109 protein-coding genes (2 of these 109 only partly in view) are annotated in these 110,767 nt (G+C 63.0%); 57 read left to right on the top strand and 52 right to left on the bottom strand.

All coding sequences use genetic code 11. From position 1 onward, the window contains the following. Positions 1 to 650, top strand: the 3' portion of a protein-coding gene (locus tag BM116_RS08325; RefSeq protein WP_083729318.1) for a DUF1294 domain-containing protein. Its footprint begins 61 nt before the window's first position; the window shows 650 of its 711 coding nt (coding positions 62-711); its start codon lies off the left edge, out of view; the stop codon is at positions 648 to 650. Between the two features lie 16 nt (positions 651 to 666). On the opposite strand, the gene BM116_RS08320 is transcribed toward BM116_RS08325, so the two are convergent. Together BM116_RS08320 and BM116_RS08315 are read right to left on the bottom strand one after the other, a co-directional pair. Next, the gene (locus BM116_RS08320; RefSeq protein WP_083729316.1) at positions 667 to 2,874 is read right to left on the bottom strand and encodes a TonB-dependent receptor domain-containing protein; all 2,208 of its coding nucleotides are present in this window, start codon (positions 2,872 to 2,874) and stop codon (positions 667 to 669) included. A gap of 179 nt (positions 2,875 to 3,053) precedes the next feature. Continuing rightward, positions 3,054 to 4,643: an ABC-F family ATPase gene (locus BM116_RS08315; RefSeq protein ID WP_083729314.1), complete on the bottom strand. Its 1,590-nt coding sequence runs from the start codon at positions 4,641 to 4,643 to the stop codon at positions 3,054 to 3,056. Positions 4,644 to 4,800: 157 nt separating this feature from the next. On the opposite strand from BM116_RS08315, the gene BM116_RS08310 reads away from it, so the two are divergent. The 7 genes from BM116_RS08310 to BM116_RS08280 all read left to right on the top strand — a co-directional run bounded on the left by BM116_RS08310 (position 4,801) and on the right by BM116_RS08280 (position 13,716). Then, positions 4,801 to 5,517: a response regulator transcription factor gene (locus BM116_RS08310; protein WP_235846722.1), complete on the top strand. Its 717-nt coding sequence runs from the start codon at positions 4,801 to 4,803 to the stop codon at positions 5,515 to 5,517. Continuing rightward, a complete protein-coding gene (locus BM116_RS08305; protein WP_090475103.1) occupies positions 5,517 to 6,848 on the top strand; it encodes a HAMP domain-containing sensor histidine kinase in 1,332 nt (443 codons plus the stop codon). The genes BM116_RS08310 and BM116_RS08305 overlap by 1 nt, the downstream gene beginning before the upstream one ends. A 131-nt stretch (positions 6,849 to 6,979) precedes the next feature. Next, positions 6,980 to 9,046: a TonB-dependent receptor domain-containing protein gene (locus BM116_RS08300; RefSeq protein ID WP_083723796.1), complete on the top strand. Its 2,067-nt coding sequence runs from the start codon at positions 6,980 to 6,982 to the stop codon at positions 9,044 to 9,046. A gap of 105 nt (positions 9,047 to 9,151) precedes the next feature. Then, complete coding sequence (locus BM116_RS08295) at positions 9,152 to 9,451, top strand: iron transporter (RefSeq protein ID WP_235846721.1); 300 nt, start codon at positions 9,152 to 9,154, stop codon at positions 9,449 to 9,451. Beyond that, positions 9,451 to 11,085: a PepSY-associated TM helix domain-containing protein gene (locus tag BM116_RS08290; protein ID WP_083723798.1), complete on the top strand. Its 1,635-nt coding sequence runs from the start codon at positions 9,451 to 9,453 to the stop codon at positions 11,083 to 11,085. The genes BM116_RS08295 and BM116_RS08290 overlap by 1 nt, the downstream gene beginning before the upstream one ends. Beyond that, a complete protein-coding gene (locus BM116_RS08285) occupies positions 11,082 to 11,417 on the top strand; it encodes a DUF3325 domain-containing protein (RefSeq protein WP_083723800.1) in 336 nt (111 codons plus the stop codon). Before BM116_RS08290 ends, BM116_RS08285 begins: the two co-directional genes overlap by 4 nt. A gap of 112 nt (positions 11,418 to 11,529) precedes the next feature. Next, positions 11,530 to 13,716 carry a TonB-dependent receptor gene (locus BM116_RS08280; protein ID WP_083723802.1) on the top strand — a complete coding sequence of 729 codons (2,187 nt, stop codon included), beginning with the start codon at positions 11,530 to 11,532 and terminating at the stop codon, positions 13,714 to 13,716. A 27-nt stretch (positions 13,717 to 13,743) separates the two neighbouring features. On the opposite strand, the gene BM116_RS08275 is transcribed toward BM116_RS08280, so the two are convergent. After that, a complete protein-coding gene (locus BM116_RS08275; protein ID WP_083723804.1) occupies positions 13,744 to 14,364 on the bottom strand; it encodes a flavin reductase family protein in 621 nt (206 codons plus the stop codon). Between the two features lie 79 nt (positions 14,365 to 14,443). Beyond that, positions 14,444 to 15,532 carry an NADH:flavin oxidoreductase/NADH oxidase gene (locus BM116_RS08270; RefSeq protein ID WP_083723806.1) on the bottom strand — a complete coding sequence of 363 codons (1,089 nt, stop codon included), beginning with the start codon at positions 15,530 to 15,532 and terminating at the stop codon, positions 14,444 to 14,446. A gap of 92 nt (positions 15,533 to 15,624) precedes the next feature. Here BM116_RS08270 and BM116_RS08265 point away from each other — a divergent pair, with 92 nt between their 5' ends. Continuing rightward, positions 15,625 to 15,927 carry an ArsR/SmtB family transcription factor gene (locus BM116_RS08265; RefSeq protein WP_083723808.1) on the top strand — a complete coding sequence of 101 codons (303 nt, stop codon included), beginning with the start codon at positions 15,625 to 15,627 and terminating at the stop codon, positions 15,925 to 15,927. Positions 15,928 to 16,035: 108 nt separating this feature from the next. Further along, on the top strand, positions 16,036 to 16,698 hold the full coding sequence (locus BM116_RS08260; RefSeq protein WP_083723810.1) for a restriction endonuclease: 663 nt from the start codon (positions 16,036 to 16,038) through the stop codon (positions 16,696 to 16,698). Here BM116_RS08260 and modC read toward each other — a convergent pair. The 3 genes from modC to modA are packed head-to-tail and all read right to left on the bottom strand — an operon-like array spanning position 16,673 to position 19,196. After that, on the bottom strand, positions 16,673 to 17,752 hold the full coding sequence (gene modC / locus BM116_RS08255) for a molybdenum ABC transporter ATP-binding protein (RefSeq protein ID WP_083723812.1): 1,080 nt from the start codon (positions 17,750 to 17,752) through the stop codon (positions 16,673 to 16,675). The two genes, BM116_RS08260 and modC, sit on opposite strands and share 26 nt — an antisense overlap. Next, on the bottom strand, positions 17,749 to 18,444 hold the full coding sequence (modB, locus tag BM116_RS08250) for a molybdate ABC transporter permease subunit (protein WP_090475101.1): 696 nt from the start codon (positions 18,442 to 18,444) through the stop codon (positions 17,749 to 17,751). The genes modC and modB overlap by 4 nt, the downstream gene beginning before the upstream one ends. Before the next feature lie 2 nt (positions 18,445 to 18,446). After that, on the bottom strand, positions 18,447 to 19,196 hold the full coding sequence (gene modA, locus BM116_RS08245) for a molybdate ABC transporter substrate-binding protein (RefSeq protein WP_083723814.1): 750 nt from the start codon (positions 19,194 to 19,196) through the stop codon (positions 18,447 to 18,449). Positions 19,197 to 19,273: 77 nt separating this feature from the next. On the opposite strand from modA, the gene BM116_RS08240 reads away from it, so the two are divergent. After that, on the top strand, positions 19,274 to 20,035 hold the full coding sequence (locus BM116_RS08240; protein WP_083723816.1) for a TOBE domain-containing protein: 762 nt from the start codon (positions 19,274 to 19,276) through the stop codon (positions 20,033 to 20,035). Between the two features lie 16 nt (positions 20,036 to 20,051). Here the strand turns inward: BM116_RS08240 and BM116_RS08235 are convergent, their stop codons facing one another. Further along, positions 20,052 to 21,206, bottom strand: a complete 1,155-nt coding sequence (locus BM116_RS08235; RefSeq protein ID WP_083723818.1) for a benzoate/H(+) symporter BenE family transporter — start codon at positions 21,204 to 21,206, stop codon at positions 20,052 to 20,054. Between the two features lie 121 nt (positions 21,207 to 21,327). Here BM116_RS08235 and BM116_RS08230 point away from each other — a divergent pair, with 121 nt between their 5' ends. Next, complete coding sequence (locus tag BM116_RS08230; RefSeq protein WP_083723820.1) at positions 21,328 to 21,909, top strand: helix-turn-helix domain-containing protein; 582 nt, start codon at positions 21,328 to 21,330, stop codon at positions 21,907 to 21,909. Here BM116_RS08230 and BM116_RS08225 read toward each other — a convergent pair. Together BM116_RS08225 and hexR are read right to left on the bottom strand one after the other, a co-directional pair. Beyond that, positions 21,897 to 22,175: a peptidylprolyl isomerase gene (locus BM116_RS08225; RefSeq protein WP_083723822.1), complete on the bottom strand. Its 279-nt coding sequence runs from the start codon at positions 22,173 to 22,175 to the stop codon at positions 21,897 to 21,899. The two genes, BM116_RS08230 and BM116_RS08225, sit on opposite strands and share 13 nt — an antisense overlap. A 23-nt stretch (positions 22,176 to 22,198) precedes the next feature. Next, positions 22,199 to 23,068, bottom strand: coding sequence for a transcriptional regulator HexR (gene hexR / locus BM116_RS08220; RefSeq protein ID WP_083724082.1), 870 nt, complete (start codon positions 23,066 to 23,068; stop codon positions 22,199 to 22,201). Between the two features lie 132 nt (positions 23,069 to 23,200). Here hexR and zwf point away from each other — a divergent pair, with 132 nt between their 5' ends. After that, complete coding sequence (gene zwf / locus BM116_RS08215; RefSeq protein ID WP_083723824.1) at positions 23,201 to 24,667, top strand: glucose-6-phosphate dehydrogenase; 1,467 nt, start codon at positions 23,201 to 23,203, stop codon at positions 24,665 to 24,667. Positions 24,668 to 24,671: 4 nt separating this feature from the next. Here zwf and BM116_RS08210 read toward each other — a convergent pair whose 3' ends face one another. Next, positions 24,672 to 27,521: a putative bifunctional diguanylate cyclase/phosphodiesterase gene (locus tag BM116_RS08210; RefSeq protein ID WP_083723826.1), complete on the bottom strand. Its 2,850-nt coding sequence runs from the start codon at positions 27,519 to 27,521 to the stop codon at positions 24,672 to 24,674. Between the two features lie 298 nt (positions 27,522 to 27,819). Between BM116_RS08210 and uvrD the strand changes: the two genes are divergently transcribed. From uvrD to BM116_RS08175, 7 genes are all read left to right on the top strand, one after another. Continuing rightward, positions 27,820 to 29,994, top strand: a complete 2,175-nt coding sequence (uvrD, locus tag BM116_RS08205) for a DNA helicase II (protein ID WP_083723828.1) — start codon at positions 27,820 to 27,822, stop codon at positions 29,992 to 29,994. Positions 29,995 to 30,154: 160 nt separating this feature from the next. Next, on the top strand, positions 30,155 to 31,255 hold the full coding sequence (locus tag BM116_RS08200; protein WP_083723830.1) for a TRAP transporter substrate-binding protein: 1,101 nt from the start codon (positions 30,155 to 30,157) through the stop codon (positions 31,253 to 31,255). A gap of 178 nt (positions 31,256 to 31,433) precedes the next feature. Then, entirely contained in the window at positions 31,434 to 32,147 is a 714-nt protein-coding gene (locus tag BM116_RS08195; protein WP_083723832.1) for a lipopolysaccharide kinase InaA family protein, read from the top strand. A gap of 14 nt (positions 32,148 to 32,161) precedes the next feature. Then, a complete protein-coding gene (locus BM116_RS08190) occupies positions 32,162 to 32,620 on the top strand; it encodes a GNAT family N-acetyltransferase (RefSeq protein WP_083723834.1) in 459 nt (152 codons plus the stop codon). Between the two features lie 71 nt (positions 32,621 to 32,691). Further along, the gene (locus tag BM116_RS08185) at positions 32,692 to 33,144 is read left to right on the top strand and encodes an RDD family protein (protein WP_083723836.1); all 453 of its coding nucleotides are present in this window, start codon (positions 32,692 to 32,694) and stop codon (positions 33,142 to 33,144) included. An 11-nt stretch (positions 33,145 to 33,155) separates the two neighbouring features. After that, positions 33,156 to 33,566, top strand: a complete 411-nt coding sequence (locus BM116_RS08180; RefSeq protein ID WP_083723838.1) for a thiol-disulfide oxidoreductase DCC family protein — start codon at positions 33,156 to 33,158, stop codon at positions 33,564 to 33,566. Continuing rightward, positions 33,559 to 33,945, top strand: a complete 387-nt coding sequence (locus tag BM116_RS08175; RefSeq protein ID WP_083723839.1) for a DoxX-like family protein — start codon at positions 33,559 to 33,561, stop codon at positions 33,943 to 33,945. The genes BM116_RS08180 and BM116_RS08175 overlap by 8 nt, the downstream gene beginning before the upstream one ends. Here the strand turns inward: BM116_RS08175 and BM116_RS08170 are convergent. Further along, the gene (locus tag BM116_RS08170; protein WP_328586202.1) at positions 33,942 to 34,421 is read right to left on the bottom strand and encodes an SDR family oxidoreductase; all 480 of its coding nucleotides are present in this window, start codon (positions 34,419 to 34,421) and stop codon (positions 33,942 to 33,944) included. The genes BM116_RS08175 and BM116_RS08170 overlap by 4 nt on opposite strands. Here BM116_RS08170 and BM116_RS19135 point away from each other — a divergent pair. After that, positions 34,371 to 34,970 carry a LysR substrate-binding domain-containing protein gene (locus BM116_RS19135; protein WP_328586201.1) on the top strand — a complete coding sequence of 200 codons (600 nt, stop codon included), beginning with the start codon at positions 34,371 to 34,373 and terminating at the stop codon, positions 34,968 to 34,970. The genes BM116_RS08170 and BM116_RS19135 overlap by 51 nt on opposite strands. A 60-nt stretch (positions 34,971 to 35,030) precedes the next feature. Beyond that, positions 35,031 to 35,867: a signal peptidase I gene (gene lepB, locus BM116_RS08165; RefSeq protein WP_139056937.1), complete on the top strand. Its 837-nt coding sequence runs from the start codon at positions 35,031 to 35,033 to the stop codon at positions 35,865 to 35,867. A gap of 8 nt (positions 35,868 to 35,875) precedes the next feature. Here lepB and BM116_RS08160 read toward each other — a convergent pair whose 3' ends face one another. The 3 genes from BM116_RS08160 to BM116_RS08150 are packed head-to-tail and all read right to left on the bottom strand — an operon-like array spanning position 35,876 to position 39,277. Further along, positions 35,876 to 36,589 carry a dual specificity protein phosphatase family protein gene (locus tag BM116_RS08160; RefSeq protein WP_083723844.1) on the bottom strand — a complete coding sequence of 238 codons (714 nt, stop codon included), beginning with the start codon at positions 36,587 to 36,589 and terminating at the stop codon, positions 35,876 to 35,878. Further along, complete coding sequence (locus BM116_RS08155) at positions 36,576 to 37,319, bottom strand: phosphatase PAP2 family protein (protein WP_083723846.1); 744 nt, start codon at positions 37,317 to 37,319, stop codon at positions 36,576 to 36,578. Before BM116_RS08155 ends, BM116_RS08160 begins: the two co-directional genes overlap by 14 nt. Continuing rightward, entirely contained in the window at positions 37,316 to 39,277 is a 1,962-nt protein-coding gene (locus BM116_RS08150; protein ID WP_083723848.1) for an LTA synthase family protein, read from the bottom strand. The genes BM116_RS08155 and BM116_RS08150 overlap by 4 nt, the downstream gene beginning before the upstream one ends. A gap of 114 nt (positions 39,278 to 39,391) precedes the next feature. Here BM116_RS08150 and BM116_RS08145 point away from each other — a divergent pair, with 114 nt between their 5' ends. The 6 genes from BM116_RS08145 (at position 39,392) to BM116_RS08120 (ending at position 45,342) form a co-directional block, all read left to right on the top strand. Further along, positions 39,392 to 40,069 (top strand): response regulator transcription factor, encoded by a 678-nt coding sequence (locus tag BM116_RS08145; RefSeq protein WP_083723850.1) that lies wholly within the window; start codon positions 39,392 to 39,394, stop codon positions 40,067 to 40,069. Continuing rightward, the gene (locus BM116_RS08140; protein WP_083723852.1) at positions 40,066 to 41,328 is read left to right on the top strand and encodes a sensor histidine kinase; all 1,263 of its coding nucleotides are present in this window, start codon (positions 40,066 to 40,068) and stop codon (positions 41,326 to 41,328) included. The genes BM116_RS08145 and BM116_RS08140 overlap by 4 nt, the downstream gene beginning before the upstream one ends. A 129-nt stretch (positions 41,329 to 41,457) precedes the next feature. Beyond that, the gene (locus BM116_RS08135; RefSeq protein ID WP_083723854.1) at positions 41,458 to 42,150 is read left to right on the top strand and encodes a class I SAM-dependent methyltransferase; all 693 of its coding nucleotides are present in this window, start codon (positions 41,458 to 41,460) and stop codon (positions 42,148 to 42,150) included. Continuing rightward, a complete protein-coding gene (locus BM116_RS08130; protein ID WP_083723856.1) occupies positions 42,147 to 42,857 on the top strand; it encodes a lipopolysaccharide kinase InaA family protein in 711 nt (236 codons plus the stop codon). The genes BM116_RS08135 and BM116_RS08130 overlap by 4 nt, the downstream gene beginning before the upstream one ends. Then, positions 42,847 to 43,251 carry a diacylglycerol kinase gene (locus BM116_RS08125; RefSeq protein WP_083723858.1) on the top strand — a complete coding sequence of 135 codons (405 nt, stop codon included), beginning with the start codon at positions 42,847 to 42,849 and terminating at the stop codon, positions 43,249 to 43,251. Before BM116_RS08130 ends, BM116_RS08125 begins: the two co-directional genes overlap by 11 nt. Before the next feature lie 27 nt (positions 43,252 to 43,278). Beyond that, complete coding sequence (locus tag BM116_RS08120; RefSeq protein ID WP_083723860.1) at positions 43,279 to 45,342, top strand: LTA synthase family protein; 2,064 nt, start codon at positions 43,279 to 43,281, stop codon at positions 45,340 to 45,342. A 40-nt stretch (positions 45,343 to 45,382) separates the two neighbouring features. Here BM116_RS08120 and BM116_RS08115 read toward each other — a convergent pair whose 3' ends face one another. From BM116_RS08115 to BM116_RS08105, 3 genes are read right to left on the bottom strand one after another with little or no spacing between them, the layout of a single operon-like run. Beyond that, entirely contained in the window at positions 45,383 to 46,759 is a 1,377-nt protein-coding gene (locus tag BM116_RS08115) for a TRAP transporter large permease (RefSeq protein ID WP_083723862.1), read from the bottom strand. Beyond that, positions 46,759 to 47,319 (bottom strand): TRAP transporter small permease subunit, encoded by a 561-nt coding sequence (locus tag BM116_RS08110; RefSeq protein ID WP_083723864.1) that lies wholly within the window; start codon positions 47,317 to 47,319, stop codon positions 46,759 to 46,761. The genes BM116_RS08115 and BM116_RS08110 overlap by 1 nt, the downstream gene beginning before the upstream one ends. Before the next feature lie 40 nt (positions 47,320 to 47,359). After that, positions 47,360 to 47,752, bottom strand: a complete 393-nt coding sequence (locus BM116_RS08105) for an acyl-CoA thioesterase (RefSeq protein ID WP_083723866.1) — start codon at positions 47,750 to 47,752, stop codon at positions 47,360 to 47,362. 234 nt (positions 47,753 to 47,986) lie between these two features. On the opposite strand from BM116_RS08105, the gene BM116_RS08100 reads away from it, so the two are divergent. The 5 genes from BM116_RS08100 (at position 47,987) to phoU (ending at position 54,650) form a co-directional block, all read left to right on the top strand. Further along, positions 47,987 to 48,955 carry a PstS family phosphate ABC transporter substrate-binding protein gene (locus BM116_RS08100; protein WP_083723868.1) on the top strand — a complete coding sequence of 323 codons (969 nt, stop codon included), beginning with the start codon at positions 47,987 to 47,989 and terminating at the stop codon, positions 48,953 to 48,955. Between the two features lie 114 nt (positions 48,956 to 49,069). After that, positions 49,070 to 51,346: an ABC transporter permease subunit gene (locus BM116_RS08095; protein ID WP_083723870.1), complete on the top strand. Its 2,277-nt coding sequence runs from the start codon at positions 49,070 to 49,072 to the stop codon at positions 51,344 to 51,346. 71 nt (positions 51,347 to 51,417) lie between these two features. Further along, entirely contained in the window at positions 51,418 to 53,034 is a 1,617-nt protein-coding gene (gene pstA, locus BM116_RS08090; protein ID WP_090475099.1) for a phosphate ABC transporter permease PstA, read from the top strand. A 27-nt stretch (positions 53,035 to 53,061) separates the two neighbouring features. Continuing rightward, complete coding sequence (gene pstB / locus BM116_RS08085) at positions 53,062 to 53,895, top strand: phosphate ABC transporter ATP-binding protein PstB (protein ID WP_083723874.1); 834 nt, start codon at positions 53,062 to 53,064, stop codon at positions 53,893 to 53,895. Positions 53,896 to 53,912: 17 nt separating this feature from the next. Further along, complete coding sequence (phoU, locus tag BM116_RS08080) at positions 53,913 to 54,650, top strand: phosphate signaling complex protein PhoU (protein ID WP_083723876.1); 738 nt, start codon at positions 53,913 to 53,915, stop codon at positions 54,648 to 54,650. A 60-nt stretch (positions 54,651 to 54,710) separates the two neighbouring features. Here the strand turns inward: phoU and BM116_RS08075 are convergent, their stop codons facing one another. Further along, positions 54,711 to 55,010: a c-type cytochrome gene (locus BM116_RS08075; protein WP_407920308.1), complete on the bottom strand. Its 300-nt coding sequence runs from the start codon at positions 55,008 to 55,010 to the stop codon at positions 54,711 to 54,713. 277 nt (positions 55,011 to 55,287) lie between these two features. Between BM116_RS08075 and BM116_RS08070 the strand changes: the two genes are divergently transcribed. Then, positions 55,288 to 56,442 carry an iron-containing alcohol dehydrogenase gene (locus BM116_RS08070; protein WP_083723881.1) on the top strand — a complete coding sequence of 385 codons (1,155 nt, stop codon included), beginning with the start codon at positions 55,288 to 55,290 and terminating at the stop codon, positions 56,440 to 56,442. A 112-nt stretch (positions 56,443 to 56,554) separates the two neighbouring features. On the opposite strand, the gene BM116_RS08065 is transcribed toward BM116_RS08070, so the two are convergent. The 10 genes from BM116_RS08065 to BM116_RS08020 are packed head-to-tail and all read right to left on the bottom strand — an operon-like array spanning position 56,555 to position 65,263. Then, positions 56,555 to 57,214 (bottom strand): PASTA domain-containing protein, encoded by a 660-nt coding sequence (locus BM116_RS08065; RefSeq protein ID WP_083723883.1) that lies wholly within the window; start codon positions 57,212 to 57,214, stop codon positions 56,555 to 56,557. 11 nt (positions 57,215 to 57,225) lie between these two features. Then, positions 57,226 to 58,575 (bottom strand): PASTA domain-containing protein, encoded by a 1,350-nt coding sequence (locus BM116_RS08060; RefSeq protein WP_083723885.1) that lies wholly within the window; start codon positions 58,573 to 58,575, stop codon positions 57,226 to 57,228. Between the two features lie 10 nt (positions 58,576 to 58,585). Then, entirely contained in the window at positions 58,586 to 59,314 is a 729-nt protein-coding gene (locus BM116_RS08055; protein ID WP_083723887.1) for a hypothetical protein, read from the bottom strand. A gap of 15 nt (positions 59,315 to 59,329) precedes the next feature. Next, positions 59,330 to 60,082, bottom strand: a complete 753-nt coding sequence (locus tag BM116_RS08050; RefSeq protein WP_083723889.1) for a hypothetical protein — start codon at positions 60,080 to 60,082, stop codon at positions 59,330 to 59,332. Beyond that, positions 60,079 to 60,609, bottom strand: coding sequence for a hypothetical protein (locus BM116_RS08045; protein ID WP_083723891.1), 531 nt, complete (start codon positions 60,607 to 60,609; stop codon positions 60,079 to 60,081). Before BM116_RS08045 ends, BM116_RS08050 begins: the two co-directional genes overlap by 4 nt. Positions 60,610 to 60,620: 11 nt before the next feature. Further along, a complete protein-coding gene (locus BM116_RS08040; RefSeq protein ID WP_211276235.1) occupies positions 60,621 to 61,328 on the bottom strand; it encodes a hypothetical protein in 708 nt (235 codons plus the stop codon). 30 nt (positions 61,329 to 61,358) lie between these two features. Further along, entirely contained in the window at positions 61,359 to 61,838 is a 480-nt protein-coding gene (locus BM116_RS08035; protein ID WP_083723893.1) for a hypothetical protein, read from the bottom strand. 3 nt (positions 61,839 to 61,841) lie between these two features. Beyond that, positions 61,842 to 63,566, bottom strand: a complete 1,725-nt coding sequence (locus tag BM116_RS08030; RefSeq protein ID WP_083723895.1) for an OmpA family protein — start codon at positions 63,564 to 63,566, stop codon at positions 61,842 to 61,844. Between the two features lie 16 nt (positions 63,567 to 63,582). After that, positions 63,583 to 64,161 carry a hypothetical protein gene (locus BM116_RS08025; protein ID WP_083723897.1) on the bottom strand — a complete coding sequence of 193 codons (579 nt, stop codon included), beginning with the start codon at positions 64,159 to 64,161 and terminating at the stop codon, positions 63,583 to 63,585. Next, a complete protein-coding gene (locus tag BM116_RS08020; RefSeq protein WP_083723899.1) occupies positions 64,148 to 65,263 on the bottom strand; it encodes a hypothetical protein in 1,116 nt (371 codons plus the stop codon). Before BM116_RS08020 ends, BM116_RS08025 begins: the two co-directional genes overlap by 14 nt. Positions 65,264 to 65,593: 330 nt before the next feature. On the opposite strand from BM116_RS08020, the gene BM116_RS08015 reads away from it, so the two are divergent. Further along, positions 65,594 to 66,517 (top strand): response regulator, encoded by a 924-nt coding sequence (locus BM116_RS08015; RefSeq protein ID WP_083723901.1) that lies wholly within the window; start codon positions 65,594 to 65,596, stop codon positions 66,515 to 66,517. 5 nt (positions 66,518 to 66,522) lie between these two features. Here the strand turns inward: BM116_RS08015 and phoR are convergent, their stop codons facing one another. The 4 genes from phoR to BM116_RS07995 all read right to left on the bottom strand — a co-directional run bounded on the left by phoR (position 66,523) and on the right by BM116_RS07995 (position 70,439). Next, positions 66,523 to 67,815: a phosphate regulon sensor histidine kinase PhoR gene (gene phoR / locus BM116_RS08010; RefSeq protein ID WP_083723903.1), complete on the bottom strand. Its 1,293-nt coding sequence runs from the start codon at positions 67,813 to 67,815 to the stop codon at positions 66,523 to 66,525. A 386-nt stretch (positions 67,816 to 68,201) separates the two neighbouring features. Continuing rightward, positions 68,202 to 68,891: a phosphate regulon transcriptional regulator PhoB gene (gene phoB, locus BM116_RS08005; protein WP_083723905.1), complete on the bottom strand. Its 690-nt coding sequence runs from the start codon at positions 68,889 to 68,891 to the stop codon at positions 68,202 to 68,204. A 108-nt stretch (positions 68,892 to 68,999) separates the two neighbouring features. Continuing rightward, positions 69,000 to 69,890: a 4-hydroxybenzoate octaprenyltransferase gene (gene ubiA, locus BM116_RS08000; protein ID WP_090475096.1), complete on the bottom strand. Its 891-nt coding sequence runs from the start codon at positions 69,888 to 69,890 to the stop codon at positions 69,000 to 69,002. Between the two features lie 27 nt (positions 69,891 to 69,917). After that, entirely contained in the window at positions 69,918 to 70,439 is a 522-nt protein-coding gene (locus BM116_RS07995; RefSeq protein ID WP_083723907.1) for a chorismate--pyruvate lyase family protein, read from the bottom strand. A gap of 242 nt (positions 70,440 to 70,681) precedes the next feature. Between BM116_RS07995 and rubA the strand changes: the two genes are divergently transcribed. The 3 genes from rubA to BM116_RS07980 all read left to right on the top strand — a co-directional run bounded on the left by rubA (position 70,682) and on the right by BM116_RS07980 (position 72,507). After that, on the top strand, positions 70,682 to 70,849 hold the full coding sequence (gene rubA / locus BM116_RS07990) for a rubredoxin RubA (RefSeq protein WP_083723909.1): 168 nt from the start codon (positions 70,682 to 70,684) through the stop codon (positions 70,847 to 70,849). A 43-nt stretch (positions 70,850 to 70,892) separates the two neighbouring features. After that, a complete protein-coding gene (locus BM116_RS07985) occupies positions 70,893 to 72,047 on the top strand; it encodes an NAD(P)/FAD-dependent oxidoreductase (protein ID WP_083723911.1) in 1,155 nt (384 codons plus the stop codon). Between the two features lie 187 nt (positions 72,048 to 72,234). Beyond that, complete coding sequence (locus BM116_RS07980; RefSeq protein WP_083723913.1) at positions 72,235 to 72,507, top strand: HU family DNA-binding protein; 273 nt, start codon at positions 72,235 to 72,237, stop codon at positions 72,505 to 72,507. A gap of 36 nt (positions 72,508 to 72,543) precedes the next feature. On the opposite strand, the gene BM116_RS07975 is transcribed toward BM116_RS07980, so the two are convergent. The 3 genes from BM116_RS07975 to BM116_RS07965 form a co-directional block, all read right to left on the bottom strand. Next, the gene (locus BM116_RS07975; RefSeq protein ID WP_083723915.1) at positions 72,544 to 73,950 is read right to left on the bottom strand and encodes an aminoacyl-tRNA deacylase and HDOD domain-containing protein; all 1,407 of its coding nucleotides are present in this window, start codon (positions 73,948 to 73,950) and stop codon (positions 72,544 to 72,546) included. A gap of 90 nt (positions 73,951 to 74,040) precedes the next feature. Beyond that, entirely contained in the window at positions 74,041 to 76,116 is a 2,076-nt protein-coding gene (recG, locus tag BM116_RS07970; RefSeq protein ID WP_235846718.1) for an ATP-dependent DNA helicase RecG, read from the bottom strand. Then, positions 76,113 to 77,027 (bottom strand): hydrogen peroxide-inducible genes activator, encoded by a 915-nt coding sequence (locus BM116_RS07965; RefSeq protein ID WP_083723919.1) that lies wholly within the window; start codon positions 77,025 to 77,027, stop codon positions 76,113 to 76,115. The genes recG and BM116_RS07965 overlap by 4 nt, the downstream gene beginning before the upstream one ends. 172 nt (positions 77,028 to 77,199) lie before the next feature. Between BM116_RS07965 and BM116_RS07960 the strand changes: the two genes are divergently transcribed. Together BM116_RS07960 and BM116_RS07955 are read left to right on the top strand one after the other, a co-directional pair. Further along, positions 77,200 to 78,045: an NAD-dependent epimerase/dehydratase family protein gene (locus BM116_RS07960; protein WP_083724088.1), complete on the top strand. Its 846-nt coding sequence runs from the start codon at positions 77,200 to 77,202 to the stop codon at positions 78,043 to 78,045. 89 nt (positions 78,046 to 78,134) lie between these two features. Next, positions 78,135 to 78,557 carry an OsmC family protein gene (locus BM116_RS07955; protein ID WP_083723921.1) on the top strand — a complete coding sequence of 141 codons (423 nt, stop codon included), beginning with the start codon at positions 78,135 to 78,137 and terminating at the stop codon, positions 78,555 to 78,557. 209 nt (positions 78,558 to 78,766) lie between these two features. Here the strand turns inward: BM116_RS07955 and BM116_RS07950 are convergent, their stop codons facing one another. From BM116_RS07950 to gmk, 4 genes are all read right to left on the bottom strand, one after another. After that, a complete protein-coding gene (locus BM116_RS07950) occupies positions 78,767 to 79,147 on the bottom strand; it encodes a RidA family protein (protein ID WP_083723923.1) in 381 nt (126 codons plus the stop codon). 17 nt (positions 79,148 to 79,164) lie between these two features. Next, positions 79,165 to 81,312, bottom strand: coding sequence for a bifunctional GTP diphosphokinase/guanosine-3',5'-bis pyrophosphate 3'-pyrophosphohydrolase (spoT, locus tag BM116_RS07945; RefSeq protein WP_083723925.1), 2,148 nt, complete (start codon positions 81,310 to 81,312; stop codon positions 79,165 to 79,167). 74 nt (positions 81,313 to 81,386) lie between these two features. Then, complete coding sequence (gene rpoZ, locus BM116_RS07940) at positions 81,387 to 81,650, bottom strand: DNA-directed RNA polymerase subunit omega (RefSeq protein WP_083723927.1); 264 nt, start codon at positions 81,648 to 81,650, stop codon at positions 81,387 to 81,389. Positions 81,651 to 81,733: 83 nt separating this feature from the next. Continuing rightward, complete coding sequence (gene gmk / locus BM116_RS07935) at positions 81,734 to 82,357, bottom strand: guanylate kinase (RefSeq protein ID WP_083723929.1); 624 nt, start codon at positions 82,355 to 82,357, stop codon at positions 81,734 to 81,736. 106 nt (positions 82,358 to 82,463) lie between these two features. Here gmk and BM116_RS07930 point away from each other — a divergent pair, with 106 nt between their 5' ends. The 3 genes from BM116_RS07930 to BM116_RS07920 are packed head-to-tail and all read left to right on the top strand — an operon-like array spanning position 82,464 to position 84,871. Further along, the gene (locus BM116_RS07930; protein WP_083723931.1) at positions 82,464 to 83,711 is read left to right on the top strand and encodes a DUF2254 domain-containing protein; all 1,248 of its coding nucleotides are present in this window, start codon (positions 82,464 to 82,466) and stop codon (positions 83,709 to 83,711) included. A gap of 43 nt (positions 83,712 to 83,754) precedes the next feature. Beyond that, the gene (locus BM116_RS07925; protein ID WP_083723933.1) at positions 83,755 to 84,066 is read left to right on the top strand and encodes an EthD family reductase; all 312 of its coding nucleotides are present in this window, start codon (positions 83,755 to 83,757) and stop codon (positions 84,064 to 84,066) included. 49 nt (positions 84,067 to 84,115) lie between these two features. Beyond that, the gene (locus tag BM116_RS07920) at positions 84,116 to 84,871 is read left to right on the top strand and encodes a GntR family transcriptional regulator (RefSeq protein ID WP_083723935.1); all 756 of its coding nucleotides are present in this window, start codon (positions 84,116 to 84,118) and stop codon (positions 84,869 to 84,871) included. A 40-nt stretch (positions 84,872 to 84,911) separates the two neighbouring features. On the opposite strand, the gene BM116_RS07915 is transcribed toward BM116_RS07920, so the two are convergent. Together BM116_RS07915 and BM116_RS07910 are read right to left on the bottom strand one after the other, a co-directional pair. Next, complete coding sequence (locus BM116_RS07915) at positions 84,912 to 86,270, bottom strand: NCS1 family transporter (protein ID WP_083723937.1); 1,359 nt, start codon at positions 86,268 to 86,270, stop codon at positions 84,912 to 84,914. A 111-nt stretch (positions 86,271 to 86,381) separates the two neighbouring features. Continuing rightward, entirely contained in the window at positions 86,382 to 87,125 is a 744-nt protein-coding gene (locus tag BM116_RS07910; protein WP_083724090.1) for an aspartate/glutamate racemase family protein, read from the bottom strand. A gap of 137 nt (positions 87,126 to 87,262) precedes the next feature. Here BM116_RS07910 and puuE point away from each other — a divergent pair, with 137 nt between their 5' ends. Genes puuE through BM116_RS07895 form a run of 3 tightly spaced genes read left to right on the top strand, consistent with a single transcriptional unit; the run spans position 87,263 to position 89,557 of the window. After that, on the top strand, positions 87,263 to 88,198 hold the full coding sequence (gene puuE, locus BM116_RS07905; protein ID WP_083723939.1) for an allantoinase PuuE: 936 nt from the start codon (positions 87,263 to 87,265) through the stop codon (positions 88,196 to 88,198). 2 nt (positions 88,199 to 88,200) lie between these two features. Beyond that, positions 88,201 to 89,046, top strand: a complete 846-nt coding sequence (locus tag BM116_RS07900; protein ID WP_083723941.1) for a bifunctional allantoicase/(S)-ureidoglycine aminohydrolase — start codon at positions 88,201 to 88,203, stop codon at positions 89,044 to 89,046. A 10-nt stretch (positions 89,047 to 89,056) separates the two neighbouring features. Beyond that, complete coding sequence (locus BM116_RS07895) at positions 89,057 to 89,557, top strand: ureidoglycolate lyase (RefSeq protein WP_083723943.1); 501 nt, start codon at positions 89,057 to 89,059, stop codon at positions 89,555 to 89,557. Between the two features lie 45 nt (positions 89,558 to 89,602). On the opposite strand, the gene BM116_RS07890 is transcribed toward BM116_RS07895, so the two are convergent. Continuing rightward, on the bottom strand, positions 89,603 to 90,469 hold the full coding sequence (locus tag BM116_RS07890) for a YicC/YloC family endoribonuclease (protein ID WP_083723945.1): 867 nt from the start codon (positions 90,467 to 90,469) through the stop codon (positions 89,603 to 89,605). Positions 90,470 to 90,620: 151 nt separating this feature from the next. Here BM116_RS07890 and rph point away from each other — a divergent pair, with 151 nt between their 5' ends. The 3 genes from rph to BM116_RS07875 all read left to right on the top strand — a co-directional run bounded on the left by rph (position 90,621) and on the right by BM116_RS07875 (position 93,346). Then, a complete protein-coding gene (gene rph / locus BM116_RS07885) occupies positions 90,621 to 91,340 on the top strand; it encodes a ribonuclease PH (protein ID WP_083723947.1) in 720 nt (239 codons plus the stop codon). 82 nt (positions 91,341 to 91,422) lie between these two features. After that, complete coding sequence (locus BM116_RS07880) at positions 91,423 to 91,815, top strand: DUF4870 domain-containing protein (protein WP_083723949.1); 393 nt, start codon at positions 91,423 to 91,425, stop codon at positions 91,813 to 91,815. Between the two features lie 220 nt (positions 91,816 to 92,035). Further along, positions 92,036 to 93,346 (top strand): CitMHS family transporter, encoded by a 1,311-nt coding sequence (locus tag BM116_RS07875; protein ID WP_083723951.1) that lies wholly within the window; start codon positions 92,036 to 92,038, stop codon positions 93,344 to 93,346. 36 nt (positions 93,347 to 93,382) lie between these two features. Here BM116_RS07875 and BM116_RS07870 read toward each other — a convergent pair whose 3' ends face one another. After that, positions 93,383 to 94,162 (bottom strand): exodeoxyribonuclease III, encoded by a 780-nt coding sequence (locus tag BM116_RS07870; RefSeq protein WP_083723953.1) that lies wholly within the window; start codon positions 94,160 to 94,162, stop codon positions 93,383 to 93,385. 72 nt (positions 94,163 to 94,234) lie between these two features. On the opposite strand from BM116_RS07870, the gene pyrE reads away from it, so the two are divergent. Together pyrE and BM116_RS07860 are read left to right on the top strand one after the other, a co-directional pair. After that, positions 94,235 to 94,879 carry an orotate phosphoribosyltransferase gene (gene pyrE, locus BM116_RS07865; protein WP_083723955.1) on the top strand — a complete coding sequence of 215 codons (645 nt, stop codon included), beginning with the start codon at positions 94,235 to 94,237 and terminating at the stop codon, positions 94,877 to 94,879. A gap of 130 nt (positions 94,880 to 95,009) precedes the next feature. Beyond that, positions 95,010 to 95,600 (top strand): hypothetical protein, encoded by a 591-nt coding sequence (locus tag BM116_RS07860; protein WP_083723957.1) that lies wholly within the window; start codon positions 95,010 to 95,012, stop codon positions 95,598 to 95,600. A 33-nt stretch (positions 95,601 to 95,633) separates the two neighbouring features. Here BM116_RS07860 and BM116_RS07855 read toward each other — a convergent pair whose 3' ends face one another. Genes BM116_RS07855 through coaBC form a run of 5 tightly spaced genes read right to left on the bottom strand, consistent with a single transcriptional unit; the run spans position 95,634 to position 101,264 of the window. Continuing rightward, entirely contained in the window at positions 95,634 to 96,095 is a 462-nt protein-coding gene (locus tag BM116_RS07855; protein WP_083723959.1) for an acyl-CoA thioesterase, read from the bottom strand. Continuing rightward, positions 96,095 to 97,003, bottom strand: coding sequence for an acetylglutamate kinase (gene argB / locus BM116_RS07850; protein ID WP_083723961.1), 909 nt, complete (start codon positions 97,001 to 97,003; stop codon positions 96,095 to 96,097). The genes BM116_RS07855 and argB overlap by 1 nt, the downstream gene beginning before the upstream one ends. A gap of 23 nt (positions 97,004 to 97,026) precedes the next feature. Next, the gene (locus tag BM116_RS19295) at positions 97,027 to 99,549 is read right to left on the bottom strand and encodes a phosphomannomutase/phosphoglucomutase (protein WP_083723963.1); all 2,523 of its coding nucleotides are present in this window, start codon (positions 99,547 to 99,549) and stop codon (positions 97,027 to 97,029) included. A gap of 41 nt (positions 99,550 to 99,590) precedes the next feature. Then, positions 99,591 to 100,046: a dUTP diphosphatase gene (gene dut / locus BM116_RS07840; RefSeq protein WP_083723965.1), complete on the bottom strand. Its 456-nt coding sequence runs from the start codon at positions 100,044 to 100,046 to the stop codon at positions 99,591 to 99,593. A 9-nt stretch (positions 100,047 to 100,055) separates the two neighbouring features. Next, positions 100,056 to 101,264: a bifunctional phosphopantothenoylcysteine decarboxylase/phosphopantothenate--cysteine ligase CoaBC gene (gene coaBC / locus BM116_RS07835; RefSeq protein ID WP_083723967.1), complete on the bottom strand. Its 1,209-nt coding sequence runs from the start codon at positions 101,262 to 101,264 to the stop codon at positions 100,056 to 100,058. Between the two features lie 123 nt (positions 101,265 to 101,387). Here coaBC and radC point away from each other — a divergent pair, with 123 nt between their 5' ends. The 3 genes from radC (at position 101,388) to rpmG (ending at position 102,652) form a co-directional block, all read left to right on the top strand. Continuing rightward, the gene (radC, locus tag BM116_RS07830) at positions 101,388 to 102,062 is read left to right on the top strand and encodes a RadC family protein (protein ID WP_083723969.1); all 675 of its coding nucleotides are present in this window, start codon (positions 101,388 to 101,390) and stop codon (positions 102,060 to 102,062) included. A 186-nt stretch (positions 102,063 to 102,248) separates the two neighbouring features. After that, a complete protein-coding gene (rpmB, locus tag BM116_RS07825) occupies positions 102,249 to 102,485 on the top strand; it encodes a 50S ribosomal protein L28 (protein ID WP_083723971.1) in 237 nt (78 codons plus the stop codon). Positions 102,486 to 102,496: 11 nt separating this feature from the next. After that, positions 102,497 to 102,652 (top strand): 50S ribosomal protein L33, encoded by a 156-nt coding sequence (gene rpmG / locus BM116_RS07820; RefSeq protein WP_083723973.1) that lies wholly within the window; start codon positions 102,497 to 102,499, stop codon positions 102,650 to 102,652. A 74-nt stretch (positions 102,653 to 102,726) separates the two neighbouring features. Here rpmG and BM116_RS07815 read toward each other — a convergent pair whose 3' ends face one another. Continuing rightward, positions 102,727 to 103,614 carry a peptidoglycan DD-metalloendopeptidase family protein gene (locus BM116_RS07815; RefSeq protein ID WP_083723975.1) on the bottom strand — a complete coding sequence of 296 codons (888 nt, stop codon included), beginning with the start codon at positions 103,612 to 103,614 and terminating at the stop codon, positions 102,727 to 102,729. 76 nt (positions 103,615 to 103,690) lie between these two features. Next, on the bottom strand, positions 103,691 to 104,872 hold the full coding sequence (desA, locus tag BM116_RS07810) for a delta-9 fatty acid desaturase DesA (protein WP_083723977.1): 1,182 nt from the start codon (positions 104,870 to 104,872) through the stop codon (positions 103,691 to 103,693). Positions 104,873 to 105,019: 147 nt separating this feature from the next. On the opposite strand from desA, the gene BM116_RS07805 reads away from it, so the two are divergent. Further along, positions 105,020 to 107,284 carry a putative bifunctional diguanylate cyclase/phosphodiesterase gene (locus BM116_RS07805; RefSeq protein WP_169847218.1) on the top strand — a complete coding sequence of 755 codons (2,265 nt, stop codon included), beginning with the start codon at positions 105,020 to 105,022 and terminating at the stop codon, positions 107,282 to 107,284. 53 nt (positions 107,285 to 107,337) lie between these two features. Here the strand turns inward: BM116_RS07805 and BM116_RS07800 are convergent, their stop codons facing one another. Then, a complete protein-coding gene (locus tag BM116_RS07800) occupies positions 107,338 to 108,135 on the bottom strand; it encodes an undecaprenyl-diphosphate phosphatase (RefSeq protein ID WP_083723981.1) in 798 nt (265 codons plus the stop codon). A gap of 244 nt (positions 108,136 to 108,379) precedes the next feature. On the opposite strand from BM116_RS07800, the gene BM116_RS07795 reads away from it, so the two are divergent. Together BM116_RS07795 and BM116_RS07790 are read left to right on the top strand one after the other, a co-directional pair. Then, the gene (locus BM116_RS07795; protein WP_083723983.1) at positions 108,380 to 109,399 is read left to right on the top strand and encodes a cyclase family protein; all 1,020 of its coding nucleotides are present in this window, start codon (positions 108,380 to 108,382) and stop codon (positions 109,397 to 109,399) included. Positions 109,400 to 109,669: 270 nt separating this feature from the next. Continuing rightward, positions 109,670 to 110,767, top strand: partial view of a methyl-accepting chemotaxis protein gene (locus tag BM116_RS07790; protein ID WP_083723985.1) — the 5' portion only. The gene runs 1,026 nt beyond the window's last position; 1,098 of the gene's 2,124 nt are visible here — the first part of the coding sequence; the start codon lies at positions 109,670 to 109,672; its stop codon lies off the right edge, out of view.

Below are 110,767 nucleotides of genomic sequence, written 5' to 3'. Positions count from 1 at the left end.
CGGATGATGGCTGCGAGCGGGTGTTTGCGCATATATCGGTGATGCGTGGTGACGCGCGGCCGGTGGCGGGCATGGCAGTACGCTTTGTCGGCACGCGGGATGCCCAGGGGCGTTTGCGCGCCGAGCACATGCGCGGTGAGGGTCTGGCGCTGGACCGACCGGCGATTCGTCGCAAGCCGCAGGCGGCCCGTGGCAGCAACGGCAAGACCAGCGCCAAGCCCGCGCCACGGCGCCAGGCGCCGCCGTCTCGGCCCGTACAGCCGGTGCGTCGTGCCGGGCTCAAATTGGGGGTTCTGGCTCTGCTGTGCGCTCTGCCGCTGGCCGGCAGCCTGCAGTTGCTGCTGGAGCAGCATCTACCCTGGCCGCTGCTGGCCTATCTGGTGGTCAGCATCGTCAGCTTTATTCAGTACGCGATGGACAAGCGCAGCGCTGAAACCGGCCGCTGGCGCACGCCGGAGAACACCCTGCACATCACCGAACTGCTGGGCGGCTGGCCCGGTGCGCTGGTGGCCCAGCAGGTGTTCCGCCACAAGACCCGCAAGGTGTCCTTTCAGGTGGTGGTTTGGCTGATCATCGGGCTGCACCAACTGGTCTGGCTGGACCGGTTGGTGCTTGGCGGCAGGCTGACGGGCGGGCTGCTGCCGTTCTGAGCCGCGCCCGCTGCTATCAGAAGGTCAGGTTGGCTGATACCCAGAGGCGGCGACCTTCCTCCAGTACGCCCGTGGTAGAGCGCCCGCTGACAATGTAGTCGCTGCCAAAGGCGGTGCCGTCCACGGCGCCAGCGTTGGTGTAGGTGGTGTAGGTCTGGCCCTTGAGGAAGTCCTTGTCGAACAGGTTGTAGATGCTGGCGTTCAGGGTCAGGTTGTCGGTTGCCTGGATCGAGCCACCCAGGTGGAACAGGGTATAGGCCTTGGTGTCCTTGCCGAGGGCATCGTACAGCGACTGGTTGCTGGAGTAGCTGCCGTTGCCGTTGGCCAGGTTGGCATAGCTGGATGAGAAGCGCGCGCGCTTGCCGCGGTACTCACCGCGCAGCCACAGATTCAGGCGACTGTTGGTCTGCCAGTCGAGCTTGGCGTTGGCCAGGTGTTCCGGTGTGTTGGTCAGCGGCTCACCCTTGTCGGCCCCGCTTTTCTGCTCACTGTCGGTGTAGGTGTAGTTGCCGCTGAGGGTCCAGGCGGGCATGAATTCCCAGCTGGCCGCCAGCTCCAGACCGCGGGTGACCGCCTCGTCGATGTTGACCAGCTGTGAGCAGGTGCCGCCCACGTTACCGGCGCACAGTGGATCGGCAACCGGGTTACCGCTGGCGATCTTGTCCTCGAACTCGTTGTGGAACAGCGTGGCGTTGGCGTTAAAGCCAGCCAGGCCATCGTAGTACACGCCAAACTCGGTGCTGGTGGTGGTTTCCGGGTCCAGGTCCGGGTTGCCGATGGTGACTACGGTGCCCTGACCACTGATACCGTTGATGCCGTCGTGCAGTTCGTTCAGGTCCGGGGTGCGGTAGCCGCGGCTGACACCACCCTTGATCGTCCAGCTGTCAGCGGCGTTCCAGACCAGATAGGCGCGTGGGCTGATATGGCCACCAAAGGCATCGTGATCGTCGTAGCGGGCGCCCAGGGTCAGCGCCAGGTCGTCGCGCAGCATCCATTCGTCTTCGGCGAACAGCGCCCAGGTTTTCTGCTCGAAGTCTTCGGTCGCAATGCCGTCGGTCATCTCGGCTTTCCACCACTGCGCACCCAGGGTGGTCATGTGGTTTTCGCCGACCGGCGCAACCAGCTTGGTATCAAATACCAGGTTGGTGGTTTCCAGCTCGCGGTCGTCGCCGGCCAGGCTGCCGGGGATGCCGGAGGGGCTGCCGATCGGGTCGCCGGGCAGGGTACGGCCAATGGTTTCGGTCTGGCTGCGCATCAGGCTGGAATCCAGCGTGCCAATGCCCAGACGGGCGGTGTGCGTCAGCGCAATCTGCTCGCGCTCAAAGCGCAATTCGTCGGCATAGCCGTTGGCTGCAGTGGACGGCGTAGTACAGGCGCGGTTAAGACCGTCCAGCGTGCCCAGCTGGCACTCGTCGTTGTTGTAGCGCTGGCGGCCACGCTCAAAGTCCAGGCTGAAGTCGTGGTCCTCATGGGGCGTCAGCGTCAGGCGTGCGCCCAGGGTCTGGTTGCGGCCGTCGACCGGGGAGGGGCCGCGTTTGCTCACATCGCTGCCGTCGCCGAAGCTGAGGTCCGACTCTTGGCGGTCAAACAGGCTGGCGCGCAGCTGCAGGCCCAGCAGGTCTTCGACCAGCGGGCCGCTGGTGTACAGGCTGGTGTTGCTGGTGGCGCCGTAGTCGCTGTTCTCCTGGAAGGTGTGATCCAGAGTCACGGAGCCGGTCCACTCGCTGGCGACCTTGCGGGTAATGATGTTGATTACACCGCCCATGGCATCCGAGCCGTACAGTGTCGACATGGGGCCGCGAATGACCTCGATGCGCTCGATGGCCGACAGCGGCGGCATAAAGCTGGTGGAGGTTTCGTTGAAGCCGTTGGGCGTGACGTTGCCGGCGGCATTCTGGCGGCGACCGTCGATCAGGATCAGCGTGTATTCGCTGGGCATGCCGCGAATACTGATGTTCAGGCCGCCGGTCTTGCCGGTGCCCTGTCCGATGTCGATACCTTCCACGTCCCCCAGTGCGTGCGCCAGGCTGTTATAGCGTTTCTCCTGCAGATCCTGTTGGCTAATCACGCTGATGCTGGCCGGGGCGTCGGTGAGCTTTTGCTCAAAACCGGAGGCGGTAACAACCAGCTGATCAAGGGTGATCACTTCCTCGGCGTGAGTGGCGGTAGCAGCCGTCAAGGCGATTGCGCTGGCGAGCAGAGTGCGATGGCGAATCGGGGACATTCAGGGGCTCCAGTGGGAAAATTTCGCAGATGATAATTAATTGCAAATGAAATGGTTTCACTCACAATGTTTCTATCTGTGAAAATCCTCTGGAGGGCGCGTGGGGCAAGGCCTGGAGGGGTGTGTAAATTCTGTAAAGCGCCGACCAGAGAGGGGGCTCTGCTGGCCGGCGGCGCTGATCAGACCAATACGCCCTGACTGCGCAGGTAGTCGTCGTAGCTGCCGGAGAAGTCGGTCACGCCGTCTTCCGACAGCTCGATGATGCGGGTGGCCAGCGAGCTGACGAACTCGCGGTCGTGGCTGACGAAGACCAGCGTGCCCGGGTAGTTCTCCAGCGCCAGGTTGAGCGCTTCGATCGATTCCATGTCGAGGTGGTTGGTCGGCTCGTCCATCAGCATGACGTTGGACTTGCCGAGGATCAGCTTGCCGAACAGCATGCGGCCCTGTTCACCACCGGAGATCACCTTCACCGATTTGCCGATCTCGTCGTTGGAGAACAGCATGCGGCCCAGGGTGCCGCGCACCAGCTGTTCGCCGCCCTGGGTCCACTGCGCCATCCACTCGAACAGGGTGCAGTCGTCCTTGAAGTCGTCGGCGTGATCCTGCGCTAAGTAGCCGATGTCGGCGCTTTCAGCCCACTTCACTTCACCGGCCATGGGTGGCATTTCACCGACCATGGTGCGCAGCAGGGTGGTCTTGCCGATGCCGTTGGGGCCGATGATGGCAACCCGCTCGCCCGCCTCGATCTGCAGGTTCAGGCCCTTGAACAGGGTTTCGCCATCAAAGCCCTGGCTGACGTTGTGCAGGGTCACCGCCTGGCGGTGCAGCTTCTTGAATTGCTCGAAGCGGATGAACGGGCTGACGCGGCTGGAGGGTTTGACCTCCTCGAGCTGGATCTTGTCGATCTGCTTGGCGCGGCTGGTCGCCTGCTTGGCCTTGGAGGCGTTGGCCGAGAAGCGGCTGACAAAGGTCTGCAGTTCGGCGATCTGGGCTTTTTTCTTGGCGTTGTCCGACAGCAGCCGCTCGCGCGCCTGGGTGGCGGCGGTCATGTACTCGTCGTAGTTGCCGGGGAACAGACGCAGCTCGCCGTAATCCAGGTCAGCCATGTGGGTGCACACGCTGTTGAGGAAGTGGCGGTCGTGGGAAATGATGATCATGGTGCTGGTGCGCGCCGTGAGGATGCTTTCCAGCCAGCGGATGGTGTTGATATCCAGGTGGTTGGTTGGTTCGTCGAGCAGCAGCACGTCTGGATCGGAGAATAGCGCCTGAGCCAGCAATACGCGCAGCTTCCAGCCGGGGGCGACTTCGCTCATCGGACCGAAGTGCTGCTCCAGCGGAATACCCAAACCGAGCAGCAGCTCGCCGGCGCGGGATTCGGCGGTGTAGCCGTCCATTTCCGCGAACTCACCTTCCAGTTCGCCGACTTTCATCCCGTCTTCTTCGTTCATTTCCGGCAGCGAGTAGATGCGGTCGCGCTCGGCCTTGACCTTCCACAGCTCCTCGTGACCCATGATCACGGTGTCGATCACGCTGAACTCTTCATAGGCAAACTGGTTCTGGCGCAGCTTACCCAGACGCACGTTCTGCTCCAGCATGACCTGGCCACCGGACGGCTCCAGCTCGCCGCCGAGGATCTTCATGAAGGTGGATTTGCCGCAGCCGTTGGCACCGATCAGGCCGTAGCGGTTGCCGTTGCCGAATTTGACGGACACGTTTTCGAACAGCGGCTTGGGGCCAAACTGCATGGTGATGTTGGCGGTGGAGATCACGGACAATCCTGGTATTAACAGCGGAGAAGTGGGCGCGCATTGTAGCGGCTTGGCGCCGCCGGTGACAGGCACCGGCGACCGGAGGCGTTTGCCGGGCGGTTGCGAATGCAGTATGTTTGCGGGCGTTGATGGTTCTCATTATTGGCATGAATTCGTGGTGTGGCCCGTGCAGGTATTTCAAGCGCGCATATTGGCGGTAGAGGACGACCCGGTACTCGGTGAGCATTTGCTGCAGTCGCTTGGCAACTGCGGGCACGACGTCGTGTTGGCGACGGACGGCCAGCAGGGGCTGGCGCAGGCCAGTCAGGGCGCGTTTGACCTTATTTTGCTGGATGTCATGCTGCCCGGTCTTGGCGGCATGGAGCTGCTCAGTCGATTGCGCCGCCTGTGCGTGACCCCGGTATTGATGATGTCGGCGCTGGGCGATGAGGAAAGCCGGGTCACCGGGTTTGATCGCGGCGCCGATGACTATTTGCCCAAACCCTTCAGCAGTCGTGAGCTGGAGGTACGTGTCAATGCGATCTTGCGCCGTATCAGCTATGAGCGTGAGCAAAGCACACCGCAATCGGGCGTGGGGGATGCCCTGCTGAGCTTTGACGAAAAGGCCTCCAGGCTGCGCTGCGGCAATACCTCTGTCAGCTTTACCCCCACCGAGTTTCGCCTGCTGGAAGTGCTCTACGCCCATCTCGGCGAGGTGCAGAGCAAGGCCTTTTTGTATCAGCAGGTGCTGCATCGCGGCTTTACCCGCCATGACCGGGTGCTGGATATGCATATCAGCAATCTGCGCCGCAAGCTGAGTCAGGCCGGGGTGGATATGCTGCGGCTGGAATCTGTCTGGGGGCACGGCTACCTGCTCAGCCGGGACTCGCTCTGATGCTTGGCTACCGCTCGCTGTACTGGCGCATGGTGCTGCTGGTTGCCGGCTTCTGTCTGTGCATGATTGCGGTGACCAACTACATTGCCCAGCGGGTGGACAGCTATCTGGCGTACTTGCCCGAGTCTACCTTGAGCGAGCTGCGCGGTTATGCGGCGGACGCCGCCAGCGCGCTGGATCAGGGCGTAGATGCTCTGAATGCCTGGCGAGACGAGCATGCAGAGCTGTCCCCGGAGATTCTGGTGGTGGTGGATGGCGCCCTGCATGCACTGCCCGGGCAGCCGCTGAGCGAGGAGCAGCTTGGCATGCTGAGCTTTTTGCGCAGCTATACGGCGCCCATGAGCATGCGTGGCGGCGGCCGGCAGGTGATCTATGTACCTATGGAAGGGCGCGACTACTCGCTGGTTCTGCGCCTGCCCGAGGCGCTGACGCCCTGGACCCTGCGCCCGCTGCTCAACGCGCTGGTGCTGTATCTGATGCCGGCGCTGCTGTCGCTGTTGTTCTGTGCCCTTTTGTACATGCTGTTGATCTCGCCGCTCGAGCGCCTGCGCCGGCAAGCCAACGCCATGCGCGCCAATCCGCTGGAGACCCTGCTGCCGGCTGATCTGGCGCGGCGTCGCGACGAGGTGGGTGAGCTGGGCCGCTCGCTGGACTATCTGACCCGTCGCCTGCGTGACTCCATCGGGCAACAGCGTCAGCTGCTGCGCGATGTATCCCATGAGTTGCGTACGCCGCTCAGCCGCCTGCGCGTGGCGGCTGAAAGCGATCTCAGCCAGCGTGAGCTGCGCGAGCGCCTGGAGCATGAGGTTGATCGCATGCAGGAGCTGCTCGACGGCACTCTGGAAGTTGCCTGGCTGGATAGCCAGCCGGGTCAGTTGCCGCTGGAGGCAGTCGATCTGAACGCGCTCTGGGAGGTGCTGCGTGAAGACGCGCTGTTCGAGTCTGGCTGGGCGCCTGAGCGTATTCAGGCCGAACTGCCACCCGGTTGCCGCGTTTACGGTCACCTCAACGGGTTAAGTCAGGCGCTGGAGAACGTGCTGCGTAATGCTATCCGGCACTCACCGGATAACGGCCTGGTGCAGTTGCGCGCGCAGCGCGACGGCGCCAACTGGTTGCTGTGCCTCGCTGATCAGGGGCCGGGCGTTGAGGAGGCCCAGCTGGAGCAGATTTTTCGACCGTTTTCCCGCCTTAACAGCGCGCGCCCGGGTGATGGCGGCTTTGGCCTTGGCCTGGCCATCGCCGAGCGCCAGATCCGCCTGCAGGGCGGCAAGATCTGGGCGCGCAATGGCCACCCCGGCCTGCAGGTCTGGTTCCGTTTGTCAGCTGTATAGAATGTAAATGCGCTTTACTCTCAAATAGCAATAATTACCATTTGTGGCGATTTTGGTGCATCAGCGTCGGCCTGACGGGAGCGGGCGACGGCTGGTGCCTTCTGTCGTTATCTTGCCAGGGAGTCGAGAGTATGGGGATTTTCAAACGCCACCAGTTGGCTTGTGCGGTCGCGCTGGCGACCCTGGGTGTAGCAGCCACGGCCGTCGCCGATGAGTCGGGCGTTGCTGATGATGTCATGGCGCTGGATGAAATCACGGTGGTGACGGCAGCAGGCTACGAGCAGAACATCGCCGATGCGCCGGCCAGCATTTCGGTCATCACCCGCGAGCAGCTGGAGAAGCAATCCTATATCGACATCACCGATGCGGTGCGCAACATCCCCGGTGTCTATGTTACCGGCGGCGGCAACATGCAGGACATCAGCATTCGCGGCATGAGCAGCAATTACACCCTGTATCTGGTCGATGGTCGTCCGATCTCCGCCGGGCGCATGGTCAATACCAATGGCTCGGACGGCGGCAAGCAGATCGGCCTGCCACCGGTCTCCATGATCGAGCGCATCGAGGTGATTCGCGGCCCGATGTCCTCGTTGTACGGGTCGGAGGCGATGGGCGGGGTGATCAACATCATCACCCGCCGTGGCGGCGATGAGTGGGCTGGCAGCATCTCGACCGAGTACACCAGCGCAATGAATGACATCAGCAGCGACTCGCAGCAGGCCGACTTCTATCTGGGCGGCCCGCTGATCGATGGCCTGCTGGGCGCGCAGTTCACCGGCACCTACGTGGGTACCGACGAAAGCAGTTTCAGTGGCGGTAGCGACGGCGCGGCGAGCATGCCGGAGAGCACGCGCAAGCAGGGTGGCGCCGAGTTCTACCTGACGCCCAACGAGCAGAACCGCTTCACCTTTGGTTACACCGCCTCGGAGCTCAAGTACACCCACACTCCGGGCGAGAGCATTGCGGCCACCGCAACCGCCTCGACTACGCGCTATGAGAAAGACGTGTATGTCATCGGCCACGATGGCAACTACGGCGATCTGATCGTTAACAGCTACCTGCAGCACGATATCTCCGACAAGCCGGGCACCGGCAGCACCAAGCAGGAAGAGGTCAGCCTGCTCAACAGCCAGGCGAGCTACTTCTGGGGCGATCACGTGATCACCTTTGGTGGTCAGTACAAGCAGGAAGAGTTTGTTGATGAAACCAACGGCATGCTGGTGTCGGGCGTGCCGGGTGCGGTGAAGAGCGTTGATCGCTGGATCGCCGCGCTCTTTGCCGAGGTGGACTGGGCGCTGACTGATCGCCTGTCGGTAACCACTGGCCTGCGTTACAACGACGACGAGCTGTTTGGTGGTGAACTGTCCCCGCGTCTGTATGGCGTTTACCGGTTGAATCCGGAGTGGACCGTCAAGGGTGGCGTTTCCACCGGCTACCGCCAGCCAACCCTGTCGGATGCCACCGAAGGCTTCGGCCGTGGTACTGGCGGCGGCGGCTCGCCCATCGCGCCGCTGCCACGTGCGCTGATTATCGGTAACTCCGATCTGCAGCCCGAGACCAGCACCAACTACGAAATCGGTTATGTCTACGACAACGCCGCCCTGGGGCTGAACACCAGCGCCATGCTGTTCCACACCCAGTACAAGGACAAGATTGCCGAGGATCGCTTCTGTACCAGCCCGGATACCTCCGATCGCAACGATCCGTCCACCTGGACCTGTGACTTCAACGGTCAGACCTACTGGTTCCTGAGCACGCGCCAGAATATCTCCGAGGCGATGATGCAGGGTGTCGAGCTGACTCTGGACTACCGCTTCCAGCCCAACTGGAACCTGTCGACCAGTTATACCTTCACCAAGTCGGAACAGAAGTCGGGCGAGTTCAAGGGCGAGCCGCTGAACAAACAGCCGCGCCACATGTTCAACGCGCTGCTGGAGTGGGATATCAACCCGCGTTTCAACGCCTGGGCGCAGGGTAACTACCGGGGTGAGACCTCTGACTACATGGGCCGCACCAGCATGTCTGACGGCACGCCGGGCTACGGGTTTGTCGATCTGGGTGTTGGTTTCCGTCTGACCGACAGCGTCACCGTGAAAGGTGGCCTGTACAACGTCGCCAACAAGGAAATCACCAACGACAGCTACGGCGTGGTACTGGATGGCCGGCGTGCAAACGTCGGTTTGACCGTCGACTTCTGATCGCAGCAAGCGACTCGTCGGGACTCCGCGAGTCACAGACACAGAGCGCCTGTCGGTATCAACCGGCGGGCGCTTTGTAGGTTAGGGGGCCATTGAGAGAACAACATGTCCAAGGTATCAAGCGCCACAGCGCCGGTCTGGTCGGCTACGCTGACGCGCATTCTGCTGGCAGTGGTTGGCGGTTACGCCCTGACGTATTGCGCCACGGCGGCGCTGGCGCGGCTGCTGCCGTTTGAACGTATCGACGCGGCCATCAGCGCGACCCTGCTGTCCTTCGCGCTCTACACCTGCTACGTGCTCTGGGTGTACGCCGTGCCGCTGCGTCGCGGCCTGCTGAGTCTGTTGGCGCTGGTGCCGCTGGCGCTGATCGGCTTTGGGCCGAACTGGTTTGGAGGGGCTGCCTGATGGCCAAGCAAGCGTCGTTGACGCAGTCCATGTCGGAGCTGCACACCTGGGCCGGGCTGGTGCTGGGCTGGGTGCTGTTTGCGATCTTCCTGACCGGCACCCTGGCGGTGTTCGACAAGGAGCTAAACTGGTGGATGCAGCCGGAGCTGCGTGTCACCGGCCAGAGTCAGGCCGAGGCGGTGCAGGTGGCTGAAGACTGGCTGCGCGCCAACCACGCCGGCGCCAGCGCCTGGAACATTGGTCTGCCGAGCGAGCGGGGGCCGGGGTTAAGCGTTTCTGCCGGTGAGCAGCGGCGCGGTGAGCGCACCTATCTGGATGCGTCCACTGGCGAACTGGTCGAGCCACGTGACACCGCGGGCGGCAGTTTCTTCTTCCGCTTCCATTACACCCTGCACATGGGCCGAGACCTTGGCGTCTGGATAGTGGGGCTGGCGGCCATGGCCATGCTGGTGGCCATCATCAGTGGCATCATTATTCACAAGAAGATTTTCAAGGACTTTTTCACCTTCCGCCCCGGCAAGGGGCAGCGCAGCTGGCTGGACGGCCACAACGCCAGCGCTGTGCTGCTGTTGCCGTTTCATCTGATGATTACCTATACCGGGCTGGTGATTTTCTTCCTGATCTATATGCCGGCGGCTACCGATGTGCTCTACAACGGCGATCGCCAGGCGATGTTCCGCGAATTGCGCCCGGGTGCGGAGCAGCATCAACCGCAGCAGGGACAGCAAGGGCAGGGTCAAGCCGAGCGCGGGGAGCGCAGCGGGCAGGGCGAGCATGTGGAGCAAGCAAGCCGTGGTGAGGCGCCTGCACAGATGTTGCCGTTGGCCGGCTTTATCGCGCTGGGTGAAGCGCACTACGGTGCGGGCATGCTGTCGTCCATTTCTGTCAGCAACCCTGATCGCGCGAATGCTCAGGTGGAAGTGCGCCCGATGCTGGGTAGCCGTATCGAGCTGACCAAGGGCGAGTCCATGGCTTTCAATGCCATTACCGGGGCAGCGTTGCGGGTGCCGGAGCCCAGTCGAGCGACCTTGCTGACCCAGCGGGTTATGGCCGGGCTGCATTTTGCCCAGTTTGGTGGGTATCCGATGCGCTGGCTGTACTTTATCTGTGGTCTTATCAGCTGCGCGATGATTGCCAGCGGGCTGGTGCTGTACACCGTCAAACGGCGGCGTCAGGCCAAGGTCAGCGCAACCTGGCTGCGCCAGGCCGATTGGCTGAATACCACGGTGGTGGCGGGCCTGATGGTCGCCTGCGTAGCCATGTTGTGGGCCAATCGCCTGCTGCCGGTTGAGCTGGCTGAGCGCAGCGAGTGGGAGCAGCGGGTGTTCTTCGGCAGCTGGTTGCTGACGCTGCTGCACGCCCGCGTGCGTGCGCCCTCGCGGGCCTGGATTGAGCAGTTGGCTGCGGGTGGCCTGTTGCTGCTGGCCCTGCCGTTGCTTGATTTTTTACTGGCAGCGGCGGCGGCGGATGTCCTGCGTTTGTCGGTGGATGCCACGGCCGTTATTTGCGGCGCCTTGTTGCTGTGGATCGGCTGGCGTGTGGCGCATCAGCCGGCGGCGGTTGAGCGTGCCGCACTGCGCAAGACGCCTAAACCTGCCAAGTCCCGGCCAGAGCCGGCAGGAGCTCAGTCATGAGCGTGCTGCTGTTTTGTCTGGGCCTGATACTGGCTTACGCCGGCATGTTGGGGCTGTGCCTGGCCATGGACCGTCACTGGAAACAACTGGCCAGCGCTTTCGAGCCCGGTTGGCAGCGTCTCTGCCGCCCGCTGGGCTGGCTGCTACTGACGTTGTCGTTGCTGGTGGCCTGGCAGGTCTGGCCGCCGGCCATGGCGCCGGTCGGCTGGCTCGGCATGCTCTCGCTCGGTGGCATCAGCCTGCTGTTTCTGTTGCCCTACCAGCCACGGCTGGCGCTGTGGTTGCCGCTGGTTGCTGCGCCGGTGTTGCTGGCTCTGGGTGTAATGGGATGAACGGTGTAGCTCTCGCCGCCAAGTAACATATAATGCGAATGCACTGCGATTACATTAACGTTTAGCTGGTCGGCGCGCGGTGCTGTAGTCGGCTGGTTTGCCGAGGCCGTCCATGCATTCAGTTCCATTCAAGCGCTCCGCGTTTTCTCTTGCCCTGTCGTCGCTGTTCTTTGCCGGGCTGGCGCAGGCGCAGCAAGCGGAGGAGGCTGCTGGCGAGGCGTTCGAGCTGCCATCACTGACCGTCAGCACCAGCGCTGATGCCTCCGCAGAAGGGCTGCCGCAGGCCTACGCGGGTGGCCAGGTGGCCGCCGGCTCGCGTGTGGGGATTCTGGGTAACCAGGACTATATGGACACCCCCTTCACCACGACCAGCTACACCCAGACGCTGATTCAGGATCAGCAGGCGGCCAGCATCGGCGAGGTGCTGCTGAACGACCCGGCGGTACGCGTGGCCCGTGGCTTTGGCAACTTCCAGCAGGTTTATATGGTGCGCGGCCTGCCGATCTACTCGGACGATATTGCCTACAACGGCCTGTACGGTCTGCTGCCACGTCAGTACATGGGCACCGAGTTTGTCGAGCGGGTTGAAGTATTGCGCGGCGCCAATGCCTTCCTTAACGGTGCGGCGCCGGGCGGCAGTGGTCTGGGCGGTGCGATCAACATCGTACCCAAGCGGGCGACCAACGAGCCGCTGAACGAGGTGACCGCTGGCGTTCGCTCGGGTGGTCAGTACTACACCGCTGGCGACTTTGCCCGCCGTTTCGCCGACGATCGCATCGGAATGCGCCTGAATATGGCGCGTCGCGATGGGGATACCGCCGTGGATGGCGAGTCCGGCGAGTTGAGCTTGCTGGCGTTGGGCGCCGACTATCGCGGTGACCGTCTGCGCGTTTCTGCTGATCTGGGTTATCAGAATCATCAGGTCGACGGTGCTCAGCCGAACATCACCATCGGCGCGGGTGTGCCGGTTCCGTCGGCACCGGATGCCGACGAGAGCGTTGCTCAGAGCTGGACGTACTCCAACGCCAAGGACACCTTCGGAACGCTGCGCGCCGAGTATGACTTCAACGATGTGGTCACTGGCTGGGTGGCTGCGGGTATGCGGACCAGCGAGGAGGAGGGCAACTTTGCCAACCCCACGGTGATCAACACTGCTGGTGATACCGACGCCTATCGTTTTTACAACGTCCGTGAGGATGACGTGCGCACCGGCGACATCGGCCTGCGCTTCAGCTTCGACACGGGGCCGGTAAGCCATCAACTCACTACCTCGGCATCGACCTATGAAATGAAGTCAGCCAATGCCTGGGCGGCCTCCAGCTTTGCGGCTCGCGAGGTGCTGGGTAATCTGAATAACCCGTTCGACAGCGTTGAACCGGCGGTGACTGCGGCCGGCGCCGGTTCACTGAGTGACCCTGAGGTGACCGAGCGCACCCGCACCAGCAGCTATGCCATTGCCGATACTCTCGGTTTTATGGATGACCGCTTGCTGGTGACCTTGGGTGCGCGTCAGCAGAATATTGCCACCTACAGCTACGCCTACGCCGATGGCTCGCGTACCGCTTCCTATGATGACGACGCACTCACGCCGATTGCTGGTGTGGTTTATCGCGTCACCCCCGAGGTGTCGGCCTACGCCAATTACATCGAAGGGTTGGTTAAAGGCGATGTGGCGCCCAACACCTCTGGGGGCGCCCCGGTGCCCAACGGCGGTGAGGCGTTGGAGCCTTACGTTACCCGTCAGGCCGAGCTGGGCGTGAAGTACGACGGTGGGCGTTTGGGCGGTAGCCTGGGCGTGTTCCAGAGCCGCAAGCCGGTAGCCGGCGTGGACGCCAGCAACACCTATGGCGTGATCGGCAAGCAGCGCTATCGCGGTATCGAGTTCAATGCGTTCGGTCAGGCCACCGATGACCTGACGGTGCTCGGCGGTGTCAGTCTGCTGGATACTGAGCTGAACGGGAATGACGGAATCGGTGCGCCTGAGGTGCAGGCCAACCTGGGGCTGGACTATCTGGTGCCGGGTGTTGACGGGCTGGCGCTGGATGGCCGGATCATCTACACCGGCGAGCAGTACATCGACGCGGCCAATACCCGTGATATCCCGTCCTGGACGCGTTTTGATCTGGGCGCGCGCTACAGCTTCCTGGTCAACGATGCGCAGGAAGTAACGTTACGGGCACGGGTAGAGAACGTCGCCAACCGCGACTACTGGGCTTCGGCTGGTGGCTATCCGGGCGCAGGTTATCTGACCGTGGGTGCGCCACGCACTGTGGTGGTGTCCTCGACCATCAGTTTCTGAGGCTCGCCAGTACCGCCGGGGCTGTGCTCAGCCCGGGCGGTGCATGCGAAACAGTGCGTCCGGCTCGATCCGGAAGTAGTCTGCCGGGCCGCCGCCGCGCAGAATTGGCTGTGCGGCGGCGGTGTCGTAAACGCCGTCAACCAGCAGGCGACGGTCAATATGCACACCGACCACTTCTCCCAGTATCAGCCAAGTATTCACCGTTTCACCCGCTGCGCTCTGCAGCTGGATAATCTGCGTTTTGTGACATTCGAAGGCTACCGGGCTTTCGGCCACCCGGGGCACATCAACCAGCCGTGACGCCGCTGGCGTCAGACCGGCCAGTGCAAACTCGTCTACCTCCGGCCCTACCGCCGCGCAGCTTTGATTCATCGCCTCAGCCAGTGGCAGTGTTGCCAGATTCCAGACAAATTCGCCAGTCTGCTCGATATTGCTCAGGCTGTCCTTGTGGCCGATGCTGGCGAAACCGATGATCGGCGGGGTGTAGTTGAACGCGTTGAAGAAGCTGTAGGGCGCCAGATTGGGTATGCCCTCTGCGCTGCGACTGGCGATCCAGCCGATCGGTCTGGGCCCGACGATGGCATTGAACGGGTCATGGGCCAGCCCGTGGCCCAGTGCGGGTTGGTAGTAGTAGCTGTCGTCCTGCATGTTGCCCCATCCCTATTGCGTGACTGGTGTCCGCCATTGCAGCGCGCCAGGGCGGCGCGCGCAAGGGGCATTGGCTGGATCAGTAGCGCTCAAGCCAGTGGGCGTAGGGCGCCGGCATGACCCAGGATGGGCGCTCGACCTTGAGTTCACGGGCGGCGTGGTAGGCCCAGTGCGGGTTGGCCAGATGCGCCTTGCCGACCATCACCAGATCCAGCTGACCGTCCTGCACTGCCTTTTCGGCAATATGGGGCTCGCCAAAGCCCCAGGCGGAGGACACCGGCACGCCGGCTTCATCGCGCACACGCTTGGCAATCGGGCCCATAAAGGCGGGGGCCCACGGAATCTTCGCGGTCGGCGTGTTGAAGCCTATGCTCACGCTCATCATATCCATGCCGCCAGCCTTGAACTGGCGGGTCAGGTCGATGGCGTCGCTCATGGTCTGCTCGTCGTTGCCATCGAACTCGATCACGCCAAAGCGGATGGTCAGCGGCAGGTGTTCCGGCCAGACTTCACGCACGGCAGCCAGTGTCTCGCGCAGGAAGCGACCACGGTTGTCGGCATTGCCGCCGTAGGCATCGGTGCGCTGGTTGGCGTGGGGTGAGAAGAAGCTCTGGGCCAGATAGCCGTGAGCAAAGTGCAGCTCCAGCCATTCAAAGCCGACGGCCAGCGCGCGGCGCGCGGCAGCGACAAAGTCCGCCTTGACCCGCTCGATGTCCTGCAGGGTCATGGCCTCCGGCACTTTCGGCAGGTGTGCGCCAAAGGGGATGGCAGAGGGTGCGATAGTTTGCCAGCCGTTGGCAGCGTCGTTGGGGATGTGGTCGTCACCTTCCCACGGGCGGTTGGCACTGGCCTTGCGGCCGGCGTGGGCGATCTGAATGCCGGGCACCGCGCCGTGGGCCTTGATACCACGCACAACCGGGATGAACGCCTCGGCCTGGGCATCGGTCCACAGGCCGGCGCAGGCCGGTGTGATGCGGCCTTCCGGTGCCACTGCGGTGGCTTCGACAATCACCAGACCGGCGCCGCCACGGGCCTGGCCGGTGTAGTTGGCCACGTGCCAGTCGTTGATCACACCGTCGGTGGCCGAGTATTGGCACATCGGCGGTACCGCGATGCGGTTGCGCAGGGTAATGTCTTTGAGAGAGAAGGGTTGAAACAGCGCTGACATGGAAAGCCTCCGGCAGCTGAGCGGGTTGATTCAATTGTTCGATAATATTGGAACTATGGATCACAAGTAAACCCCTGTGTATTATCAGCGCCATGCGACCCTTCAAACATCCCCCCGCCAATGAGCTACTGCTCGAACGTGTGCTCTACGCCCTGAGCGATCCGGTGCGCCTGGAAATCGTGCGTCGCCTGGCCGATGTAGGTGAGGCCAGTTGCGGTGATCTGGATGGCGGCAGGCCCAAGTCGAGCATGTCTCACCATTTTCGCGTGATGCGTGACGCCGGTCTGGTCTGTACCCAGAGCGTCGGCACCACGCATATGAACAGCCTGCGGCGCGCGGACCTGGATGCCCGCTTCCCTGGCCTGCTGGATGCTATCCTGAATCAACCGGGCTGATTGGCCGCCCTAACTCTATCGCTGCCTTACTGCGCGGTCTTTACCTGATTGGCGACTGCGACTATCGTTGCAACAGTGCTGGCAAGGAGCCGGCTTCAGGAGTTACGGATGACTGCCCGCCGCCCCCTTTCCCCTTTGGAAACCTTGTTGCAGAGCCACTCTCAGCTGCCCTGGTGGCTGTACCTGCTGCTGGCGCTGTTCAGTGGCTTGCTGCTGCATTGGCTGGCCTCGCGGTTCTGGGAGGACAGTACTGCGGCGGCCGGCGGGACCTTGCTGCACGGCTTTACCCTGGTTGGTCAGGTGTTGTTGCCGCTGGCGCTGCTGTGTGCGGCGGTGGCCGACCTGTTCAATCGTCTGTCGCGTCGTCGGCGTGTCAGTAGACTGCAGCAGGAAGCGTCACCCGACCATCTGCTCCAGCAGCTCAGCCGTCAGGACGTGCGCGCGCTGGTGCTTTGGGCCTTGCAGGCCGAAGGGCTGGTGCTGCAGAACGGCTGTGCGGGGGATGGCGGCATTCTCCTGCGCCAGGGCGAGGAGGACGTTGTGCTGGACCTGAGCTGCTGGCGTGCCCCCCACCTGCGGCGGGCCGATTTGCTGGCGCTGCGTGAGCGGATGACCGAGCAGGGCGTCGACGCTGGCTTGCTGGTCTGTCAGGGGCGCATTGATAGTGATGCCCGGCTGCTGGCGCGGCGTTCGGGGATTCGCCTGATTGACCGGCGCGTGCTGCAGCAGTGGTTACGCGCCTCGGTCAGTCGAACAGCGCCACAGCCTTGATTTGCACCCACACCTCCAGCCCCGGCTGCAACTGCAGCTGATCTGCCGAGTAGCGCGTGACGCGTGCCAGCAAGGCATTGTCGCCCAGCGCAAGGCGTACCAGTGTTTGCGCCGGGTGGTTGCCGGGCTCGATGGCTTCAATGCGTGCAGGTAGCTGATTGAGCACGCTGCTGTGCTGCGGTTTCTCCAGCGCCAGGCTGACATCGCGGGCCTGAACCGCGACCCGTACCTGTTGCCCGAGCGGTAGCGCCGCATGCGGTACGCGTAGCTTCAATACGCTGCCGGCCAGGGTCAACTCCAGCAACTGATAGTGATCGTCGCAGGCGCTGACCTGCCCGTGCAGTACGCTGCGGGCGTCGTCGCTGTGCGCCATGGGCAGGTCCAGACGTGGCAGCATCGTCTGCAGCGGGCCGCTGGCGCGCAGCGCTCCGTTCTCCAGCAGCACGAGGTGGTCTGCCAGTCTGGCGACTTCGTCCGGGGAGTGGCTGACGTAGAGCAGCGGAATGTCCAACTCTGCGTGCAGGCGCTCCAGATACGGCAGGATGTCGGCCTTGCGTTGCGGGTCCAGCGCGGTCAGCGGCTCATCCAGCAGCAACAAGCGTGGATTGGCCAGCAGTGCGCGGGCGATGCCGACGCGCTGGCGCTCGCCGCCGGACAGGCCGGTGGTGCCCCGCTGCAGCAAATGGCCAATTCCCAGCAGCTCGATGATCTGCGCTGCCTGCTCGTTGCCGGCAGGCTCTGCGCTGCGGCGTCTGCCGTAGTCGAGATTGCCTTGCACGCTGAGGTGATCAAACAGGCTGGCCTCCTGAAAGACGTAACCCAGCGCGCGCTTGTTTGGCGGCAGCCAGAGGCCGCGCTGGCTGTCCTGCCAGCAGTTGCCGTTGATTTCGATAAGCGCCTGGTCGGCCTTCTCCAGGCCAGCAACACAACGTAGCAGCGTGGTCTTGCCCGAGCCTGACGGGCCGACGATGGCGCTGACACCGCGTGCCGGCAGCGTCAGGTCCAGGTCCAGAGTAAAGTCAGCCAGTTGCTGTTTGAGCTTTAGCGTGATCACGTGCGCGCCCCCGGTATGACGCGCAAATGCCCCCGGCGATTAAGCAGCAGCAGAATCAGGAAGGAACAGATCAGCACGCCGCCCGCCAGCCAATGGGCGCTGGCGTAGTCCATCGCCTCGACGTGGTTGAAGATCTGCACCGAGACCACCCGGGTGCGGTCGGGGATATTGCCGCCAATCATCAGTACCACCCCGAATTCACCGAGGGTGTGGGCAAAACCGAGCACACTGGCGGTGATAATGCCGGGGCGCGCCAATGGCAGGGCGACGGTGAAGAAGCGATCCAGCGGGCTGGCGCCAAGGGTGGCAGCCACTTCCAGCGGACGCTTGCCGATGGCCTCGAAGGCGTTCTGAATCGGTTGCACCACAAAGGGCATGGAGTAGCAGACCGAGCCAATCACCAGCCCGCTAAAACTGAACGCCAGGGTGCCGAGGCCGAGCTGCTGGGTCAGCGCACCAATGGGCCCGTTCGGGCCGAGCGCGACCAGCAGATAGAAGCCCAGCACCGTTGGTGGCAGCACCAGCGGCAGAGCAACGAGTGCACTGATCGGGCCTTTCAAGCGGGAGCGGGTGTGCGCCAGCCACCAGGCCAGCGGTGTGCCGATGAGCAGCAAAACCAGCGTGGTCAGCGACGCCAGCTTGAGCGTCAGCCAGATGGCGGCGAGATCTGCGCTGTCCAGCGGCAGTGTCATGCTCAGTGCCCGTAGCCGTAGCTGCTGATCACGGCTGCCGCCCGCTCACCCTGCAGGTACTCAAGCAAGGCCGCTGCCGCGGCGTTGTTGGCTCCTTTGTTGAGCAGCACCGCATCCTGATGGATCGGCTCATACAATGCCGCCGGCACCTGCCAGGCCGAGCCGCTGGTGATCTCGCCGTTGCGAGACACCTGAGACAGCGCGACGAACCCGAGCTGGGCGTTACCGCTGGCGACAAACTGGTAGGTCTGGCCGATACTCTGGCCTTCGACCAGCTTGGGCGTCAGCGCGTCAGTCAGGTTCAGCGCCTGCATGACCTGGGTAGCCGCCAGGCCGTAGGGCGCGGTTTTGGGGTTGGCGATGGCCAGATGCTGGAAGTCGCCGCTGCGCAGCAGCTGCTCGCCGTCGTTGATCAGGTTGGTATCAGCAGACCACAGGGCCAGCGCGCCAGTGGCGTAGGTAAAACGCGAGCCTGCGACGGCCAGCCCTTCGCTTTCGGCGCGCGCAGGGGTAGTGTCATCGGCAGCCAGAAAAACCTCAAAGGGCGCGCCGTGGTTAATCTGGGCGTATAGCTGGCCGGTTGAGCCGAAGGCTGCAACCACGCGGTGGCCGGTATCCTGCTCGAACGCTTGGGCGATGTCCTGCATGGGTGCGGTGAAGTTGGCGGCGACAGCGACCTGCACTTCATCGGCCAGTATCGGGTTGCTGAGACTCAGGCAGGCGAGGGTGGCGACGAACAGCGGCAGGCGCATGGAAACTCCTTGGCGTAGGGGACGACAATGACCGTTATATTATTGGTTATATAGTGCTTGGCAATGGGCAGTGTGTAATGAAGCTTGAAGGACAGTTCTGGTTTTCCCATCAAGGTCGGCCACTGGCCGGGCAGGATCGTATTGAGCTGCTGGCCTGCATCGCCGACACCGGCTCGATCAGCAAGGCAGCCAAAGCGGCGGGCATGAGCTACAAGACGGCGTGGGATGCGGTCGATGCAATGAACAGCAGCAGCGAGCAGCCGCTGGTTGAACGCGCCGCCGGCGGGCGTGGCGGCGGCGGCACTCGCCTCACCGCGGCGGGTGAGCAATTGGTGACGGCCTTTCGTCGTTACCAGCAGGAGCACGCAGCCTTTCTGGCCAAACTCAGCGAAGACGGCAGTCTGGACCCCTATCTGCAGGTGATGAACCGGCTGCGCCTGCGCACCAGCGCGCGCAATCAGTTGTACGCGCGGGTCGTCGCACTGCAGCCGCAGGGCCTGAATGATCGGGTTGAGCTAGTGCTGGATGGTGGTCAGCCCTTGGCTGCAATCATTACGCGGAGCAGCAGCGAACGGCTTGGATTATGCGCAGGTGCGGAGGTATTTGCGCTGATCAAGGCGCCCTGGGTTCGGTTGGCATCGGAGTCCGATCAGCGTAATTGGCTGCAGGGAACGGTGTCGGGATGCGAGCAGGTCGAGGACCAGTTGGCGCTGGAAGTGACGCTGGATGGCGGCGCGGCGCTAGCCGCTACCCTGCCGGGTAGCTCCGTGGTGCCGGCGGTCGGAGAGCCTGTAACCCTGTCGATTGATCCGGGCCAGATCATCCTCTGCGCGATCTGACCCGGGACGGTGGCAATCAGCGGCGCGGCAGGCGCAGCACCAGTAAGCCCAGCAGCAGCCCCCAGAAGGCGCTGCCGATACCCCACAGGGCAAGACCCGAGGCAGTCACCAGGAAGGTCAGAAACGCAGCTTCGCGTTGTGATTCGTCGTGCAGTGCGGTGGCCAGAGCGTTGCCGATAGTACCGAGCAGCGCCAGCCCGGCGATCGCCATGACCAGCGCCTGCGGGAAGGCGGCAAACAGGCTGGCAACGGTGGCGCCGAACAGGCCGGTCAGCAGATAGAAAAAGCCACCCCAGGCGCTGGCGCGAAAGCGCTGGCTCGGGTCCGGGTCGGCGTCCTTGCCGGCACAGATGGCGGCGCTGATGGCCGCGAGGTTGAAGGTATAGCCGCCGAAGGGGGCCAGCAGCAGGCCGGTGATCCCGGTGGTGGTCATCAACGGCGAGGCCGGCAGCTGATAACCGTTGGCGCGCAATACCGCCATGCCCGGTACGTTCTGCGAGGCCATGGTAACGATGAACAGCGGAATGCCCACCCCCAGCAGCGCCTGAACCGACAGCGCGGGCATGGTCCAGACCGGCTGCGCCAGCGACCAGTTGAGCTGCTCCAAATGCAGCTGTCCGGCCAGCGCTGCCACCAGCACACCGACCAGCAGGGTGACCGGAATCACATAGCGCGGGAATATCAGCTTGCCGGCCAGATAGCAGGCCAACATCAAACCGACTAGCAGGGTCTGTTCCTGCAACGCTCCGAACAGATTGAGGCCGAATGGCAACAGCACGCCCGCGAGCATCGCGCCAGCCAGTGACGCCGGTACCAGGCGCATGATGCGGTCAAACCAGCCCAGCAGGCCGCAGAGGGTAATCAGCGCGGCGTTGAACAGAAATACGCCAATCGCCTCATTCAGGCTGAAGCCGGGCAGGCCGGTCGCCAGGAGCGCGCCACCGGGCGTACTCCAGGCGATCAGCACCGGCGCGCGAAAGCGCAGTGACAGGCCGATACTGGTGGCCGCCATGCCGATACCCAGGGCCCACAGCCAGGAGCTGATTTCCTGCGGTGATGCACCGGCTGCCTCGGCAGCCTGGAAAATGATCACCGCCGAACTGGTGTAGCCCACCAGCACCGCGATAAAGCCGGCGGCGATGTGAGACGGGTTGAACCAGGCCTTGAGCATGTACTGTCCTCGATAGTTGGTCGTGCGTTATAGCGCACAATTGGGCGATGCTAGCACCGTGCGCTATAACGCACAAAAGGACATTGCTATGCTGAGCGGCCCTTCGATGAGCGGACCTTTGATGCAGGAAATTAATCAGTATCTGGCGGCCACCCTGCGGCAGCTGCGGACCGACCGTGGCTGGAGTCTCGATCGTGCTGCGACTGAGTGTGGCGTGAGCAAGGCGATGCTTGGCCAGATCGAGCGTGGCGAGTCCAGCCCCACGGTGGCGACGCTGTGGAAGATTGCCTCCGGCTTTGGCGCTTCGCTATCGAGCTTTCTCGAACCGCCAGCGGCTGAGCAGAGCGGTGTGACGCTGCGCAGTGCCGATGCCTTGCGCCAGCGCCCGGCGGCAGACGAGATGCTGATGGCGCCGCTGTTTCCGTATGAGCAGCGTTACGGGTTTGAGTTGTTCGAGTTCACCCTGCTGCCGGGCTATGAGCGCTTGTCAGAGCCGCACAGTGTCGGCGTGGTAGAGCATGTGGTGGTGGTGCGCGGAGAAATGGAGTTGCTGGTGCAGGGTGTTTGGCAGCCATTGAAAGAGGGTGACGCGGTGCGTTTTGCCGCCGATCAACCGCATGGTTATCGCAACGCGGGCACGCAGCCCGCCGTCTTTCATGATCTGATCTACTACCCGCCGGGCAGCGCTCGTCAGTCGCGGTAGAACACCTGCACCAGATGATAGCCAAACTGGCTTTTCACCGGGCCGTGCACCACTTTCAGCGGTTTTTTGAAGATGATCTGGTCAATGGCGCGCACCATCTGACCGGGTCGCACCTCACCCAGATCACCACCGCGCTTCTTGGACGGGCAGGTTGAATACTTTTTGGCCAGCACGTCAAAGGCTTCGCCCGCGGCGATGCGCTTTTTCAGCGCCGCGGCTTCGGCTTCGGTCTTGACCAGAATGTGGCGGGCCATGGCGACTGGCATGGGGAGACTCCTGGGGGCGGCAATTACTCGTTCAGCTCGCCGCGCTGGCTCTTGTTGGACAGGCGCAGGCCGCGCAGGCTGCGCTTGACGCTCTTGAGGTGGTTGACCAGCTCCGGCCCACGGCGCATCGCCATGCCCATGGCCAGCACGTCGATCACCACCAGATGGGCGATACGTGAGGACAATGGGGTATAGATATCGGTGTCCTCGGACACGTCGATGGGGATGTGCACCTGGCTGATATCGGCCAGCGGGGTACGGCTCGGGCACAGGCTGATCAGCGTCGCGCCGGTTTCGACCACCAGGCTGGCCGAGTGCAGCAGGTCCTTGGTGCGGCCGGTTTGCGAGATGGCAACGGCGACATCCTCCGGGCCCAGAGTAACGGCCGACATGGCCTGCATGTGCGGGTCCGAGTAGGCGGCGGTGGACACCAGCAGGCGGAAGAACTTGTGCTGGGCATCGCTGGCTACCGCACCGGAGGCGCCAAAGCCGTAGAACTCGACGCGGCGCGCGTGGGTCAGCGCGGCGATGGCCTGCTCAATGGCCACGGCATCCAGACGTTCACGCACGTCCATCAGGGTGGCCAGGGTGGTATCGAAGATCTTGTGCGACAGGGCATCGACGCTGTCGTCCTCGTTGATCGAGAACTGCCCGAAGCTGGCGCCGGCAGCAAGGCTTTGTGCCAGCTTGAGCTTGAGATCCTGAAATCCGCTGCAGCCAATCGCGCGGCAGAAGCGTACGATGGTGGGCTCGCTGACACCGACCTGCTGCGACAGGTCAGCCATGGATGAATGCATCACCTGCGCCGCTTGTGCCAGCACGAAGTCGGCGACCTTGAGCTCGGACTTTCTGAGCAGGTCGCGGCTGGCGGCGATGTGCTGAAGCATGTTCACGGTGGCATGATGTCGGCGGCAGGTGAGGGCAGCGGTGCTGCCAGTTTCCATCCGGTGGTTGAGGCCGGCGGGCGTATAGCTTGTAGTTATACTACAAAAACGCCCATCGTGTGATGCAGGGGAGGGCAGAGCGTGGCTCAGGCGGGTATCAGTTGTGACATCGTGGTCTTCGGCGGCACGGGCGATCTGGCCATGCGCAAGCTGTTGCCGGCGCTCTACTATCTGCACCGTGACGGCCACCTGCATCCCGATACGCGCATTCTTGCGCTGGCCCGCGCCCAGCACAGCCTGGAGAGTTACGGCAAGCTGGTCAAACGGCACGTCAGCCAGCATGTGGCCCGTGGTGACTTTGATGTGGTCCACTGGGAGCAGTTTGCCAAGCGCCTGGACTACCTGTCGCTGGATGTCAGTCAGCGGGTTGCCTTTCCGCGCCTGACCAAGGTCCTGAGCCCCGGCACCGGGCGTGTGCGGGTGTTCTATCTGGCAACCATGCCCGGGCTGTTTGCTGCTACGGTGCAGCATCTGTCGTCGGTCGGGCTGGTTGATGAGCACGCCCGGGTGGTGCTGGAGAAACCGCTGGGCGAGAGTCTGGAAACCGCCAACGAAATCAATGATCGCATCGGCAAGGTGTTCGATGAGACACGGGTGTTTCGTATCGATCATTACCTCGGTAAGGAGGCGGTGCAGAACCTGCTGGCGCTGCGCTTTGGTAATGCGCTGTTTGAGCCGCTGTGGCGCAATGCGCATATCGACCATGTGCAGATCAGCGTGCTCGAAAGTGTCGGTGTTGAGAACCGTGGCGATTACTACGACCGGGCAGGTGCCATGCGCGACATGGTGCAGAACCACCTGTTGCAATTGCTCTGCCTGGTGGCCATGGAAGCGCCGGTGCATTTCGAGCCCGAGGCGGTGCGCAACGAGAAGCTGAAGATCCTTGAGGCCCTGCGGCCGATTACCGGCATGGATGTACAGGACCGCACGGTGCGCGGGCAGTACGGTGCGGGTCAGCATGCTGGCGAGCGCATGCCCGCCTATTACTTCGAGAAAAAGGTCGATCACGACAGCAACACCGAGACCTTTGTTGCGCTCAAGACCGAGGTCGACAACTGGCGCTGGGCAGGCGTGCCGTTCTATCTGCGTACCGGCAAGTGCATGGCGCAGCGCAAGTCGGAAATCGTCATCCAGTTCAAACCGGTCCCCCATCGATTGTTCCCGCGCAGCGGCGACAACCCTGAAAACAACCGGTTGATCATCAGCTTGCAGCCAGATGAAGGTATTCGCCTGTCACTGATGGCCAAGTCGCCGGGGCGCGGCATGGGGCTGCAGAATGTGGATCTGAACCTGGATTTTGCCGCCGCCTTTACCCGGCGCCGCTGGGACGCCTACGAGCGCCTGTTGCTGGATGTGATCGAGGGCGACGCGACGCTGTTCATGCGCCGTGATGAGATCGAGGCGGCCTGGCGCTGGGTTGATCCGATCATCGAGGGCTGGGGCGACTTTTACCGCTCACCCAAGCCCTATGCCGCCGGCAGCTGGGGCCCTGATGCCGCCGACAGCCTGCTGGAGCGCCTTGGCCACAGCTGGCTCGACCCGCGCTGAGCGGTTACTCGAGCAGCTGGCTGCTGTTCTGTTCCAGTAGCAGGGTAAAGGCATCTGCCTCGATGGGCCGGCTGATCAGGTAGCCCTGCACTTCGTCGCAGCCGTTGGCCTTGAGGAAGTTCAGCTGGCCCTCGTGTTCGACCCCCTCTGCCACCACCTTGAGCGACAGGCTGCGCGCCATGGCGATGATCGCCAGTACGATGGCGTTGTCGGCGTTGGCTGCATCCAGCTCGGCAACGAAGGCGCGGTCGATTTTCAGCGTGCTGATCGGGAAGCGCTTGAGGTAGGCCAGCGATGAGTAGCCGGTGCCAAAGTCATCGACCGACAGGCTTACACCCAAAGCCCGCAGCGCGGCAATGTTGTCGGCGACCTGGTCACTGAGTTCGGCCAGCATGCTTTCGGTCAGTTCCAGCTCAAGCAGGCGGGCGGGCAGGTTGTAGCGTTGCAGGGTCAGGCGCACGCGCTCGGCAAAGCCTTCCTGGCGCAGCTGCTGGACCGACAGGTTGACCGACACCGCAACCGACTGCGGCCCCTGATGGCACCAGTGCGCGGCCTGCTCGCAGGCGATATCCAGCACCTTTTGCCCCAGCGCCACGATCATGCCGGTTTCCTCGGCGATGGTGATGAAGTCGCCGGGCATGAGCAGCCCTTTGTCCGGGTGCTGCCAGCGCACCAGTGCCTCGGCGCTGCCGATGCGGTCGCTGGCCAGGTGCAGCTTGGGTTGAAAGTGTACGATCAGCTGGTCTTCGTCGATGGCCTTGCGCAGCTGATTCTCCAGTTGCAGCCGCTCCAGGCTGTAGGCGCGCAGCTCGCGGGTGTAGAACTGCCAGCGGTTACCACCCAGATGCTTGGCGTGTTGCATCGCCTGGTTGGCCTGGGTGACCAGCAGGAGGCTGTCGCGAGCGGTGGCCGGGAACACGCTGATGCCGATGGAGGCGGTGGTTACCAGCTCGTGCTCGGCCACCAGCATCGGTTTGCGCAGGGCTTCGAGCAACTGGCTGGCCAGCGCGCCGAGTTTCTGTTCGTCGTCGGCCTGCTCGACGATCACGACAAATTCGTCTGCCGACAGTCGCGCCAGGGTGTGCTGACTGTCGACCTCGGTACTGAGCCGGCGCGCCACCTCCTGCAGCAGACCGTCTGCCACGGCGTGGCCCAGGGTGACGTTGATGTGCTTGAAGCGGTCCAGGTCTATGTGCAGCAGCGCAACCGCGTGGTGATGCTGGCGGGCGCGGGCAACTGCGTCTTGCAGGCGGTCGGTAAACAGGCTGCGGTTGGCCAGCTGGGTCAGCGGATCGTAGTTGGTCAGGTACTGCAGCTGTTCTTCGGTCTGCCGGTGGGTAGTCAGGTCGGCGAAGAAGCCAACATAGTGCGTCAGCTGTCCACCGGCGCTGCGCACGACCGCCAGCTGCAGCCAGACGGGGAACAGCTCTCCGTTGCGGCGGCGGGCAGTCATTTCGCCTTGCCAGCGGTCCTGGTTGTTGAGCAGTTGCTGCAGGTGGAGGAATTGCTGGCGCAGATCCTCGCTGCCGCTGATGTCCAGAATGTTGTGGCCAACGGCGTCTTGCTGCGCCCGCCCGGTGATCACGGTGTAGGCCTGATTGACGGCGAGGATATCCAGCGTCGGTCCGAGGATGAAAATACCCTCGCTGGTGGCCTCGAATACGGTAGATGCCAGCTGCGCCTGCTCGTCCTGGTGCTTGCGTGCGCTGATATCGCGGCGGGTGCCTATCATGCGCAGCACACGCCCGTCAGCGGCACGCTCCACTGCGCGCCCGCTGTCCTCCACCCAAAGCCAGTGCCCGCCGCTGTGGCGTACCCGGTACTCCATGCGGTAGGCAGCGGTCTGGCTTTTCATGTGTCGAACGAGCGTGCGGCGCACCATGGTGACATCTGCCGGGTGTACCAGCGGGCGAAGGTCCTGGCGCATGCTGGGGACGTATTCGTCCGGCATGCCGAACAGCGCGTTGAGGCGCGAGTGGTACACCTTGTCGGTGGTCAGGTCCCAGTCCCACAGGCCCAGTTGGCTGGCCTCCATGGCCAGGGTCAGCTGGGCTTTACTGGCCTGCAAATCGTGAGTGGCTTTTTCCAGCTCGGCAGTGCGCTGGTGTACCCGTTCTTCCAGATCGTCGTGGCTGTCGCGCAGGGATTGCTCGGCGCAGCGGCGCTGGCTTATCTCGCGGGTCAGCTGCTGGTTCAGTTCTTCAGTGTGCTGGTGGGCGCTGCCGAGGTTGCCCAGCAGTGCTTCGTTGCGCAGGTTGGTGACCAGGGCGTTGCGCATGGTTCGATGAATCAGCGCGGCGGCCAGCAGGATAAAGCAGAACATCATGGCGCCGGTCTGCGCCCAGACCAGGCTGCTGGGCGTGCCATCGGCCAGCAGCCAGATCACCGGCGGCAGCCAGGCGGGCAGCATGAAAGAGGCAAAGGCGCTGTAGCGCGGAGCGTAGAGTACGCCGACACAGATGCTGACGCCGCTGGCGATACTGTACATCTGCGCTTGCAGGGCAAAGTTATCCAAGGGGGTCAGGGCGATATGCACCCAGCTTAGACAGAGCCCGGAGGCGAGGTTGCCGAGATGGAAAAAGAGGCTCCAGCGGCGTTGCAGGCGCTGTTGTGCCGAGGCCTGCCAGTAACGGTTTACCAGTAATTGACGGGTTGCCACCAACAGGCCAAGCAGGGCTATCCACACCAGCAGACTGCTGCGTGCGCTATGGGCCCAGGCGAGCGGAGCTATTAAAACGGCGCTGACCAGTAATAGCCATTGCGGCAAGCGTGACTGGGCGTACAGCTGGTTCAACTGTTGCAGGCGCAGCTCGTCACGGGGAATGGGGCTAAAGGCCGCGGAACCAGAACTCATGCGGCTGCTGTGCTCCGTAGTCCGTTGACGTTGGTTGTTGTCATTGTTTTGTCTGTCAGTTCGGCTTGTGTGCTCTCCCAACCTTACACCAGGGGAGGTGCCCGGCACAGTCCCTGGTGCGCAAAAAATAGCTGGCCAAGGTCTCTATCTCGGGAATCCGGCGCAGGCAATCAGCAGCTGGGCGGATGAGCGCCGGGTCCGCCAGTCACGGGGCCGGTGACGGGATGGCAGTGGCGCGTGTGCGCCTGTACTGAAATTGCATATTTGAATTCAGCAGGCAGCCCACTAGAATGCCGCGATGGATATTTCCCACCTGCTTAATTCGCTTAACGAAGCCCAGCGTCAGGCGGTCAGCGCCGCCGTTGGTCAGCAACTGGTACTGGCCGGGGCCGGCTCCGGCAAAACCCGCGTACTGGTACACCGCATAGCCTGGCTGGTGCAGGTCGAACAGGCCTCGCCCTGGAGCATTCTGTCGGTCACCTTCACCAATAAGGCCGCCCACGAGATGCGCGGGCGGATCGAGCAGCTGCTCGGCATTTCGCCGCAGGGCATGTGGGTAGGCACCTTCCACGGCCTGGCGCACCGTCTGCTGCGGGCGCACTGGCGTGAGGCCGGTCTGGTTGAACAGTTTCAGATTCTCGACAGCGATGACCAGCAGCGACTGGTCAAGCGGGTTATCCGTGAGCTGGGGCTGGACGACAACCAGTGGGCGCCCCGCCAGGCCCAATGGTGGATCAATTCGCAGAAGGACGAAGGCCTGCGTCCGCAGCACATCCAGCCGGCGGGCGACCTGTATATGACCACCATGGTGCGGATTTACGAGGCCTACGAGCAGGCCTGTAACCGCGCCGGCGCCGTCGATTTTGCCGAGTTGCTGCTGCGCTCGCTTGAGCTGTGGCGCGACAACCCGGCCCTGCGTGAGCAGTACCGAGCGCGCTTCCGGCACATCCTGGTTGACGAGTTCCAGGATACCAACGCCGTGCAATACGCCTGGCTGCGCCACCTGGCGGGCAATTCACCCAGCCTGATGGTGGTGGGCGACGACGACCAGTCGATCTACGGCTGGCGTGGCGCACGCATCGAGAACATCCAGCAGTTCCAGACCGACTATCCGAACGCCGAGATGATCCGTCTTGAGCAGAACTACCGCTCTACTGCGACCATCCTCAAAGCAGCCAACGCGCTGATCGGCAACAACGCCGGGCGTCTGGGCAAGGAGCTTTGGACCGACGGCAACGAAGGCGAGCCGATTGCCCTGTATGCCGGCTTCAACGAGCAGGACGAGGCGCGCTTTATTGTTGAGCGCATTGAGCAGGGCATTCGCGACGGTCTGAGCCGCAGCGAGATTGCCATTCTTTACCGTTCCAACGCCCAGTCTCGGGTGCTGGAAGAGGCGCTGCTGCGCAGCGGCATTCCCTACCGCATCTACGGCGGCCAGCGCTTTTTTGAACGGGCCGAAATCAAGAACGCCATGGCGTATCTACGCCTGATGGGCAGCCGCGGCGATGACGGCGCGCTGGAGCGCATCATCAACCTGCCCACCCGTGGCATTGGCGACAAGACCGTCGAGCTGCTGCGCCAGCAGGCGCGTGAGCAGGATGTCTCTATGTGGCAGGCGGCCTGCGATCTGCTCGACAACAAGGGCTTGCCGGGCCGGGCCGCCAATGCGGTGCAGGGCTTTATGGTGCTGATCGAAGAGATGGCGGAGCGCGCCGAGGGCCTGCCGCTCTACAGTCAGGCCCAGATCGCCATCGAGCACAGCGGCCTGCTGCGTTTTCACGAGCAGGAGAAGGGCGACAAGGGCCAGGCCCGGGTAGAGAACCTGGAAGAACTGGTGTCCGCCGCCCGGGGCTTCGAGAACGATATGGCCGATGCCGAAGACGAGGGCGACGTGCTGCTGGCGTTTCTCGCCCACGCCTCGCTGGAAGCCGGTGAAACTCAGGCAGACCGCTTTGAAGACAGTGTGCAGCTGATGACCCTGCACAGCGCCAAGGGTCTGGAGTTTCCGCTGGTGTTCATGGCGGGCGTCGAAGAAGGCCTGTTCCCGCACAAGATGAGCCTGGAAGACCCGGGCCGCCTGGAGGAAGAGCGCCGCCTGGCTTACGTCGGTATCACCCGGGCGATGCAGCAACTGGTGATCACCTGGGCAGAAACCCGCCGTCTGTACGGCAGCGAAACCTTCAACAAGGTCTCGCGCTTTGTCCGCGAAATTCCGGGGGAGCTGATTCAGGAGGTCCGACTGGGCAGCCAGGTCAGCCGCCCGTTCGGCCCGGCCAAGGGCGGGCTGTTCGCCAATGAGGCCACAGAAAACACCGGTTTTGCCCTCGGCCAGCGCGTGGAACACGCGCTGTTCGGTGAGGGCGTGGTACTCAACTACGAAGGCCAGGGCGCGCAGGCGCGCATCCAGGTCAACTTTGACGACGAAGGCAGCAAGTGGCTGATGGTGGCTTATGCCAAGCTGCAGCCGCTTTAGGCGGCTGCAGCGGCTGGAAGCTGGAGGCTGAAAGCTGAAAGCAGTACGCCGCCGGCTTGACCGCCAGGGCCTGACCCAGCACATCATTAGCTTCTAGCTTCTAGCTTCTAGCTTCTAGCTTCTAGCTTCTAGCTTCCGACCTGACGAGAGACAAGAGCAAATGGATAGACGTAATTTACTGACCGCTGCTGGCCTTGGTCTTGGGGCGGTGGCGCTGGCTGGGTGCAAGGATGACAGTGCGCCGGCGGGTGAGGCGAGTGGTGCGCCGGAGCAGCGTTTTCGCTGGAAAATGGTTACCTCCTGGCCGGAGAACTTCCCCGGTCTGGGCACCACCGCCCAGCGTTTTGCCGACACGGTGGCGCGTCTGTCCAATGGCCGTTTGAGCATTCAGGTGTTTGCCGCTGGTGCACTGGTACCGGCGCTGGAAGTCTTTGATGCGGTCTCCAGCGGTACCGCCGAGTTGGGCCACAGCGCGGCCTACTACTGGAAGGGCAAGAGCGCTGCAGCCCCTTTCTTCACCGCCGTGCCCTTTGGCATGAATGCCCAGGAAATGAACGCCTGGTTGTACGAAGGCGGCGGGCTGGAGTTGTGGCAGAAGGCCTATGATCCGCTGGGTGTAGTGCCTTTGCCCTGTGGTAACACCGGCGTGCAGATGGCCGGCTGGTTCAACAAGGAAATCAACAGCCTGGACGACCTGCAGGGCCTGAAAATCCGCATGCCCGGCTTTGGCGGCGAAGTGCTGGCGCGAGCCGGCGCTACCACCGTCAACCTGCCCGGCAGCGAAATCTTTACCTCGCTGCAGACCGGCGTGATCGACGCCAGCGACTGGGTCAGCCCCTACAACGACTTGGCTTTCGGCCTGTATCAGGCGGCCAAGTACTACTACTACCCCGGCTGGCAGGAGCCCTGCGCCGTGCTGGAGCTGACGGTCAACAAGCAGAAGCTCGCCGAACTGCCGGATGACCTGCGCGCCATCGTCATCGAGGCCGCGCGTTCAACCAACCAGGCCATGCTGGACGAGTACGGCCGCCGCAACGCCGAGGCCCTGCATACGCTGGTCAATGAGCATGGCGTACAACTGCGTCGCCTGCCTGACTCGGTGCTCGACCGCCTGCGCGACATCAGCGGCGATGTGCTGGAAGAAACCGCCGCGATGGACCCGCTTAACCGTGAGGTCTGGGATTCCATGCAGGCCTTCCGCGAGCGCATTCAGGCCTGGCACGCGCTGGGCGAGAAGGCGATGTACGATTTGCGCGGTTGAACACGCTCCTGGCGCTAGTCAGCTCGTTCGCCGATGATCGCGGCTGAAGTATTTGTTTTGACCACACGTGGCATTAGTGGGTAAGGTGATTTGCGTTTATAAAAAATCACCTGTCCCACTGGCGCAGTCTTTGCAGTTCGACGTCAGACAGTGCGTGACGACAGCGAGGCATGACAAGATGGTAGACAAGACGCATCCCGCGTTCAGTGATTGGTGGGCCCGCGAGGGCGACTGGGTAGAAGAGCCCAACGAGCGCCGCGACGGCAACAGCGGCGTTCAGCGGCTGACCGATCAAGATCCCACCCTGTATCTCAAACGCCAGACCGGCCATCTCAGCCGCTCGCTGCGTTATCCCCTTGGACGTCCCACTGTGGTGCGTGAAGCCTGGGCATTGGAGGCTTATCGTTCCGCCGGTGTGCGTGTGCCGCAGATCCGCTTTGCGGGTGCGCGCAAGCATCAGGGCCAGTGGCAGGGGTTGCTGGTGACCGAAGAACTGCGTGATTTCATCAGTCTCGATGAGTGGTATGCCAGCGATGCCAGAGCGCAGCATGGCGAAGCCGTGCACCGCCATCTGTTGCGCGAGCTGGCCAGCTGCCTGAGCTTGGCGCATAACGCCGGGCTGCAGCACGGTTGCCTGTACTCCAAACACATCTTCATCCGGGTACGCAGCCGAGGGGTGGAAATCGCGCTGCTTGACCTAGAGAAATGTCGCCGCCGCTGGCGCCGCAGCGCCGCCGTGCGCCACGACTTGAAGCAACTGTATCGCCACCGAGGGCCGATGCCCGAGGCGGACTGGTTCCAGTTGCTGGAGGATTATCGCCAGGTGGCTGAGATCCTGCCCAGCGAACGCCTGCTGGGTCGCAAGACGCCGGTTCGGCCGCATCAGGCCTGAGCGCGGCCCTGTCGTTGACTAACACGCGCGTAACCCTCGCCGCCCCGGCCGACGCCGAGCGGGTAGGAGTGCTGTTTGATCTGTACCGCCAGTTCTACGAGCAAGCTGCCGATCTGCCCGGGGCAATTGCCTACCTGCAAGCCCGCTTGCAGAACGGCGAGTCTGTGGTGCTTATGGCAGAGACTGCTGATGGCCAGCTGGTGGGCTTCTGCCAGCTGTACCCGACCTTCTGTTCGGTGGATATGGCGCCGATTTGCGTGCTTTACGATCTGTTTGTTGCCGCTGACTTTCGTCGTCAGGGCATTGCGGAGCAGTTGCTGACGGCTGCCGGGCAGCAGGCCAAGGCTCGCGGTGCAGTGCGTATGGAGCTGGCGACGGCGATCACCAATACGCCTGCCCAGCGGCTTTACGAGTCGACCGGCTGGGTCCGTGATGAGGTCTTTTTCCATTACGCCATGACGCTCACAGATTAAGCTCGGCCGGCCCACGCCGCAGGCCAAGCCTGATATGCTCGCGGGATTCTCATCTGCCCAAGGGACTGACCATGAACGAACCCCAATACGCCGGTTTCTGGCTGCGTTTCGGCGCAACCATTATTGATTCTGTGATTTTCGGGCTGATCCTGATGGTGCCGCTGGCGCTGATCTACGGTGAAAGCTACTGGATCGATGAAACCATGGTGCACGGCGTCTGGGATGTGTTGCTCAGCTACGTTGTGCCCTTTATCGCCACGCTCTGGTTCTGGCGCCGCTTTCTTGGTACGCCGGGCAAGATGTTGCTGCGTCTGCGGGTGGTTGATGCGCGCACTGGCGAGCCACTGCCGCTGGGCCAGTGTGTGCTGCGCTATATCGGTTATTTCGTGTCTGCCTTGCCGTTGTGTCTGGGCTTTCTCTGGGTGGCCTTTGATTCACGCAAGCAGGGTTGGCACGACAAGATTGGCGGCAGTGTGGTGATCGTCGAGCCCCGTGAGCCGGTGCGCTTCGAAGGCCGAGGGTAAGGGACGCAAGCATGAGCGTGGCCGAGGGGCCGGTGATTCTGTTCGATGGGGTCTGCAAGCTCTGCAGCGCCTGGGCCAATTTCATCATCGAGCACGACACTGAGCATCGCTTCCGGCTCTGCAGCGTGCAGTCGGCTGCTGGGCAGCGGCTGCTGGGGCAACACGGCTATCCGACCGATACCTTTGAAACCATGTTGGTGAGCGATGGCGAGCGCTGCTTCGAGAAGAGCGCCGCCTTCTTCTTCGTCATGAACCGGCTTGGCTGGCCGTGGCGCGGCTTGCTGGTATTTCGGCTGATTCCGCGCCCGCTGCGCGACTGGTTGTACGACCGCATTGCGCTGAATCGCTACCGGCTGTTCGGCCGATACGAGCTGTGCCAGCTGCCGTCAGCCGATCACGCCGGGCGTTTTGTCGATGAGTAGCGGTGAGTCGCTGAAGCTGGCCCGCTGGTGTCGCTGGATGCTGGCGTTTGTCTTCATCTATCACGGTCTGGTGCCCAAGTTGCTGTTTCTCAGCCCGGTTGAGGTGCAGATGGTCGATGCGGCTGGTCTGGGGTTGAACGCGCAGGTCATCTCGCCACTGGCCGGCGTGGCTGAAGTGTTGCTTGGGCTGCTGATTCTGTTTGGCTGGTTCGGCCGCTGGCCGGTACTCGCCGCCGCCGCCGGACTGGTCGGGCTGCTTGGTTATGTGGCGCTGTTCGCCCCGATGCTGCTGATCGGGGCGTTCAACCCGGTGACAAGCAATTTGCCGCCGTTGCTGCTCTGCGTGCTTATCTATCGCCTCGAAAAGGGGGCTGGCTAGGCAAAACCGCCGTTGGCGCGCAGCACCTGACCGTTGACCCAGCCGCCGTCCTTGCTGCAGAGAAAGGCCACGGTGTTGGCGATATCCTCCGGCTCGCCCAGGCGCTCCAGCGGGTTCATCGCCGCCAGCTGGGCGATCTGCTCCGGCGTTTTCCCCTTGAAGAACAGCTCGGTCGCTACCGGCCCCGGGGCGACTGCGTTGGCGGTTATCTGGCGGCCGCGCAACTCGTTGGCGAATACCCGAACCAGCCCCTCAACCCCTGCCTTTGAGGCAATGTAGGGCCCGTACCCCGGGAAGTTACGCGCCAGCACGCTGCTGGACAGCGTGACAAAACGGCCGCCCTCACTGAGCTGTTCGCGGGCGTGGCCCATCAGCAGAAAGGTGCTGCGCAGGTTAACCGCCACACATTGATCGAAGGACTCAAGGTGCTCCAGAGCGATGTTGGCCATCGGCAGAATGCCGGCGTTGTGGACGATCGCGGCGACCGACTGGTAGACCTGGTGGCCGAGGGGGTCGACTGCGTGATTCGCAGCGGCATGCCGGAGAATTCGTCCCTGAGCGCGAAGCCGCTGGCGCTGATCCCCGAGGTAACCTGCGCCAGCCCGGCGTATCTGCAGCGCTTTGGCCGTCCGCAGCACCCGGATGCGCTGACCGAGCATCTGGCAGTCGGCTTTTTTGCCAGTCATCAGGATCGCCGCTACCCCTTCGAGTTTCTGGTCGACGGCGCGCTGCGGCGGGTTGAGCTGGCCAGCCGCATCGACGTCAATCACGCTGACAGCTATCTGGCCTGCGCCCTGCGTGGCTGTGGCCTGATTCAATTACCGCGTTACCGGGTCGAACGGCAACTGGCCAGTGGCGAGCTGGTCGAGGTGCTGGCGGCGTATCCGAGCCCCGGCTTGCCGGTGCACGCGCTGTATCCGCGCCATCGCCAGCAGTCCAGGCGGGTGCGGGTGTTCATTGACTGGGCAAGTCAGATCTACGCGGAGCGTTTTGGCCCGCTGGATCGTCGTCAGCTGCAACCCTGAGGACGAGTCGCGGTCCAACCTCGAATTGGGCCGTTGGGGCCCGCTTTCCAAGGAGTGGTTGTGCCGGCATCGTGGTCCCCCAGAGTCTGGCTCAGCGTGGTGCTGGGCATCTTCCTGCAGCCCTTTGTCTTCCTGTACGTCAACCGGCCAGGGCTGTTCTGGCTGTACCTAGTCGCCAGCTTGGTGTGCGCCGGGGTGGACTGGTACTTCGGCTGGGCGCTGACACTGCTGTTCAGCCTGTTGTGCCCACTGCATGCGGCGTTGATTGCGCGCCGCTACGACCCGGCGCAGCCACGCCGCTGGTACTGCCGCGCCTGGGTGCCGGTCGGGCTTTACCTGCTGTTGATGGGGCTAATTCTGGGTACGCGTACCTATCTGTACGAGCCCTACTCGGTGCCGTCTGCCTCCATGTACCCGGGCCTGCGTGAAGGCGACCTGTTCATCGCCCAGAAGTGGGGCTTTGCCCATCGCAGCCTGTTTGGCCTGCGCCTGCCGGGCAGCGGCCATGTGGATACCGCGCGCCTGCGCCGTGGTCAGGTCTATGTGTTTTATCCACCGGGGCACGAGGTGCTGTACGTCAAGCGCCTGATGGCCCTGCCGGGCGACATTATTGCGCTGACGCCGGACGGGGTTGTGATCAACGGCCAGACGCTGCCGCGTACCGAATTGCTGTCCGGTGCGGGCCTGCACGTTTACCGTGAGGACAACGGCCCGCAAAGCTATCGTATCCAGCAGCTGGATGACGCCCCGCCGAGCGCGGTTCGCACCTTCAAGGTGCCGGCTGGCCATTACTTCTTCCTGGGCGATAACCGCGACAACTCCAATGACAGCCGCTATTTCGGCAGCGTGCCGGCCGATCAGATTGTCGGGGAGCTGATCTGGCAGGGGAGCGAATGACGCAGGCGTCAGCCCGCGTCCATGGCCACACGTTGATCAGCCACAGGGTCGGCGCGTTGCCATAGCGCACGCAGCTGACACAACGCCAGCGCGCTGGTGCTGCACTCGCCCTCAGCCACGGCGTCGCGCACCGCAGCCACATCCACCCGGTTGAGGTAGCCGACCGCATCGGTCATCAGTTCGCCGTCGCCAAAGCCACCCTCCAGCATTTCGGCCATGGCCTGCTCGCGGCTCCAGCCATCAAACACGATCCGGTACATGGCGGCCATCAGGCCGGTGCGGTTCTGGCCGTGTTTGCAATGGATCAGCACCTTGCCTTGTTGCTGACCAGCGCGAATCTCACGCAGCACCCGAATGACATCGGTGTCGGTCACCCGGTCGGCGTGCAGCGGCTCGTGGACGGCGGTCAGGTTGCTGCCGCTCAGCCAATCGTCGTTGCGTTGGTAGAAGTTGATAACGGTACTGATGCCCTGGGCCTGCAGGGTCGGCAAATCTTCGCCATCTGGCAGTGCGCTGCGGTACAGGTTGGGCGCGATGCGGTAGAGCCGCAGTGCCGGGTCGACCGGGGTAGCCCAGTCGGCAGGGCGAGCCTGGCCCGCAGCGAGGGTGGCAGCAGGCATCTCGACCTGATCGCTGCGCAGCACGTCCGGGCGGGCGAGGGCAACGAAGGCAAGGGTCAGTAGCGGCAGGCCGGCGGCCAGCAGCAGATTACGCGGCTTCATGGCGCAGTTCCCTTGGCTGAGGAATGGTGTTTGTCTGTGCGGCCGGGCGGTACAGCAGCAGCCGGTAGCAGAGCAGCGCGATGCACCAGTCAAACAACAGCGTCCAGACGTTGTGCGAGAGAAAGTGTGCGCCCTGCATGGTGCGGCCGAGCGACAGCACGGTACCGAGTGCCAGTGCGCCGATCAGAGCGCCGCGGGCCGCCCGCGGGAAGCGGTCACGCAGGGCGAAAAACAGCGCCAGCAGCGAGAAGCCAGACGAGGCATGACCGCCGGGCCAGCAGCGGCCGGGCTGGTTGCTGTCCGGGCGGGCCGACAGTAACGGGGTGTGAATTTCGCTGCCGCCGTACTGCACCAGACTCCAGGGGCAGGGCACGTTGGTCAGTTGTTTGAGCGGAGTAACCAGACTGGTTGCCAGCGCCAGAGACAGCACCAGATAGCCCAGCTCCGCTCGCCAGCGCCGCAGACGGGTGGGCAAGAGGCTGAGTACAAAGCCGATGATTGCCAGCACGCCGATCACGATGACCGCCTGCTTGACCCTATCGTGCAGGATGTCTTCGAGGAAGAAGCTATGGCGGCCGACAAAGCCGTCGCCCGGCACGTAGAACAGGTCTGAGAACCAGAAGTCCAGTGTGCTGGTGTCGAACAGCAGCATCAGGGCCATCACCGCCGCTGGGATCAGTAGCCAGCGGCCGACCGGGAAAGGGCGCGATACGCGTGTGCTGTGGCTCATCGCTGGCTCACCTTGGTATTGCCGCTGGTGTTCGTGGGGTTCCATGCCAGCAATTGATGACCGTAGTCGTAGCTTGCCCCTTCGTAGTAAGCGATGGCGCGGCGTACCAGCGGGTCGTTGGCGTCAGCTGTTCGCTCCACGCTGAGGCCGGTGGCGTCGTCGTGGCGGCGGATCAGCCCGCGCGGACTGAGGATGGCCAGATTCTGGCCGTCGAACAGGCCCAGATGCTGATAGTTGCCGATCAGTGCGCGCCCCGGTGCGGCCTCCGGGCGCAGCAGGTTGTGGCCGAAGAAGGTCGAGGTGTAGTCCATGTTCAGCAGGCCCATCAGCGTGGGTGCCAGATCGATCTGACTGGCGACGCGGTTGTCCTCACGTGCTTCAACCAGACCCGGTGCGTAGACGAACAGCGGGATGTGGTAGTTGTGTACCGGCAAGTCTTCCTTACCGGCGCTGCCTGCGGTGTGGTCGGCCACGAAGACGAAGACCGTGTTGTTGAACCAGGGCTTCTGACGCGCCTGCTCCAGGAACTGGCCGATGGCGTAGTCGGTGTACTTCACCGCACCTTCACGGCCGGTGCCGGACGGAATATCGATGCGGCCTTCCGGGTAGCTGTAGGGGCGATGGTTGGAGGTGGTCATCAACTGCAGCAGGAACGGCTTGCCAGCGGCTGCATCGGCGTCAGCCAGCTTCAGGGTCTGCTGGTACAGGTCTTCATCGCTCATGCCCCAAGCGTTGGTAAAGGTCACCTCGTCGTCGGGCACACTGGCCTGATCGACCACGCGGTAACCGTTGCCGGCGAAGAAGGCGTTCATGTTGTCGAAGTAACCACGGCCGCCGTAAACAAACACGCTGTCGTAGCCTTCGGCGCTGAGCTGCTGGCCGAGGCTGGCGAAGCCGGTTTCGCGGCCGATGCGCTTGACGATTGAGCGACCGGGGGTCGGTGGAATAGACAGCGTGATCGCTTCCAGACCCCGGGTGGTGCGGGTGCCGGTGGCGTAAAACTGGCTGAAGTACAGGCTCTGTTTGCGCAGGGCATCGAGGTTCGGCGTCAGATTGCGCGCATCGCCTTCGCTGCCCAGGTACTTGGCGCTGAGGCTTTCGATGGTGACCAGAATCAGGTTCAGCTTGCGCGGCTGGCCCGGGTTGTCGATCTGGCGTCGAATGCCCATCGGTTCGCTGTCGACAAAGCGGGCGTTCGGCTCGCTGACTTCATCACGTAGGGTATTGGCGGCGGTGGCCTCGGGCAACTGCGGGTAGAACTGCGTGTAGTCCAGTTCGTTGTTCCGGAACGCGGCAAAGAACTGGTACGGCCCGTTACTGGCAAGCTCGTGCTGATAAGCGTTGCCGCCCGCGCTGCGCGGGAAGTTCTGACCAATGATGACAACGCTCAAGGCGATCGTGGTCACGGCGCCAGCCAGGCTGACGCCACGCTGGGGCCAGCTCAGCAGCGGCGCGGCAGCGATGCGATGCACGCGTGGCTGCAGCACCGCCGTGGTAATCACTGCGATGACGGTCAGCGCTGCCAGTAGCGGATAGACCGGGTAGGACTCAAGGATGTTGTTGATCACCTCGTCGGAGTAGACCAGATAGTCGACCGCTATGAAGTTGAAGCGCACGCCGAACTCATCCCAGAACAGCCATTCGGCCACGGCGGTAAACAGCATCAGGAACACGCCGATGGTCATGGCCACCTGCAGCACCCGCAGATGCCAGCGCTTGCGCCAGAGCCAGTCCGGGCACAGCAGCAGGTAAAGCGCCAGCGGCGCGAGGGCATAGAGCAGGAAGCTGACATCGTAGATCACACCCTGGCCGTACAGGCGCAGCACACCGCCCGGGCTGAGCTGGGCTTCGCTCAGGTGGGTCAGCAGCAGGATCGAGCGGGTAATGAAGAAAACCCCGAGCCAGAGGGCTGCGAGCAGGCCAAGGAAGCGGGCTTGGGCGGATTTGAGCAGGTGCATGTGACGGTCCATGGTTGAAATCGACCGTCGCAGTGTGGTGATCTTGCTGTCGGCGCAGCGTCAACGCGCTGTGAAAATTTCGTTAAGCTGCGCTGTTTCTGGAGAGCCCCCTGCATGCGTATTCTGGTCATCGAGGATAACCGCGACATCCTCGCCAACGTGATGGATTACCTGCAGCTCAAGGGCTACACGGTGGATTGCGCACAGGACGGGGTGTCCGGATTACATCTGGCCGTGAGCGATCATTACGACCTGATCGTGCTCGACATCATGCTGCCCGGCATGGACGGTTATCAGCTCTGTCAGCGGTTGCGCGAAGACGCCGGCCGCGATACGCCGATCATCATGCTGACCGCCCGCGATGCGCTGGATGATCGGCTCAAGGGCCTCAAGGTCGGTGCGGATGACTACCTGCTCAAACCCTTCGCCCTGTCGGAGTTGGTGGCCCGCATCGAAGCCATTTTGCGCCGCAGCAGTGGCGGCGGTCGGCACCGGCTTGAGGTTGGCGACTTGAGCTATGACTTGGACACTTTGCAGGTCAGCCGCGCCGGCAAGCTGCTCAAGCTGAATCCGGTCGGCCTCAAATTGCTGGAAGTGCTGATGCGCAAGAGCCCGGCGGTGATTCGTCGCAACGTGCTGGAGGAAGCATTGTGGGGTGATGAGCTGCCGGACAGTGACAGCCTGCGCAGTCACATCCACCAGTTACGGCAGATCGTCGACAAACCCTTTGAAACGTCGCTGATTCACACCGTTCATGGTGTCGGCTATAGCCTTGCGGAGCCTACCCAATGATCCGCAAGCAGCCGTTGCGGCGGCGCATCGTGATTGCCTTCACCCTGATGACGCTAGCAGTCAGCGGGGTGTTTTCCCTGGGCATTGTGGCCATTGTGCACTTTGTTGAAGAGCACCTGGTCTCCCAGGAGATGGGTGAGGAACTCGATAGCGTCCTCAAGCAGGACCTGGCGCATGGGTTGCCCCCTCGACTGGATGCCAAGACGCGTTTGTATGCTTCGCACATGCCGGGCTACGAGATCCCGGCACGCTTGCGCGACATGGAGGAGGGGTTCAGCGAACTGGTTGACGACGACCATGCGGCTTACGTGTACGTGCGTCAGCTGGGCCAGCAGCGTTTTGTGCTGGTGCAGGAGCAGGCCGAATTTGAAGCGCGCGAAAGTATCCTGTTCGCCGTCGTCTTTGCCGGATTTCTGCTCAGCGTGCTGCTCGGGGCGCTGCTTGGTTGGCTGATGGCGCAGAAGATTTTGGCACCGATTATCCGCCTGGCAGGCCAGGTTCAGCACCGCGACCAGTTGCTGCCACTGGCCCCGCCGCTGGCCGCGGATTACGCCGATGATGAGGTCGGACACCTGGCCGAGGCGTTCGACGCGACCCTCAGCCAGTTACGTCGTACGCTGGAGCGCGAGCGCCTGTTCACCGGCGACGTCAGCCATGAGCTGCGCACGCCGTTGATGATCATTGCCACCTCGACCGAGCTGCTGGATGCCAGTGATCTGGGTGAGCGTGAGCGCAGACAGGTGGATCGTATTGCCCGTGCTGCCGAGGAAATGAACGAGCTGGTGGGCACCTTCATGTTGCTGGCGCGTGCCAAGGACCAGGCAGTGCGCCTGACTGGTAGTTCACGGTTGCTGGATATTGCGCGTGAACAGACCGAACGCTGGCAGCGAGGTTTTGCTGACAAGGGGCTTTCTTTTAATCTGATTGTCGAGGCAGAGGATGCGGGAAGCTACCATCCGGGGCTGCTGGCAACGGTGATGTCCAATCTGCTGCGCAATGCCTTGCACTATACCGAGCAAGGTCACGTGCGGTTGGTGTTGCAACGGGGCGGATTTCGGGTGGAAGACACCGGCCCCGGTGTACCCTCTGAGCAGCAGAGCGAGATATTCGAGCCTTTTGTGCGGGGCAGCGAAGCGCGGGGCGAAGGGCTGGGGCTTGGCCTGTCGCTGGTCAAGCGTATCTGTGCCCACCAGGGCTGGTCGGTGAGCATGCGGTCGCCGGCCTCGGGCGGCAGCTGCTTTGAAGTAACCCTTGGCTGATAGCGGGTGGTGTAACCCCGATTGCAGAGCGATCAATTGCTATTTCACGAAATTTTGACATCCCTTTGACGGGGTCTTGATCCGTCGGTGAATAACCTGACAGCACTTATCACTGTCAGGGTAACCGTCATGTCTGAAGGCAAACCGATCGAGCTCGCGTTCTCCGACAAGTACGACCGCGATCACTCCCAGCAGTATTTGGACAAGCACCGGAGCGGGCTCTCGCGCCGCCTTTCCAGTTGGCGCGACATGCAGCTCGCGCGACGTGCGCTGAAAGACGCCGGTGAGCCCAACCTGGTACTGGACCTGCCCTGCGGTGCTGGTCGTTTCTGGCCGTTGCTGGCCGAAGCACCTAACCGGGTGATTCTGGCGGCCGACAACTCAGCCGACATGATTCGCACCGCCGTCGCTGGCCAGCCAGCGGAGGTGGTGGCGCGGGTCAAACCCTTCCAGACCTCGGCCTTTGACATCGACTTGGGCGACAACGCGGTCGACAGCATCTTCTGCATGCGTCTGATTCACCATGTGGCTGACCACGAGCACCGCTTGGCGCTGCTGCGCGAGTGCGCCCGGGTAACCCGTGACACGCTGATCATTTCGCTTTGGGTGGATGGCAACTACAAAGCCTGGAAGCGCGCCCGGCTGGAAGCACGCCGGGCGCAAAAAGGGCGCGCCGGACAAAACCAGAATCGCTTTGTGGTTGCGCGTGATGTGATTGAAGCCGAGTTCCGCGAAGCCGGTTTCAGCGAAGTCAGCCATCACGATTTCCTGCCGGGCTATGCCATGTGGCGGGTGTACGTGCTACGCAAGGTGAACGCATGAGCGCCGTTATCTCGGCCCAAGGCCGGCTGCCGTCATTTGGCCAGGCGCGCTTCGAGCGCTGGTGGGATCTGGAGGGTAAATGGGTTGAGGCTCCCAATCAGCGTCGCGGTGGCGAGAGCGGTGTAAAGCTGCTGCCGGCGCAGGGCCGTGATATGCCGCGGCTCTACAGTAAGCGTCAGGTGGGGCATATCTACCGTACTTGGCTGCATCCCTTTGGCCGCCCGACGGTGCTGCGTGAAGAGCTGGCGCTGCGCGCCTGCGAGGCCCTGGGCGTGCCGGTACCCAAACTGGTGTTCTGTGCTGCTCGCCAGCATGAAGGCCAGTGGCAGGGACTGCTGGTGACCGAGGAGCTGAGTGGCTACGTCAGCCTCGGCCACTGGTATCAGCGTGATGCGAGTCTTACTCAGCGCCGCGCCGTGCTGCAGCAACTGGCGTGTGTGCTCAAGCGCTTGCACAGCGGCCGCCGTCAGCACGGCTGTCTGTATGCCAAGCACATTTATGTTCGGGTTGAGGGCGAGCGTGCCGAGGTGGCCTTGCTCGACCTGGAGAAAAGCCGTCGCCGCCTGCTGCGCGGACGTGCGGTTCGTCATGACCTCGAACAGCTCTATCGCCGCCGCGAGGGCATGCCGGAGAGCGACTGGCAGTACCTGCTGGCCTGCTACCACAGCCTCGCTGACGGCAACGGAGGCAGCCGCCATGCAGCCTGACTCGTTGTCGGGCGGGCAGGACGCTCTGAAGCTCAAGAGCCGCGGCGGCGTGGTGCGTGTATTCAAGGCCGCGGGCTACTCGCTCGCCGGCCTGCGCGCCGCCTTTATTCATGAGGCGGCGTTTCGTCAGCTGTTGCTGCTGGCGGCGGCGCTGATTCCGCTGGCGTTCTGGCTGCCGGTCACGGGCGTCGAGCGCGCGCTGATGGTTGGCGTGGTGCTGCTGGCGCTGATCGTCGAGCTGATCAACTCGGCGATTGAGGCCGTGGTTGACCGTATTTCCCTGGAGCTGCACCCGCTGTCCAAACGCGCCAAGGATCTGGGCAGTGCCGCGCAGATGCTCGCGTTGCTGCTGATCACCAGTGTCTGGAGCCTGATTCTGTTCTCGCCCGCCTGAGCGGGCCCGCCTGTGGAAGCTGTTTTGATGACCCTGTCTACTGCCTCGGCCGCCCGGCCGGTGGCTGGCCTGCGTGGCCAGCTGTTGTTCATTCTTGGCTCGCTTGGCGCGCTGACCCTGATGCTGACGTTGTTGCGTGGCGCGTTGCTGGCGTGGAACTGGGAGTTGGCCGCCGAGGTCAGCCGTGGCGACTTGCTGGAAGCCTTCTTTAACGGCTTGCGGTTCGACTTGCGGGTGGTGGTGATCGTCGGTGCGCCGCTGATGCTGACGGTATTGAGCGCACGGCTGATGGCGCTGCGCGGTCTGCAGTGTGTGTGGCTGACGCTTGCCACCGTGCTGCTGTGTCTGCTGGGCACGACTGAGTTGAGTTTTTATCAGGAGTTTCACCAGCGTCTGAATACCCTGGTGTTCCAGTACCTGCAGGAAGACCCGGCCACGGTGCTGAGTATGCTCTGGTACGGCTTTCCGGTGCTGCGGTTGCTGCTGGGGCTGGCGCTGGTCAGCTGGCTGATGTATCGCAGCTACCGCTGGCTGGACCGGCGTACGCGTCTGCCGGCCACGGCCGACAATCGGCAGCGCAGCCAGATGGGCGCGCTGGCCGCCCGGGTGTCGGTGCTGCTGCTGTTGCTGGTCAGCTCCACGGTGCTTGCCCGTGGCACCTTGCGTCAGGGCCCGCCGCTGCGTTGGGGCGACGCCTTCACCACGGAGTCGACTTTTGCCAATCAGCTTGGCCTGACTCCGGCGCTGACCCTGTATGCGGCGGCCAAGGCGCAGTTCTCGGATCATCGTGACAATGCCTGGCTAGGTCTGATGGATGACGGCAAGGCAACGGCAATCACCCGCGATCTGCTGCTGACCGCTAACGATCAACTGATTGATGCTGACCAGGCACCGGTGCGCCGCGTCTCCATGTCGCCCGCCGATACCACGCTGCCGGTGCGCAACGTGGTGGTGGTACTGATGGAAAGCTTCTCCGGTTACTACACCGGTGCGCTCGGCTCGCCGCTGGGGATTACCCCGGAGTTCGACAAGCTGAGCAAAGAGGGGCTGCTGTTCACCCGCTACTTCTCCAACGGCACCCATACTCATCAGGGCATGTTCGCGACCATGGCCTGCTTCCCCAACCTGCCGGGCTTCGAGTATCTGATGCAGGAACCGGAGGGTGGGCACGCTTTCTCCGGCTTGCCGCAACTGCTGAGCAAGCGCGGTTTCGACGACCTCTACGTCTACAACGGCGATTTTGCATGGGATAACCAGAAGGGTTTCTTCGGCAAGCAGGGCATGCGCCACTTCATCGGCCGCAGCGATTACGTCAACCCGGTGTTCTCCGACCCGACCTGGGGCGTATCCGATCAGGACATGTTCGATCGGGCGGTAACCGAGCTGAACGCGTTGGATCATGACCGCCCGTTCTATGCACTGCTGCAGACCCTGTCCAACCACACGCCGTATGCTCTGCCGAGCCCGCTGCCGGTGGATGCTGTCAGTGGCCAGGGCGCCAACGACGAACACCTGACCGCCATGCGCTATTCGGACTGGGCGCTGGGCCGCTTCTTCGACCAGGTACGTAACGAGCCCTGGTACCAGGACACGCTGTTTGTGGTGATTGGTGATCACGGTTTTGGCACCCCGCGTCAGCTGACCGATCTGGACTTGCTGCGCTTCAACGTACCCATGGTGCTGATTGCCCCCGGTATCACCGATCGCTTTGGCGCGCGTAACGACACTGTCGGTACCCAGGTGGATGTGGTGCCGACCATCATGGGGCGGCTGGGTGGTGAGGTGCAGCACCAGTGCTGGGGCCGCGACCTGCTGGCGCTGCCGGCGAACGCCCCCGGCTTCGGGGTTATCAAACCGTCCGGTGGCGGTCAGACGGTGGGCCTACTGCGTGGCGATGAACTGGTGGTGCAGCCGCGTGGCGAGCAGCCCCGCGCGTATCGCTACCAGCTTGGGCCGGAGGCGACGGTGAGCGAACAACCCGGGGTGTCGGCGGAGCTGCGAGACGCACTGAAGGCGTATGTGCAAACCGCAACCAGCGCGCTGCTGGAGGACAAGGTGGGTGTAGATGTGGCGACCGGCAAGCGCGGCTGAGCGAGGCAGACGGCCGGGCAACGGCCCGGCCGTCTGGTTGTCACTGAGCCAATACGCTCGGCAGCCAGGTCACCAGGCCGGGCCAGCAGGCGGCAATGGCGAGCATCAGCAGTTGAATGACAATAAAGGGCAGCACGCCACGGTAGATCGCCGACGTCGGTATGCTGGCTGGGGTGACGCTGCGCAGATAGAACAGCGACAGGCCAAAGGGCGGCGTCAGGAAAGAGGTCTGCAGGTTGAGGGCGATCATCACGCCCAGCCAGACCGGATCAACGCCCATGCTCAGCAGCACCGGACCGACAATCGGCACCACCACAAAGGTGATCTCGATAAAGTCGAGGATAAAGCCCAGCAGGAAGATCGCCAGCATTACTACCAGCACGGCGGTAAAGGTGCCGCCGGGCAGCGAGTGGAACAGGTCATGGATCAGCTCATCGCCGCCAAAGCCGCGGAACACCAGCGAGAAGATGGACGCGCCCAGCAGGATCATGAACACCATGGCGCTGATTTCGGCGGTCGCCTGGGCCACCTCACGGAGTTTGCCGACACTCAGCTGGCGCTTGAACAGGGCCAGAATGCCGGCGCCCAGCGCGCCGACGGCAGCGGCTTCGGTGGGCGTCGCAACGCCGCCCAGAATCGACCCCAGTACCGCCATGATCAGCAGCAGCGGCGGCAACAGACTGCGCAGCAGCTGGGCGACCGACACGCCAGCGCTATCTTCCGGGCTCGGTGCCGGCAGTTTCTCCGGCTGGCGCAGGGCGACAAAGGCCAGATACAGCAGGTACAGCACCACCAGCAGCAGGCCGGGCAGCAGCGCGCCGACGAACAGGTCACTGACGGTCACGGTCTTGGGCGAGAAGATGCCGAGTTTTTGCTGCGCCTGCTGGTAGGCGTTGGCGAGGACATCGCCCAGCAGCACCAGAATAATCGAGGGCGGAATGATCTGCCCCAGCGTGCCGGTGGCTGCCAGCGTGCCGGTCGCCAGCGCCGGGTCATAGCCGCGGCGCAGCATGGTCGGCAGCGCCAGCAGGCCAAGGGTCACCACGGTGGCGCCAACAATGCCGGTGCTGGCCGCCAGCAACGCGCCGACGATGCAGACCGAAAACGCCAGCCCGCCGCGCAGCCCGCCGAACAGCCGGGCCATGGCATCGAGCAGGTCTTCGGCAATGCGCGATTTCTCCAGCATTACGCCCATGAACACGAACAGCGGCACCGCCATCAGCGTCTGGTTGGTCATGGTGCCGTACAGGCGGCTAGGCAGGGCGCCGAGAAAGCTCGGTTCAAACAGGTTGAAAAGGATACCGATGCCGGCAAACAGCAGGGAGACGCCGCCCAGGGTAAAGGCCACCGGGAAGCCCGCCATCAGTGCCAGGCAGAGACACACGAACAGGGCAATAGCCATGAATTCGCCACCCATCACAGATGCTCCTCATGGCTTGCCGGCAGGTGCGTGCCTTGTACACCACCCAGCACCGCCAGGGTCTTGAGCAGCTGCGCAATGCCCTGCAGCAGCAGGCTGGCGACCAGCAGCAGAATGAAACTCTTGTGCAGGTAGACCCAGGGCAGGCCGCCGGCATCGGCCGAGCGCTCCTGGCGCTGCCAGGACATGGCAACGTAATCCCAGCAGTTCCACGCCAGAAACAGGCACATTGGCAACAGAAAAAGCAGGCTGCCGAGCAGATCGATCAGCGCCTTGCCGTGATTGCCCATGCGCCGGTAAAAGATATCCACGCGCACATGGGCATCACGCTGCAAGGCCCAGGCGGCTGCGCCGAGAAAGACCAGTGAGTGGGCGTAGAGGATGACTTCCTGGGTGGCGGTGGCGCCAATGCTGAAACCGTAGCGCAGCAGTACCACGGCGCAGGTCAGCAGCACCATCAATAGCGTCAGCCAGGCGACCGCGCGGCCGAGCAGGCTGGTGCCACGGTCTATATGCCTGGCAAGGCCAAGCCCGGCGGAAAGAAAGCGTTGGGTCATGTAGCAGGTGTCCGTCAGGGAGTTGGGGATGCCAACCTGCTCAGGACGGAATCACCCGGGTACGACCACGGTCATCAATGGCGACGAAGACAAAGGTGGCTTCGGTAACCTTGCGGCTTTCATCGTGGGCCAGGTCTTCGCTCCAGACTTCGACCAGAATCTTGATCGAGCTGCGGCCGATATCCAGCACTTCGCCGTGGAAGGCCAGCTGCGCACCCACCGGCACCGGGACCATGAAGCCCATGCGGTCGATGGCTACCGTGGCAACGCGGCCACGGGCAATGCGTGCTGCGATGCTGGTGCCGGCGGCGTCCATCTGTGCCACCAGCCAACCCCCATAGATGTCGCCAAAGCTGTTGCAGTCGCGTGGCAGAGCGGTGATTTTGAGAGCCAGTTCACCCTGCGGCACGGGATCGGTATCTAAATCGTGCATTGGTAGACTCGGTAATGGTCTATTGTATTTGTTGTGCCGTGCCCCGGCGCGAGCCCGTTACGCGGCAAGCCGCCTATGGTAAGGGATTGCCGCCTGCCTCTCAATCATTGTCTGGCAGCGTTCTGCTGCAAATTCTGCGCTTCACACAATTGTCATAATTCGTGAATAGAGTTGTCACAACCCGCTCTGATACTGAGTCGCGTGTTGCAAACACTACCTCAACAGGAGAATGACATGAAACTCAAGCGCTTGTTCGCTGCCGTTACTTTCGCTGCTACCGGCCTGGTTGCCGGCACCAGCTTCGCCGCCGTTGACCCGGCGCTGGAAGACTACCAGCGCGTTGGTGGCGTATCCGGCAACCTGTCCAGCGTTGGTTCCGATACTCTGGCCAACATGATGACCCTGTGGGCCGAAGAATTTAAGCGTATGTACCCCAACGTCAACGTACAGATCCAGGCTGCTGGTTCTTCCACTGCGCCGCCGGCACTGACTGAAGGTACGTCGAACCTGGCTCCGATGAGCCGCATGATGAAAGACAGCGAAATCCAGGCTTTCGAAGAGCGTTATGGCTACAAGCCGACCGCTATTCCGGTTGCCATCGATGCCCTGGCTGTCTTCGCACACAAAGACAACCCGATCGAAGGCCTGACCATGGCTCAGGTTGACGGCATCTTCTCTGCTACCCGCCTGTGCGGTGGCGAAGATCTGGACACTTGGGGCAAGCTGGGTCTGACCGGCGCCTGGGCTGACCGTGACATCCAGCTGTACGGCCGTAACTCGGTTTCCGGCACCTACGGTTACTTCAAAGAAAACGCACTGTGCAAAGGTGACTTCCGCAGCGGCGTGAACGAGCAGCCCGGTTCTGCTTCTGTTGTTCAGTCTGTCAGCCAGTCGCTGAACGCAGTTGGTTACTCCGGTCTGGGTTACAAGACCTCCAGCGTTCGCGCTGTTCCGCTGGCAGCTGAAGAAGGCCAGCCCTTCATCGAAGCCAACGAAGAGAACGCCATCGCCGGTACTTACCCGCTGTCGCGCTTCCTCTACGTTTACGTGAACAAGGCGCCGAATGGCGAGCTGGCTCCGCTGGAGCGCGAGTTCGTCAAGCTGATGCTGTCCAAGCAAGGCCAGGAAGTGGTTTTCAAGGACGGTTATGTGCCGATGCCCAAGCGTGCCGTGGACAACGTCCATCAGGAACTGGGCTTCTAAGCCGCAGCTTTTCGGCACGGATGCCAGAAGAAGGGGTGTGTCGACGACACGCCCCTTTTTTGCCGTCACCTGGCTGTAACCAATCCGTCATATTGACCCTGTAGGGTGTGCGCCATGACTACTCAATCCCCACCCAAAACCTCTCGCGTGGACTTCAATACGCCAGCGATGCAACGCCACCGGGCGGCGCGTCATTTCAAGGACCATCTCACCCGCTGGTATGTTGCGGTGGGCGGTCTGGGCGTCATTGTGGCCGTTCTGTTGATCTTCCTTTACCTGCTGTACGAGGTGCTGCCGCTGTTTGGTGGTGCCGAGATCGAAGAGCAGGAGCGCTACAGCGCAAGCTGGGTGCAGGCCAACGACCCGCCGTTGATGCTGGCGATGGAAGAGCAGGGCGAGGTCGCTATTCGTGTGGCCCGCAGTGGTCAGGTGAGTTTCTTCAAGGCGCAGGACGGACAACCGGTTCTGCAGCAGCAACTGCCGATTCCGGCTGGCGTGGAAGTAACCAGCTTCAGCGTCGAAACCCCCAATTCCCGTCGCTTTGTAGTCGGCCTGAGTAATGGCCAGGTGCTGATTGCCCAGCACAACTACAAGGTGACTTACCCCGATGATGTTCGCCTGATTACCCCGAGCCTGGTCTTTCCCTATGGCGATGCGCCTATCACCCTGGATGAGCAGGGTCGCGCGCTGAGCCAGGTGGCCATGAGCGGCGACAGCGACGGCCTGGTGCTGGCTGCCAGCGTGGGCCGCGAGCTGGTGGGCATCACCGTGAGTGTTACCCGCAACCTGATGACCGGTGCGGAAACCCGCAATGAGCGTGCCCTGACGTTGGAGCCGGCGACGGGCGAGGTGCGGCAGATTCTGATCGACCCGCTGCGTCAGTGGATGTATGTGGTCAATGGCGAGCAGTATGTAGACGTGCTGGCGCTGCGCAAGGGTGGTGAGCTGAATGGCCGCTACCGCGTGCTCGAAGGTTCCGGTAAGTCGATAACGTCGGCCAACCTGATGCTGGGCGGCATTTCGCTGATTGTCGGCGACAGCAGCGGTGGCCTGGCGCAGTGGTTTATGGTGCGTGGCAATGGCAATCCGCAGCTGACCCGGGTGCGTGAGTTTGACCAGCAAGAGGGCAGTGCCATTGCCCTGGTTCAGCCGGAAGAACGCCGCAAGGTATTCCTCTCTCTGGATGCCGAGGGCCAGCTGGGCGTCTACAACTCGACCGCCCACAACAACCTGCTGGTCGAGCCGCTTGGTGGTGAGCAGGTACAGGCCTTTGCCATCGGCCCGCGCGCCGACCACCTGCTGGTTGAGCACGATAACGGCCAGCTGAGCTACTGGGATGTGCACAACGAGCACCCGGAAGTGTCCTGGAGTTCACTCTGGGGTAAGGTCTGGTACGAGAGCTACCCTGAGCCTGATTACGTCTGGCAGTCCACCTCGGCTACCTCCGAATTTGAGCCCAAGCTGAGCCTGGCGCCGCTGACCTTCGGTACGCTGAAGGCCGCGTTCTACGCGATGCTGCTGGCCACCCCGATTGCCATTGCTGCCGCTGTTTACACCGCGTACTTCATGGCCCCGGCGATGCGCCGCAAGGTCAAGCCGGTGATCGAGTTGATGGAAGCGCTGCCAACGGTGATTCTGGGCTTTTTGGCCGGTCTCTGGCTGGCGCCGCTGCTGGAGGACAACCTGCCGGGCATCGTCTCGCTGCTGATTCTCACGCCGATTGCCTTCATCCTGTTTGCCTACCTGTGGAGCCTGGCACCGCCCAAGCTGCGCCAGCGTGTGCCTGATGGCTGGGAGGCGGCGCTGCTGATTCCGCTGCTGATCGTGCTGGGCTGGTTCTGCTTCACCATGAGTGTGTACGTCGAGGCCTGGTTCTTCGGTGGTGACATGCGCGTGTTCCTGACCCGCGACATGGGCATCAACTTTGACCAGCGCAACTCGCTGGTGGTGGGTCTGGCCATGGGCTTTGCGGTGATTCCGACCATCTTCTCGATTGCCGAAGATGCCGTCTTCAGCGTGCCGCGCCACCTCACCCAAGGCTCGCTGGCGCTGGGCGCCTCGCCCTGGCAGACCCTCAGCCGCGTGGTCATCCTGACCGCCAGCCCCGGGATCTTCTCGGCGGTCATGATCGGTATGGGCCGCGCCGTAGGTGAAACCATGATCGTGCTGATGGCCACCGGCAACACGCCGATCATGGACTGGAACATCTTTGAGGGCATGCGCACCCTGTCGGCCAACATCGCCGTCGAGATGCCGGAGTCCGAGGTGGGCAGTACCCATTACCGACTGCTGTTCCTCGCTGCGCTGGTGTTGCTGAGCTTCACCTTCCTGATGAACACGGCCGCAGAACTGATTCGTCAGCGTCTGCGCAAGAAATACGCGTCACTCTGAGCAGGGGAATCGAGACAGTGAAACAAGGTAACTTCACAACCTGGTTCAAATCCGGCACCCCCTGGATCTGGATGAACGGCGGCGCGGTCGCGATTGCCGTGATCATGACGCTCGGTCTGCTGGCAATGATCGCCGTGCGTGGTCTGAGCCACTTCTGGCCGGCCGATGTGGTCGAAGCCGAGTACACCATCCCGGGCCAGCCCGCCATCACGCTGATCGGCGAGGTAACCACCCGTGAGCAGGTGCCGACCGAGCGTCTGCACAGTGCCGGCCTGCCGGTGGATCCGGAGCAGACCGAGTTCATGGACCGCGAACTGCTCAAGGTGGGCAACCGTGACCTCAATGGTGCCGATTTCCGCTGGATTGTTGCTGATTGGCTGACAGACGAGCGTTATCCCGAAGACATCGTGGTGGTTGAACGCCGCGAGTGGGGTAACTTCTATGGCTATGTCCAGCAGGTCAAGCAGGACGGCGAGGTGATCGCCGAAGGTGATCAAGCCTGGCAGGCGTTGCAGCCGGCGGTGGACCGTGCGCTGGAGATCTACAGCGATATCCACGCGCTGGAAACCGGTGCCATTGGCAAAATCAACTCCCAGCTGGAGCGCATCCGTCTGCGCGAGCGTGGTCTGGAACTGGACAACGCTCTGACCCCGGAGCTGCAGGCTGAGCTGGATGCCGAACGCAAGGTGCAGCATGACCTGTACGCCGAGCTAGAGGCGCAACTGGTGGGCCTGTACCGCGAGTTCAACCGCGACAGCGTGCACCTGCGCTCGATGGATGGCCGCGAGGTTGATGTCAGCCTGAGCAAGGTCGTGCGGGTGTTCCGTCCCAATGCCATGGGCGTTAGCGCCAAGATCGGTCACTACTTCAGCAAGCTGTGGGAGTTCGTCAGCGACGAGCCGCGCGAAGCGAATACTGAAGGCGGTGTGTTCCCGGCGATCTTCGGTACCGTGATGATGGTGCTGCTGATGTCGATCATCGTCACCCCGTTTGGTGTACTGGCTGCGGTTTACCTGCGTGAATACGCCAAGCAGGGTGTGGTGACCCGCACCATTCGCATCGCGGTGAACAACCTCGCCGGTGTTCCCTCCATCGTTTACGGCGTATTTGGTCTGGGTTTCTTCATCTATTTGCTTGGTGGCAGCATCGACCAGCTGTTCTTCCCCGAGGCCCTCCCGTCGCCGACACTGGGTACCGGCGGTATGCTCTGGGCATCGCTGACCCTGGCCCTGCTGACCGTGCCGGTGGTGATCGTGGCCACCGAAGAAGGTCTGACCCGGATTCCGCGCTCGCTGCGTGAAGGCTCGCTGGCCCTGGGTGCGACCAAGTCGGAAACCCTGTGGAAGGTGATCCTGCCGATGTCCAGCCCGGCCATGATGACCGGCCTGATTCTCGCCGTGGCCCGCGCTGCCGGTGAGGTGGCACCGCTGATGCTGGTGGGTGTGGTCAAGTTGGCACCGAGCCTGCCGGTCAACGGCAACTACCCTTATCTGCACCTGGACCAGAAGTTCATGCACCTGGGCTTCCACATCTATGACGTCGGCTTCCAGAGCCCCAACGTCGAAGCGGCTCGTCCGCTGGTGTACGCCACTGCGCTGTTGCTGGTGGGGGTTATCGCTGCGCTGAACTTTGCAGCGGTCTCCATCCGTAACCACCTGCGCGAAAAGTACAAGGCACTGGAAAACTGATAACCCTTTTTATGCGGACGCACGACTATGTCTAATACGACCAAGACCCATGCAATGGATATGAGCGCCCTGGGCCGCTCCCAGCAGGAGCTGAACATGGACAAGGAGTCCATCGCGCTGGAAGTGCCTGGCCTCTCGCTGTTCTACGACACCAAGCAGGCGCTGCACGACGTCAATATCAAGATTCCACGCAACCGCGTGACCGCGTTTATCGGTCCCAGTGGCTGCGGCAAGTCCACCCTGCTGCGCTGCTTCAACCGGATGAACGATCTGGTCGACAGCTGCCGCGTGGACGGCGAAATTCTGCTCGACGGCAAGGACATCTACGGCAAGGACGTCAACGTGACCGAACTGCGTCGCCGCGTTGGCATGGTATTCCAGAAGCCCAACCCGTTCCCCAAGTCGATCTACGAGAACGTTGCCTACGGTCTGCGCATTCAGGGCGTCAACAACAAGCGCACGCTGGATGAAGTGGTCGAGTGGGCGCTCAAGGGCGCGGCGCTGTGGGATGAGGTCAAGGACCGTCTGAACGAGTCTGCGCTGGGCATGTCCGGTGGTCAGCAGCAGCGTCTGTGTATTGCCCGCACCATTGCGGTCGAGCCGGAAGTGCTGCTGCTCGACGAGCCGGCCTCGGCCCTCGACCCGATCTCCACCCTGAAGATCGAAGAGCTGATCAACGAACTGAAGTCCAAGTTCACCATCGTCATCGTGACCCACAACATGCAGCAGGCGGCCCGCGTGTCGGACTACACTGCCTTCATGTATATGGGTGAACTGATCGAGTTCGGTGACACCAATACGCTGTTCACCAACCCGTCTAAGAAACAGACGGAAGACTACATCACCGGCCGTTACGGTTAACCCGGGAGCGCTGCGCCATGCCCTCAGATAAAGAATTGTTCAATCAGCATATTTCCCAGCAGTTCAATGACGAACTTGAGGAAATTCGCACCCAGTTGCTGGAGATGGGCGGTCTGGTCGAGAAACAGATCAATGACGCCATCGTTGCCCTGATCGAGGGCGATGCCAAGCTGGCGCAGCAGGTGCGCGAGAAGGACGACGCCATCAACCAGATGGAGCTGGATATCGACCAGGAGTGCCTGCGCATCCTGGCGCGGCGTCAGCCGGCAGCCAGTGACCTGCGTCTGGTGGTCAGCATCAGCAAGATCATTGTCGATCTGGAGCGCATCGGTGACGAAGCCTCGAAGATCGCCAAGCGTGCGCGGGATCTGGCCGAAGACGGTCAGGCGCCGCGCGGCTATGTCGAGTGCCGCCATATTGGCCACCACGTGCGTCGCATGGTGCAGGAGGCGTTGGATGCCTTCGCCCGCATGGACACCGAGCAGGCCTTCTCGGTTGCTCGCGAAGACAAAGCGGTGGACCAGGAGTACAAGACCGCCATGCGTGAAATGGTCACCTTCATGATGGAAGACCCGCGCTCCATCGGCCGTGTGCTCAACATCCTCTGGGTGCTGCGCTCACTGGAACGGGTGGGCGATCATGCGCGCAACGTAGCCGAGCATGTGATCTACCTGGTCAAGGGCACCGATGTGCGTCATATTGGCCTCAAGCGCATGGAAGCCGAGGTCAAGGGAAGCAGCGCGGCCGACGAGTAAGGTCTGCTTCAGCTGACAAAAAACCCGCCAAACGGCGGGTTTTTTGTTGGAGGTTTGTTATTACTGGCTGAGCACCCACTCGGCCAGAATTCGGGCTTCTTCGTCGGTTACCTGGTTGGCAGGCATGGGAATCGGCCCCCAAATTCCGGAGACACCATTCTTGATGTGGTCGGCCACGGTTTCCACCGCGCCGTCCTGCCCGGCATACTTGGCTGCTACTTCCTTGTAGGAAGGACCGACTACCTTGGTGTCGATCTGATGGCAGGCTACGCAGGCCTTGGTTTTGTACAGGGTCTCGCCGTCTGTGGCGAACAGGGAGCCAGAGCTGAGCAGCGCGGCAGCGCTGAGGGCAGTGATCATAAAGCGTTTCATCGTTGTTCCTCACGGGCCATGGTTGCAGGTGGTCCTGCTTGTGTCGTTGTGAAGGTGCTGTTGCTTTCATCAAGATGGACCGGCCATGGTGCTTTGACAAGTGCTCATTTGTCGCAGAGTGTCAGCACCAAAGTCGCAAATATGCGTACATTGCGGGACATAAGTTCATTTTGTATCTTGTGTCTGCCCGCAGCCGAAGATTCATACAAGAATGCGGGCCTCAATGCGCCTGCACCTACAAAAACCTGAGAGATTCGGAGATACCATGGAGATCAAGTCCTACAGCATGAACTGGCACTACCCCACCGCCGTGCGCGTGGGGGCAGGTCGTATCAGTGAGCTGCCCAAAGCCTGCCGCCAGTTGGGCATGACGTCTCCGCTGCTGGTGACTGACCCTGGCCTGGCCGCACTGCCGATGGTTGAGGCCTCGCTGCAGCTGTGCCGTGACGCGGGCCTGCAGGCCGGTCTGTTCAGTGCCGTGAAGGGCAACCCCACCGGTGGCAACGTGGCCGACGGCGTCGCTGCGCTGAAAGCGGGTCAGCACGACGGCGTGATTGCCTTCGGTGGTGGCTCTGCCATTGATGCCGCCAAGGCTATCGCACTGGTTGCACACCAGGAGTGCACGCTGTGGGAAGCAGGCCCCGGCACCGTAGATGCCAGCAAGATGCTGCCGGTTGTCGCTGTGCCCACCACCGCCGGTACCGGCTCGGAAGTTGGCCAGGCAGTGGTTATCACCGACGATGAAAGCCACGTCAAACGCGTTATCTTCCACCAGAAGATGGTGCCTGCCATCGTGATTCTGGACCCTGAGCTGACCGTTGGCCTGCCGGCCAAGCTGACCGCTGCGACCGGTATGGACGCACTGGCGCATAACCTCGAGGCGTTCTGCGCCCCGGTATATCACCCGATGGCCGAGGGTATCGCGCTGGAAGGCATGCGTCTGGTTAAGGACTTCCTGCCGCGCGCAACCAAGCAGGGCGACGATATCGACGCCCGTCTGCAGATGCAGGTGGCCTCCAGCATGGGCGCGGTGGCCTTCCAGCGTGGTCTGGGCGGCATTCACGCGGTATCCCACAGCCTGGGCGCCGTTTATGACGCGCACCACGGTCTGCTGAACGCGATTGTCATGCCGTACATGCTGCAAGCCAACCGCCCGGTGATTGAAGACGAGATGGCGCGCGCTGCTCGCTACCTTGATCTGCCCAAGCAGAACTTCGATGGCATGCTGGACTGGGTTCTGGATCTGCGCGCCGAGCTGGGTATTCCGCACACCCTGGCGGACATCAACATCGATGACGCCCAAGCCGAGACCATCGGTGCCATGTCGGCCAAGGACGTGGCCGGCAAGACCAACCCCCAGCGTTATGACGCCGCGCAGTATCAGGCGATCTTCCTCAAGGCGCTGCGCGGCGAGCTGTGATGCCTCCGCGCTGAGTTGATTGGTCGGGCCTGCGCCCGACCGTTAAGACGCAAAACCCGCTCGTTGCCGAGCGGGTTTTTTATGCGCGTCCACTAGGGTCTGTTGGCCCTAACTACAGCTCGACCTGTATGACCGCGCCGGCGAGCATGATTTCCCCTGCCTCTGGCTGCTGGGCGCTGATCTTGCCGGTAGACGCGGGGTCAGACACCGGGTTGCCCTGCTGGTCGACGACCTCCAGGCTGATGTCCAGCTGGTTGCCGAGCTGTTCGGCGGCCGCCAGCTGCATGCCGGTCAGGTTGGGGGCAACACGGATGTCGCTGGCCTGGCCCGGCGCCGGTATCGGCACGATCTTGAACTGAATCTTGGCCGCTGCGTTTGCCTGAAAACCGTAGCGGTTGGTCAGGTCGGCGTTCACCGGGGCGGCGTACACGCGGGCGGTCGGCAGGCTGGTGCGCAGGTGGCTGGCCAGCGAGACGGTCTGCAACGGCTTTGGCGCAGGGGTGGCCGCCGGCGTCTGCTGTCCGCTGAGGCTGAGAGCGACCTGAATCTCGCCGGTGGTTTCCGGCAGAGCGTAAAAGGTGGGCTGATAGCCGATCTGCTGCAGCAGCTTGAGTTCGTCGCTGTCGGCGTGGCTGTAGATCTCCAGTATCTGCGCCAGCGAGCCACGGTCCAGCGCCTGCTGGGCATCGGCGACGCCCTGGCCGACGGCAGCAATAAGCTCGCCGATAGGCGCTGCCATGACGTCGCTGACCAGTTCCTTGATGGTGGGCATGGGGCTGTCCTTCAGGTTTGAGTGAATACCACCAGTACACGTTCGCCGAGCGCCACTTCACTGCCCTTGGCAGGCAACTGGCGCACGGCCTGACCGACCGGCTGGCCGCTGTCGCCGACACTCTGGTAGGCCGCCTCCAGCTCCAGGCCCAGGTCGCGGGCCAGGCGGCGGGCGAGGGTTTCGGTCAGGTCGCTGAAGTCCGGCACGGTAATACCGGCCGGGGCGGTGTCGGGTCCGTCGTCCATCTCCGGCAGATATTCCAGCGCGACATCGGTGAACAGGCCGGCGCTGCCCTTGTTCTTCAGGTCGGAGAGCGTCGGCAGGGTCAGGCTATTGCCGGTGACCAGGGTCTTGAGGTTGAGCGAGACGCGGCCCAGGCGATAGGGCACGCCATCCTTGCTGAGCTGGGTCTGCGCCTGTTGCAGTTGACGGGCGATGTTGCCGTACAGCTGATCGGCATCGACCTGGGTATCGAGCTGCGCTTTCAGCTCTTCGCTTTCCTCCCGGGCGCGAGCTGCTTCCTCGGCTGCCTCACGGGAGGCCTTGGTGAGGTCGCGGATGCGCTCGGAGAATTGCGCTATTTCCTGGTTGCGCAGGTTGAGGGTGCGCTGCAGATCGCTTTCTTTTAGCTCGAACTCGGTCGCCTGTTTGAGAATCTGCTCGTTGAGGTGCAGGCGGATCTGCTGGGTCGCCAGCTCAATCTGTTCGTTGCCGGCAGCGGCAGGCTTGTCCTTGAGCTGCTTTTCCAACGTGCTGATTTTCAGCTGCGCCTGTTTCAGCTCGTTGGCTTGGGTTTGCTTCTCGCGCTCCAGATTGTTGATCAGCAGCACCTTCTGGTTCAGCTCAACCGATTGCGCTTCCAGTTGCTTGCTCAAGGCTGCCTGGGTCTTGAGCTGCGTACTGGCGGGCTGAGCGCGGGTAACCAGCTGCGGGTTCACCCGCAACGCGGCCATGTTGACGGTCAGTTGGGCGACGGCGCGGGGCGTGCCTGCCAGCAGGTAGTCGTCGGTGGCGCTGAAGGGCGCGCTGCGCTCGCGCCGGGCAACGGCCTGATCGCCCAGCCGCTCAATGTCGCCAAAGGCCAGGTGGACTCGCTTGCCGGGTTCAACCTGCACCAGCGCCCCTTCGGCCAGTACGCGAGGCGTCTCCCTGGCCTTGACCGTTTCGCACAGGCGTACGGCGGGCAGCTGAGGGCCGTCGCCCAGGTTCAGGTTGATCGCGAAGTTACCCTTGGCATCCAGTCGCGCCTTGGCAACGCTGCGCCACTGGCGGCGAGCCAGCTCGAAGGTTTGAATTTCCACTTGACCACTGGCGGCCTTGCCGTCGGGCTCAAAGAGGGTGCCGGTAATGCTCCATTGCATGGGGTGAATCCTATGTGGTCAGGATGAGCTGGGTCAGGGTGGCGCCGCTGCTGACCAGCAGCACCAGTTGGCTACTGGCGGGCAGGCCGGCAGCCAGCGTGAGGTCGCAGCTGGCGCTGCCTTGCTGGTCGGTCAGCAGCAGCCGGCTGCCGAGTTGCAGGCCGCTGCGCAGCTGCTCGGCGGTCAGGCCATTGGCTCCGGCGGCCTCGCTCAGCGCCAGGCTGGCGTCGATATCCAGATTGAGCTCGACGGCGGCGTCACTGATCAGTTGGCCGGCGCTGTTGGACAGGGTGACCAGCAGTTGCTGTTCTCTAGGCTTGGCCGGCTTCTTGACCAGGCTGCGTGCGGCCAGGCGCAACACCGGCAGCGCGTTGCTGGGCGGTACCGACACCAGCCGGCCGCTGAAGGTGCTGATCAGCTCGGTATTGCCGCTGGCCTCACTCGGGGCCTTTTTGGGGTTGGGCAGGGCGAGCTGCAGCTGCGGGATGGGCCGGGCCTTGCGCAGAGTGCCGGGCAGTACGCTCATGCCGCTGCTGGCCTCGGCTGCGTCCAGCTGGGCCTGCACGGTGGCTTTGATGTTGAAGTCCAGGTACGGCAGGTGATAGCCCGGTTGGGGCCGGCCAAAGGCGTCGGTCGGGGGCAGGTCGTCCAGCACGGCCTGGGCGTCGCGCAGACCGCGGGCCAGTCCGAGCAGTATCTGCTCGACCGAGTTGGCGACGAATTTACTGGATTGGGTCATGTTCAGGGCTCTTGATCAGTCGGTGCTCAGGTGTGGGCGCTGGCGGCGGCGTTCGTCGGCGCGGGCCTGTTGTCGTTCCTGCTGGCGCTCGGCCTGACGCGCGTCCCGGCGCGCCTGCTGGCGGCGTTCGGCCAATTGCTCTGCGCGCTCCTGCAGGTTTTCCAGCGAGCCGGTGTCCACGCCCAGCAGTCGGTGTTGGCGGCGTTGGTAACGGTTGTCGAAGTCACTCAGGGAGGTGACGGCTGGGGGCGCCTGAAAGGCGCCGTCCAGGCGGTCGTGCAGGGGGCGCAGCAGCGGCTCGGCAAGGGTCTCGCGCGGTCGCTCACGGGCGCAGCTGCGGGCCTGCTCGACGCGCTCGTCCAGCCGCTGCATCAGTGCGCGTTGCTGCTGCGCCTGTTGGCCTGCACGACTGCCGGCCTGCTGTTGCTGACGTTCGCGTTGTTGCTGCCAGCGGCGCGCGGCTCCCGCTGCCTGGCGCACCTGTGCCAGCGCTGCCGGCGCCTTCTGGCCATCGCGCTGGCGCTCCCAGGCGGCGTGCTCGGCGCGCCGCTCGCTGGCGCTGGCTACCGGATACCGTCGGTCGGCAGGGGCACTGTCATCACCCTGACCGCCCAGGCGGCGCATCTGCTGCTGCAGGGTGTCACGCTGCTCAAGCAGGCGTTGCAAGCCGGGCACCTGACCTGCCAGCTGCTGCAGGTCGGGGCTGGCGGGCGCAGGCTGGGGGCTGCCTTGTTGCCGGGCCAGATCGCGCCAGGTCTTGCGGCTCATTCGTCGGCCTCGGCGTCGATCAGGGCGCGGATGCGCTCCTCCAAAATCGCCGGCGCGGGCACCGGCACCAGTTTGGTTCGCATCACCGAGCTGCCTTCGGCCGAATACTGGTACTTGCTGGCGTAGCTGGCACTGACCGAGCTGGCGCTGACCGAGCCAGCGGCAAAGAAGGGCAAGCCCACCCCCTTGGCGCTGGATTTGACCTGACTGCGCTTGTGGGTCGAGCTGCGCTCACTGTTGATGCTGATCGACAGCTTCAGCTCGATCACAGTGTCGACAAACTGGTAGAAGCTGGGGGTAAAGCCCAGCTCCAGCAGGCTGTAGGACTTGCCGTTGCTGAACTCGACCTTGTAGGGGGCCTCGGGGCCGTCTTCCTCTTCGTCGCTGCCGGTAGGGAAGCCCGCCATCATGCGCGCGATGCGCAGCGACACCAGGTCCAGCTCCAACTGGGCCTCGGCAATGCCCACGCCGAGGTTGCGCACGATCAGCGGGAAGGGCGCGTTGAGCAGTTCTGATCCGACACTCATGGCGGGTCTCCTCAGTCGTCATCTTCCGGCGCGGGCGCCGGTTGCCGGCGGGCTTCGGCCTCTTCCATCATCGCGCGAATGCGCTCTTCGAGGATCGGCGGCGGCGGCACGGGTGACAGCTTGGTGCGCAGCAGGCTGGAGCCTTCTGCAGAGTAGGAGTATTTGGAGGCGTAGCTGGCGTCCACCTGGCTGGTTGAGACACTGGAGCGGTTGCTATCGCGGCCACCGAAGACCTTGCCGAACAGGCCGCTGCCCTTCTTGCTGGCGCTGTTTTTGGTGGTCTTGTTACTGGAGGTACGGCTGTACTCGCTGCTACGGGTGATCTTGATGGCGATCTTCACCTCGATGATGGTGTCGACAAAGTTGTAGAACACCGGGGTAAAGCCCAGCTCCAGCATGGATAGGCGGGTGGGCACGCGAATCTGGCCGTTGTCGGTCTGGTGCTTCTTGGCGGCGGTGACGATCTCGCCGTAGCCCGGATCAAGCGCGACGAGGGAGTCGGCCTCGGAGGGGGTCATATACTCATGGCCGAAGAAGATGCGGCTATCGTCAAAGGCGATATTGCCCTCGTCGTCGTATACGGTGCGCAGGCCGCCCATCATCTCGGCGACTTCGATCGAGCTTTCGTCCAGCTTGACCTGCGCCTCGGCGATGGCGAAGGCCATCTGGCGAATCATGTCGCCCATCGGCACGTTCAACAGCTCTCGTCCAATACTCATGGTGTTGCTCCTTGTTGGGATATCGACGGATCAGTTGTCGGCTCCGGGCAGCCCGTCGTCGTACAGGCGCCGCAGGACTTCATTGAAGGCTTCAGGGGCAGGCAGCGATACCAGACGAGCGGCAATCGAGCTGGACCCTTCGGCGGAGACAGAAAACTTGCGTGCGTAGGAGACATCGACGCTGGCCGCGACCATGACGACGCCGTAATTGACCTTGGCGGTGACCCCGGCCGATACCGAGGTTTCGGTGGTTTCAGACATACTGAACGACAGCTTGGCCTCCACCGTGGCCTCGGTGAACGCGTAGAAACTGGGGGTAAAGCCCAGCGTCAGCAGGTTGTAGGTCTGGCCGCCCAGCTCGACCGGCGTCTCGGCCATGGCCTGGGCGACCTTGACCGAGTTGTTGTCCAGTGCGGCCTGGGCCTGGGCGATCGACAGGCCCAGGCGCTCGATGATCTGCGGTAGGGGTGCGCTGACCAGCGAGCGGGTGACAGTGGTGGTCTCGCTCATGGCCTAGCTCCCCAGATAGCTGCGGATGGTGTCGAGGAATTCCGGCGGCGCAGGAATCGACACCAGGCGGGCGGAGATCGACGAGTTGCCGGTGACATCCAGCTCGAACTGCTTGGCATGACGGACATCCAAGGTGGCGCCAAAGGCGACTGTGCTGTTGCCGGTGCGGCGGGTGGTCTCGCGCTCGCTGCTGCTGTTGGCAAACTGCTCGTTGATGGTGATGCTCTCGCTGCTGGTCATGCGCAGGTCGCGGCTGGAGGTGCTGATCAGGTGCAGCTGTATCGGGTCGCTCTTGCGCGCCAGGTTGCAGACCGCGCCGCCGGCGGAGGCGCTGACCTGGCTCCCCTCGTCGGCATTGATGCTGTTGGCCAGGTTTTTTGCAAAGGCCTGCGGGCTGTCGGCGGCGTGGCCGTCCACCGCGCTGCCTGACAGCGTCCAACTGCGGCCCTCGGCGCTGACCTGCTTGCCGTTCACACCGCTCATGTCGTTGGCATCAAAGGTGTGAATCCAGCCGTTGCTGGCTGACTCGGCGTGATCGCGGCGGTCGGGCTCGACGCCGCTGATCACCTGGCCATCGGCGCCCTCGATCACCAGCAGGTCGACATCCAGCAGAATCTGTACCCGGCGGTGGGCCTGATCATGCGGGACACCTTCGGCGCCGCCGGGGTTGGCGGCGGCTTCGCCTTCGCCGACCGCAGAGGTGATCTGCGCTGGGTCCACCCCGTTGGCAATCAGTTGACGTTTGACCTCGTCCACCCGGCGCTGCGACAGCCCCAGGTTGTAGCCGGGGCTGGCCGGCGCGTCGGCGTGGCCAACCAGGCGAAAGGGGACGCCGGCGCGGGCCAGCATCTGCGCGTTCTCCTGCAGGGCGTCGCGCTGATCGGCGCGGATATGGTTACGGTCGATATCAAACAGCACTTCATGAATTGGCTCGCCCGGCGGCCAGTGGGTCACCTCAAAGCCGGCATCCTCGAAGGCGGTTTTTACCTTGCGAGCGTAGTTGGCCACGCTGTTGGAGCGGGTGACGCTGAGGCTGGTGTCGGGGTTGGCGACAAAGGTGGTATCGCTGTTGCTGGCAATGCGAATCACGCCGCCCGCGTAGCCAAAGGCGCGGAAGGCGACGGCATTGGGTGAAACGATGACTTGCTGCGGGCTGGCATCGGTGGTCGGGTTGATCGGGGTTTCGCTGCGCTCGAAGGCCACGGCGCTGATGTCGGCATTGCCGGCCAGGCCATCGACCAGGCTGGCCAGACGGCTCTCCAGGTCGGCGCCGCTGAGCGCCACGCGATTGTCGTTGATGCGCACCTCGCCGGCCGACTGCGCGGTGATTTGCAGGCTGGCCTCACGGTTACGGGTTTCGCTGCGACTCCCGCTGCTGCTGCTCGACGAGCTGCTGTCGCTGTCGTCGTTGCTGGTTTCGGCGTTGTTGTAGGCGCCGTTGATGCCGAAGTCGACGCCGGTAGACTCTTCCACCCGCAGGTGCAGGTTCATCGAGCAACTGATGTCGGCGTGCTGGTAGTGGTAGAAGGCGGGGCTGAAGCCCATCTCGATCAGCGTCTTGCCGCCAAGCCCGGGTATCGGTTGGATAAAGGCGTCCAGTTGCTCGATGGAGTTGGTATCCAGCGCCTGCTGGGCGCGGGCGATGCCGAGTCCGAGGCTGGAGATAAAGTCGGCGACGCTGGCGTCGGCCAGCACCTGTCCGGGGCGAAGACCGTTGTAGTCACTCATGCCTGGCTCCTGTTATTCAAACAAGTGAGGCCGCGTGGGCGCTGCGCAGGCGCTCGGGCGGCAGGGGGATGGCCCGTTTGGGCTCGACCAGCCCCTTGCGGACAATGAAATACGCATGGCGCTGCTGCGCGTCGCGCAGCTGTCGCTCACCGATACTCAGGCCGCGGGCGGCCCAGCCGACTAGTGCGCGGGCCAACGGCAGTTCCGGTGGCTGCACCAGGGCGATGGCCTGCTGCAGGCTGGCCAGTGCGTCAGCAAGCTGGCCCTGGCGCAGCTGGATGCAGCCACGGCGCTGCAGGTTCTCGGCGCGGTCGCGGGCGACCAGTGGCAGCGGTGAGTCCAGCCGGGCGTAGTGCGCCTCGGCCTCGTTGCAGTAACGCAGTACGCTGTCCAGCTCGCCGCTCAGCTCCAGGCTTTCCATCACGCATTGGGTGTAGTGGCGGAAGAACACCTCCGGTGCGCGGCTGCTGACCGCCATGCGCAGGGCTTCTTGATAATGCTGCAGGGCATCGGCGTGGCGCCCGGCCAAGGCCAGCACCTTGCCCTGTTCGGCGATACCCAGATGCAACTGGTGCGCCTTGTCAGTGCTGTTCATGATCCAGTTCCTGCCATTCGATGGGGATGTCGAGTTGCTCCAGGCCCTGCTGCAGCCAGCGTGGCAGCAGCTCGCCGTGCAGCACGGGGGATTGCCACGGCAGACGTGGCACAGGGCTGTCCGGCGGCAGCAGGCCGCTTTGCTGCAGCAGGCCCAGCGCGGGCGCAAGCTGGCTGCCGGCCGGTATACGCAAGCGGCAGCGGCGCAGGCTGGCGACCTGCGGCCGTACCGGCATGCCGGCGGCTTGCCAGCGCTGCAGCCGGTCTTGCAGGGCGCTATGGGCTACGCCTTCCTCGACCACCACCGGCAGGTTTTCCAGTACACAGTCGATCAGCTCGGCCGGCAGGCCGGCGAGCTCGGGCAGGCGGTCGGTCTGGCTGCCCGCATCCACTGCCTCCAGTGACAGGTCGTAGCGCAAAAAGGCGGTGTCGAGCAGGCGCAGCCCACCGCCGGCCTGATGACGGCGCCACAGCTGCTGGGCACTGGTGTGATCCAGCGTGCCCTGCGGCTGACCCGTGTGCGGGTCTGGCGTCAGGCCAAGCTGGCGCAGGTCATGCAGCAGGCTGTCGAGCGAGGGGCCGGGGTCGCGTTCGATCAGCAGCTGGTAGCGCGCCTGATCGCGTCGCGAGCAGACCAGCTCTGCGGCGAGGCCCTCAAGCTGTTGTTCCAGCGCGGCGCAGGTGGCGGCGCTGACCTCACCAATGATGACGCCGGGCGGGCTGCTTAGCAGGCCCAGCACGGCGACCGGGAGACAGCCAAGGAAGCCTGCAAGGCGCTCGCAGCAGGCCGGCAGGTCCGCCACGTCGCTGACGTAAAGGGCAATGTCGAAGGTGGCTGCCGCTGCAGGTCGGGGCACGTTGTTGGGTTCGACCCGCACCGACAGACCTGCCTGTTGCAGTATGTTGGCCAGCCCACAGGCCTGCTCCTGCGGCAGCGCTTCAAGCAGAACCGAGGGGGCCTTGTACAGGGCGTTGGCGACCTGATTGGCTGGCAGCCCTAACTGGCTGGCCAGTAAGCCAGCGAGGGCCGGACGGGCGGAGCCGATGGATTCGACCACGACCCGCTGTGACGGCGCGAGGGCCGTCGGGCTCAGGGTTGGCATGGCGTTGCTCCGTCAGCGTGGTGGCGCGGCAGGAAGCCGCAGCAACGGCGGGCTGGCCGCAACGGAACAAGGCAAGGGTTGGGGTATGTCTGGAGGTCGGCGCTCGGCCGCGCTCCACTGCATGAAATTCGTCAAAACCCACACCTCCGTGTCGGGTATCGACGACTGCGACACCGCAATGGGTGTCCGACGATTCAGGATGAAAGTAACTGCTCAGCTCTTACGTTAGCTCAGGTCATTACACTGTCAATGGTGGCCATTTGCATGTCGGTTGTCGCCAGGCGGGCTCTCTGGGGTAAAGTACGCTTAATAAGTGAGGATAACGCCCTTATGTCGAATGTATCGGTCCTGATTGTGGATGACGCCCCGTTCATCCGTGATCTGGTCAAAAAGGCCTTGCGCAGCCACTTTCCCGGTTTGCAAATCGAGGAAGCCGTCAACGGGCGCAAGGCTCAGCAGGTGCTGTCACGCACGGGGTTCGATCTGATCCTGTGTGATTGGGAAATGCCCGAAATGAGTGGCCTTGAGTTGCTGCAGTGGTTTCGTGCCCAGCCGGATCAGGGCTCGACTCCCTTTGTCATGGTGACCAGCCGGGGCGACAAGGAAAACGTGGTCGAGGCGATTCAGGCTGGTGTCAGCGATTACATCGGTAAGCCGTTCAGCAACGAACAACTGATTGCCAAGGTCAAAAAGGCGTTACAGCGGGCCGGCAAGCTGGCGCAGCTGCAGGCACCGCGTCCGCGTGCCAGCACGGGCTCGGCGATAGGCTCGGTGGCCAACTTGACCGGTGGCCGGCAGACCAGCTCGCCTGTTGCTCCTGCTCCTGCTCCTGCTCCTGCTCCTGCGGCAGCGAGCCCGCCGCGTGCCGCGCAGCCCGCGCCGACACCGCCTGCGGCAGAGCAGGCTGGTGGTCAGCGTGTTCGGGGCCAGGCCCAGCTGCGCCTGGCCGGCGAGCAGTTCGCCTGTGTGATCAAACACTTGAGCCTGCGCGATGCGCTGGTGGTGGTGCGCCGCGGCGAGCGTTTGCCGCAGGTATTTGAAAGCGGTGTGCTGGATCTGGAGCAGGACGCCGACCGGTCGGTAGCGCGCATTAACGGCTACGTGCACGCCGTGGCGGCGTTGGAGGCCAAGGTGGATTGCGACTGGGTCAAGGTGACGCTGAAGTTCGTCGACCAGGACCCGGAAAAGCTGGATTACCTGTCACGCCTGATCGCATCGGGCACGGCCCAGGCACACTATTCACCAAGCGCCTGAGTTGCTCAGACGCTCCGCTCAGGCGGGAAGTGGCAGCTGAAGTTGCTGCCCTTGCCAACCTCGCTCTTTATCTCCAGCTTGCCTTGGTGGCGCAGCAGCACATGCTTGACGATCGCCAGGCCCAGACCGGTGCCACCGGTGGTGCTGTTGCGGCTGGTATCCACCCGGTAGAAGCGCTCGGTCAGGCGCATCAGGTGCTGCGGCGCAATCCCTTCGCCATTGTCGATCACGCTCAAGTGCTGGCCCTGTGCGTCGCTGTGCCAGCGCAGGGTTATTTCGCCGCCATCGGCGGTGTATTTCACTGCATTGAAGGCGAGGTTGGAGAAGGCGCTACGCAGCTCCCCCTCAATCCCGTGCAGGCGGGTATTGCCGTCAATGTGCAGACTGATGTGGTGGCCTCGTTCGCCGGACAGGGCTTCAGCGTCCTTGCGGATGTGCTCCAGCAGCGGGCGCACATCGACCAGCTCGTCTTCGCTCGGGTTGTCTGAGGTTTCCAGGCGCGCCAGCAGCAAAAGGTCGTTGAGCAGGGCCTGCATGCGGCTGGCCTGCTGCTGCATCTGCTGCAGCGGCCGTTTCCAGCGCGGGTTGAGGTCGTCGTCCAGGTCGAGCATGGTCTCCAGATAGCCCACCACCACAGTTAGTGGCGTGCGCAGTTCATGGGAGACGTTGGCGACAAAGTCCTTACGCATCTGTTCCAGGTTGTGCAGCCGCGTGACGTCGCGTACCACCATCAGGCGGTCGCCCGGCCCGTAGCGGGTAATCGCGTACTGCAGCTGGATGTTTATGTCGGCCGGCGCGGGGATTTCCAGCGGCTCGCGAAAGTCGCCCTGCTCGAAGTACTCGATAAAACGCGGGTCGCGGATCAGGTTGGCAACGTGCTGGCCGCTGTCGTCCGGACTGCGCAGACCGATCAGCCGCTCGGCAGCGTGGTTCCACCACTCCAGGTGACCATCACGGTCAACCATAACCACCGCTTCGCGCAGGGCGGCAGTGGAGGCCTGAATGCGGTCGATCACCGCTTGCAGGCGCGCGCGCATGCGGCCGTCGCGGCGCTGCATGTGGTAGATACTGTCGAAAATTTCGCCCCAGATGCCGCGCGCTTCGGGTGGCGGATCATTGGGGTGGCTGCTCAACCAGTGGTAGAAGCGTGACATCTGGCGCAGGGTCCAGGCCAGATAGCAGCCTAAGCCCACCACCAACACCCAGGCGGGCTGCCCAACTATCCAGCCGACCAGCAGGCAGACCAGCACCAGTAGCAGCAATTGACTAAGCACGCGGCTGAAACTATGTCTGGTCACTGAATACGCTCATCTAGGGTCTGTTGACGTTTCGTTCGCTCGCCTGCCGAAGGCCATTTTCCGGCCAGGCAAGGCGGAGGGAGTGCAGTGTGGTTATTCCACATAAGGGACCGACAACGCAGCATGGCCGAAAAATGGCCCGGCCCTTCGGGTGGGGCCGCCGAGGTTGCGCCTGTAAAGCCGCCACTCTGCGTCGCTCGTCGTTTATTTGGAATAACCACAAAAACGCCGGGAGCGTTTTTGCGCGCCAGCCCCGAAGGGGTGAAGCACAGGGATGTGCTGAACAAACTACGCTCCTCGCTCCTTGATTGGCGGCTTTACAGGCAGCAACAGGCGTGTGAACGAAGCGTCAACAGACCCTTGCGTGATCTTCCCTGAGCGACACCTCAGGCCTTGGTCGAAAACCGATAGCCGGTTCCGCGGACGGTTTGTACCAGATGTTCGTACTTGTTGCCCAGCGCCTTGCGCAGGCGGCGGATGTGCACATCGACGGTGCGTTCCTCGACGTAGACATTGCCACCCCAGACCTGATCAAGCAATTGGCCGCGGGTATAGGCGCGTTCCTGGTGGGTCATGAAGAACTGCAGCAGACGGTACTCGGTGGGGCCCATCTCGGCGGCCGATTCGTCGATGGTGACCCGGTGGCTGACCGGGTCGAGCATCAGCCCGGCAACCTCGATCGGTGCTTCGCTGTCGACCGGGCCGGCGCGGCGCAGTACGGCTTTCAGGCGGGCGACCAGTTCGCGCGGGGAGAAGGGCTTGGTGATGTAGTCGTCGGCGCCGACTTCCAGGCCCTGGATCTTGTTGTCTTCCTCGCCCTTGGCGGTGAGCATGATGATCGGAATGTCCGCGGTCAGCTCGTCGCGCTTGAGTCGACGGGCCAGTTCGATACCGGTGGTGCCCGGCAACATCCAGTCGAGGAGAATCAGATCGGGTTTACGGTCGACGATACAGGCGTGCGCCTGCTGGGTGTTTTCGGCCTCAAGGCAGGTGTAGCCGGCCATTTCCAGCGCTACTGCGATCATTTCGCGGATAGGCGCCTCATCATCGACGATCAGAATGCTTTTACCTGACATGGTTTTCCGTCTCGTTGCAGATATGAGTCATGCGCCGATTAGATAACACTTTTATTTCAGTTGTATTACGCGGCAAGGGCAAGTCTGTTGCAGCATGGCTGGGCTGCATCAGCGCAGCGCGTAGTCCAGAGCCAGGCCGATAAACACCAGCATGCCGGCCCAGTGATTGGACAGAAAGGCTTGCAGGCAGGCAAGGCGCTCACGCTCGCGCATCAGCCAGTGCTGCCAGGCAAAGCCCAGGGTCATGCCGAGCAGGCCCAGGTAGTAATACAGGCCCAGGTCAAAGCGCGCGCCGACCAGCAGCAGGCAGACCAGCGTCAGCCCCTGCAGCAGGCCGATGATCAGCCGATCAGCGTCGCCAAACAGGATGGCGGTGGACTTGATGCCGATGCGCAGGTCGTCTTCGCGGTCGCACATGGCGTATTCGGTGTCGTAGGCCACGGTCCACAGCAGATTGGCGATAAACAGCAGCCACAGGGGCATCGGCAGCGTGCCGGCCTGGGCGGCAAAGGCCATTGGAATCGCCCAGGAGAAGGCTGCGCCGAGCACCACCTGAGGGTAAAAGGTGAAGCGTTTGCAGAAGGGGTACAGCGCCGCAAGGCCCACACCGACAAAGGCCAGCTGAATGGTCAGGGCGTTGGTCAGCAGCACCAGCAGGCCGCTCAGGCCTACCAGCATGGCAAAGGCAATCAGCGCCTGACGGGCACTGATTCGGCCGGTCGCCAGCGGGCGCTCGCGTGTGCGCTCGACGTGGCCGTCAAAGTCGCGGTCGGCGTAATCGTTGATCACACAGCCGGCCGCGCGCATCAGGATGACGCCGAGGACAAAGATGATCAGGGTGCTGATATCCGGCACACCTTCGGCGGCCAGCCACAACGCCCAGAGCGTCGGCCAGAGCAGCAGGTAGGTGCCGATCGGGCGATCCAGACGCATCAGCTCGATGTAGTCCTTGGCCCGTGGATGCAGGCGTACCAGAGGTTTGATCAGCAGACCGAGCAAGGCAGTTCTCCAGTCAGTAGCGGGGGCTCAGGTGCCGGCGGCGGGCCAGCCCTGCAAGAATACTTCACACACCAGCAGCTGCAATGCACCGTCGGAGAAGTGCGAGCGGCGGGCCCACAGGCCCTCGGCACGCCAGGCCGTCGGCAGCCAGGCCGCCGGGTAGCGGCTGATCTCGATGGGGCCGCGCTGGATCTGCGGGTTGCGAAACAGCAGATGTCCCAGACTGGTGGTGCCCAGGTTGTCGAGCGCCATCTCGGCGTTGCCAAGCGCGCTGGGCGGCGCCACCGAGCGGGCGTAGACCCGCGGTGCACCGGCAGTGTGCAGCACTACTTCTCTGGTCCAGACTGGGGCGCCGGTGGCCAGACCCAGGGCCTGGGCTTCGTCTTCGCGAGCCGGTTGGGGGGCTTGTTGCAGCAGTTCGACGCGAAAGTCCCGGTCGCCGGCTTCGGTCAGTCGCTGGGTCAGCGAGCCCTCATGGCAGAGCCAGTCGAACAGCGGCTCGGGCGGTGGCGCGGGGTGTTGGTCGGCAGGATACCAGTCGGGCAACATTCGGTAATCGCAAGGTCTGAGCAGAGGGTAAAGGTGCCGGCAAGGGTACCATGAAAGCCCTCTGTTTCGGGCGCTGCTGTGCCGGGGGGTTGGCCTTGGACTTGCAGGGCGGTTACGGTAGGGTCTGTTTGCGTCAGGCTGGCGTGCAGTTGCCAACAGGTGCCATTTTCAGGCCGCACTGTCATATTGTCCTGTCTGACTTGACCCCCGAGAACAACATCCGAACACCGTGAGAAGCAAGTATGAAGAAGTGGCAATGCATCGTGTGTGGGTACATCTATGACGAAGCCGAGGGCTGGCCGGATGACGGTATTGCTCCGGGTACCCGCTGGGAAGACGTTCCGGCGGACTGGATGTGCCCCGATTGCGGCGTAGGCAAGGAAGATTTCGAGATGATCGAGATCGGTTGAATCCGCCGCGCTGACTGATACCCCCTGCAGGAGACCCCTACCCGTGGCAGACACCGCCCCGCTGGTTATTGTCGGAACCGGCCTGGCCGGCTACAACCTGGCCAAGGAATTTCGCAAGTTGGATAATCAGCGCCCCATGCTGCTGGTCAGTGCCGATGACGGCCGTTTTTATTCCAAACCGTTGCTCTCGACCGGCTTTGCCAAGGGCAAGGAAGCCGATGAGCTGGCCATGCAGGACGCCGCAGCGATGGCCGCTCAGATTGGCGCAGAAGTGCTCACCGGCGTGCCTGTCAGCGCCATCGATCCGGCTGAGCGCACCCTGACTCTGGGTGATCGCGAGCAAGCCTATAGCGATCTGGTGCTGGCGCTGGGGGCCGAGGTGCGCGCCTTGCCCTGGCGTGAGCAGTTGGGTGAGCGCCTGCTGTCGATCAACGATCTGACGGACTACGGGCGTTTCCGCGCGGCGCTGGCCGGGCGCAAAAAGGTGCTGATCATCGGCGCCGGGCTGATTGGTTGCGAGTTTGCCAATGACCTGAGTCTGGGCGGCTTTGAGGTGACGGTGGTGGCTACCGACCCCTGGTTGATGCCTCAGCTGCTGCCGGAGCCGGTCGCGGCGGCGGTACAACGCCGCCTCGAAGCGTTGGGCGTGACCTTTCATCTGGGCTGTGGCATTCGTGAACTGGCGGCCAGTGATGATGCCCTGCTGGCGCTGCTTGATGACGGCAGCGAAGTGCATGCCGATCAGGGGCTCTCGGCCATTGGTCTGGCACCGCGCACCGATTTGGCCGCTGCGGCCGGCCTGAGCGTCGGGCGCGGTGTGCTGGTCGATGCGCAACTACGCAGCAGCGACCCGCACATTTATGCGCTGGGCGACTGCGCCGAGGTGGCGGGGCTGAATCTCATGTACGTGATGCCGCTGATGACCTCGGCCCGCGCGTTGGCCAAAACCCTGGCAGGCACGCCCGCTGCCGTCAGCTATCCAGCCATGCCGATCATGGTCAAGACGCCGGCGTGTCCGCTGGTGGTATCGCCGCCGCTTGCCGGCGTCAGCGGCGAGTGGCAGATCAGCGGTGAAGGGGAGGACCTGCGGGCGGTCTTTATCGATCAGACGGGGCAGCTGCAGGGCTTTGCTCTGACTGGCGCGGCGGTATCTGAAAAGGCTCTGCTGACCCGTGAATTGCCGGCCTGGTTGTCCTAACGGGCCATTTGTCGGGAAATTGCGTGATAGGCTGCCGCTTCAGGGGTGAGACGGCTGGCGCATCTGGCTCAGTCGTGCCATGCTGGCCGGGCTTCGATGGAGCCTGTGGCATTGACGCAGATGCTCTGGCAAGCCCGCTGCGAGGACGCGGCGGTCAAAACAAAAACAACAGACAATGAGGCTTCATATGCGTAAACCAGATCTCGCGGCGGCGATCGCCGACAAGGCCGACCTGAGCAAGGATCAGGCGAACCGGGTACTCAACGCCGTGCTGGACGAAATCACCAAGGCCCTGAGCGAGAAAGACTCGGTTACCCTGGTGGGGTTCGGCACCTTCCTGCAGCGCCACCGTGGCGCGCGTACCGGCAAAAACCCTCAGACTGGCGCGCCGGTCAAGATCAAGGCCAGCAACACCGTATCCTTCAAACCCGGCAAGAGCCTGCGCGACGCCGTCAACTGATTCCGCTGTCTGACAGGGGCTCATCCGAGCCCCTGTCTACTTCTGCGTCTGGTACTTGTTGACCAGCGAGCGCAGCGCATCGCGCGCATCCAGCACCTTGTCTACCGCCGCATCAGCCTGCGCACGATCGAGCCCCAGACGGGCGAGTAGCGTGTCGGGGATAGGCATGCGTGGACCGCAGCCAATATCGTGCTGGCTGAGCAACGCCAGACTCAGGTAGATCAGGTTGGCGTAGGTGTGATCCTGGCCCTGATATAGCGGGTTGTGCTGCTGGCGCAAGGCGGTGCAGATTTCTTCCGGCATGTCCCAGTAGTGCATCAGCCAGCTGCCAACCTGATCACGGCTGACGCCGATCAGGTGCTGCTCGATCAGGTGCGGGGGCACGTGGGGGTTGGCTTCGATATGCCGGCAGATCAGCTTGAAGTAAGGCGGGAAGATATACGCCAGCACCAGGTAGCCAAAGTTATGCAGCAGGCCACCCAGGTAGTTCAGGCCCAGCTCGGGCCGGCGCTCACGCGGCATCGCCTTGGCCAGCCCCTCGATCACGGCGGCGGTGTAGATGGCCTGCTCCCAGTAAGGCGTGCTGCGCTCCGGGGCATCGCCCGGTAGACGGAAGGTTTTGCCCAGCGCCAGTCCGACAGCCAGGTTGATGACCAGATCAAAGCCCAGTACCCGGCCGATGGCGTCTTCCACCGAGCGGATTTTGCCGGGGGCGGCGTAGTAGGGGGAGGCGGCCCAGCTGACGACTTGCGCGGCCAGGCTGGGGTCGGTTTCGACCACATCGGCCAGATCGGCGATGTCGGCGTCGGGGTCTACCCGCAGCTTCATGATCTTTTGTGCGGACTCGGGCAGCGGGGGAATCTCGATGGTTTCTTCCAGGCGCTGCTTCATGCGCAGGGCGGTGAAGTTCTGCACCGCGTCGCTGAAGTCCCTGCCGTCCTGCTCGATACCGCTGGATACCATGCTCAGTCCGGCCATTGGGACGGCAAAGCGCGCCAGGCTGGCCTTGCCCATGAGGGTGCGGGCGCCATCCTGGCTGATCACCAGGCTCCAGCCGGTCAGGCCGCTGTCCAGACAGACTTCGCTGTGCTCCAGCAGGCTTTGCTCGCACACGCAGGGCGAATTGAACAGGATCGGCAGGCCTGGCAGCTGGTTCAACTGGTGCTTGCTGAGGATGCGTTGCAGCTGCTGGTCGCGCACCGGCTCAAGCTCACGGCCGAGCAGCGCACCCAGTACCTTCAGGTCCAGCAGGTGGTCCTTGGGAATCAGTGTCAGTACCGTGCCGACGGCATCACACAGCAGGCTTGCCTGAACTTGCTGGGCGGCTGGCCAGCTGTCGCTGGTTGGCCTGAGCTGGTAGGCGATGCCTTGTTGCTGCAGCAGCTTTTCGATCAGATCGGGCAGGGTGGCGGCGTGCTGCTCTGGGGCCGTTTGGCTATTCATGAACTCTTCCTTGCGCTGACGGCAGTCTGCCTGTTTCAGCGTAGCAGTCTTGCATGTGAACTGGGCCTGACAGCTTGAGCATAGCGGCTGTCATACCTGGGCAAAATGCTGGCCTTGGGCTATCCAGCGGTCAAGCAATGGTTGTACATGATCCGGGTATTGGCGGGCCAGCTGCTGGGCGGCCTGCTGCACATCGGGCAGCAGGTCGGCGTCGCGTATCAGATCGGCGACGCGAAATTGCACCACGCCGGTCTGGCGGGTGCCGAGCACTTCGCCCGGCCCGCGCAGGGCCAGATCCTTTTCGGCAATCACAAACCCGTCTGTGCTTTCGCGCATGATGCCCAGGCGCTCGCGCCCCAAAGCTGACAGTGGCGCGTGGTACAGCAGCACACAGTGGCTGGCGGCGCTGCCGCGACCCACCCGGCCGCGCAGCTGGTGCAGCTGAGCCAGGCCGAGGCGTTCCGGATTCTCGATGATCATCAGGCTGGCGTTGGGCACATCCACACCCACCTCGATCACGGTGGTGGCGACCAGCAGATGCAGGTCGCCAGCCTTGAAGGCGGCCATGATCTCGGCCTTTTCCGCCGCTTTCATGCGGCCGTGGATCAGCCCGATGGACAGGCCCGGCAGAGCATCGCAAAGCGACTCCCAGGTTGCCTCGGCGGCCTGCGCCTGCAACTGCTCGGATTCTTCGATCAGGGTGCAGACCCAGTAGGCCTGTCGGCCCTCGGCGCATCCGGCGCGCACGCGCTCAATGACCTCGGCGCGGCGGCTGTCGGCGATCAGCACGGTATTGACCGGCGTGCGGCCCGGCGGCAGCTCATCCAGCACCGAGGTGTCCAGGTCGGCGTAGGTGCTCATCGCCAGGGTGCGCGGAATCGGCGTGGCGGTCATGATCAACTGGTGCGGCGACACGCCACCCGCTGCGCCCTTGTCGCGCAGCGCCAGGCGTTGCTGCACGCCGAAGCGGTGCTGCTCGTCGATGATGGCCAGCCCGAGGTTGCGAAACTGCACGTCATCCTGAAACAGCGCGTGGGTGCCGACAATCATGGCGGCCTCGCCGGAGGCGATCAGTTGCAGCTGGTTGGCGCGCGCCTTGCCCTTGAGCTTGCCCGCTACCCAGGCCACCGACAGCCCCAGGGCACTGAACCAGCGCTGGAAGTTGTTGAAGTGCTGCTCGGCCAGAATCTCGGTTGGCGCCATGAGCGCTACCTGCCAACCCGCTTCGATGGCCTGCAGCGCTGCGAGCGCGGCGACCACTGTCTTGCCGGCGCCAACATCACCCTGCACCAGCCGCAGCATTGGCCGCGGCTGGGCCAGATCGAGCAGAATCTCGTCAGCCACCCGGCGCTGGGCGCCGGTCAGCGGAAACCCGAGCTGGGCGACAAAGCGGTCCGCCAGTTCGCCGGCGGCGCGCATCGCCGGGGCCTTGTGGGCGCGCATCTGGGCGCGTAGGCGCAGCATGGCCAACTGGTGCGCCATCAGCTCTTCAAAGGCCAGGCGGTGCTGTGCCCAGTGGCGGCCGTCCTGCAGGGCTTCCAGGTCGATATCCGGTGGTGGGCGATGCAGCAGTTGGACTGCCTCACGCAGCGGCGGCAGCCGATATTCCTCGGCCAGCGGCGCGGGCAGCCACTCGGTCAGGTGGTTGCCTTGGGCCAGCCAGGCCAGGGCGCCGTCGGTCAGGCTGCGCAGGCGTTGCTGGGACAACCCCTCGGTGGCCGGGTAGATGGGCGTGAGGGTGTCGCTCACGGGCAGCGCCTGGGCGTTATCCAGGTTGTGCAGCTCCGGGTGATAGATCTCAAGGCCGGACGCACCGGGCCGCACCTCACCGTAACAGCGCCAGTGGCTACCACGGCTCAGGCTCGCCTTGAGCGCGGCGGAAAAGTAGTAAAAGCGCAGGCTCAGCGTGCCGCTGCCGTCCTGCAAGCGGCACAGCAGGCTGCGACGCCGGCCCATGACCACCTCTGCGGCCAGCACCGTGCCTTCCACCACGGCGTCCAGACCCGGTTGCAGGGCGCCGATGGGGGTGACGCGGGTACGGTCCTGATAGCGCAGCGGCAGGTGAAACAGCAGGTCCTGGACCGAGCCCAGGCCCAGCCGGTCGAGCTTGTCGGCCAGCGCCGGTCCGATGCCCTTGAGAACGGTCAGCGGGGTGTATTCGGTCACTGGGGCGGCTGACCTACCGAGCACAGACGGATCGAGTCGCTGAGCAGTTCGATGGCCTTGGGCCGCGGGAAGCTGGCTCGCCAGGCAACGGCTACGGTGCGATAGGGTGCCGGCGTCTTGAAGGGCTTGGTCACCAGCAGGTCGGAGCTGTAATAGCGGTCGTCGGCGGCAGACATGGGTAGTACCGTCATGCCGATACCCGAGGCCACCATATGGCGGATGGTTTCCAGCGAGCTGGACTCTACGGTGGTGTGCTTGTGTTGCTGATCGCCCTTTTGCAGGGTCGGGCAGGCTTCGAGCACCTGATCGCGGAAGCAGTGACCTTCGCCCAGCAGCAGCAACTTGCTGTCGTCCAGCTCGTCGAGGGTGACGCTGTCACGTTTGGCCCAGGGGTGGCTGGCCGGCAGCAGCAGGCTGAACGGCTCGTCATACAGGGTGCGGGTCAGCACGTCCGGCTCCTGGAAGGGTAGCGCGATGATGATCGCGTCCAGCTCGCCGTTGCGCAGCTTGTCGCGCAGCACGTGGGTAAAGTTCTCTTCGATATACAGCGGCATCTCCGGCGCGACCCGGTGCAACTGCGGCACCAGGTGCGGAAACAGGTACGGGCCGATGGTGTAGATGGCGCCGACCTTCAGCGGTGCTGCCAGCTGGTTCTTGCCGGCGCTGGCCAGCTCGCGAATACCCAGGGCTTCTTCCAGCACTTTCTGCGCCTGGGCGACGATGCGCTCGCCGATTGGCGTGACACGCACCGCACTCTTGCTGCGTTCAAAAATCATCACGCCGAGCTCTTCCTCCAGCTTCTTCACGCCGACACTGAGCGTCGGCTGTGAAACATGGCAACGCTCGGCCGCGTGGCCAAAATGCTGCTCCTGGGCAAGGGTGACGATGTAGCGGAGTTCGGTCAGTGTCATCGGCGGTCGTTCTGTAATGGGCAATAGACGCTAGCATAGCCCGTTGTCTAATAGAGTAAAACAATCGTACTGCACGCCGTGCGAGGCGATGTTTGATGCCTTGCTCATCGCGCTGCGTCAGCAGGCTGCGAGCCTGTTAAAGTGGGCGCCAACTGATTCAAGAGGAGGCGCGATTGCCATGCCGAGTGTGATGATTGCCGGGTGCGGCGATGTGGGGAGCGAGCTGGCCCGGCGCCTGCTGGCTGAGGGCTGGCAGGTGTATGGGCTGCGCCGCGATACGGCGGGGTTGCCGGCCGGCGTGGTGCCGGTGGCGGGCGATCTGTGTGCCGCCGAGCGCCCGGCAGACTGGCCGGCCCAGCTGGACTACATGGTCTACTGCCCGGCGGCGGGCAAGCGCGACGCAGACCTCTATCAGCGCCTGTACGTCGAGGGGCTGCAGCACGCGCTGAGCTGGCTGGGCGAGCGCAAGCGGCCGTTGCGTCACCTGCTGCAGGTGTCCAGCTCCGGGGTGTATGCCCAGCAAGAGGGGGAATGGGTCACCGAGAACAGCCCGGCGCTGGCCGACAGCGGCAGCTCTAGTGCCTTGCTGGCCGCCGAAGATGTGGCGCTGCGCAGCGGTCATCCGGCGTCGGTGGTGCGCCTGACCGGCATCTACGGCCCCGGGCGCAATCGACTGATCGAGCAGGCCAGAGCCGGTATGAACGTGCCCGCCGAGCCGCCGCAGTACACCAACCGGATACACCGCGATGATGCAGCGGGGCTCTTGGCGCACCTGCTGCTGCAAGCCGAGCAGCGTGAGCTGCTGGCGCCCTGCTACCTGGGTGTGGACGATGAGCCGGCCCCCTTGCACGAGGTGGTCGGCTGGCTGCAGCAGCAGCTCGGCGCCAGCCCCCAGCCCGACGGCCCCACCAGCACCCGCGTGGGCAGCAAACGCTGCAGCAACGCACTGGCGCGCGAGTCCGGCTGGGTGCCGCAGTACCCGAGCTACCGCGAGGGCTATGCGGCGCTGCTCGACTAGCGGCGTAAAAATTGAGGGGAATTATCTGCCCGCCGTGTGGGTCGCAAGGTGAGTAGCACAAACCTGTAACCGCACACGAGGAGGCGCAGATGAAAAAATCAGCATCCGCTCATTGGGAAGGTTCACTGAAGGAAGGCAAGGGCACCATCTCCACCGAAAGTGGCGCTCTCAAGGCCAACCCCTACGGGTTTAATACCCGCTTCGAGGATCAGCCCGGCACCAACCCGGAGGAGCTGATTGGTGCCGCGCACGCCGGCTGCTTCTCAATGGCCTTTTCCATGCTGTTGGGTGAGGCCGGCTACACCCCGAGCAGCATCGACACCAAAGCCGAGGTTACCCTCAGCAAGCAGGACGACGGCTTTGCCGTGACTGCGGTGGCGCTGACCATGAACGCCGCCATCCCCGGTATTGACCAGAGCACCTTTGAAGACATCGCCGACAAGGCGAAGCAGGGCTGCCCGATCTCCAAGCTGCTGAACGCTGATATCAGTCTTGAGGCGAAGCTCGGTTGAACCGAGCCTGGCAAGCTAGAAGCTAGAAGCTAGAAGCAAAAAACCGCACGAGTATTCTCTCGCGCGGTTTTTTTGTCAGAGGCAGTGGACGCGACATGTCGCGTCCCTACAGCAGGTTGCGTTCGGGCTGTAAGTCAGAGGCTGCCTTGGCAAAGGTCCTGCTCTTGGCTCAGCTATTCGCGCAAGCTCTTGGCTTCCAGCTTCCAGCGTTAGCCCACCACCATAATCCCGTCCATCTCGACCGGCACGCCCTTGGGCAGTGCGGCGACGCCGATGGCGGCGCGGGCGGGGTAGGGCTTTTCGAAGTAGCGTTCCATGATCTCGTTGACGGTGGCAAAGTTGCCCAGGTCGGTCAGGAAGATGTTCAGCTTGACGATGTCCTGCAGCTTGCCGCCGGCCGCTTCGGCCACCGCGCTGAGGTTGTCGAACACGCGGCAGACTTGCGCTTCAAAGCCTTCAACGACCTCCATGGTGGCCGGGTCCAGCGGGATCTGGCCGGACAGGTAGACGGTGTTGCCCACCTTGATGGCCTGGGAGTAGGGGCCGATGGCCGAAGGGGCCTGTTCGCTGGTGATGACTTGCTTGTTCATGAATGCTCCGACGGCAGTCAGTTCTTGAGGCGGGTTATGCGCATCACGCCTTTGAGGTTGCGGATGCGTTTGATCAGTTGCGAGAGGTGCAGGCGGTCGCGTACACGCACCACCAGTTGTACCACGCTGACGCGGCCATCGCGCTCATCGACGCTGATCTTGTCGATGCTGGCGTCGGCCACGGTAATGCCGGTGGCAAGCTGGGCGATGATGCCGCGCTGGTGTTCCAGCTCGACGCGCAGCTCGATGGTAAATTCGCCGCTGACATCCTTGTCCCACGTCAGGTGCAGCGTCTTCTCGCTGTTGTGGCGCAGTTCAGCCAGATTGCGACAGTTTTCCTGGTGGATGACCATGCCCTTGCCGGAGGACAGGTAACCGACAATCGGGTCGCCGGGAATCGGGTTACAGCAGCGCGCAAAGCTGACCACCAGGCCTTCGGTGCCGCGGATGGCCAGCGGTTTCTCGCCGCTGTCTTCGGCGCTGGCCGGCTGGTCGACCTTTTGCGGCTCGTCTTCGCTGGTGCCGTCGCCGCTGGCCAGCAGGCGGCGGGCGACAACGTAGGCCATGCGGTTGCCCAGGCCGATATCGGCCAGCAGGTCTTCCATCAGCTCCATGCCGCAATCGTTCAGCACGGCCTGAATGCGGGCCTCGGGAATGGCGCTAAGCTGGGTGTCAAAGCTGGCCAGCACCTTGTCGAGCAGGCGTTCGCCGAGCGCGATGGACTCGGAGTGGCGCTGATGCTTGAGGAAGTGGCGGATATTGCTGCGTGCCTTGCCAGTGATGACAAAGCTGAGCCAGGCCGGGTTGGGGCGTGCGCCTGGCGCGGTGATGATCTCGACGGTTTCACCGCTTTCCAGCGGCTCGGACAGCGGCGCCAGGCGTCGGTTGACGCGGCAGGCGATACAGCTGTTGCCGATGTCGGTGTGTACGGCGTAGGCGAAGTCGACCGGCGTGGAGCCCTTGGGCAGCTCCATGATGCGGCCTTTTGGGGTGAAGATGTAGACTTCGTCGGGGAACAGGTCAATCTTGACGTTTTCAATGAACTCCAGCGAGTTGCCGGCGTTCTGCTGCAGCTCCAGCACGCTCTTCAGCCATTGGCGAGTGCGCGCGTGGTTGCCGTTGATCACGTCGTCCTTGGACTTGTAGACCCAGTGCGCGGCAATGCCGTTGTTGGCCAGCTCTTCCATCTCTTCGGTACGGATCTGAATTTCGATCGGTACCCCGTGCATGCCGAACAGGGTGGTATGCAGGGACTGGTAGCCGTTGGCCTTGGGAATCGCAATGTAGTCCTTGAAGCGGCCCGGGAAGGGCTTGTACAGGCTGTGCACGGCGCCGAGCACGCGGTAGCAGGTATCGGGCTTGTCGACGATGATGCGGAAGGCGTAGACGTCCATGATCTCGTTGAACGACTTCTTCTTGCCGCGCATCTTCTGGTAGATGCCGTACAGGTGCTTCTCGCGGCCCATCACCTTGCCCTGCAGCCCTTCGCGCTCCAGGCAGGCCTGCAGCGACTCGAGAATGCGGTTGAGCAGTTCCTTGCGGTTGCCCCGGGCGTTGCGCACGGCGCGGTCGATCAGCATCGAGCGCATCGGGTACATGGCCTTGAAGCCAAGGTCTTCAAACTCGGTGCTCAGGCTGTGCATGCCCAGACGGTTGGCGATCGGCGCGTAGATCTCCAGGGTTTCCTTGGCGATGCGACGGCGTTTTTCCGGGGCCAGTGCGCCCAAAGTGCGCATGTTGTGCAGGCGGTCGGCCAGCTTGACCAGAATCACGCGGATGTCGCGGGCCATGGCCAGCGCCATTTTCTGGAAGTTCTCGGCCTGCGCCTCGGCCTTGGTCTCGAAGGTCATCTGGGTCAGCTTGCTGACCCCGTCCACCAGCTCGGCCACGGTGTCGCCGAACTGCTCGATCAGAGCGTCCTTCGGAATGCCGGTATCTTCGATCACGTCATGCAGCATGGCGGCCATCAGGCTCTGATGGTCCATGTGCATGTCGGCCAGGATGTGGGCTACCGCCAGCGGGTGGGTGACGTAGGGCTCGCCACTGCGGCGGGTCTGCCCGTCGTGGGCCTGCTCGGCGTAGAAATAGGCGCGCCGGACCAGGTTGACCTGCTCCGGCTCAAGGTAGTTACCCAGATTGTCGGCAAATACTTCTATCGCAGACATGCAGCTCTCCCGCACCCGCCAACGCGAGTGGTGACCTCGGGGATGCCCGGCCTGCGCAACAGCAAACCTGTTTCTTACTCGGCCGGCTCGTCGGTCGCTTCCAGCGAGTACAGCGGCTCCTGCTGATCCTGCAGGGCTTCTTCAGCCAGGATGGCGTTGGTGACCAGACCTTCGGCCACTTCGCGCAGTGCCACCACGGTCGGTTTGTCGTTTTCCCAGGCTACCTTGGCGTCTTTGCCACCGGTGGCCAGCTGACGGGCGCGCTTGGAGGCCAGCATGACCAGCTCAAAACGGTTTTCTACATTTTCCAGGCAGTCTTCAACGGTAACGCGAGCCATGGGGTACTCCGGAAAGGATAAACAATTGAACGCAAGGCGCCCCGAGCAGGGGCGCAGGACCTGACAGTCTACCGGGTGGTGCCTCAGTCTGACAAGAGTGCCTGCAGCAGCTCAGTGTGGCGTGCCTGTTGCGCGCTGGTTTGCAGGCGGTAGCTGCGCACGATGGCGCGCAGGTCTTCCAGTGCGTGCTCGAAGGTATCGTTGATGACCAGACTGTCGAATTCGACGTAGTGGCTCATCTCGGCCTCGGCCTCGGCCATGCGCTGGTCGATCACCTCGTCGTGGTCTTGACCGCGCTGGGTCAGGCGCTGGCGCAGGGCCTCACGCGAGGGCGGCAGGATAAAGATGGAGTGGGCCTGCGGCAGCTTGCGACGTACCTGCTGCGCGCCCTGCCAGTCGATTTCCAGAATCAGATCACGGCCTTCGGCCAGCGCCTGTTCTACCGCACTCTGCGAGGTGCCGTAGAGATTGCCGAACACTTCGGCGTGCTCCAGAAAGTCGCCGGCTTCGACCTGGCGCAGGAAGCTGTCGCGGTCGGTGAAGTGGTAGTTGACGCCGTCTACCTCGCCCGGGCGCATGGCGCGGGTGGTGTGCGACACCGACACCTGCAGGTTGGGGGTCAGCTCGATCAGCGCCTTGACCAGACTGGTTTTGCCCGCGCCGGAGGGGGCGGAGACGATATACAGGGTGCCGGTGGCGTGGCTCATCGAGGTGTTTCCTGCGGGTAAGGGTAAAGCGCGCCATTATAGGCTGTATGCCGTGTCGCGTCATGGGTGCGGTAAGCTGTGGACTTCACCGGTATGGGGGCGTGGGATGATTTCGAAATGGCAATGGCTGCTGGCGCAGCTGACACGGACGCTGTGGATTCGCGCCACGCTCTACGTGGTGCTGGCGCTGGCGGCGGCGCTGCTGGCCGTGTTGATCGAGCGCCTGCTGCCCGGGCCGCTGCCGATCGATATCGGCGCCGACGCGGTAGATCGCATTCTCGATATCCTGGCCTCCAGCATGCTGGCGGTCACCACCTTTTCGCTGAGCGTCATGGTCGCGGCCTACAGTACAGCGACCACCAATGTGACGCCCCGCGCCACCCGCCTGCTGATGCAGGACACCACCACCCAGAACGTGCTGGGTACCTTTATCGGTGCCTTTCTGTTCAGCCTGGTGGGCCTGGTGGCGCTGAGCACCGGGGCTTATGGTGAAAGTGGCCGCGTCATCCTGTTTGCCATCACCCTGTTGGTGATTGCTCTGATCGTGGCGACGATTCTGCGCTGGATTGAACACCTGTCGCGCTTTGGCCGGGTTGGCGACACCACCGAGCGGGTCGAGCAGGTCACCACGCGGGCGTTGAGCGAGCGCATTGCCAACCCCTGTTTCGGCGCTCACTGCTGGGATGGTGAGGTGCCAGCCGGCTGCCGCCCGCTGTATCCGGCCGACAGCTTTTATCTGCAGCATCTGGATGTGCTGACCCTCTCCGAACTGGCCGAGGAGCACCAGCTGGCGCTCTACGTGCCGGTGCAGCCCGGCGCCTTTGTGCATCCGGCCGAGCCGCTGCTGTGGGTGCACGGGCAACTGGATGAGGATCTGCAGTGCGCGCTGTGTGACTGCTTTACCCTCGACAGTCTGCGCTCCTTTGATCAGGACCCGCGGTTTGGCTGCTCGGTGCTGTCGGAGATTGCCTCGCGGGCGTTGTCGCCGGCGGTCAATGATCCGGGTACGGCAATCGATATCCTGGGGCGGGGCGTGCGCCTGTTCGCTCCCTGGGCGCAGGGGCCGGCAGCGCAGGAGGCGGAGGTGTCCTGTCAGGGCGTGTGGCTGACACCGCTGGCGCTGGATGATTTGTTCGACGACCTGTTTGGCCCGATTGCCCGCGACGGTGCCGGGCGTATCGATGTGCAGCTGCGCCTGGTCAAGTCGCTGCAGGCACTGGCCGCGCAAGGTGCCTGTTTTGCCGCGCCGGCACGCCGCCTGGCGCGCGAAGCGCTGGCGCTGGGCGAGCAGGCGCTGGTGCTGGAGGTGGATCGCCAGCGCCTGCGTGAGCAGGTAGAGACGCTGCTCGGCTGAGGCATGCTATGGTGCCAACCCCCAACAACAGGAGAACCGCCCCATGATTCGTGTCACTGTCAGCTATCCCGCTCAGGCAAATGCGCGTTTCGACCACAGCTACTACCAACAGCAGCATGCTCGTCTGATCCACGAACAGCTCGACGCCCATGGTCTGCTCAAGCTGGAAATTGACCAGTGTCTGGCCGATGGTGCCGGCAAGGCGCCGCAAACACTGGCTGCGGCTCACCTGTTCTTTGCCGATTTGGCGCAGTTTCAGGCGGCGTTTGCTGCCGGTGGCAAGGTCCTCAACGAGGATATGGCCAACTACAGCGACATCGTGCCCACCGTTACCATCAGTCAGGTGATTGCCTAAACGGCTACAATAGCGCGCCTTACTTTTCACCAGACCGAGGATTTCCCTGATGACAGCCCGCCGGGTCGCATCCGTGTTGCGCGCCGCCGATAAAGGATCAGCCACCTCCAGCCCTGCCACGGGGGCCGGCGCACAGCGCCATGAGCGAATCTATCAGGCCATCAGCTCGGCGATCATCGAACATCGCCTGCAGCCGGGCGCGCGCCTGCGTGAGGACGCGCTTGCGGAGGTGTTCGGCGTCAGTCGCACCGGCATTCGCAAGGTGCTGCAACGTCTGGCGATGGATCAGCTGATTACGCTCACGCCGGGCAAGGGTGCCAGCGTTACCCGGCCCTCGGCCGAGGAAGCGCGGGAAGTCTTCGAGGCGCGGCGGCTGGTTGAGGGTGGCCTCATGCAGCCCCTGGCGCAGGTGTTGGACGCCAAGGGCGTGGAGCAGTTGCGGGCGCTGGCCGCGCAGGAACAGGTGGCGCTTGAGGCCGGTGAGCAGAGTGAGGCGATTCAGTGCTCAGCGAAGTTTCACAGTGCGTTGGCGGCGCTGGCCGGCAACGAGACCCTGGCCACTTTTGTGGTGCAGCTGTGTTCGCGCTCGTCGCTGATCCTGGCGGTCTACGGTAACGCCGGCAATCTCGGCTGTGACTGCACGGATCACCAGCAATTGCTGGCGCTGCTTGAGCAAGGGGATGGCAAGGCAGCCGCTGACTTCATGGCAAAGCATCTGGATGCCATTGAAGCGTCGCTGTCGATCGGGGATGAGCCGCAGGCGGTGCCTGATCTGCAGGATGTGTTTGCCGGGTATCGCCGCTGAATTAATCAGTGCTTTCTTAACTCAGCGGCGATAACCAGGCTTACTGTCTGAAGCGTGCGCAGGCAGGCCAGTACTGCATCAGCAGGTAGTAGCTCAGGCCGGCGGGGATCAGGCTGGCGTACCAGGAGATGCTGGAGATGCTCAGCGCTGCGGCCACACCGATCGCCGTGGCTACCAGTGCCGCGTAGTTGACGCCGCGATAGGGGCCGTTGGCATCGTACAGGTGCTGCAGGTTCAGGGTGCGCTTGCGAATCAGGTAGTAGTCCACCACCAGAATGGCAAAGATCGGTCCCAGGAACGCCGAGTAGGTCTGCACAAACACCTGCAGACCTTCAGCCGAGTCCGCGCTGACCAGCTTCCAGGGGAAGGTGGCAAAGGCCAGCAGGCCGACGATCACCGTGGCCGGGCGGAATTTCAGCTTGAACACATCCATCAGCACGTAGGTCGGCGGCACCACGTTGTTCAGCACGTTGGTGGTGACCTGCGCAAAGGCGATAAACAGCAGGGTGCACATCAGCAGCGGCGTGTTGTCCACGGCGTTGGCAAAGACCTCGATGGGGTCGGCGACACCGGTGGCCTCGGACACCATATAGCCGATCAGGCCCATGAACAGGGTGCACGGCAGAATCGACATCGAGTAAATGGTGGTCAGCAGCCCAGGGCTGGTGCCCTGCCTGTGCTCGCGCGAGTAATCACTGACGTTGAGGATCATGGTGCTGTAGATGCCGAGGAACAGCATGGTTGCGCTCCAGAACGGCAGGCCCCAGGAGCCTTGCATGGTCAGCAGGCTCATCGACAGCTCGTCACCGTAGCGCTGCACCGTGCTGTAGAACATGTACACCAGCGAGGCCAGGATAAAGGCGCTGCCCACGTTCTCCAGCCACTTGATGCCCTGAAAGCCCATCACCGACAGGCCAATCTGCAGAAACTGGAAGGCGATGAAGAAGAACACCAGATTGTCGAAGCCGAACAGTGTGGCCGAGACCATGTTCAGCGCGCCGGCGCCAATCCAGCTCTGAAAGCCGTACCAGACGATCGCTGGTACCGCGCGTACCAGGCCCGGCAGGCGGGTGCCGGTAAAGCCGAAGGCGCTACGCGCCTGCACCACGAAGGGAATGCCGTATTTGTAGCCGGCGGCGCCATTGAGGGCCAGCGCAATGCCGATCACAAAACAGCCGATGGCGATGGCCAGGGTGGCCTGAATCAGGTTCAGGGTGCCAACCACGCTGGAGCCCATGGTGAAGGTGCCGATGGCGACACAGCCGCCAAACCAGGCCAGCAGGTAGGAGAAGCGGCCCATGATGCGGACCTGTTGAGGGGCCAGGGACTCGTCCCCGGCGGCCTTGCCGCCCTGTGCCGGCAGCTCGCTGGCCGTTGCGCTGCTGATATCAGTGCTCATACGGCCCCCAGTTGATGTGTGATGCGCATTATTGTCTCCCGCGATTCTGTGATCGGTCGGTGGTTGTCATCCACATCCGGGGCCGCCCACGCCGGCCCCGGCGTGGTGTTCTCAGTCGGGCGTCAGGTTCGAATACTCGGCAAAACGTCCGGTGAAAGGTTTCGGAAGCGGGAAGTCCAGGTCCCCGTGCTTGCTGGTCTGCAGTCCCAGGCCAACTAGGGCCTCGGCCAGTTTGACGGCGGCCGTCACGCCCTCGACGATCGGCAGGCCGACCGCGGCGCTGATTTGCGGAGTGAGGTCGGCCATGCCGCCACAACCCAGCACGATAGCGCCGATGCCATCTTCCTGTTTGGCCTTCAGGCACTCCTCGATGATGCGTTCCAGCGCCAGGTCCGGGTTGGCTTCCAGCTCCAGTACCGGGATGTCGGCCGCTCTAACTCGGCGGCAGCGACTTGCCATGCCATAGCTGTCGAGCAGATGCTCGGCAATAATGGTAGTGCGCGGCAGAGTGGTGACCACCGAGAAGCGGGTGCTGATCAGGGTGGCGGCGTGGAAGGCCGCCTCGGCAATGCCGATCACCGGCGCGCGGGTGAGCTCGCGCGCGGCGTTCAGGCCGGGGTCGCCAAAGCAGGCGATGATGTAGGCATCGACGTTTTCGCGCTCGCCGGCGCGGATCTCATCCAGCACACCGAGTACGCTAACGGCTTCATCAAAGTGGCTTTCGATGGATACCGGGCCGCTGTCGGGCTGGGTTGCGCTGATGCGTGTACCTGAAGCGGCGACGGCCTTGGCAGCGGTGCCGATGGTATCGGTCATGGCCTGGGTGGTATTGGGGTTGATAACGCGTATATGCATGCTGGAAACCTGTTTGTACACAACGAAACTGATTAATTGTATACAATCGGCGGCAGCTACGACCTCCAATCAGTAGCGGTTATGTCGATTAACAGCCGCCGCTGGTGCTTTTCTTTTAATTGCAGAGGTGATTTCTCATGGTTCAGAGCGCAGATTATCCCCGCGACCTGGTGGGCTACGGCCGTACCCCGCCGCACGCCAACTGGCCCGGTAAGGCGCGGATCGCCGTTCAGTTTGTGCTCAACTATGAGGAGGGCGGCGAGAACTGCGTCCTGCACGGCGACAGCCACTCCGAGCAGTTTCTGTCCGAGATTATCGGTGCGGCGGCCTTTGATGACCGCCACATGAGCATGGAGTCGATCTACGAGTACGGCTCCCGCACGGGCGTCTGGCGCATCCTTAATGAATTTGAACGCCGCGGCCTGCCGCTGACGGTATTTGGCGTGGCGATGGCGCTGGAGCGCCACCCGGAGCTGGCCCAGGCCTTTGTTGAGCTAGGGCATGAGGTGGCCTGCCACGGCTGGCGCTGGATTCACTACCAGAACATCCCCGAGGCGGTAGAGCGCGAGCACCTGCAGCGCGCCATGGATATCTTCCAGCGCCTCTACGGTGCCCAGCCGGAAGGTTGGTACACCGGCCGCGACAGCCCCAATACGCGCCGTCTGCTGCTGGACCATGGTGGTTTTACCTACGACAGCGATTATTATGGCGATGACCTGCCGTTCTGGACCCGCGAGGCCGACAGCCAGGGCCAGCTGCACAATCACCTGATCGTGCCCTATACCCTGGATACCAACGACATGCGCTTTGCCGCCCCCCAGGGCTTCAACACCGGCGACCACTTCTTCCAGTATCTGAAAGATGCCTTCGATGTGCTCTATGCCGAAGGTGAAGACGCGCCAAAGATGCTATCGATCGGCCTGCATTGCCGCCTGATTGGCCGCCCGGGTCGGTTCCGTGCGCTGCAGCGCTTTCTTGATTACATCGAATCCCATGACCGGGTGTGGGTGACACGCCGTGTCGATATCGCCCACCACTGGGCCACCCACCACCCGGTTCAACCTCAGGAGTAAGCATGGCCAAGCAATCTGAACCCCGCAGCTACTATGCGCCCACCGGCGGTCATCCGCCGCAGTCCCAGCTGACCACTGACCGCGCGGTATTTACCGAAGCGTACGCAGTGATCCCCAAGGGCGTGATGCGCGATATCGTTACCAGCCATCTGCCGTTCTGGACCGGTACCCGCTTGTGGGTGCTGTCGCGTCCGCTCTCCGGTTTTGCCGAGACCTTCTCGCAGTACATCATGGAAGTGCAGTCGGGCGGCGGCAGCGACAAGCCGGAAACCGATCCGACCGCCGAGGGCGTGCTGTTCGTGGTGGAAGGTGAAATGACCCTGACCCTCAACGGTCAGCAGCACCAGATGAAAGAGGGCGGCTACGCCTTTATCCCTCCGAGCAGCGACTGGCAGTTGCACAACAACAGTGGCGCCGTGGTGCGTTTCCACTGGGTGCGCAAGGCCTACGAGAAAGTCGACGGCGTTGACGTGCCGGAAGCCTTCGTCACCAACGAAAACGACATCACCCCGCTGGAAATGCCCGGCACCGATGGTGCCTGGAGTACCACCCGCTTTGTCGACATGAGCGACATGCGCCATGACATGCACGTGAACATCGTCAACTTCCAGCCGGGCGGTGCGATTCCCTTCGCCGAAACCCACGTCATGGAGCACGGCCTCTATGTGCTGGAAGGCAAGGCGGTTTACCTGCTGAACAAGGATTGGGTCGAGGTTGAGGCCGGTGACTACATGTGGCTGCGCGCCTTCTGCCCGCAGGCCTGCTACGCCGGTGGCCCCGGTCCGTTCCGCTACCTGCTGTACAAAGACGTCAACCGCCACATGAAACTGCCGACCTTTGGCCGTTGAGGAGCAGGGGATGAGCACCGACGTATTGCAACTGACGGCCCAGCCCCTGACATCGGAGGCCTTCGCGGCCTTCGGTGAGGTGATCGATTCGCGCACCTCCGAGCACTTCATGATCAACTCGGGTCGCACGCGTCGGCATCACGACTTGGCCAAGGTCGAGGTGGCCGGTGACTCACCACGGGTGCTGATCAGCATCTTTGTCAGCCAACCGGTCACCGTACCGCTGGAGCTGACCTTTCTGGAACGTCACCCGCTGGGCAGTCAGGCCTTCGTGCCGATGCACGAAGAGCAATTTCTGATTGTGGTGGCGCCGCCGGGCGATGTGATTGATCCGGCCGAGGTACGCGCCTTCATCACCGATGGCCGTCAGGGCGTCAACTACCGGATCGGCACCTGGCACGCGATTCAGTCGGTGCTGGACCGTGAAGGAGAGTTTCTGGTGGTCGATCGCGGTGGTGCCGGGCACAACTGCGATGAGTACCCCATCGCCATCCGGGTTACCCTGGAGTAACCCGGCGCTAAGGGTGATACCGCTTCGCAACGGAGCGGTGTCGGCTTACTCGATATTCTGAATCTGCTCGCGCATTTGCTCGATAAACACCTTCAGATCCACTGCGGCCTGGGTGCTGCGGGTATCGATGGCCTTGGAGCCGAGGGTGTTGGCTTCGCGGTTGAACTCCTGCATCAGAAAGTCCAGGCGGCGGCCGATGGCGTCCTTGCTGTCGAGTACGCGGCGGGTTTCGACCACGTGGGTGTCGAGGCGGTCGAGTTCTTCGGCCACGTCGATCTTTTGGGCCAGCAGCACGATTTCCTGTTCGACTCGCGTGCTGTCGAGCTCCAGCTTGGCATCGTTGAAGCGATCGATCAGCTTCCGCCGGTGGGCGGTGAGCAGGGTGGGCATCATCTCGCGCAGGATTGCGGTGCGGTCGCTGATGTTGTCCAGGCGCTCGATGATCAGTTGCTTGAGTTCGGCACCTTCGCGGGCGCGGTGCTCTTTCAGCTCTTTGAGGGCTTGATCGAACAGCGAGCGGGCCTGTTTGACCAGGTCGTCCTGGTCGGTCTTTTCACCCAGCACCACACCCGGCCAGGCCAGCAGCTCCAGCGGGTTGATCGGGCCGGCGTTGTGCAGCCGGGCGCCAAGCTGCTCGGTGGTGCGGATCAACTGGTCGAGCAGTGGCTTGTTCAGGCTGAGTTCACTGGACTGCTGCTCGGCCGGGTTGAAGCGCAGGGTGCATTCGACCTTGCCACGGGCCACTTGCTTGCGCAGCAGCTCGCGCAGCGGGCCTTCCAGTTCGCGGAAGGCTTCGGGCAGGCGCAGGGTGACCTCCAGATAGCGATGATTGACCGAGCGCAGCTCCCAGGCCAGGTTGCCCTGATCGGTACTGAGTTCGCTGCGCGCAAAGGCGGTCATGCTGTTGGCCATGGTGTCTTGCTTCCCTGTCGGTAGTCGGTGGATCGATCGGCATTGTAACCCCGGGGAGCGGCGCCTGGGCAATCTTCGACAGCGCAGCGGCGGCAGGCGCATGCCTGCTATACTCCGCGCATTTCCTCCCCGCTGTACAAGGACCCTGATGATGAAACGCCCCAGCGAACGTGCCGCCGACCAGATGCGACAGGTCAGCCTGACCCGTCACTACACCAAGCACGCCGAAGGCTCCGTGCTGGTCGAGTTTGGCGATACCAAGGTGATCTGCACTGTCAGCGTTGAGGCTGGCGTACCGCGCTTCTTGCGCGGCAGCGGCCAGGGCTGGATTACTGCCGAGTACGGCATGCTGCCGCGCTCGACCGGCTCGCGCATGCAGCGTGAGTCCAGCCGTGGCAAGCAGGGTGGTCGTACCCTGGAGATTCAGCGCCTTATCGGCCGCTCGCTGCGCGCTGCGGTTGATCTCAAGACCCTAGGTGAAAACACCCTGTATATCGACTGCGATGTGATTCAGGCCGACGGCGGCACTCGCACCGCATCGATCACCGGTGCCTGTGTGGCGCTGGTCGATGCCCTGCGTGCCATGAAGCAGCGCGGTGCTATCAAGAAGGTGCCTGAGGTGCAGATGATCGCCGCCATTTCCGTGGGCATCTATCAGGGTGTGCCGGTGCTGGATCTGGACTACCCGGAAGATTCCTCTGCCGATACCGATCTGAACGTCGTGATGACCGACAAGGGCGGCTTTATCGAAGTGCAGGGCACCGCTGAGGCGGCCCCTTTCAGCGCCGATGATCTGAACGCCATGCTGGCGCTGGCGCGTCAGGGCTGTGAGCAGCTGTTCAGCCTGCAGCAGGCAGCATTGGCAGACTGAGACGGCGTCGGTAGGCAGTGACCTGCAAGTCTGTTAAAAAGGGGCATTCTCATTTGTTGACTATCTATGCAAGGAGTGCCCCATGACTGATCCTGTCGATCCTGCCGTAGAAGCCCCTGCTCCGCCGCCAGGCACGCCCAACTCAGAGGCCCGTCAGTGGGCGCTGATCGCCCATGTGTCTGCTCTGCTGGGTTTTGTCCTGCCGTTCGGTAACCTGATCGGTCCGCTGATTGTCTGGCAGCTGAAGAAGGATATGGACCCCTTTGTTGACGATCAGGGCAAGGAAGCACTGAACTTCCAGATCACCGTCACCCTGATGCTGGTGGTTTGCGTGCTGCTGATGCTGGTGTTGATCGGTATTTTGCTGGCCTGGGTGGTTGGCATTGCCGCCCTGGTGCTGGTGATCATCGCTGCCATCAAGTCCAATGAAGGCACCGCGTATCGCTATCCCTTCTGCTGGCGCCTGATCAAGTAGCGGCAGCCTGCGCTGACAAGGCCGAAGACGGGAAACTGTCTTCGGCCTTTTTATTGCCCGCAACACATCCCCTCACATTTCCCCTGTTTATACCGCCGTGGACCACAGGTTGGTGAAAGGTTGGCGCGCTAGGGTCCGTGCCGCATTGACCGTGACTGCAACCTGAAGCCCTTGGCGCCAGGCTGCGTGGCGCGCTACGAGAATAAAGAGGACTGTGACTGTGTTGACCCTGATTGGTCTGCTGACCATTGGCAGCCTGGTTGTGCTGCTGCTTGTCGGGCGTACCTCGCCCATTCTGCCGTTGATTGTGGTGCCGCTGCTGGGGGCGCTTTTCGCGGGCTTTGGTCCGGAAGCGATTTCCGGGTTCTTTACCGATGGTATTGGCCGGGTGACCGCCATTGCCACCATGTTCGTGTTCGCCATTACCTTCTTTGGTGTGTTGCAGGACACCGGCCTGTTTCGGCCGTTGATTGGCGGCATGGTCCGTTTGACCCGCGGTAACGTGATTGCCGTGACCGTGGCGACGGCTTTGATCGGCATGCTGGCGCACCTCGATGGCGCAGGCGCGACCACCTTTCTGCTGACGATTCCTGCCTTGCTGCCGCTGTACAGAAAGCTGCGTATGAGCCCGTATCTGATGCTGCTGTTGCTGGCGCTGGGCGCTGGTGTATTCAATATGCTGCCCTGGGCTGGCCCGCTGGGGCGCGCCTCGGCGGTCACTGGCGTGGATGTGACCGAGCTGTGGCGCCCGCTGATTGCCGTGCAGGTGGTGGGCGTTGTGCTGCTGCTGGCATTGGCGGCGTTGCTGGGCTGGCGTGAGCAGCGGCGAATTGCTGCAGGCCAGTGCGCAGACGAGGGCGTGCTGGTGGAAACTGGTACCGATCTGCACGAGCCCAGTGCCGAGGAGCGCGAGTTGGAGCGCCCGCAGATGATGTGGTTCAACGCGGCGCTGTTTCTGGTTGTGCTGGCGGCGCTGTTCAGTGGGGTATTGCCGGCCGGCTATATCTTCATGATTGGTCTGTGTCTGGTTCTGATGCTTAACTACCGCAGCAGCAAGGCGCAGATGCAGCGCATTGCTGCCCATGCCCCGGCAGCGCTGAGTATGGGCATGATCATCCTGGCGGCCGGTTCGATGCTGGGCGTGCTGACGGGTACCGGCATGCTGACCTCTATCGCCAAGGATCTGGTGCAGGTGCTGCCGGCCCCGCTGGTTGGCCAGTTGCACATCATTCTTGGGCTGTTCGGCCTGCCGATGGAGCTGATGCTGAGCACCGATGCCTATTACTTCGGTTTGCTGCCGGTAACCCTGGAGGTGGTGAGTGGTCTGGGTGTGGAGCCGGCCAGCGTGGTTTATGCACTGACCATCGGCAACATTATCGGCACCTTTATCAGCCCATTCTCACCGGCGCTGTGGCTGGCGTTGGGCCTGGCCGGCCTGGATCTGGGGCGGCACATCCGTTACGCGCTGTGGTGGATGTGGGGCTTTTCGCTGGTGCTGTTCGCTGTGGCCTGGGGGCTTGGCCTGTTCTGAGCGCAAGACACTGCCCGGTGCGCCGGGCAGTGAGCTTTAGATGGACAGCGTCCAGTCGTAGTCGATGATGACCGGTGCGTGCTGGGAGAAGCGTACGTTACGCGGAATTTTTGCCTGCTTGACGAAGCGGCGCAGCCCGGGCGTCAGGAACTGATAGTCAAAGCGCAGGCCAAGGTTGAGGTTTTCAGCCTGCTCGCTGTTGGGCCACCAGCTGTACAGCTCTGACTCACGCGTCACCTCGCGGGTCGCATCGACGTAACCCATAGTGCCGAAAATCTCGTCCATCCAGGCGCGCTCGGGCGCCATGAAGCCAGGCTCGTTCTGGCAGTCGCGCCAGTTCTTTACATCCAGCTTGAGGTGCGCCACGTACAGCGAGCCGCAGTAGATGAACTCGCGGCGCTTGCGGCGCTGCTTGTTCAGGTAGCCGGCAAAGTCATCCATGAACTTGAATTTCTGGTTCAGGTCGGCGTCGCCGTCACGGCCGGACGGCAGCAGCAGCGAGGCGATGCTGACCTTATCGAAATCGGCTTGCATGAAGCGACCGTAGCGGTCGGCGGTCTCAAAGCCCAGGCCCATGATGATGGCCTTGGGCGCGGTGCGGGTGTAGATGGCGACGCCGCCCTGGGAGGGGGTTTCGGCTTCAAAGCAGTACTGCCAGTAGCCGTCCAGCCAGTAAGGGTCCTGCTCGAGTTCGGGGGCGGTAACGCGAATGTCCTGCAGGCAGATTACATCAGCGTCCTGGGTGCGCAGCCAGTCAAACAGGCCTCGCTCGGCGGCGGCCTTCACTCCATTGACGTTGAGACTGATGATTCGCATGCGTGGCTCCCCAAAAAAGCAGGGTGTATGATACCCGACCTTTATGTAGTTTTGTTAATGATGAGGGTGCAGATGCACGAATATCAGCGGGAATTCATTCGTTTTGCCCTGGATCGCAATGTCTTGCGATTTGGCGAATTTACCCTCAAATCGGGCCGTAAAAGCCCCTATTTTTTCAACGCTGGCCTGTTTAACGATGGCGGCTCGCTGAGCCGGCTCGGACGCTTTTACGCCCAGGCGCTGGTGCACAGCGATTTGCCCGAAGTAGATGTCATCTTTGGCCCGGCCTACAAGGGCATCCCGCTGGCGGCCGTGACCGCCGTTGCCCTGGCTGACAGCTTTGACCGTGATCTGCCCTATTGTTTCAATCGCAAGGAAGCCAAGGACCACGGCGAGGGCGGCACGCTGGTCGGCGCGCCGCTGGAAGGCCGCGTGCTGATCATCGACGATGTGATCACGGCCGGCACCGCCGTGCGCGAGGTCATGCAGATCATTCAGCAGGCAGGCGCTACCCCGGCTGCGGTGATGATCGCGCTGGATCGTCAGGAGCGCGGCCAGGGCGAGCTGTCGGCGATTCAGGAAGTCGAGCGGGACTTTGGCATTCCGGTGATCAGCATAGTCAGCCTGAATCAGGTGATGGACTTCATCAAGGACGACGCTGAGCTGCAGCAGCACCTGCCGGCGGTTCAGGCCTACCGCGCCGAGTTCGGTATCTGATCCACGTTTGCGCAGGCGGCGGCTATAGTGGTTGTGATCAACGCTGCTACGGGTCGATATAGTGCCAACTGGCCATTAACCTGATACGGTTCACGCTGAACGCCTCGGGAACGGAAAGGAACCGCCTGCGATGAAATGGAAGATAACAAACGCTGCGCTGGCGCTGACCCTGCTGTGGTCGACGCAGACGATGGCCGAGCTTTATCGCTATGTCGATGACAAGGGTGTCACCGTGCTCGATAGCCGGGTGCCGCCCAAGTTCATCAGCCGTGGTTACGAAGTGCTCGACGCCCATGGGCGGGTCAAGCTGGTGGTGCCGGCGGCGCCGACTCCGGCAGAGCGCGATGCGCGCCGCGCGGCGCTGCAAGAGCAGGCGCAGCGTGACGCCGCAGATGCCACGCTGCTGCGCCTGTACAGCAGTGTTGCCGATCTGGACCGGGCGCAGCAACGTCAGCTGCAGCAGATCGACAACCAGATCACAGCGGCCAAAACCAATATTTCCGAGTTGCGCGATGAGCGCGAGACTCTGCAGTCGCGCGCCGCGAACCAGGAACGCGCCGGCAAGTCCGTCGATCAGTCGATTCTTGATCAGCTGGCTGCCGTGGATGCCGAGACTGGCCGCCTGCAGCGGTTGATCCAGCGCCAGGAGGAAGAGACGGTCAAGGTACGCGAGGACTTTGCCCGCAAGCGCGAGCGGCTGGAGTTTCTGCTCGGCGACTGAGCCGCACCGCTGTCACGCGGGCGGCCTGTCTTTTCAGCCCTGCACGGCCGGCGCAGCCTGCTCCGGCGCCACACACTCGAATGTCGTAACGTTCTGCTTGAAGCTGTCGGGAATGGGCGTTGGCCGGCGCGTGGTCTGATCGGCGTGCACGTAAACCACTTCGCCGCTCAGCAGCAGTTCATCGCCGCGGTAGATCGCTGCGACAAAGCGCATGCTGCTGTTGCCGAAGTAGGCCACCCGCATGTGCACATCCAGCAGGTCGTCGAACAGCGCCGGTGCCTTGTACTCCAGCACCGTCTTGGCGGCGAAAAACTCGCTGCCATCGAGCCCCTCACCCGGTTGTGCCCCCGCTGCTGCGCGCAAAGCGCGGTAGTACTCGGTCACGCCCACGTCGACGTAGTTGAGGTAGTGGCCGTTGAAGACGATACCCTGCGGGTCGGCCTCGGACCAGCGCACGCGCAGCGGCGTGCTGAATCGAAAGTCGCTCTTTAGCATCAGGCTTCGCGCACCTGATTGGTGATCAGGGTGCCAACGCCGGTATCGGTGAACAGCTCCAGCAGCACCGCATTGGGTACCCGGCCGTCAACGATGATAGCGCTGCCGACGCCGCCCTGCACCGCATCCAGTGCGCAGCGAATCTTCGGCAGCATGCCGCCGTAGATGGTGCCATCGGCAATCAGTGCATCAACCTGGCTGGTGCTCAGGCCTGTCAGCACCTTGCCGTCCTTGTCCATCAGGCCGGCGATGTTGGTCAGCAGCATCAGCTTCTCTGCGCCCAGTGCCTCGGCCACTTTGCCGGCAACCAGGTCGGCGTTGATGTTGTAGGAGGCGCCGTCGGTGCCCACGCCGATGGGTGCGATGACCGGGATGTAGTCATCGGAGACCAGGCGGTTGATCAGGTTGGCATTGACGCTGGAGACCTCGCCCACATGGCCGATGTCGATGATCTCGGGCTTGTCCATGCCGGGTGTATGACGGCTGACCTTGAGCTTGCGTGCCTTGATCAGGCCTGCATCCTTGCCGGTCAGGCCGATGGCGCTGCCGCCGTGCTGGTTGATCAGGTTGACGATGTCCTTGTTGACCTGGCCGCCGAGTACCATCTCGACCACGTCCATGGTCTGGCTGTCGGTCACGCGCATGCCTTCAATGAACTGGCTTTCGATATTCAGGCGCTTGAGTAGATCACCGATCTGCGGGCCGCCGCCGTGGACGACCACCGGGTTGATGCCGACGGTCTTCATCAGCACGATGTCGCGCGCGAAGCTGTTCTTGAGTTCATCGTTTTCCATGGCGTTTCCGCCGTACTTGATAACGATGGTCTTGCCGGTAAAGCGCTGGATGTAAGGCAGCGCTTCGGTCAGTACCCGGGAAACCTGGGCGGCGGCGTCGCGACTCAACATGATGCTCTGATGTCTCCTGCGGTGGTTCAGAATGTGGGTTTGAGGTCAGGCGCTACCGCCTGCAGGCGCTCGCGGAATAGGGTTTTGACCCGATTCAGCTCCTCGCTGCTGTCCGCTTCAAAGCGCATCACCAGCACTGGCGTGGTGTTGGAGGCGCGGATCAGGCCCCAGCTGTTGGCAAAGTCTACACGTATCCCGTCCAGGTTGGTGACCTGGCCTTCGCCCCAGTCGGCCTGCTCTGTGAGCAGGCGGATAATCTCGAATTTACGCTCCTCGCCAACCGTCAGGTTGATCTCGGGCGTGCTGATGCCGGCGGGGTAGCGGGCCATCACGGTATCGGCGTTGTCGGGCTGCATGGACAGTAGCTCGAGCAACCGACAGGCGCTGTAAAGGCCGTCGTCAAAGCCGTACCAGCGCTCCTTGAAGAACAGGTGGCCGCTCATTTCGCCACCGAGCAGGGCGCCGGTTTCTTTCATCTTGGCCTTGACCAGCGAATGGCCGGATTTCCACATCACCGGGCGTCCGCCGGCCTGGCTGATGATGCTGGGCAGCTGGCGCGAGCACTTCACGTCAAAGACGATGTCGGCGCCCGGGTTACGGGTAACGATGTCCTCGGCAAACAGCATCATCAGGCGGTCGGGGTAGATCAGCTCGCCCTTGTCGGTAACAAAGCCGAGGCGGTCGGCATCGCCGTCAAAGGCAACGCCCAGGTCGGCGCCGCTGCGCTCGACCATCTCGATCAGGTCGGTAAGGTTCTCCGGCTTGCCCGGGTCCGGGTGATGGTTGGGGAACAGGCCATCAACGTCGCAGTACAGCGGAATGACTTCGCAACCGATGCCGCTGAGCAGGCGTTCGGCAATGACGCCGCCAACCCCGTTGCCGCAATCGACCACCACCTTGAGCGGGCGGGCAATGACCACGTCGTCCACGATCTGCTGCAGGTAGCTGTCCAGCACTTCCAGCTGGTCGCGGCTGCCGCTACCGACGCGCAGGTTGTTCTGCTGCAGGCGTTGGTGTAGCGCCGTGATCTGGTCGCCAGAGAGGGTCTGACCGGCGATCACGATCTTCAGGCCGTTGTAGGCCGGCGGGTTGTGGCTGCCGGTGATCATCACGCCGGAGGTGGCGCCGCTGGTGTGGGTGGCAAAGTACAGCACCGGGGTGGGCACCATGCCGATGTCGCTGACCTGACAGCCGCTGTCCATCAGCCCCTGGATCAGCTGTTCGCTCAATGCCGGGCCGGACAGGCGGCCATCACGGGCGACCAGGACGCGCGTCTCACCGGCATCCACTGACGCGCTGCCGATGGCGCGGCCAAGCCAGTACACGCCTTCTTCAGTCAGGCTTTTGCCGACCACGCCACGGATATCGTAGGCGCGGAAGATCTCGGCGGGCAGGGCCGGGATGGCCTGGGCGCTGCTGGTCTGGCCGTCGCCATCCTGCATTGCGAAGGGGTCATCTTCGTCGAGGATGTCGATATCCAGCACTTCGCTGGATTGAAAGATCGGGTTGCTCAGCTCGTTGTCGACCGGTGGTGTCGGCTTGGCAGCGACGGGTTTGGGGGTATCTTCGCGCGGGCTGTTGGCGCCGACGGTCTGGCCGCTGCGCTTGACCAGCTGCATGATGTTCTGCGCGGGTGCTTCCAATGGGCCCAGCGTCAGGCCGCCAGCCTTGTGGCCCAGTGTCAGCCGGGTCAGGGTATTGGCGTCGGCACGCACGGCGCCGGTCCAGCCGCGTTGCAGCAACAGCAATGCAAACAGGCCGCCGAGCAGAGCCAGCAGGGCGCTGGCCACCAGCAGCAGGAGGTTCGGCGTCACGCTGGACAGGCCGCGTCCCGGTTGAAAGTCAATCTGCCAGGCCGGGTTGTCGGTTGCCAGTCTAATGCTCTCGCCGTGGCCCTCGCCCTGATCAAACAGCACCTGCTCGGGGCCGCCCGGAAACTGCTGAATCAAGCGCACACGGCCGTCACCTTCGGCCAACGCGGGCAGGCTGCCGAGCATGCGTGACAGCTGCATTACTGCCGTCAGGGTGCCGTTAGCAGGGGCGTTGGGGGAGGCGCGCAGCGGCTTGACGCCGTACAGCAGCCATTGGTCGCCAACCTGATGGGCTTCGACCGGTACCGGCAGGTCCCGCTCGGCGCGGCGAATCATGTCCAGCGCGGCAAAGTTGAGCGGGGCTGGCCCGTTTTCAATGCGCTCTGCTTTGCCGGGAGCGTGGGTATAGATGCCCAGGGTGTCGGCCTGGTGATAGCTGAGCAGACGATCCAGGGTAGGGCTGCCGCCCTGGCTCAGGGCGACCTGTAACTGCGGGTTGGCAGCGATGCGGGTGAGATCGCGATCGAGTTGGGCCATGCCCTGATTCAGGCCGCTGACCTGTTGGCTGGCGTAGCCCTTGACCAGCGCCTGGTTGAGGCTGCTGGCGTAGCCGCTCATGGCGACCCACAGCACGGCTGCGGCGGCCGCAATGCCGGCCATGGCCAGACCAACTGGTAGATTAACGCTGGGCAGCCCGGCGGGCTTGCTGGTGGTGGATGCTTTTCGGCTGAGTTTCATCTTCTTGTTTGCCTCCCTGCGAACATGATCGGGTATGACGGTCAGTGAGTCCCTGTGTGGCCAAATCCACCGGCGCCGCGCTGGCTGTCGTCAAACTCCTCGACAATCTGCAGTTGAGCCTGCAAGACCGGGACCAGAACCAGCTGTGCGATGCGCTCGCCCGGGTTGATGGTAAAGGCGCTGTTGCTGCGGTTCCAGCAGGAGACCATCAGTTGGCCCTGGTAGTCGGAATCGATCAGCCCGACCAGGTTGCCCAGCACGATGCCGTGTTTGTGGCCCATGCCCGAGCGCGGCAGGATCATGGCGGCCAGACCAGGGTCGGCGATGTGAATGGCCAGCCCGGTGGGCAGCAGCTCTGTCTGGCCAGGGGCCAGAGTCAGCGGGGCCTCCAGCATGGCGCGCAGGTCAAGGCCGGCGGAGCCTTCGGTGGCGTAGCTCGGCAGTGGCCATTCTTGGCCCAGGCGGGCGTCCAGTACTTTTGCTTGCAGCGCGTGCATCAGGGGTCCTTAGTGATTCAGTTGCCCGGCGATTCGGGCGATGATCTGGCGAGCCAGCTTTTGCTTGCTGGCCTGCGGCAGGCTGCAGCGCTCGAGCTGGCGGTCAATCAGGGTGACGGCGTTATCGTCACTATTAAAGCCGATCCCGCTCTGGCTGACATCATTGGCGACGATCAGGTCCAGTTTTTTGCGCTGCAGCTTGTCGGCAGCATAGTTGAGTACGTCGTGGGTTTCGGCGGCAAAGCCGACGCAGCAGTCGGGGCGCTGGCTATGCTCGGCCAGCGTAGCGAGGATGTCGGGGTTGCGCACCAGCGTCAGGGTCAGCCCGTCTTCGTTGGCGGTGTCCTTCTTCATCTTCTGGTCGGCAGCGCTGGCCGGGCGGTAGTCCGCCACCGCCGCCGAGGCAATAAAGATATCCGCCGGTAGCGCGGCCAGGCAGGCGTCGAGCATGTCCTGCGCGCTGGTCACGTCGATACGCTGAACGCGGGCAGGGGTGGGCAGGTTGACCGGCCCGGCCACCAGGGTGACCCGCGCGCCCGCTTCGGCGGCGGCCTCAGCCAGGGCGAAACCCATCTTGCCGGAGCTGTGGTTGGAAATGTAGCGCACCGGGTCGATGGCCTCGCGGGTGGGGCCGGCGTTGATCAACACATGGCGGCCGCTGAGCAGGCCGCGCTCGAAACAGTCGCTGGCCCGGGCGGCGATATCGGTCGGCTCCAGCATCCGACCGGGCCCGACGTCGCCGCAGGCCTGTCCGCCGTCGCCGGGGCCGAACACTTTTACGCCGCGCTCCAGCAGCTGCGTGAGGTTGTGTTGTGTGGCGGCATCGCGCCACATGGCCTGGTTCATGGCGGGCGCGATAGCGATGGGCGCGTCGGTCGCCAGCACCAGCGTGGTGAGCAGGTCGTCGCCGCGGCCCTGGGCCAGGCGCGCCATCAGGTCAGCCGTAGCAGGCGCGATCAGCACCAGATCGGCCCAACGGGCCAGCTCAATATGCCCCATAGCCGCTTCTGCTTCCGGGTCCAGCAGGTCGCCGTGCACCGGGTGGCCGGACAGCGCCTGCAGGGTCAGGGGCGTGATGAATTCGCGGGCGGCGTTGGTCATCACTACCCGGACCTCGGCGCCCGCATCGCGCAGGCGGCGAATCAGCTCTGCGCTTTTATAGGCGGCGATGCCACCACTGACACCCAGCACCACCTGCTTGTTGAATAACGACTGCATTGTGAACTCGCCCTCATGCTGCGCGCGGCGTCTTTGGAGACCCCACGAAATGCCCGCTACGATAGCACAGCCGCCATGTGTGGCGCTGCGCAGCACGGTGCTGTTGCACGACAGGGAGAGTCCATGCCGATTACCGATTGGCCGGTCAGTGAACGACCGCGAGAAAAGCTGTTGAGTCAGGGTGCGCCGGCGCTGTCTGACGCCGAATTGCTGGCGATTTTTTTGCGCACCGGCCTGCCCGGTTGCAGCGCGGTGGACCTGGCGCGTCAGCTGTTGACCAGTTTTGGCAGTTTGCGCGCTCTGCTGCAGGCTGATTTGCGTCAGTTTTCGGCCCATGCCGGGCTCGGGCCGGCCAAGTACGCGCAGTTGCAGGCGGTGCTGGAAATGGGACGGCGACATTTATTCGAGGATCTCAAGCGCGGCGATGCGCTGACCTCGCCGGGTGCGGTGCGGGCGTTTTTGCGCAGTCGGCTGGCCGCGCTACCGCACGAGGTCTTCGCCTGCCTGTTTCTGGACAACCAGCATCGGGTGATTGCCTTTGAGGAGTTGTTTCGCGGCACCATCGACAGCGCCAGCGTCTATCCGCGTGAGGTGCTCAAGCGGGCGCTGGCGCACAATGCGGCGGCGCTGATCCTGACCCACAACCATCCGTCGGGTGTAGCCGAGCCAAGCCAGGCCGACCTGCAGCTGACCCGGCGCCTGCGCGAGAGTCTGGCGCTGCTGGATATTCGGGTGCTCGACCATCTGGTGATTGGCGATGGTGACCCGGTTTCCATGGCCGAGCGCGGGTTGCTGTAACGACATTGCGCTGGAAAAGTCGTTGCCTGTGTTGACGCTTTTTGGTATAAAGCTCCGCTCTTCTCGGGGCTGCGCCTGTAATGTGTGTTTTCAGGCGGGTTAAATCCACTCGCCCCGGCTGGACAACAGATTCTTTTATGGCTTCCAACCAGTTTGGGTTGGGCAAGTGGTTGGAGAGGGTTAACCATGTCTCGAGTATGTCAGGTGACCGGCAAGGGCCCGGTTACTGGGAACAACGTTTCCCACGCTAACAACAAAACCAAACGTCGTTTTCTGCCTAACCTGCAGTACCATCGTTTTTGGGTTGAGTCGGAAAAGCGTTTCGTTCGTCTGCGCACTTCCGCCAAGGGCATGCGCATCATCGACAAGCGCGGCATTGATGCCGTGCTGACTGAAATCCGCGCCCGCGGCGAAAAAGTCTAAGGAGCATCATCATGCGTGAATTGATTCGTTTGGTGTCTTCTGCCGGTACTGGTCACTTCTACACTACCGACAAGAACAAGCGCACCACTCCCGACAAGATCGAAATCAAGAAATTCGATCCGGTCGTACGTAAGCACGTGACTTACAAGGAAGCCAAGATCAAATAAGATCTTCGCTTGCTGACAAAAAACCCGCTCTCGAGCGGGTTTTTTGTTGCCTGTGATTCAGCGTGCGGCAGCCTCTACGGCTCGCCGCCGATGGCGAAGTTCGGCAGGCTGTCGACGGGCTGGGCGAACTCGAAGGGGATGGAAACCGTCTGCAGGCCAACGTTCTTCTGTATGACAAAGTGCAGGTGCGGACCGGTACTGTTGCCGGTGTTACCGGACAGTGCGAGCTGCTGGCCGGGATTGACGCGCTGGCCTTCACGCACTTCAACCGAGCCGCGCTTGAGGTGCAGGTAGACGCCCATGGTGCCGTCGTCGTGCAGCAGGCGCACAAAGTTGCCCGAGGGGTTGGTGCCGCGGCCGCTCTGGTTGTTCTCGATCTTGACCACCTGGCCGGCGCGCGCTGCCACGATGGGGGTGCCCTCGGGCATGGCGATGTCAAAGGCATAGCGGCCCTTGACGCCGGTGTGGCTGTAGCGCCCGCCCGGGCCCTGGGTCATGCGGAAGGGGCCGCCGCGCCAGGGCAGTGGGTAGTGGGTCAGGGTTTGCTGGGCGCGGGGGTCGCCAAGGGCGTGCTCCAGCCGGTAGTCATAACTGGGTGCGCCATCAGCGGTGGGCTGCAGGGTGACCAGACGGATCTGTTGGCGTGGCGGCAATACCCAGTTGATGGGTTCGCTGGGTGCGCCAAGCACATTCTGGGCATTGCTGATGGTCAGGCGAATTTCGACCGGTGCATAAAGGTCGTTGTGGACAATCAGCGTCTCTCCGCCGGCATGGCGCTTCTTGGTCACATAGACCTCGCGGTCGACGTTCTCCACCATGGCATCGCGAAAGACAATAACCTGTGCACCGGCCACGCGTTGGTCGGTATAGGTGGTGACACCGTTGGCATCGGTGTACTTATAGATATTGCCGGCCAGCGCCAGGGGGCTGACCAGCAAGAGGGTTGGCAGTAAGGCACGCATCCGCTGCTACCTTTGTTGTGATTAGTGCTTTCTGGCGAGTCTAGCGCTGAACGCGGGCCATGGCGACCTGCATCTGTCAGCTGGCCGGGCGCAGGGAATAGGTGCGCAGCGAGTCGGCAAACTCCTGCAGCGCCTTGATACCGCTTTCTTCGGCCTGGTTACACCAGTCTTTCAGGGCCTGCAGCATCTCGTGGCTGTTGGCGCTGGTGCGTCCCCAGATCTGCTGCAGCGCCAGGCGCTTCTCGTAGATCACCTTGAGAGCCTGGCTATGCTCCAGCATGGTCTGAATGCGCGCCTGGTGGCGGTCGTCCAGCAGGGTGGTTTCGCGGCTGAGCAGGCGCTTGGCGCGGCGGAACAGGTGGCGAACCGATTCATCCATGCGCGCCAGTTCGCTGCGTACCGCAGGCTTGATGACCAGCTTGCGGTACTGGGCCATGATCTGGAAGCGGTTGTTGAGGATCGCCATGGCGGTGTCCATATCCAGGGTCTGCTTGCCCTCGACGCGGTGGGCGATGGGCGCGGTGCGGCGTACCTCGGCCAGGCCGAGCAGGCTGAACAGGCGAATCCACAGCCAGCCCATGTCGAACTCCCACTTCTTGACCGACAGCTTGGCCGAGTTGGGGTAGGTATGGTGGTTGTTGTGCAGCTCTTCGCCGCCAATCAGGATGCCCCAGGGCAGGATGTTGGTGGCCGCGTCACGGCACTCGAAGTTGCGATAGCCCAGGGCATGGCCCAGCCCGTTGATGACGCCGGCAGCGAGCACGGGAATCCACATCATCTGTACCGCCCAGACGGTGATGCCGAGCACGCCGAACAGCGCCAGATCGATAATGGCCATCAGCGTGACGCCGGCAATCGGGAAGCGGCTGTAAAGGTTGCGCTCAATCCAGTCATCGGGGCAGTTCTTGCCGTAGATGCGCAGGGTTTCCTCGTTCTTGGCCTCTTCCATGTAAAGCTCTGCGCCTTTGCGCAGCACGGTGCCCAGGCCCTTGTGAACGGGGCTGTGGGGGTCGTCGGGGGTTTCGCACTTGGCGTGGTGTTTGCGGTGGATGGCGGTCCACTCGCGGGTGTTCATGCTGGTGGTGAGCCAGAGCCAGAAGCGGAAAAAGTGCTTGAGCGCCGGGTGCAGCTCAAGAGAGCGGTGCGCCGAGTAGCGATGCAGGTACACTGTGACGCTGACGATGGTAATGTGCGTCAGGACAAGCGTGACTGCAATCAGTTGCCACACAGACAGATCAAGTAAGCCGTTGTACCACATAAAGCTAGAATACCTCGTTAGAATACGCAGGCGTCAGGCCTGCGTCGGGCCGATTATGGACCAACAGATGTACGATGAACATGACCGCGGGTCGCCCAGGCCCCCTTGCTATAGTTACCGAATGTTGATTGCCTGCGGATGGCCGGTATGACCGCGAACGCTTGGGCCTGGGTCGTCACTCTTTCCTACGTGCTGGTTGCGACCTTGTGGGTGCTGTTCAGTGACGGCTTGCTGCTGATGCTGGCGCTGGAGGATCAGCAGCGCCTGCAGAGCCTTAAAGGCGTTGGTTTTGTGTTGGTAACCGGTGCGCTGCTGTTTTTTTCTGTGCGCTACCACTTGCGTCGCCGCAGGCAGCAGGAAGACGCCCTGCGACTTGGGAGTGAGCGCTTTGATCTGGCGCTGATCGGCGGCAATGACGGCATCTGGGATTGGGATATCGTCAACAAGAGTTTGTACCTGTCGCCGCGCAGCTGCGAGCTATTCGGCCTGCCGGTCGGCAGTTCGCCGTTGGGAGACTGGCAGCACCTGCTGGCCGCAGAGGATCGCGCAGCCGTGCATGCGGCCCTGGTGCAGCACCTGAGGGGCACCACCGAACGCTTGGACATTACCTATCGCCTGGCCCGGCCTGTGAACGGGGTCAGCTGGGTGCATGCCGGTGGGCGTGCTCTGCGCGACGCCGAAGGCCGCGCCACGCGGTTGGTTGGCGTGGTGCGCGATGTCAGCGAGCAGGTCGCGCGGGAGACGCGGCTGCTTCAGGCCGGCGTGATGTTCGACTGCACCAGCGAGGGCATGCTGATCTGTGACGCCGGGCAAAACATCATTGACGTCAACAACGCCTTCTGCAAGATCACCGGTTACCGAGCCGAGGAAGTGATTGGTCGCCAGCCGAACCTGTTGGCGTCCGGCCGTCACGACAGCGACTTTTACCGCCAGATGTGGCAGCAGCTGATGTGCAGCGGACGGTGGTCCGGGGAAATCTGGAACCGACGCAAAAATGGCGAGATTTATCCGCAGTGGCAGAACATCATCGCGGTACGCGACCAGCGCGGCGAGCTGAGCCACTTTGTTGCGGTTTTTGCTGACATGAGTACGCTTAAGCGCACCCAGGAAGAAATTGACTACCTGGCCCACCATGACCCCTTGACCAAGCTGCCCAATCGCCTGCTGCTGACCGAGCGCCTGAACACGGCGATGGCGCGTACCCGTCGTCAGGACAGCGAGTTGGCGCTGCTGTTTATCGACCTGGACCGGTTCAAAGGCGTCAACGACAGCCTGGGCCACAATGCCGGTGACCAGTTGCTGCAACTGGTTGCCCAGCGCCTTTTGCAGCTGTGTGATGACAGCGACACCCTGGCGCGCCTGAGCAGCGATGAGTTCGCCCTGCTGCTGGAGCGCCCGCTTGGGGTTGAGCAGTTGGGCAAGCTGGCAGAGAGCATTCTGCAGCTGCTGCAGACCCCCTTTGATCTGGCGGGCCATCTGGTGCACATGAGTGCCAGTGTTGGTCTGGCGATGTTCCCGACAGACGCTGCAGATGGGGCGGAGCTGCTCAAGAACGCCGGCTCGGCGATGTCGGTGGCCAAGCAGCGAGGCGCCAACAGCTATGCCTTTTATACCCAGGATATGACAGAGCAGGCGCGGCTGCGGCTGACGCTGGAAACCGACCTGCACGAGGCCATCCAGCGTGGCCAGCTGCGCGTGCACTATCAGCTGCAGAAAGCCTTCGACAGTGGTCGCTGGGTCAGTGTCGAGGCGCTGGTGCGCTGGCAGCATCCGGTGCGCGGCCTGATTGCCCCCGGCGAGTTCCTCGCGGTGGCGCGCCAGACCGGCCTGATTGCCGACATTGACGAGTATGTGCTGGAGGAGGCCTGTCGCCAGCTGCGCAGCTGGCGGGATGCCGGTTATGACGTTAGCTCGGTCGCGGTCAACATGTCCGGATTCTGGATGGAGCGCGGCGACATTGTCGGGCGGGTTCAGCAGGCGCTGGAGCGCCACGCACTGCCGCCCGAGTGCCTGGAGCTGGAGGTCACCGAGGATGAAATGATGCACTTCGGTGAGAAGGGCGTGGCGCTGCTGGACCGCCTGGCTGCGTTGGGCGTTGGCCTGGCCATTGATGACTTTGGTACCGGCCATTCGTCACTGCTGCGGCTCAAGCGCATGCCGGTAAACAAGCTGAAGATCGATCGCGGCTTTGTGGTTGATCTGCCCTGCAGCGACAGTGACAGCGCCATGGCCCGGGCCATCATTGCGCTGGGCAAGAGCCTGCATCTGCGGGTCATTGCCGAGGGGGTGGAGACTGCGGCGCAGGAGACGTTGCTGCGCGATCTGGGGTGCGATCTGGGGCAGGGCTATCTGTATAACCGGCCCATGCCTGCCACCGAGCTGGAGAGCATGCTGGACCGGGTGCAGAGCTAGCTGATCAACTGCACTGTCGTGCTGTGCAATTGATCAGCCCCGTGCCATGGCCCTTACAGAAAGATCCACAGCAGCAGCGCGCCCAGCACAATGCGGTACACCACGAACGGCTGCATGCCGATGCGCTTGATGAAGGCCAGGAAGTAGTGGATGCACAGGTAGGCGCTGATGCCGGAGAGCACCACGCCCGCCGCCATCTGCAGCCAGTCTACGGCCACCTGGCTTTTGATCAGTTCAATGGTTTCCAGGCCGCAGGCCAGCACGATTACCGGAATCGACAGCAGGAACGAGAAGCGCGCCGAGGCCTCGCGGCTCAGCCCCAGCATCAGCGCGGCGGTCATGGTGATGCCCGAACGCGAGGTGCCCGGGAACAGCGCCAGTGCCTGCGCGCAGCCAATGAACAGCACGTCCTTCCAGTTCATCTGATACTCGCTGCGGCTGCCGCGAAAGCGCCAGTCCGCCCACCCCAGCAGCAGGCCAAAGCCAATCAGCCCGATCGACAGGTAGATCGGCGAGCGCAGTACGGTCTCCACGGTATCTTTCAGCAGCAGGCCGGCCAGCCCCACCGGGATGGTGCCAAGGATCACCGCCCAGGCCAGTTTGGCATCGGCGTCCAGCTGGCGGGTATGCAGCGAGCGCGTCCAGCTCTGCAGCATGTTGATGATGTCCTGACGAAAATAGATCAGCACTGCCGACAGGCTGCCCAGGTGCAGCGCCACGTCAAAGGCCAGGCCCTGATCGGGCCAATCGGTCAGTACCGGCACCAGAATCAGGTGGGCAGAACTGGAAACGGGAAGAAATTCGGTAATGCCCTGAACAATTGCCAGGATGACGACCTGCAGCCAATCCATGTTGACGCTGTGCTCCGTGAGTTAAGGGTGGTCGGACGCCTTTGGCGTCGCTGATGCAAAAGACGCGCAAGTAAAGCACGCCGGCGTGCCGGGCGCGACCCTTTGGGCGGCTGAGCAGCGCTTCTCTTGCTGATTATGCGTAATCAACACGCTCATTGATCGACCGACGGGGTGATGGTTCCGTGTTCACATTGCGTGGCATTGTCGAACAAATAAAACAACAGACAGCAGGCAGGAGACACATATGCGCTGGACACATCGACCCGAGGGTTCCAACTGGGGTGACTTTGGTGCCGACGACGAACTGGGTCGGCTCAATTTGCTGACCGCAGACAAGGTGCTGCAAGGCGTGGCCGAGGTGCGTGAAGGCCGCAGCTTTTGTCTGAGCCTGCCGCTCGACTACCCAGGCGGCAATGCGCTCAATCGCCTGCGCCACCCGCCGCGGCGCTTTACTTCCGGACGCGGCGACAAGCTTAACTACAACTTCGAGCTGCATCGGATGAACCCGGACTTTACCGACGTGGTCAGCGACGATGCCGTATTGCTGTATACCCAGTACTCGACCCAATGGGATGCGCTGTCACATGTGGGCGGCCTGTTTGATGCCGATGGCGACGGCGTGCCCGAGCCGCTGTATTACAACGGCTGGAAGGCCGGAGAGCATATCTGCGGGCCAGCCGGGCACGAGGACGCGCTGGAAGGAGTGAATGCGGCGCGGCTGGGCATCGAGAAGATGGCTGAAACGGCGGTGAGTGGCCGCGCGGTGCTGATTGATCTGGAGCGCCACTGCGGCCGTGAGCGGGTGCTGGTCGACTACGCCCGGCTGCAGCAGATCATGCAGGCTGACGGCGTGGTGGTAGAGCCGGGCGATATGGTCTGTCTGTACACCGGGTTTGCCGATGTGATTCTGGAGATGGCGCGTGAGCCCGATGCGCAACGTCTGGCATCGAGCTGCGCGGTGCTCGACGGGCGTGATCCGGCGCTGCTGCAGTGGATCACCGACAGCGGTCTGAGTGTGCTGATTGCCGACAACTACGCGGTGGAGGCCTACCCGGCGCGTGAAGGCGAGGGCTGCTGCGCTGCCTTGCCGCTGCATGAGCATTGCCTGTTCAAGCTGGGCATTCACCTGGGCGAGCTGTGGTATCTGACCGAACTGGCTCAGGCGCTGCGCCAGCTCGGCCGACAGCGCTTTATGCTGACGGCGCCACCGCTGCGCCTGCCCGGCGCAGTCGGCTCGCCCGTGTCGCCGGTTGCACTGATCTAGGGCGTCTCTGGCCCTGCCATCAGCTAGCCTGCCCGCTAGCAAGCCGGTAAAACCCGACCATCTGGACAAGTAGGGTTTCGTTTTGGTGCGCCAGCCCCGCGCTGGTGCCCTTTCGTGTTCAATTGTGGTGCATCGCCGGGTGCTTGTTGATGCCCGGGTGGCCGTATTACGCCTGTATGGCGGGGTGCCACTATAGTGGTGTGCTTTTTGCAAACGTCTTGTTCCGACTCATTCTGCGAGGCCGCCACCGTGACCCTTCGAAGCGATCAAATGAATCTGTCTGCAGCCGAACGTCGTTGGCTGCCGTGGTTTGGTCCCAGCGGCAAGCTGGCCATGGGCTGGGCCTGCTGGGTCAACCAGAACCGCTACGCGCAGCTGGAGTCGATCTTTGACAGCTTCGCAGCTACTCGGGTGCGCCTGCTGCAGCAATGGTGCGAGAACCAGTGGAGTGGTCTGCAGAGCGTTGCCCAGCATCTGGGTGACGACATCGGCGCGATTGACGAGGCCACCTTGCTCAAGCTGCGCAACAAGCTGCCGGATGCCTCCGAACTGTTCCTGCTCGACAGCACTGGTCAGCCTCAATGCAGCAGTGCCGGCCAGCTGGGCAGTCTGCAGCCAGAGCCCCAGGCGGTGCGCGCCGGCCTGCAGCACCGCTTTCTGCACGGCCCTTATGTCGACCAGCGCACCCGTCAGCTGGGGCCGTCCACCTCCAGTTTCCATGACGCCGTCACCCTGATGTTTTACTTGCCGCTTAGTAACGCGGCCGGGGCGCCGCTGGGTTGCCTGTGCGCCCGGATCCCCAACGACGTGCTGGGTGATCTGATTCAGCGCGAGGCCGGGCATATCTATCAGGAGTCCGGCGACAATTACATCTTCATGGTTGAGTCGCGCTTCAACCCGAGTATCGAGCCCGGGCGGGCGCTGTCGCGCTCGCGTTTTGAAGACAGTACTTTCAGTCACGGAGACAACCTGAAAAGCGGCATCAAAACCGGATGGGGCACCGTCTCAGTGCGTGAGCACACCGAGTTCGAGGTGCGCTTTACCGACCCGGCGACCGGTGAGTTGCACCCGGGTGTGCGTGAAACCATCCGTCACGGCGAAAACCTCTACGTCAAATATCCCGGCTATTCCGATTACCGGCACATTCCGGTCATCGGCAAGGGCGTTACCTTCAGCCTGCCCGGCTCGCCTGATCGCTGGGGCATGATGTGCGAGGCTGACCTGGAAGAGGTTTATCGCTACCGCTCGCTCAGCTTCTCGCTGATGAAGCAGTTCTGGTTGCTGGCGGTGCTGGTGTTTGCGGCGCAGCTGGGGTTTGCCTGGGCCGGTCTGCAGGGTTGGGCCATGCATCTGGCGCACGTTGGCATT

Source organism: Halopseudomonas pachastrellae (assembly GCF_900114765.1).
In the GTDB taxonomy this organism is placed as follows: Bacteria; Pseudomonadota; Gammaproteobacteria; order Pseudomonadales; family Pseudomonadaceae; genus Halopseudomonas; species Halopseudomonas pachastrellae.
The sequence above is the reverse complement of the archived record's forward strand: the minus strand, read 5'-3'. Positions and strand labels throughout refer to the sequence as shown.

Excerpts from the sequence above, each read along its gene's own strand:
- BM116_RS08300 (WP_083723796.1), top strand. The coding sequence starts at position 6,980 with ATGGGGATTTTCAAACGCCACCAGTTGGCTTGTGCGGTCGCGCTGGCG.
- rpmB (WP_083723971.1), top strand. The coding sequence starts at position 102,249 with ATGTCTCGAGTATGTCAGGTGACCGGCAAGGGCCCGGTTACTGGGAAC.
- BM116_RS08280 (WP_083723802.1), top strand. The coding sequence starts at position 11,530 with ATGCATTCAGTTCCATTCAAGCGCTCCGCGTTTTCTCTTGCCCTGTCG.
- BM116_RS07925 (WP_083723933.1), top strand. The coding sequence starts at position 83,755 with ATGATTCGTGTCACTGTCAGCTATCCCGCTCAGGCAAATGCGCGTTTC.
- spoT (WP_083723925.1), bottom strand. The coding sequence starts at position 81,312 with ATGTCTGCGATAGAAGTATTTGCCGACAATCTGGGTAACTACCTTGAG.
- rubA (WP_083723909.1), top strand. The coding sequence starts at position 70,682 with ATGAAGAAGTGGCAATGCATCGTGTGTGGGTACATCTATGACGAAGCC.
- coaBC (WP_083723967.1), bottom strand. The coding sequence starts at position 101,264 with ATGCAGTCGTTATTCAACAAGCAGGTGGTGCTGGGTGTCAGTGGTGGC.
- BM116_RS08275 (WP_083723804.1), bottom strand. The coding sequence starts at position 14,364 with ATGCAGGACGACAGCTACTACTACCAACCCGCACTGGGCCACGGGCTG.
- BM116_RS08135 (WP_083723854.1), top strand. The coding sequence starts at position 41,458 with ATGTCTGAAGGCAAACCGATCGAGCTCGCGTTCTCCGACAAGTACGAC.
- modB (WP_090475101.1), bottom strand. The coding sequence starts at position 18,444 with ATGACACTGCCGCTGGACAGCGCAGATCTCGCCGCCATCTGGCTGACG.
- BM116_RS08295 (WP_235846721.1), top strand. The coding sequence starts at position 9,152 with ATGTCCAAGGTATCAAGCGCCACAGCGCCGGTCTGGTCGGCTACGCTG.
- BM116_RS08095 (WP_083723870.1), top strand. The coding sequence starts at position 49,070 with ATGACTACTCAATCCCCACCCAAAACCTCTCGCGTGGACTTCAATACG.
- rph (WP_083723947.1), top strand. The coding sequence starts at position 90,621 with ATGAAACGCCCCAGCGAACGTGCCGCCGACCAGATGCGACAGGTCAGC.
- BM116_RS07795 (WP_083723983.1), top strand. The coding sequence starts at position 108,380 with ATGCGCTGGACACATCGACCCGAGGGTTCCAACTGGGGTGACTTTGGT.
- BM116_RS08210 (WP_083723826.1), bottom strand. The coding sequence starts at position 27,521 with ATGAGTTCTGGTTCCGCGGCCTTTAGCCCCATTCCCCGTGACGAGCTG.
- BM116_RS07915 (WP_083723937.1), bottom strand. The coding sequence starts at position 86,270 with ATGAGCACTGATATCAGCAGCGCAACGGCCAGCGAGCTGCCGGCACAG.
- puuE (WP_083723939.1), top strand. The coding sequence starts at position 87,263 with ATGGTTCAGAGCGCAGATTATCCCCGCGACCTGGTGGGCTACGGCCGT.
- dut (WP_083723965.1), bottom strand. The coding sequence starts at position 100,046 with ATGCACGCGCTGCAAGCAAAAGTACTGGACGCCCGCCTGGGCCAAGAA.
- BM116_RS07950 (WP_083723923.1), bottom strand. The coding sequence starts at position 79,147 with ATGAACAAGCAAGTCATCACCAGCGAACAGGCCCCTTCGGCCATCGGC.
- BM116_RS08065 (WP_083723883.1), bottom strand. The coding sequence starts at position 57,214 with ATGCCCACCATCAAGGAACTGGTCAGCGACGTCATGGCAGCGCCTATC.
- BM116_RS19295 (WP_083723963.1), bottom strand. The coding sequence starts at position 99,549 with ATGAAACTCAGCCGAAAAGCATCCACCACCAGCAAGCCCGCCGGGCTG.
- BM116_RS07860 (WP_083723957.1), top strand. The coding sequence starts at position 95,010 with ATGAAATGGAAGATAACAAACGCTGCGCTGGCGCTGACCCTGCTGTGG.
- pyrE (WP_083723955.1), top strand. The coding sequence starts at position 94,235 with ATGCACGAATATCAGCGGGAATTCATTCGTTTTGCCCTGGATCGCAAT.
- pstA (WP_090475099.1), top strand. The coding sequence starts at position 51,418 with ATGAACGGCGGCGCGGTCGCGATTGCCGTGATCATGACGCTCGGTCTG.
- BM116_RS08180 (WP_083723838.1), top strand. The coding sequence starts at position 33,156 with ATGAGCGTGGCCGAGGGGCCGGTGATTCTGTTCGATGGGGTCTGCAAG.
- BM116_RS08130 (WP_083723856.1), top strand. The coding sequence starts at position 42,147 with ATGAGCGCCGTTATCTCGGCCCAAGGCCGGCTGCCGTCATTTGGCCAG.
- BM116_RS08265 (WP_083723808.1), top strand. The coding sequence starts at position 15,625 with ATGCGACCCTTCAAACATCCCCCCGCCAATGAGCTACTGCTCGAACGT.
- BM116_RS07890 (WP_083723945.1), bottom strand. The coding sequence starts at position 90,469 with ATGGCCAACAGCATGACCGCCTTTGCGCGCAGCGAACTCAGTACCGAT.
- BM116_RS08070 (WP_083723881.1), top strand. The coding sequence starts at position 55,288 with ATGGAGATCAAGTCCTACAGCATGAACTGGCACTACCCCACCGCCGTG.
- BM116_RS08140 (WP_083723852.1), top strand. The coding sequence starts at position 40,066 with ATGATCCGCAAGCAGCCGTTGCGGCGGCGCATCGTGATTGCCTTCACC.
- pstB (WP_083723874.1), top strand. The coding sequence starts at position 53,062 with ATGTCTAATACGACCAAGACCCATGCAATGGATATGAGCGCCCTGGGC.
- BM116_RS08055 (WP_083723887.1), bottom strand. The coding sequence starts at position 59,314 with ATGACCCAATCCAGTAAATTCGTCGCCAACTCGGTCGAGCAGATACTG.
- radC (WP_083723969.1), top strand. The coding sequence starts at position 101,388 with ATGCCGATTACCGATTGGCCGGTCAGTGAACGACCGCGAGAAAAGCTG.
- BM116_RS08050 (WP_083723889.1), bottom strand. The coding sequence starts at position 60,082 with ATGAGCCGCAAGACCTGGCGCGATCTGGCCCGGCAACAAGGCAGCCCC.
- phoU (WP_083723876.1), top strand. The coding sequence starts at position 53,913 with ATGCCCTCAGATAAAGAATTGTTCAATCAGCATATTTCCCAGCAGTTC.
- BM116_RS08185 (WP_083723836.1), top strand. The coding sequence starts at position 32,692 with ATGAACGAACCCCAATACGCCGGTTTCTGGCTGCGTTTCGGCGCAACC.
- BM116_RS08045 (WP_083723891.1), bottom strand. The coding sequence starts at position 60,609 with ATGAGTGTCGGATCAGAACTGCTCAACGCGCCCTTCCCGCTGATCGTG.
- BM116_RS08105 (WP_083723866.1), bottom strand. The coding sequence starts at position 47,752 with ATGCACGATTTAGATACCGATCCCGTGCCGCAGGGTGAACTGGCTCTC.
- modA (WP_083723814.1), bottom strand. The coding sequence starts at position 19,196 with ATGCGCCTGCCGCTGTTCGTCGCCACCCTCGCCTGCCTGAGTCTCAGC.
- uvrD (WP_083723828.1), top strand. The coding sequence starts at position 27,820 with ATGGATATTTCCCACCTGCTTAATTCGCTTAACGAAGCCCAGCGTCAG.
- BM116_RS08015 (WP_083723901.1), top strand. The coding sequence starts at position 65,594 with ATGTCGAATGTATCGGTCCTGATTGTGGATGACGCCCCGTTCATCCGT.
- BM116_RS08025 (WP_083723897.1), bottom strand. The coding sequence starts at position 64,161 with ATGAACAGCACTGACAAGGCGCACCAGTTGCATCTGGGTATCGCCGAA.
- BM116_RS08225 (WP_083723822.1), bottom strand. The coding sequence starts at position 22,175 with ATGCCAGTCGCCATGGCCCGCCACATTCTGGTCAAGACCGAAGCCGAA.
- BM116_RS08150 (WP_083723848.1), bottom strand. The coding sequence starts at position 39,277 with ATGCACCTGCTCAAATCCGCCCAAGCCCGCTTCCTTGGCCTGCTCGCA.
- BM116_RS08155 (WP_083723846.1), bottom strand. The coding sequence starts at position 37,319 with ATGAGCCACAGCACACGCGTATCGCGCCCTTTCCCGGTCGGCCGCTGG.
- BM116_RS07995 (WP_083723907.1), bottom strand. The coding sequence starts at position 70,439 with ATGTTGCCCGACTGGTATCCTGCCGACCAACACCCCGCGCCACCGCCC.
- BM116_RS08030 (WP_083723895.1), bottom strand. The coding sequence starts at position 63,566 with ATGAGTGACTACAACGGTCTTCGCCCCGGACAGGTGCTGGCCGACGCC.
- BM116_RS08260 (WP_083723810.1), top strand. The coding sequence starts at position 16,036 with ATGACTGCCCGCCGCCCCCTTTCCCCTTTGGAAACCTTGTTGCAGAGC.
- BM116_RS08195 (WP_083723832.1), top strand. The coding sequence starts at position 31,434 with ATGGTAGACAAGACGCATCCCGCGTTCAGTGATTGGTGGGCCCGCGAG.
- gmk (WP_083723929.1), bottom strand. The coding sequence starts at position 82,357 with ATGAGCCACGCCACCGGCACCCTGTATATCGTCTCCGCCCCCTCCGGC.
- BM116_RS08145 (WP_083723850.1), top strand. The coding sequence starts at position 39,392 with ATGCGTATTCTGGTCATCGAGGATAACCGCGACATCCTCGCCAACGTG.
- BM116_RS08285 (WP_083723800.1), top strand. The coding sequence starts at position 11,082 with ATGAGCGTGCTGCTGTTTTGTCTGGGCCTGATACTGGCTTACGCCGGC.
- desA (WP_083723977.1), bottom strand. The coding sequence starts at position 104,872 with ATGTGGTACAACGGCTTACTTGATCTGTCTGTGTGGCAACTGATTGCA.
- BM116_RS08160 (WP_083723844.1), bottom strand. The coding sequence starts at position 36,589 with ATGAAGCCGCGTAATCTGCTGCTGGCCGCCGGCCTGCCGCTACTGACC.
- BM116_RS07975 (WP_083723915.1), bottom strand. The coding sequence starts at position 73,950 with ATGAATAGCCAAACGGCCCCAGAGCAGCACGCCGCCACCCTGCCCGAT.
- BM116_RS07815 (WP_083723975.1), bottom strand. The coding sequence starts at position 103,614 with ATGCGTGCCTTACTGCCAACCCTCTTGCTGGTCAGCCCCCTGGCGCTG.
- BM116_RS07895 (WP_083723943.1), top strand. The coding sequence starts at position 89,057 with ATGAGCACCGACGTATTGCAACTGACGGCCCAGCCCCTGACATCGGAG.
- BM116_RS08040 (WP_211276235.1), bottom strand. The coding sequence starts at position 61,328 with ATGAGTATTGGACGAGAGCTGTTGAACGTGCCGATGGGCGACATGATT.
- BM116_RS08115 (WP_083723862.1), bottom strand. The coding sequence starts at position 46,759 with ATGGGTGGCGAATTCATGGCTATTGCCCTGTTCGTGTGTCTCTGCCTG.
- BM116_RS07920 (WP_083723935.1), top strand. The coding sequence starts at position 84,116 with ATGACAGCCCGCCGGGTCGCATCCGTGTTGCGCGCCGCCGATAAAGGA.
- BM116_RS07955 (WP_083723921.1), top strand. The coding sequence starts at position 78,135 with ATGAAAAAATCAGCATCCGCTCATTGGGAAGGTTCACTGAAGGAAGGC.
- BM116_RS07855 (WP_083723959.1), bottom strand. The coding sequence starts at position 96,095 with ATGCTAAAGAGCGACTTTCGATTCAGCACGCCGCTGCGCGTGCGCTGG.
- BM116_RS08230 (WP_083723820.1), top strand. The coding sequence starts at position 21,328 with ATGCAGGAAATTAATCAGTATCTGGCGGCCACCCTGCGGCAGCTGCGG.
- BM116_RS07870 (WP_083723953.1), bottom strand. The coding sequence starts at position 94,162 with ATGCGAATCATCAGTCTCAACGTCAATGGAGTGAAGGCCGCCGCCGAG.
- BM116_RS07800 (WP_083723981.1), bottom strand. The coding sequence starts at position 108,135 with ATGGATTGGCTGCAGGTCGTCATCCTGGCAATTGTTCAGGGCATTACC.
- BM116_RS08125 (WP_083723858.1), top strand. The coding sequence starts at position 42,847 with ATGCAGCCTGACTCGTTGTCGGGCGGGCAGGACGCTCTGAAGCTCAAG.
- BM116_RS07900 (WP_083723941.1), top strand. The coding sequence starts at position 88,201 with ATGGCCAAGCAATCTGAACCCCGCAGCTACTATGCGCCCACCGGCGGT.
- BM116_RS07880 (WP_083723949.1), top strand. The coding sequence starts at position 91,423 with ATGACTGATCCTGTCGATCCTGCCGTAGAAGCCCCTGCTCCGCCGCCA.
- rpmG (WP_083723973.1), top strand. The coding sequence starts at position 102,497 with ATGCGTGAATTGATTCGTTTGGTGTCTTCTGCCGGTACTGGTCACTTC.
- phoB (WP_083723905.1), bottom strand. The coding sequence starts at position 68,891 with ATGTCAGGTAAAAGCATTCTGATCGTCGATGATGAGGCGCCTATCCGC.
- BM116_RS08060 (WP_083723885.1), bottom strand. The coding sequence starts at position 58,575 with ATGCAATGGAGCATTACCGGCACCCTCTTTGAGCCCGACGGCAAGGCC.
- BM116_RS07980 (WP_083723913.1), top strand. The coding sequence starts at position 72,235 with ATGCGTAAACCAGATCTCGCGGCGGCGATCGCCGACAAGGCCGACCTG.
- BM116_RS08305 (WP_090475103.1), top strand. The coding sequence starts at position 5,517 with ATGCTTGGCTACCGCTCGCTGTACTGGCGCATGGTGCTGCTGGTTGCC.
- rpoZ (WP_083723927.1), bottom strand. The coding sequence starts at position 81,650 with ATGGCTCGCGTTACCGTTGAAGACTGCCTGGAAAATGTAGAAAACCGT.
- BM116_RS07805 (WP_169847218.1), top strand. The coding sequence starts at position 105,020 with ATGACCGCGAACGCTTGGGCCTGGGTCGTCACTCTTTCCTACGTGCTG.
- BM116_RS08075 (WP_407920308.1), bottom strand. The coding sequence starts at position 55,010 with ATGATCACTGCCCTCAGCGCTGCCGCGCTGCTCAGCTCTGGCTCCCTG.
- BM116_RS07910 (WP_083724090.1), bottom strand. The coding sequence starts at position 87,125 with ATGCATATACGCGTTATCAACCCCAATACCACCCAGGCCATGACCGAT.
- BM116_RS07930 (WP_083723931.1), top strand. The coding sequence starts at position 82,464 with ATGATTTCGAAATGGCAATGGCTGCTGGCGCAGCTGACACGGACGCTG.
- BM116_RS08235 (WP_083723818.1), bottom strand. The coding sequence starts at position 21,206 with ATGCTCAAGGCCTGGTTCAACCCGTCTCACATCGCCGCCGGCTTTATC.
- BM116_RS08175 (WP_083723839.1), top strand. The coding sequence starts at position 33,559 with ATGAGTAGCGGTGAGTCGCTGAAGCTGGCCCGCTGGTGTCGCTGGATG.
- BM116_RS08240 (WP_083723816.1), top strand. The coding sequence starts at position 19,274 with ATGAAGCTTGAAGGACAGTTCTGGTTTTCCCATCAAGGTCGGCCACTG.
- BM116_RS08100 (WP_083723868.1), top strand. The coding sequence starts at position 47,987 with ATGAAACTCAAGCGCTTGTTCGCTGCCGTTACTTTCGCTGCTACCGGC.
- BM116_RS08110 (WP_083723864.1), bottom strand. The coding sequence starts at position 47,319 with ATGACCCAACGCTTTCTTTCCGCCGGGCTTGGCCTTGCCAGGCATATA.
- BM116_RS08200 (WP_083723830.1), top strand. The coding sequence starts at position 30,155 with ATGGATAGACGTAATTTACTGACCGCTGCTGGCCTTGGTCTTGGGGCG.
- BM116_RS08320 (WP_083729316.1), bottom strand. The coding sequence starts at position 2,874 with ATGTCCCCGATTCGCCATCGCACTCTGCTCGCCAGCGCAATCGCCTTG.
- BM116_RS08020 (WP_083723899.1), bottom strand. The coding sequence starts at position 65,263 with ATGCCAACCCTGAGCCCGACGGCCCTCGCGCCGTCACAGCGGGTCGTG.
- BM116_RS07965 (WP_083723919.1), bottom strand. The coding sequence starts at position 77,027 with ATGACACTGACCGAACTCCGCTACATCGTCACCCTTGCCCAGGAGCAG.
- BM116_RS08120 (WP_083723860.1), top strand. The coding sequence starts at position 43,279 with ATGACCCTGTCTACTGCCTCGGCCGCCCGGCCGGTGGCTGGCCTGCGT.
- BM116_RS08035 (WP_083723893.1), bottom strand. The coding sequence starts at position 61,838 with ATGAGCGAGACCACCACTGTCACCCGCTCGCTGGTCAGCGCACCCCTA.
- BM116_RS08290 (WP_083723798.1), top strand. The coding sequence starts at position 9,451 with ATGGCCAAGCAAGCGTCGTTGACGCAGTCCATGTCGGAGCTGCACACC.
- BM116_RS08270 (WP_083723806.1), bottom strand. The coding sequence starts at position 15,532 with ATGTCAGCGCTGTTTCAACCCTTCTCTCTCAAAGACATTACCCTGCGC.